This window comes from Intrasporangium sp., assembly GCF_035280925.1.
Taxonomy (GTDB): Bacteria; Actinomycetota; Actinomycetes; order Actinomycetales; family Dermatophilaceae; genus Intrasporangium.
On record NZ_DATEEY010000126.1, the window covers coordinates 1 to 102,997 of the forward strand.

Annotated in this window: 96 protein-coding genes and 4 tRNA genes; 67 read left to right on the forward strand and 33 right to left on the reverse strand. The window is 70.4% G+C overall.

Translation table 11 applies throughout. The features are described 5' to 3' along the window. Positions 1-69 precede the first annotated feature (69 nt). From VJN29_RS11940 to VJN29_RS11950, 3 genes are all read right to left on the reverse strand, one after another. On the reverse strand, positions 70-969 hold the full coding sequence (locus VJN29_RS11940; RefSeq protein ID WP_324143854.1) for a DMT family transporter: 900 nt from the start codon (positions 967-969) through the stop codon (positions 70-72). 7 nt (positions 970-976) lie between these two features. Beyond that, positions 977-2,989 carry a Stk1 family PASTA domain-containing Ser/Thr kinase gene (gene pknB, locus VJN29_RS11945; protein WP_324143856.1) on the reverse strand — a complete coding sequence of 671 codons (2,013 nt, stop codon included), beginning with the start codon at positions 2,987-2,989 and terminating at the stop codon, positions 977-979. Between the two features lie 65 nt (positions 2,990-3,054). Next, the gene (locus tag VJN29_RS11950; protein WP_324143857.1) at positions 3,055-4,011 is read right to left on the reverse strand and encodes a lytic transglycosylase; all 957 of its coding nucleotides are present in this window, start codon (positions 4,009-4,011) and stop codon (positions 3,055-3,057) included. A 246-nt stretch (positions 4,012-4,257) separates the two neighbouring features. Here VJN29_RS11950 and VJN29_RS11955 point away from each other — a divergent pair, with 246 nt between their 5' ends. Further along, positions 4,258-4,641 carry an Rv2175c family DNA-binding protein gene (locus VJN29_RS11955; protein WP_324143944.1) on the forward strand — a complete coding sequence of 128 codons (384 nt, stop codon included), beginning with the start codon at positions 4,258-4,260 and terminating at the stop codon, positions 4,639-4,641. Positions 4,642-4,810: 169 nt separating this feature from the next. Here VJN29_RS11955 and VJN29_RS11960 read toward each other — a convergent pair whose 3' ends face one another. Continuing rightward, a complete protein-coding gene (locus VJN29_RS11960; RefSeq protein WP_324143858.1) occupies positions 4,811-5,905 on the reverse strand; it encodes a polyprenyl synthetase family protein in 1,095 nt (364 codons plus the stop codon). A 121-nt stretch (positions 5,906-6,026) separates the two neighbouring features. On the opposite strand from VJN29_RS11960, the gene metF reads away from it, so the two are divergent. Then, entirely contained in the window at positions 6,027-6,935 is a 909-nt protein-coding gene (gene metF, locus VJN29_RS11965; RefSeq protein ID WP_324143859.1) for a methylenetetrahydrofolate reductase [NAD(P)H], read from the forward strand. 240 nt (positions 6,936-7,175) lie between these two features. Here the strand turns inward: metF and VJN29_RS11970 are convergent, their stop codons facing one another. Continuing rightward, positions 7,176-7,760 (reverse strand): YbaK/EbsC family protein, encoded by a 585-nt coding sequence (locus tag VJN29_RS11970; RefSeq protein ID WP_414654348.1) that lies wholly within the window; start codon positions 7,758-7,760, stop codon positions 7,176-7,178. Positions 7,761-8,011: 251 nt separating this feature from the next. Here VJN29_RS11970 and VJN29_RS11975 point away from each other — a divergent pair, with 251 nt between their 5' ends. The 6 genes from VJN29_RS11975 to VJN29_RS12000 all read left to right on the forward strand — a co-directional run bounded on the left by VJN29_RS11975 (position 8,012) and on the right by VJN29_RS12000 (position 15,524). Continuing rightward, the gene (locus VJN29_RS11975; protein WP_324143860.1) at positions 8,012-8,335 is read left to right on the forward strand and encodes a DUF6504 family protein; all 324 of its coding nucleotides are present in this window, start codon (positions 8,012-8,014) and stop codon (positions 8,333-8,335) included. 25 nt (positions 8,336-8,360) lie between these two features. After that, positions 8,361-8,819 (forward strand): SAV_6107 family HEPN domain-containing protein, encoded by a 459-nt coding sequence (locus VJN29_RS11980; protein ID WP_324143861.1) that lies wholly within the window; start codon positions 8,361-8,363, stop codon positions 8,817-8,819. Continuing rightward, complete coding sequence (locus VJN29_RS11985; protein ID WP_324143862.1) at positions 8,816-12,922, forward strand: DNA polymerase III subunit alpha; 4,107 nt, start codon at positions 8,816-8,818, stop codon at positions 12,920-12,922. The genes VJN29_RS11980 and VJN29_RS11985 overlap by 4 nt, the downstream gene beginning before the upstream one ends. A 42-nt stretch (positions 12,923-12,964) precedes the next feature. After that, positions 12,965-13,729 (forward strand): class I SAM-dependent methyltransferase, encoded by a 765-nt coding sequence (locus VJN29_RS11990; protein ID WP_324143863.1) that lies wholly within the window; start codon positions 12,965-12,967, stop codon positions 13,727-13,729. Between the two features lie 45 nt (positions 13,730-13,774). Then, positions 13,775-15,049: a DNA polymerase IV gene (gene dinB, locus VJN29_RS11995; protein ID WP_324143864.1), complete on the forward strand. Its 1,275-nt coding sequence runs from the start codon at positions 13,775-13,777 to the stop codon at positions 15,047-15,049. Between the two features lie 73 nt (positions 15,050-15,122). Then, complete coding sequence (locus VJN29_RS12000) at positions 15,123-15,524, forward strand: DUF3040 domain-containing protein (RefSeq protein ID WP_324143865.1); 402 nt, start codon at positions 15,123-15,125, stop codon at positions 15,522-15,524. Positions 15,525-15,618: 94 nt separating this feature from the next. Here the strand turns inward: VJN29_RS12000 and VJN29_RS12005 are convergent, their stop codons facing one another. Together VJN29_RS12005 and VJN29_RS12010 are read right to left on the reverse strand one after the other, a co-directional pair. Beyond that, a complete protein-coding gene (locus VJN29_RS12005; RefSeq protein WP_324143866.1) occupies positions 15,619-16,107 on the reverse strand; it encodes a DUF456 domain-containing protein in 489 nt (162 codons plus the stop codon). A gap of 47 nt (positions 16,108-16,154) precedes the next feature. Next, the gene (locus VJN29_RS12010) at positions 16,155-16,373 is read right to left on the reverse strand and encodes a DUF7455 domain-containing protein (RefSeq protein ID WP_324143946.1); all 219 of its coding nucleotides are present in this window, start codon (positions 16,371-16,373) and stop codon (positions 16,155-16,157) included. A gap of 333 nt (positions 16,374-16,706) precedes the next feature. On the opposite strand from VJN29_RS12010, the gene VJN29_RS12015 reads away from it, so the two are divergent. The 7 genes from VJN29_RS12015 to VJN29_RS12045 all read left to right on the forward strand — a co-directional run bounded on the left by VJN29_RS12015 (position 16,707) and on the right by VJN29_RS12045 (position 24,367). Beyond that, a complete protein-coding gene (locus VJN29_RS12015; RefSeq protein ID WP_324143867.1) occupies positions 16,707-18,839 on the forward strand; it encodes a DNA topoisomerase IV subunit B in 2,133 nt (710 codons plus the stop codon). 388 nt (positions 18,840-19,227) lie between these two features. Then, positions 19,228-20,211: a MoxR family ATPase gene (locus VJN29_RS12020; RefSeq protein ID WP_324143868.1), complete on the forward strand. Its 984-nt coding sequence runs from the start codon at positions 19,228-19,230 to the stop codon at positions 20,209-20,211. 15 nt (positions 20,212-20,226) lie between these two features. Beyond that, on the forward strand, positions 20,227-21,114 hold the full coding sequence (locus VJN29_RS12025; protein ID WP_324143869.1) for a DUF58 domain-containing protein: 888 nt from the start codon (positions 20,227-20,229) through the stop codon (positions 21,112-21,114). After that, positions 21,101-21,583 carry a hypothetical protein gene (locus tag VJN29_RS12030; protein ID WP_324143870.1) on the forward strand — a complete coding sequence of 161 codons (483 nt, stop codon included), beginning with the start codon at positions 21,101-21,103 and terminating at the stop codon, positions 21,581-21,583. The genes VJN29_RS12025 and VJN29_RS12030 overlap by 14 nt, the downstream gene beginning before the upstream one ends. A 14-nt stretch (positions 21,584-21,597) precedes the next feature. Further along, positions 21,598-22,548: a vWA domain-containing protein gene (locus VJN29_RS12035; RefSeq protein WP_324143871.1), complete on the forward strand. Its 951-nt coding sequence runs from the start codon at positions 21,598-21,600 to the stop codon at positions 22,546-22,548. Next, entirely contained in the window at positions 22,545-23,552 is a 1,008-nt protein-coding gene (locus VJN29_RS12040) for a vWA domain-containing protein (protein WP_324143872.1), read from the forward strand. Before VJN29_RS12035 ends, VJN29_RS12040 begins: the two co-directional genes overlap by 4 nt. Beyond that, positions 23,549-24,367, forward strand: coding sequence for a hypothetical protein (locus VJN29_RS12045; protein WP_324143873.1), 819 nt, complete (start codon positions 23,549-23,551; stop codon positions 24,365-24,367). Before VJN29_RS12040 ends, VJN29_RS12045 begins: the two co-directional genes overlap by 4 nt. Positions 24,368-24,524: 157 nt before the next feature. On the opposite strand, the gene VJN29_RS12050 is transcribed toward VJN29_RS12045, so the two are convergent. From VJN29_RS12050 to VJN29_RS12060, 3 genes are all read right to left on the reverse strand, one after another. After that, a complete protein-coding gene (locus tag VJN29_RS12050; protein WP_324143874.1) occupies positions 24,525-25,520 on the reverse strand; it encodes a sucrase ferredoxin in 996 nt (331 codons plus the stop codon). A gap of 77 nt (positions 25,521-25,597) precedes the next feature. Next, positions 25,598-28,048: a DNA topoisomerase IV subunit A gene (locus tag VJN29_RS12055; protein ID WP_324143875.1), complete on the reverse strand. Its 2,451-nt coding sequence runs from the start codon at positions 28,046-28,048 to the stop codon at positions 25,598-25,600. A 65-nt stretch (positions 28,049-28,113) separates the two neighbouring features. Next, complete coding sequence (locus VJN29_RS12060) at positions 28,114-28,743, reverse strand: nitroreductase family protein (protein ID WP_324143876.1); 630 nt, start codon at positions 28,741-28,743, stop codon at positions 28,114-28,116. Between the two features lie 67 nt (positions 28,744-28,810). Here VJN29_RS12060 and VJN29_RS12065 point away from each other — a divergent pair, with 67 nt between their 5' ends. From VJN29_RS12065 to VJN29_RS12080, 4 genes are all read left to right on the forward strand, one after another. Further along, positions 28,811-31,531, forward strand: coding sequence for a bifunctional GNAT family N-acetyltransferase/acetate--CoA ligase family protein (locus tag VJN29_RS12065; RefSeq protein ID WP_324143877.1), 2,721 nt, complete (start codon positions 28,811-28,813; stop codon positions 31,529-31,531). Positions 31,532-31,612: 81 nt separating this feature from the next. Further along, positions 31,613-32,212 (forward strand): DUF5998 family protein, encoded by a 600-nt coding sequence (locus tag VJN29_RS12070; protein WP_324143878.1) that lies wholly within the window; start codon positions 31,613-31,615, stop codon positions 32,210-32,212. 7 nt (positions 32,213-32,219) lie between these two features. Beyond that, a complete protein-coding gene (locus VJN29_RS12075; protein ID WP_324143879.1) occupies positions 32,220-33,371 on the forward strand; it encodes a nucleotide pyrophosphatase/phosphodiesterase family protein in 1,152 nt (383 codons plus the stop codon). 11 nt (positions 33,372-33,382) lie between these two features. Beyond that, a complete protein-coding gene (locus tag VJN29_RS12080; protein WP_324143880.1) occupies positions 33,383-34,087 on the forward strand; it encodes a thymidine kinase in 705 nt (234 codons plus the stop codon). A gap of 20 nt (positions 34,088-34,107) precedes the next feature. Here VJN29_RS12080 and sepH read toward each other — a convergent pair whose 3' ends face one another. Further along, complete coding sequence (sepH, locus tag VJN29_RS12085; RefSeq protein ID WP_324143881.1) at positions 34,108-35,466, reverse strand: septation protein SepH; 1,359 nt, start codon at positions 35,464-35,466, stop codon at positions 34,108-34,110. Between the two features lie 120 nt (positions 35,467-35,586). On the opposite strand from sepH, the gene VJN29_RS12090 reads away from it, so the two are divergent. Genes VJN29_RS12090 through VJN29_RS12100 form a run of 3 tightly spaced genes read left to right on the forward strand, consistent with a single transcriptional unit; the run spans position 35,587 to position 38,207 of the window. Then, entirely contained in the window at positions 35,587-36,231 is a 645-nt protein-coding gene (locus VJN29_RS12090; RefSeq protein ID WP_324143882.1) for a trimeric intracellular cation channel family protein, read from the forward strand. A gap of 6 nt (positions 36,232-36,237) precedes the next feature. Continuing rightward, positions 36,238-37,317, forward strand: coding sequence for a ferrochelatase (locus VJN29_RS12095; RefSeq protein WP_324143883.1), 1,080 nt, complete (start codon positions 36,238-36,240; stop codon positions 37,315-37,317). A gap of 5 nt (positions 37,318-37,322) precedes the next feature. After that, complete coding sequence (locus tag VJN29_RS12100; protein ID WP_324143884.1) at positions 37,323-38,207, forward strand: inositol monophosphatase family protein; 885 nt, start codon at positions 37,323-37,325, stop codon at positions 38,205-38,207. Between the two features lie 66 nt (positions 38,208-38,273). Here VJN29_RS12100 and VJN29_RS12105 read toward each other — a convergent pair whose 3' ends face one another. Beyond that, positions 38,274-38,459, reverse strand: coding sequence for a hypothetical protein (locus VJN29_RS12105; RefSeq protein WP_324143885.1), 186 nt, complete (start codon positions 38,457-38,459; stop codon positions 38,274-38,276). A 356-nt stretch (positions 38,460-38,815) separates the two neighbouring features. On the opposite strand from VJN29_RS12105, the gene VJN29_RS12110 reads away from it, so the two are divergent. From VJN29_RS12110 to VJN29_RS12130, 5 genes are all read left to right on the forward strand, one after another. Further along, the gene (locus tag VJN29_RS12110; RefSeq protein ID WP_013492762.1) at positions 38,816-39,115 is read left to right on the forward strand and encodes a DUF4193 domain-containing protein; all 300 of its coding nucleotides are present in this window, start codon (positions 38,816-38,818) and stop codon (positions 39,113-39,115) included. A gap of 56 nt (positions 39,116-39,171) precedes the next feature. Next, a complete protein-coding gene (gene dut, locus VJN29_RS12115; protein WP_324143886.1) occupies positions 39,172-39,663 on the forward strand; it encodes a dUTP diphosphatase in 492 nt (163 codons plus the stop codon). 133 nt (positions 39,664-39,796) lie between these two features. Beyond that, positions 39,797-40,600, forward strand: coding sequence for a DUF3710 domain-containing protein (locus VJN29_RS12120; protein WP_324143887.1), 804 nt, complete (start codon positions 39,797-39,799; stop codon positions 40,598-40,600). A 42-nt stretch (positions 40,601-40,642) separates the two neighbouring features. Next, entirely contained in the window at positions 40,643-41,038 is a 396-nt protein-coding gene (locus VJN29_RS12125) for an OB-fold nucleic acid binding domain-containing protein (protein WP_324143888.1), read from the forward strand. Then, the gene (locus VJN29_RS12130; RefSeq protein ID WP_324143889.1) at positions 41,031-41,774 is read left to right on the forward strand and encodes a DUF3159 domain-containing protein; all 744 of its coding nucleotides are present in this window, start codon (positions 41,031-41,033) and stop codon (positions 41,772-41,774) included. Before VJN29_RS12125 ends, VJN29_RS12130 begins: the two co-directional genes overlap by 8 nt. Positions 41,775-41,777: 3 nt before the next feature. Here the strand turns inward: VJN29_RS12130 and VJN29_RS12135 are convergent, their stop codons facing one another. Next, positions 41,778-42,467 carry a TrkA family potassium uptake protein gene (locus tag VJN29_RS12135; protein WP_324143890.1) on the reverse strand — a complete coding sequence of 230 codons (690 nt, stop codon included), beginning with the start codon at positions 42,465-42,467 and terminating at the stop codon, positions 41,778-41,780. Between the two features lie 76 nt (positions 42,468-42,543). Next, positions 42,544-43,206: a TrkA family potassium uptake protein gene (locus tag VJN29_RS12140; RefSeq protein ID WP_324143891.1), complete on the reverse strand. Its 663-nt coding sequence runs from the start codon at positions 43,204-43,206 to the stop codon at positions 42,544-42,546. Positions 43,207-43,332: 126 nt separating this feature from the next. Between VJN29_RS12140 and VJN29_RS12145 the strand changes: the two genes are divergently transcribed. From VJN29_RS12145 to VJN29_RS12195, 11 genes are all read left to right on the forward strand, one after another. Continuing rightward, positions 43,333-45,297 (forward strand): APC family permease, encoded by a 1,965-nt coding sequence (locus VJN29_RS12145; RefSeq protein ID WP_324143947.1) that lies wholly within the window; start codon positions 43,333-43,335, stop codon positions 45,295-45,297. After that, positions 45,294-46,550: a class I SAM-dependent RNA methyltransferase gene (locus tag VJN29_RS12150; RefSeq protein WP_414654350.1), complete on the forward strand. Its 1,257-nt coding sequence runs from the start codon at positions 45,294-45,296 to the stop codon at positions 46,548-46,550. The genes VJN29_RS12145 and VJN29_RS12150 overlap by 4 nt, the downstream gene beginning before the upstream one ends. Before the next feature lie 198 nt (positions 46,551-46,748). Further along, entirely contained in the window at positions 46,749-49,568 is a 2,820-nt protein-coding gene (locus VJN29_RS12155) for an aconitate hydratase (RefSeq protein WP_324143893.1), read from the forward strand. 119 nt (positions 49,569-49,687) lie between these two features. After that, a complete protein-coding gene (locus VJN29_RS12160) occupies positions 49,688-50,056 on the forward strand; it encodes a hypothetical protein (RefSeq protein WP_324143894.1) in 369 nt (122 codons plus the stop codon). A 217-nt stretch (positions 50,057-50,273) separates the two neighbouring features. Further along, complete coding sequence (gene dxs / locus VJN29_RS12165) at positions 50,274-52,148, forward strand: 1-deoxy-D-xylulose-5-phosphate synthase (protein WP_324143895.1); 1,875 nt, start codon at positions 50,274-50,276, stop codon at positions 52,146-52,148. Between the two features lie 232 nt (positions 52,149-52,380). After that, positions 52,381-53,604: a substrate-binding domain-containing protein gene (locus VJN29_RS12170; RefSeq protein ID WP_324143896.1), complete on the forward strand. Its 1,224-nt coding sequence runs from the start codon at positions 52,381-52,383 to the stop codon at positions 53,602-53,604. After that, positions 53,601-54,359, forward strand: a complete 759-nt coding sequence (locus VJN29_RS12175) for an ABC transporter ATP-binding protein (protein WP_324143897.1) — start codon at positions 53,601-53,603, stop codon at positions 54,357-54,359. The genes VJN29_RS12170 and VJN29_RS12175 overlap by 4 nt, the downstream gene beginning before the upstream one ends. Positions 54,360-54,364: 5 nt before the next feature. Further along, positions 54,365-55,120, forward strand: a complete 756-nt coding sequence (locus tag VJN29_RS12180) for an ABC transporter ATP-binding protein (protein WP_324143948.1) — start codon at positions 54,365-54,367, stop codon at positions 55,118-55,120. Then, complete coding sequence (locus VJN29_RS12185) at positions 55,117-56,001, forward strand: branched-chain amino acid ABC transporter permease (RefSeq protein WP_324143898.1); 885 nt, start codon at positions 55,117-55,119, stop codon at positions 55,999-56,001. The genes VJN29_RS12180 and VJN29_RS12185 overlap by 4 nt, the downstream gene beginning before the upstream one ends. Then, positions 55,998-57,035 (forward strand): branched-chain amino acid ABC transporter permease, encoded by a 1,038-nt coding sequence (locus VJN29_RS12190; protein ID WP_324143899.1) that lies wholly within the window; start codon positions 55,998-56,000, stop codon positions 57,033-57,035. Before VJN29_RS12185 ends, VJN29_RS12190 begins: the two co-directional genes overlap by 4 nt. Then, complete coding sequence (locus tag VJN29_RS12195) at positions 57,032-57,964, forward strand: alpha/beta hydrolase (RefSeq protein ID WP_324143900.1); 933 nt, start codon at positions 57,032-57,034, stop codon at positions 57,962-57,964. Before VJN29_RS12190 ends, VJN29_RS12195 begins: the two co-directional genes overlap by 4 nt. A 16-nt stretch (positions 57,965-57,980) precedes the next feature. Here VJN29_RS12195 and VJN29_RS12200 read toward each other — a convergent pair whose 3' ends face one another. From VJN29_RS12200 to VJN29_RS12230, 7 genes are all read right to left on the reverse strand, one after another. Next, the gene (locus tag VJN29_RS12200; protein ID WP_324143901.1) at positions 57,981-59,837 is read right to left on the reverse strand and encodes a helix-turn-helix domain-containing protein; all 1,857 of its coding nucleotides are present in this window, start codon (positions 59,835-59,837) and stop codon (positions 57,981-57,983) included. Positions 59,838-59,908: 71 nt separating this feature from the next. Beyond that, positions 59,909-60,736, reverse strand: a complete 828-nt coding sequence (locus tag VJN29_RS12205) for a 3-hydroxybutyrate dehydrogenase (RefSeq protein WP_324143902.1) — start codon at positions 60,734-60,736, stop codon at positions 59,909-59,911. 160 nt (positions 60,737-60,896) lie between these two features. After that, positions 60,897-62,426, reverse strand: a complete 1,530-nt coding sequence (locus tag VJN29_RS12210) for a UDP-N-acetylglucosamine 1-carboxyvinyltransferase (RefSeq protein ID WP_324143903.1) — start codon at positions 62,424-62,426, stop codon at positions 60,897-60,899. A 130-nt stretch (positions 62,427-62,556) separates the two neighbouring features. Beyond that, positions 62,557-64,683 (reverse strand): 3-hydroxyacyl-CoA dehydrogenase NAD-binding domain-containing protein, encoded by a 2,127-nt coding sequence (locus tag VJN29_RS12215; RefSeq protein WP_324143904.1) that lies wholly within the window; start codon positions 64,681-64,683, stop codon positions 62,557-62,559. Continuing rightward, a complete protein-coding gene (locus VJN29_RS12220) occupies positions 64,680-65,918 on the reverse strand; it encodes a thiolase family protein (protein WP_324143905.1) in 1,239 nt (412 codons plus the stop codon). Before VJN29_RS12220 ends, VJN29_RS12215 begins: the two co-directional genes overlap by 4 nt. Before the next feature lie 159 nt (positions 65,919-66,077). After that, complete coding sequence (locus VJN29_RS12225) at positions 66,078-67,331, reverse strand: HRDC domain-containing protein (RefSeq protein ID WP_414654351.1); 1,254 nt, start codon at positions 67,329-67,331, stop codon at positions 66,078-66,080. Next, complete coding sequence (locus VJN29_RS12230) at positions 67,328-67,912, reverse strand: DUF3000 domain-containing protein (protein WP_324143906.1); 585 nt, start codon at positions 67,910-67,912, stop codon at positions 67,328-67,330. Before VJN29_RS12230 ends, VJN29_RS12225 begins: the two co-directional genes overlap by 4 nt. A gap of 92 nt (positions 67,913-68,004) precedes the next feature. Here VJN29_RS12230 and hemE point away from each other — a divergent pair, with 92 nt between their 5' ends. Beyond that, a complete protein-coding gene (gene hemE, locus VJN29_RS12235) occupies positions 68,005-69,081 on the forward strand; it encodes a uroporphyrinogen decarboxylase (protein WP_324143907.1) in 1,077 nt (358 codons plus the stop codon). Next, positions 69,081-70,778 carry a murein biosynthesis integral membrane protein MurJ gene (gene murJ / locus VJN29_RS12240; RefSeq protein ID WP_324143908.1) on the forward strand — a complete coding sequence of 566 codons (1,698 nt, stop codon included), beginning with the start codon at positions 69,081-69,083 and terminating at the stop codon, positions 70,776-70,778. The genes hemE and murJ overlap by 1 nt, the downstream gene beginning before the upstream one ends. Positions 70,779-70,980: 202 nt before the next feature. Here the strand turns inward: murJ and VJN29_RS12245 are convergent, their stop codons facing one another. Continuing rightward, on the reverse strand, positions 70,981-72,057 hold the full coding sequence (locus VJN29_RS12245) for a DUF4349 domain-containing protein (protein WP_324143909.1): 1,077 nt from the start codon (positions 72,055-72,057) through the stop codon (positions 70,981-70,983). A 104-nt stretch (positions 72,058-72,161) separates the two neighbouring features. Between VJN29_RS12245 and hemG the strand changes: the two genes are divergently transcribed. Further along, positions 72,162-73,604, forward strand: coding sequence for a protoporphyrinogen oxidase (gene hemG, locus VJN29_RS12250; protein ID WP_324143910.1), 1,443 nt, complete (start codon positions 72,162-72,164; stop codon positions 73,602-73,604). Between the two features lie 8 nt (positions 73,605-73,612). Continuing rightward, positions 73,613-74,314: a hydrogen peroxide-dependent heme synthase gene (gene hemQ / locus VJN29_RS12255; RefSeq protein WP_324143911.1), complete on the forward strand. Its 702-nt coding sequence runs from the start codon at positions 73,613-73,615 to the stop codon at positions 74,312-74,314. Between the two features lie 41 nt (positions 74,315-74,355). Here the strand turns inward: hemQ and VJN29_RS12260 are convergent, their stop codons facing one another. Continuing rightward, positions 74,356-74,817: a DUF1707 domain-containing protein gene (locus VJN29_RS12260; RefSeq protein WP_324143912.1), complete on the reverse strand. Its 462-nt coding sequence runs from the start codon at positions 74,815-74,817 to the stop codon at positions 74,356-74,358. A 14-nt stretch (positions 74,818-74,831) separates the two neighbouring features. Continuing rightward, positions 74,832-75,251, reverse strand: a complete 420-nt coding sequence (gene msrB / locus VJN29_RS12265; protein ID WP_324143913.1) for a peptide-methionine (R)-S-oxide reductase MsrB — start codon at positions 75,249-75,251, stop codon at positions 74,832-74,834. A gap of 105 nt (positions 75,252-75,356) precedes the next feature. On the opposite strand from msrB, the gene VJN29_RS12270 reads away from it, so the two are divergent. Further along, on the forward strand, positions 75,357-76,577 hold the full coding sequence (locus VJN29_RS12270) for an alpha/beta hydrolase family protein (protein ID WP_324143914.1): 1,221 nt from the start codon (positions 75,357-75,359) through the stop codon (positions 76,575-76,577). On the opposite strand, the gene VJN29_RS12275 is transcribed toward VJN29_RS12270, so the two are convergent. After that, positions 76,564-77,307: a dihydrofolate reductase family protein gene (locus VJN29_RS12275; protein WP_324143915.1), complete on the reverse strand. Its 744-nt coding sequence runs from the start codon at positions 77,305-77,307 to the stop codon at positions 76,564-76,566. The genes VJN29_RS12270 and VJN29_RS12275 overlap by 14 nt on opposite strands. Positions 77,308-77,369: 62 nt before the next feature. Here VJN29_RS12275 and VJN29_RS12280 point away from each other — a divergent pair, with 62 nt between their 5' ends. Continuing rightward, the gene (locus VJN29_RS12280; RefSeq protein WP_324143916.1) at positions 77,370-78,353 is read left to right on the forward strand and encodes a PPK2 family polyphosphate kinase; all 984 of its coding nucleotides are present in this window, start codon (positions 77,370-77,372) and stop codon (positions 78,351-78,353) included. Between the two features lie 28 nt (positions 78,354-78,381). On the opposite strand, the gene VJN29_RS12285 is transcribed toward VJN29_RS12280, so the two are convergent. Beyond that, the gene (locus tag VJN29_RS12285; protein WP_324143917.1) at positions 78,382-80,019 is read right to left on the reverse strand and encodes an acyl-CoA dehydrogenase family protein; all 1,638 of its coding nucleotides are present in this window, start codon (positions 80,017-80,019) and stop codon (positions 78,382-78,384) included. 97 nt (positions 80,020-80,116) lie between these two features. Here VJN29_RS12285 and VJN29_RS12290 point away from each other — a divergent pair, with 97 nt between their 5' ends. The 4 genes from VJN29_RS12290 (at position 80,117) to VJN29_RS12305 (ending at position 81,580) form a co-directional block, all read left to right on the forward strand. Beyond that, on the forward strand, positions 80,117-81,229 hold the full coding sequence (locus VJN29_RS12290; protein WP_324143918.1) for a YihY/virulence factor BrkB family protein: 1,113 nt from the start codon (positions 80,117-80,119) through the stop codon (positions 81,227-81,229). A 79-nt stretch (positions 81,230-81,308) separates the two neighbouring features. Continuing rightward, positions 81,309-81,381 (forward strand) — tRNA-Gly (locus VJN29_RS12295). A 36-nt stretch (positions 81,382-81,417) separates the two neighbouring features. After that, positions 81,418-81,488 (forward strand) — tRNA-Cys (locus VJN29_RS12300). 17 nt (positions 81,489-81,505) lie between these two features. Next, positions 81,506-81,580 (forward strand) — tRNA-Val (locus VJN29_RS12305). Positions 81,581-81,662: 82 nt separating this feature from the next. On the opposite strand, the gene VJN29_RS12310 is transcribed toward VJN29_RS12305, so the two are convergent. From VJN29_RS12310 to VJN29_RS12320, 3 genes are all read right to left on the reverse strand, one after another. Further along, positions 81,663-82,049, reverse strand: a complete 387-nt coding sequence (locus VJN29_RS12310) for an SHOCT domain-containing protein (RefSeq protein WP_324143919.1) — start codon at positions 82,047-82,049, stop codon at positions 81,663-81,665. Positions 82,050-82,181: 132 nt separating this feature from the next. Then, entirely contained in the window at positions 82,182-82,412 is a 231-nt protein-coding gene (locus VJN29_RS12315) for a hypothetical protein (RefSeq protein WP_324143920.1), read from the reverse strand. A 91-nt stretch (positions 82,413-82,503) separates the two neighbouring features. Next, positions 82,504-85,101, reverse strand: a complete 2,598-nt coding sequence (locus VJN29_RS12320; RefSeq protein WP_324143921.1) for a LuxR C-terminal-related transcriptional regulator — start codon at positions 85,099-85,101, stop codon at positions 82,504-82,506. Positions 85,102-85,229: 128 nt separating this feature from the next. Between VJN29_RS12320 and VJN29_RS12325 the strand changes: the two genes are divergently transcribed. The 3 genes from VJN29_RS12325 (at position 85,230) to VJN29_RS12335 (ending at position 86,345) form a co-directional block, all read left to right on the forward strand. Beyond that, positions 85,230-85,457, forward strand: coding sequence for a hypothetical protein (locus VJN29_RS12325; RefSeq protein ID WP_324143922.1), 228 nt, complete (start codon positions 85,230-85,232; stop codon positions 85,455-85,457). A gap of 124 nt (positions 85,458-85,581) precedes the next feature. Next, complete coding sequence (locus VJN29_RS12330) at positions 85,582-86,034, forward strand: DUF6325 family protein (RefSeq protein ID WP_324143923.1); 453 nt, start codon at positions 85,582-85,584, stop codon at positions 86,032-86,034. Between the two features lie 11 nt (positions 86,035-86,045). Continuing rightward, entirely contained in the window at positions 86,046-86,345 is a 300-nt protein-coding gene (locus VJN29_RS12335; protein ID WP_324143924.1) for an SHOCT domain-containing protein, read from the forward strand. Between the two features lie 64 nt (positions 86,346-86,409). Here VJN29_RS12335 and VJN29_RS12340 read toward each other — a convergent pair whose 3' ends face one another. Both VJN29_RS12340 and VJN29_RS12345 read right to left on the reverse strand, forming a co-directional pair. Further along, on the reverse strand, positions 86,410-87,252 hold the full coding sequence (locus VJN29_RS12340; protein WP_324143925.1) for a class II glutamine amidotransferase: 843 nt from the start codon (positions 87,250-87,252) through the stop codon (positions 86,410-86,412). A gap of 71 nt (positions 87,253-87,323) precedes the next feature. After that, positions 87,324-87,911, reverse strand: coding sequence for a hypothetical protein (locus tag VJN29_RS12345; protein ID WP_324143926.1), 588 nt, complete (start codon positions 87,909-87,911; stop codon positions 87,324-87,326). A 115-nt stretch (positions 87,912-88,026) separates the two neighbouring features. Between VJN29_RS12345 and ligD the strand changes: the two genes are divergently transcribed. The 6 genes from ligD to VJN29_RS12375 all read left to right on the forward strand — a co-directional run bounded on the left by ligD (position 88,027) and on the right by VJN29_RS12375 (position 92,121). Further along, positions 88,027-88,995, forward strand: coding sequence for a non-homologous end-joining DNA ligase (gene ligD, locus VJN29_RS12350; protein ID WP_324143927.1), 969 nt, complete (start codon positions 88,027-88,029; stop codon positions 88,993-88,995). Positions 88,996-89,095: 100 nt separating this feature from the next. Continuing rightward, positions 89,096-89,587 (forward strand): glutathione peroxidase, encoded by a 492-nt coding sequence (locus VJN29_RS12355; RefSeq protein ID WP_324143928.1) that lies wholly within the window; start codon positions 89,096-89,098, stop codon positions 89,585-89,587. Between the two features lie 25 nt (positions 89,588-89,612). After that, complete coding sequence (locus VJN29_RS12360; RefSeq protein WP_324143929.1) at positions 89,613-90,638, forward strand: chorismate-binding protein; 1,026 nt, start codon at positions 89,613-89,615, stop codon at positions 90,636-90,638. A 4-nt stretch (positions 90,639-90,642) separates the two neighbouring features. Further along, positions 90,643-91,488, forward strand: coding sequence for an aminotransferase class IV (locus VJN29_RS12365; protein WP_324143930.1), 846 nt, complete (start codon positions 90,643-90,645; stop codon positions 91,486-91,488). Then, positions 91,485-91,991, forward strand: a complete 507-nt coding sequence (locus tag VJN29_RS12370; protein WP_324143931.1) for a TIGR02611 family protein — start codon at positions 91,485-91,487, stop codon at positions 91,989-91,991. The genes VJN29_RS12365 and VJN29_RS12370 overlap by 4 nt, the downstream gene beginning before the upstream one ends. Before the next feature lie 53 nt (positions 91,992-92,044). Next, positions 92,045-92,121 (forward strand) — tRNA-Val (locus tag VJN29_RS12375). A gap of 2 nt (positions 92,122-92,123) precedes the next feature. Here the strand turns inward: VJN29_RS12375 and VJN29_RS12380 are convergent. Beyond that, complete coding sequence (locus VJN29_RS12380) at positions 92,124-92,423, reverse strand: hypothetical protein (protein WP_324143932.1); 300 nt, start codon at positions 92,421-92,423, stop codon at positions 92,124-92,126. A gap of 106 nt (positions 92,424-92,529) precedes the next feature. Between VJN29_RS12380 and VJN29_RS12385 the strand changes: the two genes are divergently transcribed. Genes VJN29_RS12385 through VJN29_RS12395 form a run of 3 tightly spaced genes read left to right on the forward strand, consistent with a single transcriptional unit; the run spans position 92,530 to position 93,927 of the window. Then, on the forward strand, positions 92,530-93,006 hold the full coding sequence (locus tag VJN29_RS12385; RefSeq protein ID WP_324143933.1) for a hemerythrin domain-containing protein: 477 nt from the start codon (positions 92,530-92,532) through the stop codon (positions 93,004-93,006). 22 nt (positions 93,007-93,028) lie between these two features. Continuing rightward, positions 93,029-93,379, forward strand: a complete 351-nt coding sequence (locus tag VJN29_RS12390; RefSeq protein ID WP_324143934.1) for a hypothetical protein — start codon at positions 93,029-93,031, stop codon at positions 93,377-93,379. After that, positions 93,376-93,927 carry a flavin reductase family protein gene (locus VJN29_RS12395; protein WP_324143935.1) on the forward strand — a complete coding sequence of 184 codons (552 nt, stop codon included), beginning with the start codon at positions 93,376-93,378 and terminating at the stop codon, positions 93,925-93,927. Before VJN29_RS12390 ends, VJN29_RS12395 begins: the two co-directional genes overlap by 4 nt. Here VJN29_RS12395 and VJN29_RS12400 read toward each other — a convergent pair. Beyond that, positions 93,883-94,584, reverse strand: coding sequence for a TetR/AcrR family transcriptional regulator (locus VJN29_RS12400; RefSeq protein WP_324143936.1), 702 nt, complete (start codon positions 94,582-94,584; stop codon positions 93,883-93,885). The genes VJN29_RS12395 and VJN29_RS12400 overlap by 45 nt on opposite strands. A gap of 110 nt (positions 94,585-94,694) precedes the next feature. Between VJN29_RS12400 and VJN29_RS12405 the strand changes: the two genes are divergently transcribed. The 7 genes from VJN29_RS12405 to VJN29_RS12435 all read left to right on the forward strand — a co-directional run. Continuing rightward, positions 94,695-96,014, forward strand: coding sequence for an acetyl-CoA C-acetyltransferase (locus tag VJN29_RS12405; protein WP_324143937.1), 1,320 nt, complete (start codon positions 94,695-94,697; stop codon positions 96,012-96,014). 3 nt (positions 96,015-96,017) lie between these two features. Continuing rightward, positions 96,018-97,334, forward strand: coding sequence for a 3-oxoacyl-ACP reductase (locus VJN29_RS12410; RefSeq protein ID WP_324143938.1), 1,317 nt, complete (start codon positions 96,018-96,020; stop codon positions 97,332-97,334). 11 nt (positions 97,335-97,345) lie between these two features. Continuing rightward, positions 97,346-98,203, forward strand: a complete 858-nt coding sequence (locus tag VJN29_RS12415; protein ID WP_324143939.1) for a MaoC family dehydratase — start codon at positions 97,346-97,348, stop codon at positions 98,201-98,203. A 75-nt stretch (positions 98,204-98,278) separates the two neighbouring features. Beyond that, complete coding sequence (locus tag VJN29_RS12420) at positions 98,279-98,758, forward strand: hypothetical protein (protein ID WP_324143940.1); 480 nt, start codon at positions 98,279-98,281, stop codon at positions 98,756-98,758. A 136-nt stretch (positions 98,759-98,894) separates the two neighbouring features. Then, positions 98,895-99,935, forward strand: a complete 1,041-nt coding sequence (locus VJN29_RS12425; RefSeq protein WP_324143941.1) for a zinc-dependent alcohol dehydrogenase family protein — start codon at positions 98,895-98,897, stop codon at positions 99,933-99,935. A gap of 153 nt (positions 99,936-100,088) precedes the next feature. Further along, positions 100,089-102,080: a threonine--tRNA ligase gene (gene thrS, locus VJN29_RS12430; protein WP_324143942.1), complete on the forward strand. Its 1,992-nt coding sequence runs from the start codon at positions 100,089-100,091 to the stop codon at positions 102,078-102,080. A gap of 693 nt (positions 102,081-102,773) precedes the next feature. Then, the coding region (locus VJN29_RS12435; RefSeq protein ID WP_324143943.1) for a hypothetical protein at positions 102,774-102,997 on the forward strand (224 nt) is incomplete at its 3' end.

The window sequence follows — 102,997 nt, forward strand, 5'->3', positions numbered from 1 at the left end:
GGCTGGGACTGGGCCGTATGCCGCTGAGCCGGCTCAGCGGCATACCTGATCTTCCGCGGTGGCCCGGTCTCAGACCTCGTGGTGGAGCGTCTCGGCCGGTAGCTCACCCGGACGCCGGCGCGCGAGCACCTCGACCGCGACCATGGCCGCGAGCACGAGGGCGCCCCCGAGAACCATCCGCGACGTCAGCGACTCCCCGCCGAGCCAGACGGCGAAGAAGGTGGCGAAGACCGGCTCCATCGTCATGACGATCGCGGCCCGCGTTGCGGGCATGTGCGCCTGCGCCCAGGTCTGCACCCAGAGGGCGAGGATGCTCGCGAAGACCACCATGTAGAGCACCGCGGCCCAGTCAGCCGGTGTCGCGGGGAGCACGACGCCCCCGGGGAGGGCCCCGATCGCGCAGATGACGGCGATGACGACCATCTGGACGACGGACAGGCCGCTGGCGATGTGGTGCGAGCTGTGGCGCCCGAGCCCGACGATGTGGAGCGCGTACAGGGCGGCCGCGAGCAGGGTGATGGCCTCGCCGACGCCGACCGACAGACCGCGCAGGGACAGCAGGGCGAGCCCGGCGGTCGCGAGGCCGACGGCGGCCCACGTCGTGCCGGGCACTCGCTCGCGCAGGAGGACGGCGGTGATGAGCGGGGTCAGGACGACGTAGGTGCCGGTGATGAACCCGGACACCGAGGCGGGCGTGGTGGCCAGGCCCTGGGTCTGGAAGATCTGGGCGAGGCCGTAGAGCGCCCCGAGCCAGGTGCCGATCCACACCTGGCGCCTGCGCAGCGCCCGGAGCGGCCGCCAGAAGAGGATGACCATGATGACCGCCGCGATGGTGAACCGCACCGCGAGAAAGTCGACCGGTGGCACGTGCTCGACGAGGTCCTTGATGAGGAAGAACGTCGAGCCCCACACTGCGGTGAGGGCGACGAGCAGGATCGTGGCGAGGCGCGACCGCGCGGCGTGCTGCACGGCGGCGTCAGACCACGGTGAGGATGATCGTGCTGCCCTGCGGCGCCGGTTGGCCGCCGGGCACGCTCTGGTTGCGGACCAGCTCGAAGAAGGTGCCGAGCGGTCGCTGGACCTCGACCTTGAAGCCAAGTGCACCCAGTGCCGCCTCCGCCTCCTGGACGGGCTTGCCGAGCAGGTCGGGCACCTGGACCATGACGGGGCCCTTGGAGGCGACGACCGTGACCTGGCCGCCGCGGAAGAGCGTGCCGCTCTCCGGCTCCTGCGAGACCACGTGGCCGGCTGGGATCGTGTCGTGGTTGACGTCCTCGGCGCGGACCGGTGAGAGGCCCGCCTCCGTGAGCTTGGCCATGGCTGCGTCGATCTGGAGCTGGCGCACGTCGGGCACCTGGATGGGCCGACGGCCCTGGGACACGACGACCGCGACGACGGTGCCGCGCTTGACGGCGGTCCCCGGAGCGGGCTTCTGTGAGATGACGATGCCCTTCGGGACGGTCTCGCTCCAGTCCTCGGTGGACGTGCTCCGCAGCGTCAGCGGCGCGAGGACGTCACGGAGCCCCGAGGCCTTGGCACCGACGAGCTTGGGCACGTCGTAGCGCTCGGGTCCCTTGGAGACGACGAGAAGGACGAGGGACTGCTTGGACACCGCGGTGCCGGCAGCGGGCTGCATCGAGATGACCGCTCCCCTGGGGACGGTCTCGGAGAAGGCCTCACTCGACTCGAACCGGAGGGAGGCGATGTCCAGTGCCGTCGCCGCGTCGTCGACGGTCTGGCTGACGGCCGTGGGCACGACCGTCGTCCCGCCGGGCCCGGCCGTGTACCACCAACCTCCGGTGCCGACGACCGCGAGGAGCACGGCGGCGACCACCCACGGCCAAGGCCGGCGCCGGTGGCTTCGCGCCAGGCGCGAGCCGCGCGTGTCCCCGGCGCGACCGTCGTCCGGCGGGAGTGGCAGCGCTGCGGTCGTCTCGAGGACCGGCGGCGTCTGGCGGCCACCCGGCCAGAGGTGCGGTTGGTCGTTCTGCCCGACGGGGGCCTGCCACGTCGGCGCACCCACGGGCCGGCTGGCGGCGTCGCTCAGGCCTGAGTGGCCACGAGCAGCATCGCGGCCGTCGGCCGTCGTGCCGTCGATGAACAGCGGCGCGGTGATGGGGACCCGGTCGAGCTCGCCCTCCGTCAGCCCGCGGCGGACCAGTCGCATCGTGCCGAGGAACTCGGCCGCGGACGGGAAACGGTCGTCCGGGTTCTGCACGGTGGCTCTCGCGACGAGGGCGTCGAGGTCGGCGGGGACCGCGGAGACGATGGAGGACGGTCGGGGAACACCTTGGTGGACGTGTCGGTAGGCGATCTGGATCGGGGTGTCACCGGTGACCGCCTTGCGCCCGGTCAGCATCTCGAAGAGGACCAGACCCGCCGCGTAGATGTCGCTGCGCTGGTCGGCGGGACCGCCCTGGACCTGCTCTGGCGAGAGGTAGGAGGCCGTGCCGAGCAGGACGCCGGTCTGGCTCGTGGCCGTCTGGGTGGTGATGGCGCGGGCCAGGCCGAAGTCTGCGACCTTGATCTCGCCGTCCGTGCGGACGATGACGTTCTCGGGCTTGACGTCCCGGTGGATGATTCCCGCCGTGTGGGCTGCCCGCAGTGCCGCGAGGACCGGCTCGAGGATGGCGAGCGCCTCGCGGGCGGTGAGGGGGGCCTCCTCGTGGATCACCTCGCGCAGCGTCTTGCCGTGCACGAGCTCCATCGCGAGGAACACGTCACCGTTGTCCTCACCCTGGTCGTAGACGGCGACGACGTTGGGATGGCTGAGACGCGCGGCCGCCCGGGCCTCGCTGCGGAAGCGCTCGACGGAGAGGGAGTCGTTCGCCAGTGCGGGGCGCATGATCTTGAGGGCAACCTCACGGTCGAGGCGTCCATCCATCGCCACGTAGACGGAGGCCATGCCACCGTCTGCGAGGTGCGAGAGGATGCGGTAGCGCCCGTCGATCACTCTGCCGACGAGTGCGTCCGCCACGCTGGACGTCACGCACGAAGTTTACGGGCAGCGGACGGTGAACCTCGGGAGGTGGGCGCGGTCCGGGACGGGGGAGGTCACAACCACTTCATGTGTGCCTGCACCGCGGCGACGTACTTCTTGGTGTCGGCGAACATCCCCTTGGTCCGGACCGACCGCAGGCCCTGGTAGTAACCCCCGACGGCCTCCTCCTCGGACTCGGCGCTGGACTGGAGAGCGCGCAGGATGAGGACGCCGGCCGTGACGTTGTCCTGGGCGTCAAGCAGGTCAAGCCGACGGCCGGCGAGCTGCGAGGCCCAGTCACCGGACGACGGGATGACCTGCATCGCGCCGATGGCGTTGGCCACGGAGACGGCCCGTTGGTTCCAGCCCGACTCCTGCCACCCGATGGCGAGGGCGAGCGTCGGGTCGACCCCGTGCCGCAGAGCGGTCCGGCGAATCATTGCCGCCAGCTCGGTCCGGCTCGGGACCTGCGCCTTGGCAAGGGCCTCGCGGTTCTTGCGGGCGGCTCGGACGGTCGCGTCGGAGTAGGTGTAGCCGGCGAAGGTGTTCTCGCTCGTCGGTGCCGGTTTTGTCGTCGGCTTGGGCGTCCGAGGGGGCGGAGCGCCGGGCACGGAGATGCGCTGGCCGGGGTGGATCCATCCCGGGGTGGTCAGCCGGTTCGCCGCCAGCAGCTTCGTGAGGCTGACGCCGTACCGTGCCGCGATCCCGGTCATGGTGTCGCCCGCCCGGACCACGTGCACCCGGCCGCTCGCGGCGCGGTTCGCTCTGCGTGCGGGTGGCGAGGACGTCGTACCGCCGGCCGGGGCCTTGGCCCCGGGCACGAGGAGCCGCTGGCCCGGGTGGATCACCGCGCCCCCGCTGGGAAGCCGGTTCTTCGCCACGAGGGCTGCCGGCGTCGTGCCGTTGGCCGATGCCAGGTCCCACAGTGTGTCGCCCGGCCGTACGACGACGGCGCGCCAGGTGCGCGCACGCTGCTCGGTGAAGAGCACGTGGGCTGGCGGTGTGAGCTGGGCGGCGTCGGCTGGGAGCATGGCGTCCTGGGAACTGATGCGGCTGGCGAAGACGAGGCTGTTACTGGTGGTTCGGATGTGACAGATGTGACAGTAGCGCATTGGTTGAGATCTCAAGTGGAGTCACATGAATGTAATTCGAGGTGGGAGCCTGAGACGCACCCGAGTCCCACCCGGGGGCGAACGACGTGGTGCCCGCGCCGGTTCGCTGGTGGCAGACTCGGGCTCGTGACCGAGCAGAGCCACACATCGCAGACTCCGAACGACATCACCGCCGACCGGGCCGAGGAGCCGCTCGATCTCGAGGAGCTTGTGGGCGAGTGGCTCACGGTTCCCGATGCGGCCGAACGCCTGGCCGTGCCCCTGTCCCGGATCCGTCAGTTCCTTGCCGACCGTGAGGTGCTCTCCTCGCGCGTGGGGGAGCGTCACGTCGTTGGGATCCCGTCCAAGTTCCTCATGGAGTCCGGCCCCAGACCGGAGCTCAAGGGCACGTTCACGGTGCTCGCGGACGGCGGGATGAACGATGACGAGATCATCGCGTGGCTGTTCACGCCAGACCCGACGCTGCCCGTCGAGGGCGCGCCCATCGACGCGCTCCGGGCCGGGCACAAGACGGAGATCAGGCGCCGTGCCCAGGAGCTCGCCTTCTGACCCAGAATCCCCCGGCCCAATCGAGTGAACAGCTTTCGGCCCGAAAGCTGTTCACTCGATTGGGCAACGCGCTCGCGGGCGGCTGCCACGACGGTGCCGGACTGGCGCCGGGCCATGCGCCTCCTGGGACACGGCCGAGCGCTCGGCTCGCCGCCCAGCCGAGGAGCCCTCAGGCGTGTCGAGCGGTGCTCACCCCTACGAGGTCAGCCAGCACGGCCACGGCCCCGGCGTCCAGGCCGCCCACCCGGCCCAGCTCCCGCAGCGCGGCGCGAGCCTCACCGGCGCGCATCGAGATCATCTCCTCGACCCGGTCGACAGCGCCGCTGTCCGTGAAGATGCCACGGACACAGGCGATGCCAGCATCATCGAGGTCCTCGCGGCCGAGGAGTGCCTCGATCGCCGCCCGGTCCGCGTCACCGGCCAGGTCGAGCGCAATGGCGACGAGGACGGTGCGCTTGCCCTCGCGCAGGTCGTCCCCTGCGGGCTTGCCGGTCGCCTCCGGGTCCCCGAAGACACCGAGCAGGTCGTCGCGCAGCTGGAACGCCTCACCGAGCGCGAGGCCATAGTCGGACAGGTGGCCGAGCGCCGACGCCGGAGCGCCGCCGACGCGAGCGCCGATGAGCAGCGGATGCTCGATGGTGTACTTGGCGCTCTTGTAGCGGATCACATTGCGTGCCGAGGCGATCCGCACCGGCAGGTCGAGCCCGTCCCAGCCCCGCGCCGACTCGAGCAGGTCGAGGAACTGACCGCCCATCAGCTGCGTGCGCATCAGGTCGAACGTCCCCCGCCCCCTGGCCAGCTCCTCGGCGGGCAGGCCGCACGTCGAGTACAGCTCGTCGCACCAGGTGAGACAGAGGTCGCCGGCGAGGATGGCCGCGCCCTCGCCGAACCGTGCACCGTCGCCGGCCCAGCCGCGCGAGCGGTGGAGAGCCGCAACCGCCCGGTGCGCCGAGGGCATCCCGCGCCGCATGTCGCTGCGATCCATCACGTCGTCGTGCAGCAGCGCCGCTCCCTGGAAGAACTCCATGCTCGCTGCGAGCCGGACCAGGGCATCGGAGTCGTCCCCGCCCGCCGCCCGGTAACCCCAGTAGAGGAAGCCGGCGCGCAGTCCCTTGCCTCCGGTCAGCAGGCGCGAGACGGCGTCCACCAGCGGGGTGATCTCGTCGCCGACCTCGGACAGGGCGAGAATGGCGGCGGCGATGTGCGCGTCGATCGCCTCCTGGACCCGCCGGCGCAGGGCGTCGAGGTCGGTTGGGCTGGTCACGCAGGCTCCTCCGTCAGTCGGCGCGCGGGAGGTCCCGCGCGTCGCCGTCAGCCTAACCGCGGGGGTGACCGATCCGTGGCACAGGGCCACGCGGGGAGCCGGCCGGATCTATCGTGGCGGCATGGCACACGGCACCGCGTCCTCGATGACTCGCGCAGAACGCTTCACGCGGTCCCTCGTCGCGATGATCGAGGCTCCGACGCCGACCTTCAGCTTCGAGTTCTTCCCACCCAAGGACGACGCTGCGGCAGAGCAGCTCTGGGAGGCGATCCGTCGCCTGGAGAAGGTGTCGCCGAGCTTCGTCTCGATCACGTACGGCGCGGGCGGCAGCACCCGGGACCGCACGGTCCGTCTCACCGAGCGGGTGCTCCAGGAGACGTCCCTGACCCCGATGGCGCACCTGACCTGCGTGGGGCACTCGGTGACCGAGCTGCGCCAGGTCGTCGGCACCTATGCGGCGGCGGGGGTCCGCAACATCCTCGCCCTCCGTGGTGACCCGCAGGGCGGACTCGGCCAGCCCTGGGTGGCACACCCCCAGGGCCTCAACCACGCGGACGAGCTGGTCCGCATCGTCAAGGGGTTCGGCGACTTCACCGTCGGTGTCGCAGCCTTCCCGGACGGGCATCCGGAGTCGCGCACCCTCGAGGACGACGTCGCGACCCTGATCCGCAAGGAGCAGCAGGGCGCCGAGTTCGCGATCACCCAGATGGTCTTCGACGTGGACAACTACCTGCGCCTGCGCGACGAGCTCGCCCGACGCGGCTCGCGGCTGCCGGTCATCCCGGGGCTCATGCCGATCACCAACGCCCGACAGGTGGTTCGGATGGCCGAGCTGGCGGGGCAGCCGATGCCGAGGGCCGTGACGGACCGCCTCGAGCGGCATGGTGACGACGCCGAGGCAGTGCGCGAGGAGGGGCTGGCCATCGCCACCGAGTCCGCACGCCACCTGCTCGACGAGGGCGCGCCCGGGATCCACTTCATCACCATGAACCGGTCGTCCGCGACGCTCGAGGTGTTCGGCAACCTCTGAGCCGGCCCGAGAGGGAAGGGCACGTGGGGAGCGAGCCCAGCGGCATACGCCAAAGGGCCCGATCCACGAGCGGACAGCACCCCTGCAACCCTCCGTTCGCGGACCGAGCCCGCGCTGCCACTGTGCCGGGACCCACGTCGGGGTGGCGTGAGCACGGGTACTCAGTTTGTCCGATTGATGCAGTATGCCGCTGAGCTCGGTCGCGCGCGCGCCGAATCCCTGCTGGGGGTGGCTGGGCCCTCAGGCAGGTGGGCGCACGGTGACGGAGCGACCACCGGTGATCCGGACGAGGTCGTCGTGCGTCGTCGGGAAGACGGTGTGGGGGTGCCCGGCTGCGGCCCAGACGGTTTCGTGATCCGCCAGCGAGGCGTCGACGAGCGTCGTCACCGCGGAGGCATGGCCGACCGGAGCGACGCCGCCGATGGCGAACCCCGTTGTGGCGCGGACGAACTCAGCATCAGCCTTGCCGATGCTGGCGTAACCGGCCACCTCGGCCACGTGGTCGGTGTCCACGCGGTGTCCTCCCGATGCGAGGACGAGGAGAGGGATCCGGGTGGCATCCGTCGTCGTCGCGACGAAGACGAGCGAGTTGGCGATCGCCGCCACGGACGTACCGAGAGCGGCAGCGGCCTGGGCGGCGGTGCGTGCGGCATCGTCGAGAACGACGACCTCGCCGGTCACTCCGGCTGATGAGAGCGCCGCTCGCACCCGGGCCACCGAGGGGTGGTCGAGCAGGGCCGGTCGGCCCGTGCCGGCTTCGGTGTCGTCGGTGCTGTTGGCGGTGCTGTTGGCGGTGCTGTTGGCGGTGGGGGGCGCGTCGGTCACGGGTGCCACGGTACCGAGACGCCGCTTGATCGATTGGAGGTACCCGCTCGGGCCTGACAGAGGGTCTCGAGGTGGCTTGACAGGCTGTCGGTGGCTCGGGCTAGGCTGGGATTCATCGAACACATGTTCGAGAAGTGAAGTGGAAGCAGGTCAAGTCGTCGGCAGGGTGTTCGGGCCGTCCGCGGTGGAGCGGCGGATCGTCCCGGGTCGTGTTCTCCCGCCTCGACGTGTGTCCCGAAAGGAGACGTGTCGTGGTGCGCAGGTTCAGTGATCCAGTCGAGGTCCGCGTCGGGGAGCCGGAGCGTCCGGAGGCCTTCATCTGGCGCGGCCGACTCTACGTCGTGCGGGGCGTCCTCTCGCAGTGGCGCGAGCGACGCGCCTGGTGGCGGGACGCGCTCGACGCCGAGGAGGAAGACGTCGTGCCGGGCAGCTCGATCGCCGCAGCGGCGAGCGAGCACCGGATCTGGCGCGTCGAGGCGAGCCCGGGCTGGTCGTTCGCGCCCGGGGTCTACGACCTGGCTCACGACGAGTCGGCCCGGGGTGACCGGTGGTCGCTCGTCCGGGTCGCCGACTGATGACACCGACGCAAGGAGCTCCACGATGACCATCGCATCCAGCGCGACCGCGTTCCCCCGGCCGCCGGTGCCCACCGCGGTGCTCGACCTCCTCCGCCGGGCCCGGACCACTCTCGAGGAGGCGTGTCGCACCGCGGATGCCTCAGAGCGCTACCGCGATGCCCATCTCGGGGCGCTGCGTGCTGCGGCCGCTCTCGTTGCGGCACGTACCACTCCCTCTCCGCGATCCCGGCCACGGAGCGTCTGGCAGGTCCTGCCCGGGATCGCCCCCGAGCTGGCCGAGTGGGCGGCCTTCTTCGCCGCCTGCTCCGCCCACCGGTCGATCATCGACCGGGGTGGGTGGATCCCGGCCCGCGAGGCGGATGACCTGCTCCGTCAGGCGGAGATGTTCCTCGAGATCGTCCAGGGCATCCTCGGGGTCCCGATCACCGTGCCACTGCCCGAGCTGACCACGCCGCTCCGCGGGGCGCCACCGGTCCGATGACCGACAGCTTCGTCCACCTGCATGTCGCGTCGGGCTACTCGATGCGATACGGCACGGCCAAGCCGGAGCAGCTCGTCGAGCGGGCCGTCGCCTTCGGCCAGCCCGCGCTTGCCCTCACCGACCGCGACGGGCTCTACGGCGCGGTCAAGTTCGTCACGGCCTGCATGGAGCGGGGAGTCGCCCCGATCCTCGGGGTCGACCTCGCGCTCGGCCCGGACCCGATCGAGCCGCGTCGCTATCCAGGAGCGCAGGGCGGAGCAGCTCGCGGCGCCACACGAGGGCGAACCCCGGTGCGAGGTGGTGCCCTCGTCGACCCACGTCTGCCCCGGGTGACCGTCCTCGCGCGGGGGAGCCGCACCGGCCTGTCCCCGGGCGCGGGATGGGCCGCGCTCTGCCGCCTCGTCACGGACACCCACCTGAGCGGGGAGCGCGGCAACCCGGTGGTCACCGCACGCCTGCTCGCCGAGCACTCCCGAGCTGCCGACGTTGCCGACGCTCCCGACGCTGCCGGCCCGATGCGCGCAGGAACGGCTGCGGACACCGGGGCCACCCGAGATGCCGAGCCGTCGCGGCTCGTCGTGCTCCTCGGCCCGGACTCGGACGTCGGCCGTGCGGTGCTCGCCCGGAAGCAGTCCCTCGCCCGGGCCACTCTCGAGCGGTGGCGCGAGCTGCTGCCAAGGGATGGGCTCGTCGTCGAGATCGTCTGCCACGGTGGTCCCGAGCACCTGCCCGGCAGCCTCGGACAGGCCGGTCGGATGTTCGCGCTGGCCGCGGAGCTCGGAGTGCCGACGGTGATCACCGCAGCAGTCCGGCACGCCGATCCCCAGGATGCCGCCATCGTCGACGTCCTCGACGCGGCACGCCGCCTGGTCGCCCTTGACGCGCGCCACCTCGACCGGGTGACGACGGCGGGGCACCTCTCGCCGACCCCCGTCATGCACGCGCTCGCGCGGGACGTCGTCCAGGTCTCGGGCCCGGGCCTCGTCGGCGGCGGTGCGCTGGCCCGGCAGCGGGCTGCCGAGCTCATCGCACGGACGACGACGATCGCAACCGCGTGCATCCAGGACCCCCGTGCCGACCTCGGGATCGGCTCGGTCCACCTGCCCGAGCCCGAGGTGCTCGGCATCCGCGCGGGCATCAGTCCCCAGGCCGTCCTCGCACGGCGGTGCCGCGAGTCGATCGCGACCTGCTATCCCGACCACACGGGCGCGCAGCTCGCCGCAGTCAGCGAGCGGCTCGAGGACGAGCTGCAGGTCATCGAGACACTCGGCTATGCGACGTACTTCCTCACGGTGGCGCAGGTCTGCGACCTCATCCGGGAGATGGGGGTCCGGGTCGCCGCACGCGGATCGGGGGCCGGTTCAGTGGTCAACTACCTGCTGGGCATCTCCGGGGTCGACCCGATGCGCCATGGCCTGCTCATGGAGCGCTTCTGCTCACCGCTGCGGGCCGAGCTGCCCGACATCGACATCGACGTCGAGTCCGCGCGACGCACCGAGATCTACGAGCGGATCCTCGGTCACTTCGGCGGCGAACGGGTCACCTGCGTGTCGATGATGGACACCTATCGCGTGCGCCACGCGATCCGTGACGCCGGTGCGGCCCTCGGCCTGCCGCCACAGGAGATCGACGCGATGGCGAAGGCGTTCCCGCACATCGCCGCCCGCAACGTCCGCAACGCGCTCGCCGAGCTGCCCGAGCTGCGCGCCAGCGGGCTGGACGTGCCGCGGCTCCAGCTGATGTACGACATCGTCGAGCGGTTGGACGGCCTGCCGCGACACATCGCCCTGCACCCGTGCGGGGTCATCCTGTCCGACTCGGGGCTGCTCGATCGGACCCCGGTCGAGGCGAGCTGGCTCGGCTTCCCGATGAGCCAGTTCGACAAGGATGACGTCGAGGCGATGGGTCTGCTCAAGCTCGACGTGCTCGGCATCCGGATGCAGTCCGCCATGGCCCACGCGGTGGCGGAGGTGGAGCGAGTCGACGGCGCAGGGATCGACCTCGACGACGAGACCCAGGTGCCCTTCGACGACGAGCCGACCTTCGAGCTGATCCGGTCGACCCGGACCCTCGGGTGCTTCCAGATCGAGAGCCCGGGCCAGCGTGAGCTCATCGGCAAGTTCGGGCCGCAGACCTTCGAGGACATCATCATCGACATCTCCCTCTTCCGGCCCGGGCCGGTCAAGAGCGACATGATCATCCCCTTCCTCAACGCGAGGCAGGGCTGGAAGGAGCCCTCCTACCTGCACCCGACGCTCGTGCCCGCGCTCCAGGAGACGGAAGGGGTCGTCGTCTTCCACGAACAGGTCCTGGAGCTCGTCGCCGAGACGACCGGGGTGACCCTCGCCGAGGCTGACGAGGTCCGTCGCGCACTGGGGTCACCGGCGGGACAGGACGAGGTCGAGAAGTGGTGGCGACCTGCGGCCCTGGCCCGGGGCTACGACCCGGCTGACGTCGACCGGATCTGGGATGTCCTCAAGGCCTTCGCGTCCTTCGGCTTCTGCAAGGCGCACGCCGCCGCCTTCGCCCTGCCGACCTACCAGTCTGCGTGGCTCAAGACCCACCATCCGGCCGCCTTCCTCGCCGGGGTCCTCACCCATGACCCGGGCATGTACCCCAAGCGGCTCATCCTCGACGACGCCCGAGCCTTCGGCATCACGATCCTCGGGCTCGACGTCAACGTCTCGACGGGGGAGTACCGCTTCGAGCGCACGGAGGACGGCGATGAGGCGATCCGCCTCGCGCTGGCCGACGTGCACGGCATCACCGAGCTCGAGGTCACCAACATCGTCGCCGGCCAGCCCTACGCCAGCCTCTCCGACTTCTGGCAACGCGCGCACGTGTCCCGGCCGGTGGCGGAGCGTCTCGTCCTGGCCGGTGCCTTCGACTCGATCCACGACATCGTCACGGGCGGACCGATCATGGGCCGGACCAGCACGAGCGGATCGGGCCGGCGTGGGGTGGCCGGGTTCCGCAGTGGGCTGGGGCGTCGCGGTCGGGTCACCCGGCGGGACCTGCTCCTGCACGTCGCCGAGCTCGACCGCTGGTCCGCGTCCCAGCGCCGGTCGACGAGAGGCGCGACCCGTGCCGTGGCGCGCCGCAGTCCCACCGTGCAAGGCGTCCGTACCATGTCGCACCCAGGGTCCCACGCAGGGTCCGACGCAGGGTCCGACGCAGGGCCGCACGGAGGATCGCACGGATCGCATCGAGGACGGGTCACCTCGGTGTCCGAGTCAGGCGACATCCGGGCGCTCGCCGCGGCGCAGTCCCAGGGGCCGGCCGCGGTGCCGTCCCACGTGCCGGTCCAGCTGGCGCTCGACCTCGGGGACACGCCCCGGCTCACCGCAACGAGCGGCCTGCCGGAGATGACCGGCCCGGAGCGGGTGCGCGCGGAGCTCGAGGTGCTCGGCCTCGATGCCAGCGGCCACATCGTCGACTTCTACGTCCCGATGCTCGATGCGCTGGGGGTGACCCGAGCGGACGGGTTGCTGTCCGGTCGGAGCGGCCGCGAGGTCTGGGTCGCGGGAGTCAAGGTCGCGACGCAGACCCCGCCGATCCGCTCCGGCCACCGCGTCGTCTTCCTCACCCTCGACGACGCGACCGGTCCGGTTGACCTCACCTTCTTCGAGGACGTGCAGGGGCCCTACGCCTCGACGGTCTTCCACTCCTGGCTGCTCCTGTGCCGGGGCATCGTGCGGCGCACCGGGCCCAAGGGCCTGTCGATCCGGGCAACCGGCGCCTGGGAGCTGAGCGCCCTGCAGGAGGCCTGGACCGCAGGGGGGATCGTCGCCGTACGTGACGCCATCGAGGCGGCTGACCGCGTCGCCCGGGAACGAGCGGGGGCGCTCACCAGCCAGGACGTCGACCAGGATGCCGGCGGCTCTGCCCGTCCCCTCGGGGTCGGCGAGACACCCGCCGGGCGCCGCGTGCTCGTCCACGCCTCCGGTTTCAAACAGTCCCCCTACGCCGACATCCGCCCCGCCGGGGACGACGTCCGAGACTCCCGGAGCGTCGCGAGCGCATCGGGACTCGTGCCCTCGGACGTGCCGAAAGGGCCGCCGCGCAAGCTGTGGCACGCGAGTCCGGGAAGCGCAGGGCACTAGGGTGAACGTGCCAGAAACCTGCCGCCAGACCCGGAGGACGTCGTGCCAGACGAGCAGCATCCGCAGCGCCGCGCCGGGGTCCGTCCGTCCGCCGTGGTCTCCTCGGTGCGGGCCCACGCGGACGAGGAGGCTCGCATCATCGGCCGCCAGCTCGACGTGCTCGACCTCGGTGGCGGCACCGGAGGCGTCGCCGTCCCCCTTGCCGAGGACGGCCACCGCGTCACCGTCGTCGATCCGAGCCCGGACGCGCTCGCGGCCCTCGCGCGGCGGGCCCGGGAGGCCGGGGTCCACGACAACCTCACCTCGATCCAAGGTGACGGCGACTCACTCGCCGGCGTGCTCGCAGAGCACCGGTTCGACCTCGTCTGCTGCCACGGCGTCCTCGAGTTCGTCGACGACCCCGCCGCCACACTGCGCGCCATCTCCGACGCGCTGCGCCCCGGTGGCACCCTCTCGCTCCTCGTCGCGGGTCGGCTCGCGGTCGTCTTCGCCAAGGCGATCGCCGGCGAGTTCGCCCAGGCACGGGCCGCGCTCACCGATGCTGACGGGCGATGGGGCCGCACCGACCCGTTACCGAGGCGCTTCGACCTCGACCTGGTCGAGGGGCTGCTCACCGGCGCCGGTCTCACCGTGGCCCAGGTCCGGGGGACCAACATCCTGGGGCATCTCGTCCCCGCATCCCTCGTGGACTCCGACGCCGACCGGGCTGCACTGGCCGAGCTCGACGAGCTCCTCGTGGCCGGGCCCGGACGTGAGTTCCTGCGCACGCTCGGAAATGGGCTGCACCTCGTCGCCCGCCGCGACTGACCTCGCACCGGCCCTCGAGCCGGCGGGTCAGGGGGTGGAGGGCGGATGAGCCGGCGCCAGTTCACCGCACCCTCGCGCACCGAGGAGGGGCCGCCTGACGACACCGGCTGCACGATCCTCCACGTCGACATGGATGCCTTCTACGCGTCCGCATCCCTCATCTCCCGACCTGACCTGCGCGGCAAACCGGTCATCATCGGCGGTGCCGGCGGCCGATCGGTCGTGCTCTCCGCAACCTACGAGGCGCGCGCCTTCGGGGTCACCTCGGCCATGCCCATGGCCCGGGCCCGTCGGCTGTGCCCCCAGGCGGTCGTCATCCCGCCGGACCACCGGCGCTATGCAGCCATCTCCGATGCGGTCATGGCCACCTTCGCCGCCATCACGGAGCACGTCGAGCCGCTGTCCCTCGACGAGGCCTTCCTCGACGTGTCCGGAGCCGTACGCCGGCTCGGCCCACCGACCCGGATCGCCGAGCAGCTGCGGGACACGATCGCCGACGAGCAGGGGATCACGTGCTCCGTCGGCGTCGCCTCGACGAAGTTCGTCGCCAAGCTCGCCTCGGCGCTCGCCAAGCCGGACGGGCTCATCGTGGTCCCGCGAGACGAGACCGTCTCGTTCCTCCACCAGCTGCCCGTCGGCGCCATCTGGGGTGTTGGCGACAAGACGGAGGAGCACCTGCACCGCCTCGGGTTGCGGACGGTGGCGGATCTGGCGCACACCCCGCTCGAGACCCTCCAGCGTGCCCTCGGCGATGTCGCCGGGCGCAATCTGCACGACCTGGCCTGGGGGCGGGACCCGCGGGGCGTTGTCCCCGAGCGTCGCGAGAAGTCGATCGGGGCGGACGAGACGTTCGCGCACGACATCGACGACCCCGTCCGGATCCACCGTGAGCTGCTCCGCCTCTCGGACCGCACCGCTGCGCGGGCCAGGTCGGCGGGGATGGCCGGTCGGACCATCTCCATCAAGGTCCGGTTCTCCGACTTCACGACCATCACCAGGTCCAAGACCCTGCGCCATCACACGGACGTCTCTCGGGAGATCTTCGCCACAGCCCGGGAGCTGTTCGATCGGCTCGGCCTGCAGCGAGCCCGCATCCGGCTCGTCGGCGTCAGGCTCGAGGGCCTCATCCCGGCCACGGCCGCACCGATCCAAGCAGCATTGGACGAGCCGGAGCACGGGTGGCGCGAGGCCGATCGGGCCGTGGACCGTGCCAGTGCGCGTTTCGGCGCTGGGGCCGTGCGACCAGCGAGCCTGATACCGGATCAGCAGGCCGGGTACGGGGCTACCAGTTCACAGGACGCGCCGCGGGACCTATCCTGAAGGAGAGAACCCGCTACGACCGACGGTCGTATCCGGGGCGAGTCGACAACACCGCAGGACAGGGAGGTGCCAGGTGGCACTCTCGGATCACGAGGAGGCACTCCTCCACCAGATGGAGGAGGCCCTCTACGCCGAGGACCCGCGATTCGCATCGCGGATCGAGAAGACGAAGTCGCGGGGACTGGGTCGAGGACGAATCGTCGTCGGCGTCGCCGCGGGAATCGTCGGCCTGGCCCTGATCGTCTTCGCGGCGATGAGCTCGAGCATCTGGCTCGGTGCGGTCGGGTTCGCAGCCATGGTTGCCGGCATCGTCTGGGCCATCACTCCGGCCAAGCCGGCGCTCGGCTCGGTCGGTGCGGACGGGGTTGCCACCCCCCGCAAGGGCGCCAAGGGACGTGCCTCGAGCGGCAAGTCCGGCACCTTCATGGATCGGCTCGAGGAACGCTGGGACAAGCGACGCAACGACCAGTGGTAGTCCACCCTCGGGGCTGAGCCAGCCCAGCGGCATACGGCTGAATGAGGGCCTGTTGCCAGGTAGAGTCACGCCCGGACTGTGCGAGCGGGGACCACTACGGACGCGTGGCCAAGACGCCCACGCCCCACGTGACGATGATGAGCATCGCCGTCAACAGCTCTATTCCCATGCTCAGCATGACGGCCCGCACCGCATGCCGCGTCGCGAGCCAAGCCCGCTCGTGGGTCCCGTGCTTCAGCCGCTCCATGACGTAGACGGAACCGACGAACGCGATCGGCGCCCCGACCAACGGGATGACGAACAGGCCGATGACCGCCGCGACCAGCGCCACGCCGATGACCTTGGAGTCGACTCCCGTCGCCCGCATCCGTCGGGCGGGGACGAGGTACTGCGCCACGAGGCCAAGGACGTAGATCGCCGTGGCGACCCAGAAGACGGTCCACCCCGCCGTCGAGTGCACCTCGACCGCCCAGAGCAGTGTTGCCGCCCAGACGATGAACAGGCCGGGAAGGACGGGAAGGACGATTCCCACCGTGCCCACCAGCATGGCGAGCAGGACCAGGACGTTCGTGGCCGTGATCACGTGATCCCGGTCACCCCCGGGGAGGTCAGCTCACGCCCTCCGTCCGATCAGCGCTCGTCCGCCGCGGTCGACGTGTCGTGGAGGCGATCGCTCTCGTCATGGATGTCGATGGCCAGGTCCATGAGAGCCGGGAGGTGCTGACGGCCATGATGCGCACAGAAGTGCAGTTCCCCGCCGGAGACGAGACGGGCACGGATGTACGCCTGTGCCCCGCAGCGGTCGCACCGGTCGGACGCGGTCAGTTCGGTTGCCAGTGCTGTGGTCATCATGCTTGCCTTCTCTCCACCCTCGAGGGGTTCAGCCGAGACTGAACCCTGTCATAGACCAAGACGCCCGACCAAAGAATTCCGTTGCCCTTGCGCGGGCTCCATCACCCTTCTGCCGTGCGTCTGGCTGTTCCAACAGTGAACCACGCCGATTCCTTCCCGAGCGGGAGGTGGCTGCCCCTGACCTGCGCCATACCCGGATCGTTACGCGACCTGTACCCACTTCGCCTGCCGGCCGCGAGCCTGCGGAGGAACGTCGGCGTGGGTCGTTAGGCTTCCGGTGCCGACCATCACGACCGGCCCGCCGCACCGACGAGAGAGTGATCAAACACCTTGGCCTCCGCCTCCCGCCCCGCCCCGAACGGCAACGGTGACTACACCGCGCGCCACCTGCAGGTCCTCGAGGGCCTGGAGGCCGTTCGCAAGCGACCCGGCATGTACGTCGGCTCCACCGACCAGCGGGGCCTGATGCACTGCCTCTGGGAGATCATCGACAACGCGGTCGACGAGGCGCTCGCCGGGGTCTGTGACCACATCGAGGTGATTCTCGCCAACGACGGATCCATCCAGGTCCGCGACAACGGCCGCGGCATCCCGGTGGACATCGAGCCGCGGACCCGCCTGTCGGGGGTCGAGCTCGTCTTCACCAAGCTGCATGCCGGTGGCAAGTTCGGCGGCACGTCCTACGCCGCCACCGGCGGACTACACGGCGTCGGGGCCTCGGTCGTCAACGCGCTCTCCGCGCGCCTCGACGTCGAGGTCGACCGGGGCGGCAAGACCTACGGCATGAGCTTCCGGCGGGGCGAGCCAGGGGTGTTCACCGACGCAGGGCCGACCCGCTCGCCGGAAGCCCAGTTCGCACCGTACGAGAAGCGCAGCGCCCTGCCCGTCATCGGTAGGGCCAAGCGCGGCGTGACCGGATCGAGGGTCCGCTTCTGGCCCGATCCCCACATCTTCCTCAAGGGTGCCGTGCTCGACTACGACGCGCTCGTCGCGCGGGCCCGCCAGACCTCGTTCCTGGTCCCCGGCCTGCGGCTCGTCATCCGGGACGAGCGCGGCCTCACGGGGACGCCGGCAGCGGAGGGGCCGGTCGAGGAGGTGTTCCACCACGATGGGGGGATCGCCGAGTTCGTCGAGTTCCTCGCCCCGGACGCGGCCATCACCGACGTGTGGCGACTCGAGGGTGCGGGCACGTTCAAGGAGACCGTTCCGATCCTCGACAACGAGGGGCACATGACCCCCACCGAGCTCGAGCGCGAATGTGTCGTTGACATTGCGCTGCGCTGGGGCCAGGGCTACGACGTGCGGATGCAGTCCTTCGTCAACATCATCACCACGCCCAAGGGCGGCACCCACATGGCCGGCTTCGAGCAAGCGCTCCTGAAGGTCTTCCGGCGCCAGCTCGAGCTCAACGGGCGGCGGCTCAAGGTCGGCAATGACAAGCCGGAGAAGGACGACGTGCTCGCCGGCATGACCGCGGTGGTCACCGTGCGGCTCGCGGAGCCGCAGTTCGAGGGGCAGACCAAGGAGGTCCTCGGGACCAACGCGGTCCGGGCGATCGTCGCCCGCGTCGTCGAGACCGAGCTGACCGCGCGCCTGACCTCGACCAAGCGGGGCGACAAGGCACAGTCGGCGCTGCTGCTCGAGAAGGTCGTCTCCGAGATGAAGTCGCGCATCAGCGCCCGGCTGCACAAGGAGACGCAGCGTCGCAAGAACGCCTTGGAGAGCTCGACGCTGCCGACCAAGCTCCGGGACTGCCGCACGACCGACGTCGACCGCTCGGAGCTGTTCATCGTCGAGGGCGACTCCGCCATGGGGACGGCCAAGGAGGCCCGCAGCTCCGAGTTCCAGGCGCTGCTCCCGATCCGAGGCAAGATCCTCAACGTCCAGAAGGCGTCCGTCTCCGACATGCTCAAGAACGCCGAGTGCGCCTCCATCATCCAGGTGATCGGGGCCGGTTCGGGGCGCAGCTTCGACCTCGACTCCGCCCGCTACGGCAAGGTCATCATCATGACCGACGCGGACGTCGACGGCGCCCACATCCGCACCCTGCTGCTGACGCTCTTCTTCCGCTACATGCGCCCCCTCGTCGAGGCGGGCCGGGTGTACGCGGCCATGCCGCCCCTGCACCGGATCGAGGTCATCAACGCCGGTGCCAAGAAGAACGACTACCTCTACACGTACAACGAGCTGGAGATGCGTCGCACCGTGGCCCGGTTGGAGAAGGGCGGCAAGAAGATCAAGCAGCCGATGCAGCGGTACAAGGGCCTGGGCGAGATGAACGCGGACCAGCTGGCCGACACGACGATGGACCCCCGCCATCGCACGCTCCGTCGGGTCACCATGCGTGATCTCGAGGCGGCCGAGGGCACCTTCGAGCTGCTCATGGGCAACGAGGTGGCCCCCCGGAAGGACTTCATCATCGAATCTGCCGCCGAGGTCGACCGGGAGCGCATCGACGCCTGAGGCTCCCGTGGACCCGGGTCCGGCCCACGCTGCACAGGTCGGCAACGACGTCCAAAGGATGGCGAACCGCGCGCGGTGTGACTTCCGGCGTGCCTACGATGACCGTGCACGGGAGTGAGCCGAACGACGCCGAGCGACGTCGGACAGGGAAAGGGTGCGGGAAGGCAGCGCGGGCCAGGTGGTCCGGGTGGACCTTCGTTGGGCCTTGGTGGTGATCGAGAAGGGGACCATGGTGGAGGATCACGGGAGCACGGATCAGGCGCGCCGCCCACGCGGTGTGGCGCCGCCGCCTGGCGCGCCGCAGCCGGCCCCCGGGTCCCTGCCTCGCGAGAACGACGCGTCCGGCAACCATCGTGCCGGTTTCGGCACATCCGCGGCGCCTGCCCCCATGCGCTACCTCGACCCGGCCGAGCTGGAGTGGGCGGCCGCCGCCATCGGCAGGATCTCGGCGGCGTTCACCGCCAGGGTGGTCGGGCAGTCCCGGCTGCAGGAGACCCTGATGATCGCCCTGCTGACCGGTGGCCACGTGCTCCTCGAGAGCGTCCCGGGGCTGGCGAAGACGACGGCGGCCCAGACGATCGCGCACGCGGTCGGCGGCACCTTCCACCGCATCCAGTGCACGCCGGACCTGCTGCCCAGCGACATCGTCGGCACCCAGGTGTACAACCAGCAGACGGGAGCCTTCCAGACACAGCTCGGGCCGGTCCACGCCAACTTCGTGCTGCTCGACGAGATCAACCGCAGCAGCGCCAAGACCCAGTCGGCCATGCTCGAGGCGATGCAGGAGCGACAGACGTCGATCGGCGACCACAGCTACCCGCTGCCCGACCCGTTCCTCGTGCTCGCCACGCAGAACCCCATCGAGCAGGAGGGCACCTACCCGTTGCCCGAGGCGCAGATGGACCGCTTCATGCTCAAGGACGTCCTCGACTACCCGTCCCCCGCCGAGGAGGCGGAAGTCCTGCGTCGGATCGACTCCGGCATCTTCACGCACCACTCCGAGCCAGTCGTGGGCATCGCCGACGTCAAACGCCTTCAGGGCCTGGTCGGCCGCGTCTACGTCGACCCGGCCATCGTGAACTACATCGTCGGCATCGGTTATGTCACACGGCACCCGGTCGACTACATCGACCCCGAGCTGGCGTCCTATGTCCAGTTCGGAGCCAGCCCACGGGCGAGCATCGCGTTCACGAGTGCAGCCCGCGCGCGGGCGCTCATCGACGGGCGCAACCACGTGGTCCCCGACGACGTCAAGGCGCTCGTGCATCGGGTCCTGCGGCACCGAGTCATCCTCGGCTTCGAGGCGGTCGCCGACGACCTACCTGTCGAGCGCGTCATCGACGCCATGGTGGGCGGGATCCGCACGCCCTGACGGGCGGGGCACGTCATGGCCACGCCGCTGCTGACCCGGGTGAAGAGCAAGCTCTTCGTGCACTCGCGGCGCCGCTCGCGCAACCTGCTCGAGGGGGAGTTCGCGTCGGTCTTCCACGGGCGCAGCCTCGACTACGACGACCTGCGCGACTACGTGCCCGGAGACGAGGTTCGCGACATCGACTGGAAGGCGACGGCCCGGCACACCTCCCCCCTCGTGCGCCGCTACGTGGCGACAAGGAAGCAGAACCTCATGCTCGTCATCGACACGGGGCGCGGCATGGCCGCGGCCGCCCGGGGTGGCGAGTCGAAGAAGAGCGTGGCCATCGTCGCGGCCGGGCTCGTGGGCTACCTCGCGCAACGGCACGGAGACCTCGTCGGTCTCGTCCGCGGCGACGCCACCAACACGGTCGCGCACCCGATGCGGGGAAACGAGGCTCATCTCGAGCGGCTCCTGCGCGCCATCGACGGCGCGACGACCTTGGACGGCGAGCAGAGCAACCTGACGACGCAACTGCAGTGGATCGTGCGCCACGTGAGTCGGCGGCTGCTCCTGCTCATCGTGGCGGACGACGTGGACCTCGACCCGCGCCTCAGCGACCTGCTGCGGCGCCTCCACGTCCAGCACGAGATCCTGTGGATCACCGTCGAGGACGCCGACCCCACGTCCGTCGACGCCGCCCGCACCACCGTCGACGTGGCCGACCACTACATCCTGCCGACGTTGGTGCGGACGAGCGGACGTGTCAAGGCGGCCTACGCCGAGGCGGTCGCCGCACGCGTCCGGGCGAACAACACAGTGCTCGAGGTGGCCGGGATCAACCACACCCGGGTCGGCGCGAGCGACGAGGTGCTCACGGCCGTGTTCGCCCTGTTGGAGAGGCAGCGCCGTGCGAGCGGCTGACGCCCCGCCGCCTGGCTTCTACGCGCCCGACCCCTACTCCGGTCGCTGGCCATGGATCGGCGTCGGGCTGCTTGCCGTGGTCGTCTGTTGGTACGCCTGGGTCTGGTGGTCGACGCGCTCTCGACGCATCGTCATCCCACCGAGGATCGCGCGCGACCGGCTCACCAGGCTCCGCGCCGACTATGCGCGCCAGATCGACCTGGTCGTCGCCCGGGCCGAGGGAGGAGTCATCACCCAGCGACGCGCCCACCAGCAGGTGAGCGTCCTCGTCCGCCACTTCGTGCAGGAGGTCTCGGGGATCCATGCCCCGACGATGACGCTGACGGACCTGACCAACTCCGGAGCACGCCTCAGCCCCGTCTCGAGGGTCGTCGGCGTCCTCTACCCGGGTGAGTTCGCCCCACGGGAGACGGAGACCGTGGCCGGCGCCGCCGTGGTCGCCAAGGAGGTGGTGGCACGATGGAGCTGAGGTATCCCGCACTCGTGAGTGTCGGGGCAGTCATCGTGGTCATCGGTGCCCTGGTGGTCTACCGCCTGGTGGCAGGACGGTCCCGCACCTCCGCCGCGCCGGTCGCCAACACCTCCCTCCTGACCGACCTGCCGGAGTACCGGCGGGCGCTGCGCCGGCATCGCATCCGGATGCTCGTCCTCGCGGGCAGTGCGGCCCTGCTCGGCGGTGCGGCCCTCATCGGTGCCGCTCGCCCGGTCGACGTGACGATCGAGCGTCCGGAGACGCGCAACCGCGACGTCGTGCTCTGCCTCGACATCTCCGGGTCGATGGCGGCCTACGATGCCGAGCTGGTGCGGACCTTCATGACGCTCGTCACCCAGTTCGAGGGTGAGCGGATCGGCCTGGTCATCTTCAACTCCTCCGCCGCCACGGTCTTCCCCCTCACCGACGACTACGACTTCATCCGCGACGAGCTGGACATCGCCCTGCGTGCGCTCGCCGGCGACCCTGAGGTCGACTACTTCTTCGCAGGGACGTTCAACGGTCTCGGCACATCGCTCATTGGTGACGGGCTCACCTCCTGCGTGTCGAGCTTCGACCGCGTCGACACCCGCCGAGCCCGCTCGGTCGTGTTCGCGACGGACAACGAGCTCGCCGGTCGGCCGATCATCGAGCTGGACGAGGCGATCGAGCTCGCCAAGCTGCGCTCGGTGCGCGTCTACGGGCTGAACCCCGAGGAGAGCGGCCACGACGAGCAGGCAGCCGAGATGCGCACGCTGGTGCGGTCGACCGCGGGGGAGTACTACGCCATGAGCGACCGAACGGCCGTCGAGCGCATCGTCCGGGCGGTGGCGGCGCAGGAGGCGACCGTCATCGACGCCGCGGCCCGACGGATCCTGACGGACAGCCCCGCGGTCCCGATCACCCTCGCGGGCCTCGGCCTGGCGGGCGTCGTCACGGCCAGCCGGAGGTGGGGCACGTGACCCTGCTGCCGATCGCACCCGTGTGGGTCCTGGCCGTCCTGGCGACGACCGCCGCCGTGGCCATCTGGTGGCACCCGAGCTCGGCGGGGGTGCCGGGCGTGTCACGCCCGAGCCACTGGCGTCTGTCTGCCGCCGTCGTCCTGCTCGGGGTCGCGGCGTTGCGGCCAGGCGTTCCCGGTGACGAGGCGGAGGCCACCGCAGCGAACCTCAACGTCTACTTCGTCGTCGACACGACGAGCAGCATCATCGCCGAGGACTGGGGCGGCGAGGCTCCCCGCCTCTCGGGCGTGCGCGGCGACATCTCCGACCTGGCCCTGGCGCTCTCGGGGGCAAGGTTCTCGATCGTGACCTTCGACCAGGAGGCGCGCGTGCGTCTGCCCCTGACGACGGACACGACGGCTCTCGACGCTGCCGTTTCCACGCTCCTGCCGGAGGCGTCCGAGTACTCGATGGGGTCGTCCGTGACCGAGGCCAACGAGCGCCTGGCGACGTTGCTCGAGCAGAGCAGCGAGCGCCATCCCGAGCGGGGACGCATCGTCTTCTACCTCGGCGACGGCGAGCAGACCGCGGACGGCGAACCGCCGCCCTTCACCATCCCGGCTGGTCTCATCCAGGGTGGCGCGGTGCTGGGATACGGCACTCCCGACGGCGGTCGGATGAAGTCGACTCGCGCCCGCTTCGACGTCTCGCCCTCGTACATCCGGGACCCGACCACCGGGCGTGACGCGGTCTCTGTCATCGACCAGGACCGCCTCCAAGAGCTGGCCCAGCAGCTCGGCCTGCCGTACCTGCACCGCGTCGCCGGCGAGTCGGTGCTGCCGGCCGTCGACTCGGTCGACCTCGCCCGCTACGGATCGACCGAGGAGCTCGAACGAGAACGCGTCAGTACCCGCCGCGAGCTCTACTGGCCCCTCCTGATCGGAGTGGTCGGCGTGGCCCTCTGGGAGATCGGCGCGGGCCTCTCCGGCCTGGTCCAGGCCCGCGGCCGCAAGGGGGCGCCGTGAGCACCGTGACCACCCCGACTCCCAGCCCACCGCCGGGCCGCGAGGCGGGCTTGCCAGACCGCCTCGACGTCCCGCGCACCCCCCCTCGCCGGGTCCTGCGACGACGCCTCCTGCTTGCGTCGGCACCCCTCGTGCTGCTGATCCTCCTCGTCGCCGCACGGCTGATGAGCCTCAACGCCGTGCACGACCAGACCCTCGCCGGCTACCAGGCCGGCGACAAGGCGCGCACTCTCGCCTGGGGTGAGCGGCAGGGCTGGGTCAACGTCGTCGAGCGCTTCCGGGCGCCCTTCGCGATCGGCGATGCGCATGTCCTGAGTGGTCACTTCGGGCTCGCCCGGCCGTGGTTCGAGGAGGCCTTCGAGCTCGTGCCCAAGGGTGGCATCGACGAGTGCAAGGTCCGGGTCAACCTCGGACTGACCTACGAGGCACTGGGCGACGAGGCGAGGGCGAGGGAGCGGACGGACGAGTGGCGTCAGTTCTACGAGAAGGGACTCGCGGTCACTCGAGAGCGCCCGCCGCTCTGCGACGCGCCAGAGGGCGGCGAGACGGGCGAACAGCTCGACCAGGCGGAGCAGCGGATGGAGGAGAAGAACCAGCCGCCGCCGGGGGAGGAGGAAGCGCCGGCTCCGGAGGAGAGCCCTCCGACCCCGCAGCCGACGCCGGTCCCGGACCCGGAGGGCGCCCCCAGCCAGGAGCAGCAGGACCTGCTGCGGGAGCAGCAGCGACAGAACACCATCGAACGCAACGAGCAGCGCGGCACCGACGATCCCGTGGAACCCGACGGAGGAGTCGGCGGCCACCCGAGGCCGTGGTGACCGACGGGAGCGGCAGCGCCACGTGCCCACGCCGCGCCGTCGCCACCGGAAGCGCGCGATCCACGGCGCGCAGCAACCTGACCAGATGGTTGCCGAAACCGCCCCGTGCACGAGGCACGGGCCACTCGCGGTCGAAGCCCAGCGGCATACGGTCCGATCAGCGTGCGGGGAGGTCTGGACCGTCGATGACCTCGCCGACGAGCTCCTGAACCGCGATGACGGCCTTGCCGCAGGACTCCGGGCGTCGGCCCCCGGTTGGGCGGCGCCACACCCTGACGCGCCATGAGCGGCCGTCCTCGTGGGCAACCTCGATGACGGGGTCGGCCTCCTCGACGTCGTCGCTGGGCAGGGCCCACAGTGCCCCGAGCCGGGTCTCCTCGGTGAGGGCGCGCACGTGGGACTCGGCGCATTGGGCGGCTGTCGGCAATGGTGACCGGCCGCGGTCATGGGTCCCACCGAGGAGCTCGCGTGGGACGTGCCCCGTGTCGCTCGCGTCGAGGACCCAGCCGGCCATCGTCTCGTCGAGCCGGGCGAAGCCTTGGCCCCAGGGCAGCAGGACCGCGGTCGGGGCGAAGCGATGGCCACCTGTGTGGGAGACCTCCCAGACCCGCCCGGGGTCGAGTCTGGCCGCTGCGGCAGCCAGTGGACGACCCCGGACGGCGCAGCACACGTCGCGGCGGCCGTTGGTGCAGATCAGCAGGTGCGGCGGGGCATTCTCCGCACCCGGAAGCGAGGCTCGCACGAGCGCGCGGTGGCCCCTGGCGAGTGCGGACCAGTCGAGCTCGAGCAGGTCCCCGGGCCGGGCGACGTCCGCCGACACCATCCACGCATCGTCGGCCCTGACCCCCGCGTGGGCGACGAGCACGCGGCGAGGGCCGACCCCGTCAGGATGGCCGCTGGGTCGCCGGATGAGCATGAACCTCCCTCCAGCGACCGCACACCGGCTGTCGAGCTCTGCACCGAGCTCTGCGCCGAGGTGTGAGTCTTGCGCGGCCACCCGTCCCCAGGGACCGGACTGCTCGAGGACGACGAAGAACAGGGCGCCGGCGGCGGTGCCGAATGCGCTGGTCCCGTCCCGATCCCACAGGACCGAGCAGGCGTCCTCCGCTGGCCTGGCGTGACCGGAGGTGGCGGGGTGCCGGCCAAGGTCCACCTCATCCTGGACCGGCGGGGAGGCTGGCGGTGGTGGGGGTGAGGGCGGACGCCTCGCCGCGCGCTTGCGGGGAGGCATCAGGCTGGGGGCGCCGCGACGATGGCGGCGATGACGGTGTTCGTCTCGGTGCCCGAGCCGTCGCGCCGGCCTGTCGCGGCAGGCAGCTCGATCGCCACACCGCCGGCCGCGGCCGCCCGCGCCGGCGTGTTGCCGGCGAACGCGACGACGAGGGTGTCGTGGCCCTTGAGGAAGCGGTGGCACCTGACGCCACCGGTGGCTCGTCCCTTGGAGGGGTACTCGGCGTACGGCGTCACCTTGAGCGAGCCCCCTTGCGTGCCGGGCAGCGCACCGGAGGAACCGGCCGAGGTGACCACGACGCCCTCGCGGCCTGGATCGACGACACCGAAGAACAGGGCCCGCGCATCGCGACCAAGCTTGATCCCGGTCATTCCGGCCGCGGAGCGCCCTTGCGGCCGAACGGACTTGGCCGAGAAGCGGAGCAGCTGGGCATCACTGGTGATGAAGACGAGGTCCAGGTCCTCCCGATCGGCAACGGCCGCGCCGACGACTCGGTCACCGTCCTTGAGGCTGATGATGTCCCAGTCGTTGCTCTTCGGGGCATCCGGAGTGACCCGCTTGACGACCCCGGCCGCCGTGCCGAGCGCGAGGATCGGCGCGTCCGCCCCGATCGGCACGATCGTCAGGGGCTCCTCAGCCTTCGCCAGGTCGACATAGGCGGCCAGGGGTGCGCCGCCGCCGAGGCTCGGGGCGCCGTTCGTCGGAGGCAGGGTCGGCAGCTCGAGGGCCGACAGCCGCACGAGGCGGCCGGCCGTCGTGACGAGGCCGAACTCACCTCGAGCGGTCGTGCGCACCGCGCCCACCAGGGCGTCGTGCCGGGAACGGGCCCCTGCGGCAGTCACCGGCTCGGCGTTGCCCGTGCGCGCGAGCAGCCCGGTCGACGAGAGCAGCACCCAGCACGGGTCGTCCGCGATCTCCAGCGGCGCGGCGCTGGTCTGCCTCGCCTGTCCCGAGCTCTCCAGGAGGACGGTGCGGCGCGGCGTCCCGTGCTTCTTCGCGACGTCGGCGAGCTCGGTGGAGACGAGCTTCAGCAGCAGCTTCTCGTTGTCGAGCAGCGCCCGCAGCTCCTCGATGGTGCGCTCGAGCTCGGTCTTCTCGTTCTCCAGCTCGATGCGGGAGAACTTGGTCAGCCGACGCAGCTGGAGGTCGAGGATATAGGTGGCCTGGGGGTCCGACAGGTCGAAGATCTCCATGAGGCGGGTCTTCGCGGTGCCGGCATCGTCGGAGCTGCGGATGACCTGGATGACCTCGTCGATGTCGACGATGGCGATGAGCAGGCCCTCGACGAGGTGGAGGCGCTCCTCCTTCTTGCGGAGGCGGAACTCGGTGCGACGCCGGACCACGTCGGTCCGGAAGTCCACGTAGACCTGGAGCAGCTCCTTGAGCCCCATCGTGCGGGGCTGGCCGTCGACGAGCGCGACGTTGTTGATGCCGAAGTTCTCCTCCATCGGCGTCAGCCGGTACAGCTGCTCGAGCACCGCCTCCGGATTGAAGCCGTTCTTGACCTCGATGACCAGGCGCAGTCCGTTGGCCCGGTCGGAGAGGTCCTTGAGGTCGCTGATGCCCTGCAGCTTCTTGCCCTGGACGAGATCGCGGATCTTCTCGATGACCTTCTCCGGGCCGACGAGATAGGGCAGCTCCGTGACGACGATGCCCTTGCGGCGTGGGGTGATGTTCTCGATCCGGGCCGTGGCCCGGGTCCGGAAGCTCCCACGACCGGTCAGGTAGGCGTCCCTGATCCCCTCGAGCCCGACGATCCGCCCACCGCCGGGCAGGTCGGGTCCGGGGACGAACTTCATCAGCTCGTCCAACGAGCACGACGGGTTGGCGATGAGGTGTCGTGCCGCGCCGATGACCTCGACGAGATTGTGCGGAGCCATGTTCGTCGCCATGCCGACGGCGATCCCGGAGGCGCCGTTGACGAGCAGGTTGGGCAACGCCGCCGGCATCACCTCGGGCTGGTACTGCGTGTCGTCGTAGTTCGGCACGAAGTCGACGGTGTTCTCGTCGAGCCCCGAGACCATGAGCAGGGCGGACTCGGCGAGCCGAGCCTCGGTGTAGCGGGCTGCCGCCGGCCCGTCGTCGAGCGAGCCGAAGTTGCCGTGGCCGTCAATGAGGGGCAGCCGCAACGTGAACGGCTGCGCCATCCGCACCAACGCGTCGTAGATGGCCGTGTCACCGTGCGGGTGGTACTTGCCCATCACCTCGCCGACGATGCGCTGGCTCTTGACGTGGCCGCGGTCGGGCCGCAGCCCGAGCTCGTTGGCGCCGTAGAGGATGCGCCGTTGGACCGGTTTGAGCCCGTCGCGCGCGTCGGGCAGCGCTCGCGAGTAGATGACGCTGTACGAGTACTCGAGGAAGGCGTTCTGCATCTCCTCCTCGACGTCGATCCCGACGATCTTCTCCTCGAAGTCCAGAGGGGGAGGCGTGGTGGTCGTGCGTCGGGCCATGCCGGGTCGGGCTCCTTGCTGCGTTGGATGAACACCTCATCTTCGCCCAAGGCGTCCCCGAGCCGTCACCTGCCACGCCGCAAAGTGCCGGTCACCCCGAACCGGCCCCAGTGGGCGACCTCCTCGACCCCCCGTCGGGCGCGCCGCAGACTGGGGCTCTTCGGTCCGGGGAGCGCGTGCCCGATCGAGACGACCCCGACGATCCGGCGGCCGGGAGGGATGCCGAAGGCCGCCTTGACGGTTTCGTGGTGGACCGGCGGCACCCCGAAGAAGAGCGCCCCGAGCCCCTCGTCGACGGCGGTGAGCAGGATGAGCAGGGCCGCCATGCCCGTGTCGACGTCCCAGTAGGGGACCGGCCAACGAGCTTCGTCGCGATCAGTCCAGCCCTTGTCGGGCGCGGCATAACGGTCGAGGTACGCGTCCTTGTCCGAGAGGCACAGGACGAGCAACGGCGCATTCCGTATGCCGCTGAGCCAGCTGTCGCTCGGACCGTCCTCGGGCGTCGTGGCCGTCCAGAACGAGTCACGCTCGTCGTCCTCCGCGAGAACGAGGAAGTCCCAGCCCTGGCTGAAGCCCGCGCTGGGGGCGCGGACGGCGTTGGCGAGGCAACGCTCGATGACCTCCGGCGACACCTGCCGGTCGGGGTCGTAGCGGCGAACCATACGACGGCGGCGCACGACGTCGGAGAACTGCATGTCCGACAGCCTTGCACTCCAGCTCACGCCCGGGGTGCCGAGTCACCGGTCGTGACACGATGAGCGCATGGTGGCAAGCGAGCTCTCCCCGACCAGCCAGGCCGCTGGCGCCGGGGGTCCGGGGGGCACGGTGGACGAGTCCTGGCCCAAGGCACCGGTCGAGTGGGAGGCCGACGTCGTGCTCAGGGACGGCACGGTGGCGCACATCCGCCCGATCACGCCCGCTGACGCGGACCGGTTGCGGCAGTTCCACAACCGGCAGTCCGACGAGTCCATCTACTTCCGGTTCTTTGCGCCACTCCGTGAGCTGAGCGACCGTGACGTCCACCGCTTCACCCACGTCGACTACCACGACCGCGTCGCCCTGGTGGCGATCCTCAACGGCGAGATCGTCGGTGTCGGCCGGTTCGACCGCATCGAGGCCACGAACGCCGAGGTGGCCTTCAACATCTCGGACCACATGCAGGGCAAGGGAATCGGCTCGGTCCTGCTCGAGCACCTCGCCGCCATTGCGCCGGAAGTCGGCATCACTCGCTTCACCGCGGAGGTCCTCCCGCACAACCGCAAGATGCTCATGGTGTTCAAGGACGCCGGTTACGAGGTGTCGAGCCACATCGAGGACGGTGTCGTCGGCCTGTCCTTCGACATCCTGCCGACCGAGCAGTCCAAGGCGGTCCAGCTCTCCCGCGAGCACCGGGCCGAGTCCCGGAGCATGCGGACCATCCTCTACCCGGAGCGGGTTGCCATCGTGGGCGCCAGTCGCCGGGAGGACTCGATCGGTGCGCTCGTCCTGCGCAACCTCATCCGGGCGAGGTTCCAGGGCGAGCTCTACCCGATCCACCGGGAAGCTGAGGAGATCCAGGGGCTGCGGGCCCATCGCACGATCCGCGACGCACCCGGACCGGTCGACCTCGCCATCGTCGTCGTGCCGGCCGCTGACGCCATCGAGGTCGTGGAGGACTGTGGGCGCGCCGGGGTCAAGTCGCTGCTCGTCCTCTCCTCTGGTTTCGCCGAGTCCGGGGAGGAGGGCACGCGCCTGCAGGATCGGCTGCGCGTGACGGCACGGGGTGCGGGGATGCGGATCGTCGGGCCGAACAGCTTCGGGCTGATCAACAACGACCCGGGCATCCAGCTCAACGCCACGCTGGCGTCGGTCATCCCCGGCCGCGGGCAGCTGGGCCTGTTCGCCCAGAGCGGCGCCCTCGGCGTGGCCGTGCTTGCCTCGGCGGCCCGCAGAGGTCTCGGCATCTCGGTCTTCGCGTCGGCCGGGAACCGCGTCGACGTGTCGGGCAACGACCTCATGCAGTACTGGATCGACGACCAGGACACGACGACGGTCGGCCTCTATCTCGAGTCGATGGGCAACCCGCGCAAGTTCTCGCGGATCGCGCGTCACCTCGCGTCCGTCAAGCCGGTCATCGTCGTCTCGTCCGGTGTGTCGCAGTACGCCGCCCCTCCCGGGCACCGGACCCGGACCCCGACCGTGCCCCCGCAGGCGTTCGACGCCCTGCTGCGACAGGCGGGGGTCATCCGCGTCGAGAACGTCCACCAGCTCTTCGACGTCGCCCAGCTGACGCTCCACCAGCCGATGCCGACCGGGGACCGCGTCGCCGTTGTCGGCAACTCCGACGCCCTCGGCTCGCTCAGCGCCTCAGCGGCGGAGAGCTGGGGCCTGCGCGTGACGCACGGTCCGGTCTCCCTGCTGCCACACGCATCGGCAGCGGAGTTCGCGCACGCGCTCGACGCGGCCTTCTCGGATCCGGAGGTCGACAGCGTGGTCGCCGCGTTCATCCCTCCCCTCGTGACCCCCGACGAGGAGGTCTCCCACGCCGTCCGGGACGTCGTGGCGAAGTATGACAAGCCCTGTGTCGCAACCTTCCTCGGCATGCGTGGCGTCGACGGCGGCATGCGGTACACCGCTGCCGACGGGCAGGAACGGTCCGTCCCGTCGTACTCGATGCCGGAGGACGGGATTCGCGCCCTCCGCTCCGTGACCAGGTACGCGCAGTGGCGAGCGAAGGACCGAGGCGTCCCGGTGGCCCCGGTCGGGATCGACCGGGCCCATGCCGACGCGCTCCTCGACGGCTGGCTGGAGGCAAGCCCGGAGGGACGTGCGCTCACCAGGGACGAGACCCGCGAGCTGCTCGGCACCTACGGCATCAGGCCCTGGCCGGCCATCGAGGTCACGGACGCGGACGAGGCGGTCGCTGCCGCCGACGAGCTGGGCTATCCGGTCATCCTCAAGTCCACCTCCCCAGTCGTGCGCCATCAACCAGGACTGGCCGGCGTCCGGGCCGACCTCGTGGACTCCGACGCGGTCCATGATGCCCACGCCTCGCTGACCGAGCGGCTCGGCCCCCTTCGCGCCGACCGGTTCGTCGTGCAGCGGATGGCGGTGCCCGGGGTGTCCTGTGTGCTCAAGGCCACCGAGGACCCACTCTTCGGACCGGTCGTCAGCTTCTCCGTCGCAGGACCGCCGACCGAGCTGCTCGGCGACATCGCGCACCGCATCCCGCCCCTGACGGACGTCGACGTCGCCGACCTCATCAACGGCGTCCGGGCCGCTCCGCTCCTCTCGGGCCACCGGGGCGCCGCGCCCGTGCACCGGGCCGCCCTCGCCGATCTCATCGCGCGCCTGTCGGTCCTCACGGACGACCAGCCCGAGCTGGCTTCGATCGAGCTGAACCCCGTCAACGCATGGACCGGGGGAGTGGACGTGCTGGGGGCTGACGTCGTCATCAGCCATGCGCTGGTCCGCAAGGACACCGGTCGCCGCAGTCTCACGTGACCGGTGCCGAGGGCGGGTCCTGGCCGGCCGAATGTGGGTGGTCGGGCGGGGGACCGGCGAGCGGGTGCGAGGATGGTACCCATGCGACGCGTCACCCAGGGCCCGGAGCGGGCGCTCCCGGAGGACCTCACCTCGGCGATCACTCGCGCCGGCTACTACCCGGCACTTGTCTGCGATGTGGTCGAGTCCGCGCTTGCGGGAGAGGAGGTCGTGTCCCACCTGGTCCACCAGGAGACGACCTTCGACCACGAGACGGTGCGGCGGCACGTCACCGTCCTGGCCGTGACGAGCCGCCGCCTCGTCATCGCCCACGCCGACGACCACGCCGAGCCGGGCGCTCAGGCGACGGCCACCGCGACGACGGAGACCGTGCCGCTGGACGCGGTGCGCGGGGTCATGGTGACCCACGTCGTCACCGAGCCGGAGGGGTTCGTGCAGAACAGTCCCTCGCGCGACATCACGCTCACCCTCGGCTGGGGTGCGGTGAGCCGGCTGGACCTGCTGCCGGCCCAGTGCGGTGATCCCGACTGCACCGCCGACCATGGTTTCGAGGGAACCGTGGCCTCCGACGACATCTCCCTGCGTATCTCGGCAGCAGCCGACGGCGAAGCGGCGGTCGAGCGTGCGCTGTCCTTCGCGCGTCACCTCTCCCGCGCCATCGGCGGCTCGGTCCGGGCGTGAGGAGCCGATGACTCCGCACGTCGCCCCCCTGCCGCTGGACTGGTCGAAGGGCACGCTGGCCTCCGTCCTGCCCTCGGTCGCGGACCGCCTCGGGGTCAGGCGGTACGCCGGAAAGGACGTCTTCGAGCTGCCGGCGGCCCCCCGCGCCGTGGTCGTGCTCGTCGACGGACTCGGCCACGACCTGCTCCTGCAACGCAGCGGCCACGCCCCGTTCCTGAGGGAGCGCCTCGCCACCGCGCACCGCGTGGCGTGCGGGTTCCCCACGACGACGGCCACCTCGATGGGCAGCTTCGGCACCGGGCTGCCACCGGGGGCACACGGGCTGGTGGGGATGCAGGTGCTGGACCCGCAGTCGGACCGGCTCGTCAACGAGCTCTCGTGGGAGGACGGCCCGGACCCTCGATCGTGGCAGCCCCATGGCACGGTCTTCGAGGCTGCGGTCAACGCCGGTGTCGAGGTCACCATGGTCGGGCCGCGCTACTTCGAGGGATCGGGCCTGACCACCGCAGCGCTCCGAGGCGCCCGCTTCACCGCGGCACGCGCACTCGACGAGCGGGTCACGGCAGCGGTGTCCGCGGTCCGAGCCACGCCCAAGGCCCTCGTCTACCTCTACTGGGGGGACGTCGACAAGGTCGGTCACGTCCACGGCTGCGAGTCCTGGCAGTGGGGCGACGCGGTCGAGTCGGTCGACGGGGCACTCGCGTCACTCGTCGGGCAGGTGCCGGATGACACGCTCGTCGTCGTCACGGCCGACCACGGCATGGTTGACATCGCGCACGAGAACCGTCTGGACCTCATCGACGAACCGGACCTCATGGCCGGCGTGCGGCACCTGGGCGGCGAGCCCCGCTGCATCCAGCTCTACACGCTCGACGGCGCCACCGATGATGTCGCAGCGGTGTGGCGGGAGCGAGTCGGTGACCGTGCCCGCGTGCTGCCCCGCGAGCAGGTCATCGCCGAGGGCTGGTTCGGCCCGGTCGAGGAGCGCGTGGCCGGGCGCATCGGGGACATCGTCGTCGCCATGAACGACTCCTTCGCCGTCGTGCACAGTGGCCTGATGCGACCGGAGCTGGTGCGCCTGCTCGGCCTGCACGGCTCCACGAGCGACGTGGAGCTCGCCGTGCCGGTGATCGTCGTGCCGCCGCGTCGCGGCGTCTAGGGTGGACGACCGTGGCTGAGCTCGTGTTCTTCTCCGGGACGATGGACTGCGGGAAGTCCACGCTGGCGCTGCAGATGGACCACAACCACGCTGCCCGTGGTCGCGTGGGCCTGATCTTCACCAAGATGGACCGGGCCGGCACCAACGTCCTGTCGTCCCGGCTCGGCCTGTCCACCGGAGCGCTCGAGGTCCATGACGACCTCGACCTGTGGGACGCCGTGGTGGAGCGGGCGACAGCCGGTCAGCGCATCGACTACCTCGTCTGCGACGAGGCGCAGTTCTACTCGACAACGCAGATCGAACAGCTGGCGCGCATCGTCGACGAGATGGAGGTGGACGTCTTCGCCTTCGGGATCACCGCGGACTTCCGGACCGAGCTCTTCCCGGGCAGCAAGCGCCTCATCGAGCTCGCCGACCGCGTGCAGGTGCTCCAGGTCGAGGCCCTGTGCTGGTGCGGTCGCCGCGGCACGACGAACGCGCGCATCGTGGACGGCGTCATGGTGGTCGAGGGCGACCAGGTGGTCGTCGGCGACACGAATCCCACCGTGGACTCCGTCGAGCCGGGCGTCGTCGAGTACGAAGTCCTGTGCCGGCGTCACTACATGCGCCGGATGACCGCCCACGCCGCTCGAGCGGCGGCGCTGTCCCCGGAGGTGCTGCCCTTCGACCTCGAGGTCTGCGCCCTGCCGCCTCGGCCCATCACGCAGTCCGAGTAGGGAGGCCAGGCGGCAGGCAATCAGTCGCCCTTGCGCCCGAACATGATGTCGTCCCAGCTCGGCACGCTGGGGCGACCCGACTTGCGGGTCGACGGGCGGCGCGATGGTGTGGACGGTGCAGAGGGGCGGGGCCGGACGCGGGACGTCGTGACCTCGTCTGCTGGCGGGTCGTCGAAGTGCGGCCCGTCGATGCGGTCCGGCGCGCGGCCGGGCAGGTCTTCGTGATCCGGTCCGGCCGGCTGCTGACCCCTGTCATCGGACTGGGGGAGTGGCTGGGTCTCGGCCGCGCGTCCGGAACCGCCGGTGCCCGGACCGGACGCAGCGCCGCTCGATCCCGAGCTCGATCCCGAGTTCGATCCCGAGCTCGGTGACACACTCGGTCCGACACTCGACGCCCCGCGTCGGCGGCGCCGAACCGAGGCGCTGGCAGCGCTCGGTCCAGCCGCATCAGCGGATGAACGCGCCGCCCGGGGGTCGTCCTCCGGGTGCCCGTGGGCAGCAGGTGGCGCCTCGTCCCGGGAGGGCCTTCGGGTCAGGTTCTCGAGGGGGAGCGCCCCCTCGGGCGCGTCCTCGATGCCGGGCACGTCGGCGCCGCGGCCGCGTCGACGTCGTCCGCGCGCGCTGCTCCGCTCGCGGATCGCCTCCATGAGGTCGACCGGCTCGACCGGCTTGACCGGCTCGGCACGCTCGGCGAGCCGATCCTGTCGTCGGCTGGTGATGCCGCCCTCCGCCTCCACGTCGTAGACCTGGGCGGGCCCGGTGAGAGCCGCGAGATGCGGGGCGGGTATCGGCCCCGGGGGCGCGTTGTCATCGTCCTCACTGAGCCAGCGTGCCTCGTCGTCGCGCGCGACCACGGTGCGGGCCAGCGGGTCGAAGTCCCAGGCCGCCTCGCGCTGGCGGCCCCCGGCATTGAAGAGCACGACGACCGTCCAGGCGCCCCGGTCCGTGCGGCGGGAGTCCCACCGGGTCGCCTCTGGGTCGAGCTCCCGGGACCGGAGCCGCTCGGCGACGCGCGCACCCAGGGTGGCGGCTCCTCCAGGTGCCCCACGGCTGCGCAACCGGACCTGTCGGGCGAGTCCCGCCACGTGTTCACGCTCGGCGAGGATCGGCACCTCGTAGCGGTGCACCTTCTCCACGGCCCACCCGGCTCGCTCCGCAACCTCCTCGGCCGTGAGGCCGGCACGGATCATCGCCTGGACATCCTTCGGGCGCAGGCCGCCCTCGGCGTCGAGCTGCAGCTGACCCAGCCTCGGCCGGTCCCGGCGTGCAGCGGCACGCAGCGACTCGTCCAGCGGAACCTGGTAGCGGTTGCCCTCGTCGTCGGCCAGCAGGAGGTGCACACCGTCCTCATGGACGCCGATGAGCCTGAGGTCCTGCATGCGCGCGGTCTCCCGGTCGAACGTCAGCCGGAGGTCGCCCGGCTGCCTGCGTCTCGAGCATGCCATCGCCCCCGGGTGCGGCGAAAGCGACCACGCCGCACGGGTACCGTTTGCCTTGGCATGCCGACCCCGTCCTACCATTCTGCGCAGCTCGCCCTCGACCTCGTGGGCGTCTTCGTCTTTGCCCTGTCCGGTGGGCTCGTCGCGGTGAAGAAGGGTCTCGACCTCTTCGGTGTCCTCGCGCTCGCCGTCGCGGCTGCCCTCGGCGGTGGGATCCTGCGCGACCTCCTCATCGGGGCGATCCCACCCGTCGGCATCAGCGACTGGCGCCTTCTCACTGCCGCCGGCCTCGGTGGTCTCGTCACCTTCCTCTACCACCCCGGCGTCGAGCGCATCGGCCGGTTCGTTCGCGTTCTCGACGCGGTGGGTCTGGCGGCGTTCGCCGTGGCGGGCAGCCTCAAGTCCGTCACCTTCGGCATGCCGCCGATCACCTCGGTCATCGTCGGCCTGAGCACCGCCGTGGGGGGTGGAGTCATCCGCGACGTCCTCGCCGGGCAGGTCCCGGAGGTCCTGCGCCGGGAGCTCTACGCCCTGCCGGCCATGCTCGGGTCGATCGTCGTCGTACTCGCTGGCGAGCTCGGCGCCCTGGACGACTGGGTCCTGTGGGGTGCGGTCGCGCTCGTCTTCGGCCTTCGGATGGTCGCGGTCCGTCTCGACCTCAACGCCCCCCGCCCCCTTCGCACGGGCCAACAGCAACGAAAGTGACCAGGCATGCAGCCGTATGACGCGATCCTCCTGCTCAGCTTCGGTGGGCCCGAGGGCCCCGACGAGGTGCTCCCCTTCCTTCGTCGGGTCACCGCGGGCCGAGACATCCCCGACGAGCGCCTGGCAGCGGTCGGAGAGCACTACTTCCGCTTCGGCGGCAAGAGCCCGATCAACGAGCAGAACCGTGCGCTCGTCACCGCGATCCGGGAGGAGCTGCACGCACGCGGGGACGCCACCCCGGTCATCTGGGGCAACCGCAACAGCGAGCCCTTCCTCGAGGGCGCGCTGCGGGAAGCCCACGCGGCCGGACGCCGACGGGTGGTGACCGTGACCACGAGCGCCTACTCGTCCTACTCCTCCTGCCGCCAGTACCGCGAGAACCTCGCGGAGGCTCTCGACGCCCTCCGTGGGGACGGCTTGGACCTGTCGATCGACAAGATCGCGCCCTACGCGCCGAGGCCCGGCTTCCGCCGAGCCAACCTCGACCACGTCGTCGCCGCCCTGCGCCTGCTCGATGGCGTGCCGGACGAGCAGATCGCGCTCCTGTACGTCACCCACTCGATCCCCGAGACGATGGACGCGACGTCCGGACCGGGGGACGGCGATGGCCACCTCTACCAGCGTCAGCACCTCGCGCTCGCCTCGGCCCTCACAGAGGAGGCCAACACCGTGCTCGGTCGCCACCTCGTCGGCGAGCTCGTCTTCTGCTCGCGCTCGGGACCCCCGACACAGCCCTGGCTCGAGCCCGACGTCAACGATCGCCTGGAGCAGCTGGCAGCCGAGGGGTGCTCCGCCGTCGTCGCCGCCCCGATCGGGTTCGTGTCCGACCACATGGAGGTCGTCTACGACCTCGACACCGAAGCCGCCGCCACTGCGGCACGGGTGGGACTCCGCTTCGTCCGTGCGGCGACCGTCGGGAGCGATCCGGCCTTCGTCGCCGACCTGGTCGACGCCGTCGCCGAGCGCGCGGCCGAGGCGCGGGGCGAGCCGGTCCCGGACTTCGAGGGTCGGATGCCATCGGTGTGCGCGGCCGGGTGCTGCCCCAATCTCCGGGCGGCCCGCCCGGCACACTGCGGAAGGGACTGAGGCGAGTGACCACAGATCCGAGCACCGCGGCGGACGGTCTGTCCGAGCTCATGGTCCAGGCGCTCGAGCGGCTGTGCATCGATCTCGCCCTCGCGGCGGGTCGGCTCATCCGCGACGACCGACCCCGGCATGTGGGCGTCGCCGCGACGAAGTCCACCGACACGGACGTCGTCACGGTCATGGACCAGCGATCCGAGGCGCTGCTCCACCGCCTCATCAGGTCCGCCCGACCGGACGACGGGGTCCTCGGGGAAGAGGGCGTGGACGTGATCGGCACCTCCGGCCTGACCTGGGTCATCGATCCCATCGACGGGACGGTGAACTACCTCTACGACATCCCCGCCTACGCCGTGTCCGTCGCCGTCGTCACCGGTGATGCCCGGACCGACGGCGCCTGGCGGCCGGTCGCCGGCGCGGTCTGCGACCCCTGTCGCCGGGTGGTGCACCACGCGCGCCGAGGTGGCGGAGCGTGGTCCAGACCTGAGCCCGGCGACGGCACCGACCACCCCGGGGCAGGGGATCCGGAACGGCTGACGGTGTCCTCGGAGGACCGGCTCGGGAGGGCGCTGCTGGCCACGGGCTTCGGCTACGACCCAGAGGTCCGGGCCCGGCAGGCCGAGGTGCTGCGACACGTCCTGCCCCAGGTGCGGGACATCCGGCGCATCGGCAGTGCCGCGCTCGACCTCGTCCGGGTCGCCGAGGGGACGGTCGATGCCTATGCCGAGTCGGGGATCAACGCCTGGGACCTCGCCGCGGGCTGGCTCATCGTCGAGGAGGCGGGAGGTCTCGTGGTGGGGCAGGGGAGCCACCCGGGCAAGGCCCTGACCGTTGCCGCGGGACGAGGGCTCATCGAGCCGCTGCGGGCTCTCTTCCAGCCCACCAGGCACTGACGCGGCGTATGCCGCTGAGCCGGCTCAGCGGCATACGTCCCCTCACGAGGTGGCGGGGTGGATCGGTCAGGCGGCCTGGAAGTGCTCCAGCTCCGGGACCCTGATGCCGTTCTCGGCAGCGAGGCGGGCGAAGGACTCGAGCTCGCCCGTGTGGATCTGGATGCGGTAGTCGTCGCCAGCGGCGCGCGCTTGGGCGAGATCATCGAGGGCGTCGAGGACGCGGACGCGGATCTGCTCGCCGAATTCGGTCATGGCACCTCCTGGCCGGTGGAAGGTCGGTCGGGCTCGCAGACCTTATCAGTGGGTCCGCCAGAGCCTTGCGAGCCAGCCTGCACCCGGGCGGGTCAGGATTTGGCAAAGAGATCGTGAAGGACTGGTCCGGAAACGGCAGGTCTGTCCGTTTCGCCGGTGCGGAGCGTGAGACTCGCCGTGAAACGAGGTGACAGCGGCTGGCGGATGGGGCACAATCCGCGCACGCGGCATGTTCGTCGGTGTGAACACCGTCATCGGCTGTGCGGGAACAAGGAGGCGCGTGGGGACGTTCTCGCGTCACGACAAGGGGTGGGCTCCGCCGGGCGGGGCACCAGCAAGCAGTGAGAGGGCACAGGATGGCAACCGACTACGACGCGCCACGCAAGACAGACGACGACCTGAGCGAGGATTCGATCGAGGAGCTCAAGTCGCGTCGTGTCGACAAGAGCTCGTCCAGTGTGGACGTCGACGAGACCGAGCAGGCCGAGGGGTTCGAGCTGCCCGGTGCGGATCTCTCCGGTGAGGAGCTGTCCGTGCGGGTGCTGCCGAAGCAGGCCGACGAGTTCACCTGCTCCCGGTGCTTCCTCGTGCACCACCGGAGCCAGCTCGCCAAGGAGACGAACGGGATGATGATCTGCACGGAGTGTGCGGCCTGAGCGCCGCCTCGCAGAGGCAGGTCGAGTCCGAGCTCGAGCAGATAGGGTCGGTCCACGTGACCGACCCTCGTGCTGCCACCGTCGAATCGGTCGACGTCGCCCTGCGCCGGCTCGATCCGGACCTCCCGTTGCCGACCTATGCCCACCCGGGTGACGCCGGGGCCGACCTCGTGTCACGGGTCGACGTCCTCATCCGCCCCGGGGAGCGCGTGCTCGTGCCCACCGGCATCGCCATCGCGCTGCCCCCGGGCCATGCGGGATTCGTGCATCCGCGATCCGGGCTGGCAGCGCGCCACGGCATCTCGATCGTCAACGCGCCCGGCACCATCGACGAGGGCTATCGCGGGGAGATTCTCGTCAACCTGGTGAACCTGGATCGGAGCGAGGACTTCGTCGTGCACCGCGGGGACCGCATCGCCCAGCTCATCGTGCAGCCGGTGGCTCGAGCGCGGTTCGTTGCGGTGGATTCGCTCGACGCGACCGTCCGGGGGGACACTGGACACGGGTCGACCGGCGGCTTCGGGGCAGCGCGACCGCCGAGCGCCTGACTGGACCTGACAGCATGCACCGGGCCCGCAACCGGTGGCCCCACCATTCCCCGGGTACGCCGGGCCGGGCGCTGGTCGCCCGAGGTGGTCCGCCCGGCCCCCTCGACAGTTGTAGACAGAAGGACGGATTCACGTGGGACTCTTCAGCCGCCGCAAGTCGGCCCGTGACGAGCAGGCAGCCCCTGAGGCGGACTTCGACGACCTGGGTGACGAGGTTCGGGTCGACTCGGAGGAGGACCTCGGAGGCCCGGAGCTGGGTGCGGAAGGGGGCGTTGCCGCGGTCGACGGGACCACTGGTCCCTTCGACCGGTCCGCCGTCACGGACGACAGCGAGTACCTCAACCTCGGGGCGCTCTGGCTCAAGGGGAAGCCGGGCATGGAGCTGAGACTCGAGGTGAACGAGCAGGAGCAGCAGATCACGGGAGTCACGGCACTGCTCGGCGAGTCCGCCGTGCAGCTGCAGGCCTTCGCGGCGCCGAAGAGCGAGGGTGTCTGGATCGACATCCGCAACGAGATCGGCAAGAGCATCACGGATGCCGGTGGCACGTCAGAGGTCCGCACCGGTGAGTTCGGTGAGGAGCTGCTGACGCGGATGCCCCAGAAGGGCCCCGATGGGCGCACCGTGTTCATGCCTGCGCGGTTCATCGGCTTCGACGGGCCGCGATGGTTCCTCCGCGCCGTGGTGAGCGGCCGAGCGGCCATCGACGATGGTGCCGCCGCAGACGTGCACGACCTCATCCGGACGGCCGTCATCGACCGGGGCGACGAGGCCCGACCGCCGCGTGAGCTGCTGGCCCTGCGGCTCCCCGACACCACGCCGCAGCCCACCGCCTCGCAGCCGCCCGAGCAGCCCGACGAGCCGGGGACCGAGGACCAGCGGCGGCTCGACGACCTCAAGCCGTTCGAGCGCGGCCCCGAGATCACCGAGGTCCGGTGATCCGCTTGACCTCGGGCTCGCCACACCGCCGCGCAGACCTCGATGACGCCTGACACCGGACGTCGCCTCCGCCGCTTCGCGGAGCGGCTACGCCGCGACCATTCCGAGGCCGGCGGGCCCGTCCACTCGGATCGGGACGCCGCCGGGGGGCACGTCGTCCCGATCCGGGAGGCGCGGCCGAGAGCACGGGTGACCGTCGTCGGCGAGGTGCGGACCATGTCCCTGCGCCCTCGGGCCGACGTGCCGGCACTGGACGTCGAGCTGTGGGACGGCGCCGACGCCCTGCACCTGGTGTGGTTGGGCCGGCGCAGCATCCCGGGGATCGCGCCGGGCATCCACCTCCGGGCGACCGGACGGGTTACCCTCCAGCGACGTACCGTCACCATCTTCAACCCGGCCTATGAGGTCATCGGGAGAGTGGGGGAGACCCTTGGCTGAGCACGTTGACGGCGCTCCCGTCGGCGGCGCCGTGGCACGGTCCGAGGCGGACCTCCGCCGGTACCCGACCGTCGAGGAGCTGCTCCGGGTCAAGCTGTCGGAAGCGATCGGCGGATGGCGAGGGGCCGTCGAGTCCGCCATCCCGACCCTCGCCTTCGCCCTGACCTGGTCGTTCACCCAGGACCTGAAGGTGTCGCTGCTCGCGGCCGGCGCCATGGTCCTGGTCCCGCTCGCGCTCCGGATCCTGCAGCGACAGGATCCACGGTTCATCGCCTACGCCGCGGTCGGCGTCGGGATCTCCGCCTTCTTCGCCCTCCGGTCCGGGCAGGCGGAGGACGCGTTCCTGCCCGGCATGCTGCAGAACGCCGGCCTGCTCGTCCTCCTCCTCGCCACCAACCTGGCCCGGTGGCCGCTGTTCGGCTTCGTCGTCGCGGTGGCCGAGCCGGAGGCCTTCGCGGAGGATCCGGCGTGGTGGCACAAGCACCCGGGGATCATCACGGTGGCGATGCGTCTCGCGTGGGTCCTCATCGCGCTCAACGTGCTCCGACTCGCGGTCATGGTGCCGCTCTATCTCGCCGAGCAGGTGGCGGCTCTCGGCGTGGCCAAGGTCGTCCTCGGGTGGCCGGCCTACCTCGTCGCGATCACGGTCATGGGTGCCATCCTGCTGCGCGGGCACACGCCGATCGACCCCAGGCGCTCCGGCACCATGGCGCCGGAGTCCGCCGGCGAGGACTGACGCTCAGCGGTCGACCCCGACGTCGTTGAGGCGGGAGCGCGGGGCGACGAGCTGCTGCAGATGCGGCTCCTGCTCGGCGGTCGTGATGAAGAGCAGCTCGTCCCCGACCTCCATCGCGTCGTCCCGGGTCGGGGCGATTGGCCGCTCGTCACGGATGATCGCGACGAGGACCGTGTCCGTGGGCCAGGCGATGTCCCCGACGCGTCGGCCCGCGAACGGGCTGCCGTCCGGCAGGGTGATCTCGACCATCGAGGCCCGGCCCTGCTGGAACTCGAAGATCCGGACCAGGTCCCCGATGCTGACGGCCTCCTCGATCAGAGCGGTCATGAGCCGCGGAGTCGACACAGCGACGTCGACGCCCCAGGACTCGTCGAACATCCACTCGTTCTTCGGATTGTTGACTCGCGCGACGGTGCGGGGGACGCCGAACTCCGTCTTGGCCAGCAAGGACAGGACGAGGTTCGCCTTGTCGTCCCCGGTGGCGGCCACGACGACGTCGGACTCCTCGAGGCGAGCCTCCTCCAGGGCACTGAGCTCGCAGGCGTCGGCCAGGAGCCACGACGCCTCCGGTACGCGGGACGCCTGGACGTCGTCGGCATCCTTGTCGATGAGCAGCACCTGGTGGCCGTTGGCGAGCAGCTCGCGGGCGATCGAGCGCCCCACGCTGCCTGCTCCTGCGATGACGACGCGCATGTGATGATCTCTCCTCAACGGAAGCCGAGCCCTGCACCAACCTACGTCCGCGAGGACGAGGGCGCGCGGACGATGGTCAATGGAGCACGGGTGGCTGGTCGCAGATGCGCTCGACACGCGCCAGCTCGTCTCGCCTGAGCGCCAGGTGGACGAGGTCGCCCTGCTGGACCATGGTGTCGGGCCGGGGCAGCGCGCCTTGGCCCAGACGGGTGATGTAGGCGACCCGCGCGCCGGTCCTGGCCTCGACATCGGTCAGGGACCGACCGATCCACTCCTCGGCCAGGGGGACCTCGGCGATGACGACCTGGCCGCTCGGGTCCGTCAGCTCCGGCATGGCGCCCGAGGGCAGCAGACGCTGGATCATCTGGTCCGCTGTCCATTTCACGGTGGCCACGGTCGGGATCCCGAGGCGCTGGTAGACCGCGGCCCGCTGGGGGTCGTAGATGCGGGCGGCGACGTGCTCGACGCCGAACGTCTCACGCGCGACGCGCGCCGCGAGGATGTTCGAGTTGTCGCCGCTGCTCACGGCGGCGAACGCGTAGGCACCCTTGATGCCCGCAGCGACGAGGGTGTCCCGGTCGAAGCCGATGCCCGTGACCGTCTGCCCCTCGAACGAGGTGCCGAGCCGCCGGAAGGCTGATGCGTCCTGGTCGATGATGGCGACGTCGTGGCCGTGTGAGCCGAGCATACGAGCCAAGGTCGAGCCGACTCGGCCGCAACCCATGATGACGAAGTGCACGATCGCGACGCTACACCCCGCCACGGGCCCCGGCGTGCGTGCGGACGGTCGCCACCGCAGCGGCATACAGTGTCCTCCGTGCCGGGAACTGGTTCGCTCTGGAAGCGCGTCATCATCGGTCGCGCCATGCGCAGCGACAGGCTCGGCGAGACGCTGCTGCCCAAGCGCATCGCGCTCCCGGTCTTCGCGAGCGACGCCCTGTCGTCAGTCGCCTACGCGCCCGACGAGATCATGCTCATGCTCGGCCTCGCCGGCGGCGCCTTCGCGATGACGCACAGCTGGCAGGTGACGCTCGCGGTCATCCTCGTCATGGTGGTCGTCGTCGCGTCCTACCGGCAGAACGTCCACGCCTACCCGTCCGGTGGCGGCGACTACGAGATCGCCAACGTCAACCTCGGGCCCAGGGCCGGACTCACGGTGGCCAGCGCGCTGCTCGTCGACTACGTCCTCACCGTGGCGGTATCGGTCTCGTCCGGGATCCAGAACGCCGGGACGGTGCTGCCCTTCGTGCGCGGCAACGAGGTGGCGCTCGCAGTCGGCGTGATTGCCCTGATCACCGCGCTGAACCTGCGTGGCGTTCGCGAGTCGGGAACGGCGTTCGCGGTGCCGACCTACCTGTTCATGGTCGCCATCCTCGGCATGGGCGCCTACGGCTTCGTCCAGCACTTCACCGGCACGCTCTCGCCGTCTGAGAGCGCCGACCTGACCCTCCTGCCGGAAGCGGGGACCGACGCGGTCACGGGCCTCGCGGCCGCGTTCCTCCTGCTCCGGGCCTTCTCCTCCGGGTGCGCCGCCCTCACTGGCGTCGAGGCGATCTCCAACGGGGTGCCCGCCTTCCGGAAGCCGAAGAGCCGCAACGCCGCCACGACCCTGCTGCTCATGGGGGTCCTGTCCGTGACGATGCTCGCCTCGATCGTGACGCTGAGCCAGTGGACCGGGGTCAAGATCGCCGACGATCCGGCCACGCAGCTGGTGCGTGACGGCAGGCCGGTGGGAGAGGACTACGTCCAGCACACCGCGATCGGGCAGCTGTCGGAGGCGGTCTTCGCCGACTTCGACCTCGGCGTCGTCTTCGTCTCGGTCGTCACCGGCCTGATCCTCTTCCTCGCCGCGAACACCGCGTTCAACGGCTTCCCGGTGCTGGGCTCGATCCTCGCCAGGGACGGCTACCTGCCCCGCCAGCTGCACACCCGGGGCGACCGGCTCGCCTTCTCCAACGGGATCCTCATCCTCGCCGCTGCGGCGATGTTCCTGGTCGTGGTCTTCCGGGCCAACGTCAACGCGCTCCTGCAGCTCTACATCGTCGGCGTCTTCGTGTCCTTCACGACGAGCCAGACCGGCATGGTGCGGCACTGGACCCGTCACCTGCGCCTCGAGCGGGACGAAGCCGCGCGTCGCCGGATGCAGCGCTCGCGGGTCGTCAACGGGCTCGGCGCCGTGATGTGCGCACTGGTCCTGCTCGTCGTGCTCATCACGAAGTTCCAGGCCGGCGCTCGCTACGCCATCCTCGCGATGGCCGTGCTGTTCGCACTCATGCTGGGCATCAGGAAGCACTACGAGCGGGTCAGCCAAGAGCTCGCCATCGACTGGGAGTCCGAGAAGCCCCTGCTGCCCAGCCACGTCCACGCCATCGTGTGCATCTCGAAGGTCCACAAGCCGACCATGCGCGCGCTGTCCTATGCGCGAGCGAGCCGGCCGTCGGTCCTCGAGGCGGTCACCGTCGATGTCGATCCGGAGGAGACCCACGCCCTCGTGAAGGAGTGGGAGAGGCGGCAGATCCCGGTGACCCTCAAGGTGCTGGCCTCGCCCTACCGGTCGATCACGAGACCGATCCTCGACTACGTGCGCTCGATCCGGACCGGCAACCCGCGGGACCTCGTCACGGTCTACCTGCCGGAGTACGTCCTCGGCCGGTGGTGGGAGCAGGTCCTCCACAACCACAGCGCGCTGCGCCTCAAGGCGCGGCTGCTGTTCACGTCGGGCGTCATGGTGGTCAGCGTGCCGTGGCAGCTCGCCTCCTCGGAGGGCGCCGAGCGCGACTGGTTCGACGAGCCGCCCATTCCCGGCTCGGTCCGGGGCGGCAGCGGGTGAGCCCTCGCACGCCGCGGGAGCGACCCCCCGGTCGCCCCAGCCTCGTCGGGGTGGAGTGGACGCTCGACGTGGGCGCCGTTGCCCACGGTGGTCACTGCGTCGCACGACACGAGGGGCAGGTGGTGTTCGTCCGGCACGCCCTTCCGGGGGAGCGCGTCGTGGCCCGGGTGACCGAGGGCCGCGTCGGTGACCGGTTCGTCCGCGCGGACGCCGTCGAGGTGCTGCGGGCCTCGACGCACCGGGTCCCGGCACCCTGCCACTACGCCGCAGAACGCGTGTGCGGCGGGTGCGACTTCCAGCACGCCTCGCTCGCCCACCAACGCGAGCTCAAGGCGGCCGTCGTGCGCGAGCAGTTCGCCCGACTCGCCGGCACCGAGCTCGAGGTCGAGGTCCGTCCCGTCCCGGGCGACCGCGACGGGCTGCGCTGGCGCACGCGCGTGGAGTTCGCCGTCAACCGTGCGGGCCGGGCCGGGCTCCACGGTCACCGCTCGGCCCGGATCGTCCCGGTCGACGACTGCCTCATCGCGACCGAGGCGGTCGTGGGCTCCGGCGTGCTGGACACCGACTGGCAGGGCTGCACCGCCGTCGACGTCATCGATGCAGCCCATCCCGACGAGCCGGTCCTCGTCGCGCTGCCGATCCCGCGCGGAGCGGCCGAGGGCGGCGGTCTCGTGGGCGAGCGCGTCACCGACGGGCCGTGGGAGGGCGAGTACGTCGTGTCCGCGAGGGGCTTCTGGCAGGTCCACCCCGGCGCCGCAACAACGTTCCTGTCCCGGGTCGTCGCGCTCCTCGAGCCGACGACCGGCGAGCGCGTCCTCGACCTCTACGCCGGCTCGGGCCTGTTCACCATGCGCCTCGGCGAGCTCGTGTCACCCGGTGGTTTCGTCCTCGCGGTGGAGGGCGAGGCGCTCGCCGTCTCCAACGGCCTGCTCAACACCGACGGGCAGGACAACGTCGAGTGGCGGACCGGTCGCGTGGATCATGAGCTGGGCTCCCTCGTCTCGCAAGGGATCACGGCGGACCTCGTGGTGCTGGACCCACCCCGGACGGGCGCGGGTCCAGGTGTCATCGGGCACGTGGCCGCCCTGCGTCCCCGACGTGTCGTCTATGTCGCGTGTGATCCGGCCGCCCTGGCACGGGACGTCAAGGCGGCCGTGGACCACGGGTTCCGGCTCACGCACCTGGAGGCCTGGGATGCCTTCCCGATGACCCATCACGTCGAGTGCATCGCGGTGCTCGAACCCGCTCGCTGAGGATCGGCCGGGCTTGCGGCCTGCCGGGCTGGGTGGGATGGGTATGGGGGGAGCGAGCCCAGCGGCATACGCCTGCCCCTCCCTTGGTCGCGTGGGCGACCCGGGCTGACAATGGTGGGGGCGTGTGGTTAGATATCTTGATATCAAGATAAATGGTCGATCGCGACATCCAACTTCAGTTGCTGGAAGGAGCCCGCTGTGGGCAGTATTGACAGCTTCAAGGCCAAGGGGACCCTCGAGGTAGGCGGCCAGTCGTACGAGATCTACCGCCTCGCCCAGGTCGAGGGTCACGAAACCCTCCCGTACAGCCTCAAGGTCCTCCTCGAGAACCTGCTGCGGACCGAGGACGGGGCGAACATCACGGCTGACCACATCCGTGCCCTGGGCAGCTGGGACGCCGACGCCGAGCCCGACACGGAGATCCAGTTCACTCCCGCCCGCGTCATCATGCAGGACTTCACCGGCGTGCCGTGCGTCGTCGACCTGGCGACGATGCGCGAGGCCGTCGCGGATCTCGGCGGTGACCCCGCCAAGGTCAACCCCCTCGCACCCGCCGAGCTGGTCATCGACCACTCGGTGATCATCGACGTCTTCGGCCGCCCCGACGCCTTCGAGCGGAACGTCGAGATCGAGTACCAGCGCAACCACGAGCGCTACCAGTTCCTCCGCTGGGGCCAGACCGCGTTCGACGACTTCAAGGTCGTCCCGCCCGGCACCGGCATCGTCCACCAGGTCAACATCGAGCACCTGGCGCGCGTCGTCATGACCCGGGAGGCGGATGGTGCTCGGGTCGCCTACCCCGACACGTGCGTCGGCACCGACTCGCACACGACGATGGTCAACGGCCTCGGCGTCCTCGGCTGGGGCGTCGGCGGCATCGAGGCCGAGGCGGCCATGCTCGGCCAGCCGGTGTCGATGCTCATCCCGCGGGTCGTCGGCTTCAGGCTCACGGGGTCGATCCCGCCCGGCGCGACCGCCACCGACGTCGTGCTGACCATCACCGAGATGTTGCGCGACCACGGGGTCGTCGGCAAGTTCGTCGAGTTCTACGGCGAGGGCGTGGCCCAGGTCCCGCTCGCCAACCGGGCGACCATCGGCAACATGAGCCCGGAGTTCGGGTCCACCTGCGCGATCTTCCCGATCGACCAGGTCACGCTCGACTACCTGCGCCTGACGGGCCGCTCCGACGAGCAGGTGGCGCTCGTCGAGGCATACGCCAAGGAGCAGGGCATGTGGCTCGAGCCGGGCACGGAGGCCCGCTACTCCGAGTACATCGAGCTCGACCTCTCCACGGTGGTCCCCTCCATCGCCGGGCCGAAGCGCCCGCAGGACCGCATCGAGCTGAGCCGCTCCAAGGAACAGTTCCGCAACGACTTGAAGAACTACGTCGTCAACGGCAACAGCATCGAGAAGAGCAGCGTCGACCAGGAGCTGATCGGCACCTTCCCCGCGTCCGACTCGCCCTCACACGACGCACGCGAGGAGTCCCAGACCGCCGGCCGCCCCGTCCACTCGCCGGCCGCTCCGGCCGGACTGGCCCGGGCGAGCCACCCGACCACCGTCACCCTCGACGGTGCCGAGCAGACGATCGACCACGGCCACGTCGCGATCGCCTCGATCACGAGCTGCACCAACACGTCCAACCCCTCGGTCATGATGGCCGCCGCGATGCTGGCCAAGAACGCGGTCGAGAAGGAGCTCACGGTCGCCCCGTGGGTCAAGACCTCGATGGCGCCGGGCTCCAAGGTGGTCAGTGGCTACTACGACAAGGCGGGCATGTGGCCCTACCTCGAGAAGCTCGGCTTCCACCTCGTCGGCTACGGCTGCACCACGTGCATCGGCAACTCCGGTCCGATCATCGAGGAGGTCTCCCAGGCGGTCAATGACAGCGACCTCGCCGTCACGTCGGTCCTCTCCGGCAACCGCAACTTCGAGGGTCGGATCAACCCGGACGTCAAGATGAACTACCTCGCGAGCCCACCGCTTGTCATCGCCTACGCGCTGGCCGGCACGATGGACTTCGACTTCGAGGCCGAACCCCTTGGCCAGGACGGGGACGGCAACGACGTCTACCTCAGGGACATCTGGCCGGCTCCCGAGGACGTCGAGCGGACCATCGCCGAGTCGATCAGCAAGGAGATGTTCACCGAGGACTACGCGGACGTCTTCGCAGGGGACGATCGCTGGCGCTCGCTCCCGACGCCGGAGGGCGACACGTTCGCCTGGAGCGGCGAGTCGACCTATGTGCGCAAGCCGCCGTACTTCGACGGCATGACCGCCGAGCCGGCCCCCGTCGCCGACATCGAGGGTGCGCGGGTGCTGGCCAAGCTCGGTGACTCCGTCACCACGGACCACATCAGCCCGGCCGGGTCGATCAAGGCCGACAGCCCGGCGGGCAGGTACCTCCAGGAGCACGGCATCGAGCGCAAGGACTTCAACTCCTACGGCTCCCGCCGTGGCAACCACGAGGTCATGATCCGCGGTACGTTCGCCAACATCCGCCTCAAGAACCTGCTCCTCGACGGGGTCGAGGGCGGCTTCACCCGCGACTTCACCCAGGGTGGCGAGCAGACGACGATCTACGACGCGTCGCAGGCCTACCAGGCTGCCGGAGTCCCGCTCGTGATCCTCGCCGGCAAGGAGTACGGCTCCGGGTCGTCGCGCGACTGGGCGGCCAAGGGCACCAGCCTGCTCGGCGTCACGGCAGTCATCGCCGAGAGCTACGAGCGGATCCACCGCAGCAACCTCATCGGCATGGGCGTGATCCCGCTCCAGTTCCCGCAGGGCGAGAACGCCGAGTCGCTCGGACTGACCGGCACCGAGACGTTCTCGATCTCCGGCATCACCGAGCTGAACGAGGGCCGCACCCCCCGGACGGTCCACGTCGTGGCGACCGCCGAGGACGGCGAGGCGTTGGAGTTCGACGCGGTCGTTCGCATCGACACGCCCGGTGAGGCGGACTACTACCGAAACGGCGGCATCCTGCAGTACGTCCTCCGCTCGCTCGTCGCCAGCTGAGTCCCCACCAGTCGAGGACGAGGGCCCCGGATGCCGCCGAGTGCGGCACGCGGGGCCCTCGCCCTTTCCGGCCCGGTGGGGTGACCCTGCCGCCAACCCCAGGCGTGCACAATGACCGCATGGCAGCACACACTCCGCCCGGCTGGCCCGAAGGGGTGCCCCCGGCCCACACGCCCGGGTGGGAGGACCGGGCCGTGCTGTGGCTGCTCGACCAGTGCCCGCCCGACTACCGGTCCTACACGGGCTGGCGCAAGCACCCGGTCGCGCTCGCCTGGCTCGCCGGACGCCACCTCGAGGGCCAGGTCGCCGCGATGCGCGACGCCTGGCGAGAGGCTCGGGTCGCCATCGGCCCGCATGTGCCGGCGGAGGCGCTCGACGAGATCCTGGTCCAGATCGAGGCCGAGGGCATCCGGCTGCTCGCCGCATCGCGGTCAGCACGCCTGCTCCACGAGGCCCTCCAGGGCAAGGTCTTCGCACCTCGCCTCTGAGCCGCTCGCTCACGAGGTGCGGGAGGGCACGGACCGCAGCGACGTGCGTGAGGAGCTCAGCGGCATACGGCATGCTCGTGTGTGCCTCATGTGGGCCTCGTGTGCGCCTCGTGTGTACCCGGTGCGGAAACCGTGCGGGCGGGACCACGGCTTTCGGGCGCCGGCCGGTCACGGCTTAGACTCGATCGACCCATCCCAACGAGAGGACCTGGCCAGCGTGAGCCTGCTCGACCAGATCGAGAGCCCAGCGGACCTGAAGGCGCTACCGGCAGCCGACCTGCCGGCGCTCGCCGAGGAGATCCGCACCTTCCTCGTCACGGAGGTGTGCAAGACCGGTGGGCACCTCGGCCCCAACCTCGGCGTCGTGGAGCTCACCATCGCGCTGCACCGCGTCTTCGACTCGCCCCGGGACACGTTCGTCTTCGACACGGGCCACCAGTCCTACGTGCACAAGCTGCTGACCGGTCGGCACGACTTCAGCAGGCTCAAGAAGCAGGGCGGCCTGTCCGGGTACCCGAACCGGGCCGAGTCCGAGCACGACGTCGTCGAGAACTCCCACGCGTCCACCGCCCTGTCCTGGGCCGACGGCATCGCCAAGGGTCGCCGACTGCGCGGCGAGAGCGGTCGTCACACGGTCGCCGTCATCGGTGACGGCGCCCTCACCGGTGGGATGGCCTGGGAGGCGATCAACAACATCGCGGTCGACAGGGACCTGCCGGTCGTCATCGTCGTCAACGACAACGAGCGCTCCTACGCCCCGACCATCGGCGGGCTCGCCGAGCACCTGGCGACGCTGCGCACGACCCAGGGCTACGAGCGGTTCCTCGACTGGGGCAAGCGCTCCCTCGTGCGCACGCCCGTTGTCGGTGGTGCGATGTTCGAGACGCTCCACGGCGTCAAGAAGGGGATCAAGGACATCGTCGCTCCGCAGGGGATGTTCGAGGACCTCGGGCTCAAGTACTACGGTCCGGTCGACGGGCACGACGAGCTGGCCCTCGAGAAGGCCCTGCGGCAGGCCAAGGAGTTCGGCGGGCCGGTCATCGTCCACGTCATCACCCAGAAGGGCCGTGGCTACCAGCCCGCCCTCGACGACGACGCCGACCACATGCACGGCATCGGGAAGGTCAACCCCGAGACCGGGCTCCCCTTCGAGGTGTCCGGGCGGATCTGGACTGACGAGTTCAACGAGGAGATGGTCCGGATCGGGGCCGAGCGGCCCGACGTCGTGGCGATCACCGCGGCGATGCTCATCCCGGTGGGGCTCGACGGGTTTGCCGCCGCCCACCCCGACCGCGTCTTCGACGTCGGCATCGCCGAGCAGCACGCCGTGACCATGGCCTCGGGACTGGCCTTCGCGGGGCTGCACCCGGTCGTCGCGGTCTACGCGACCTTCCTCAACCGGGCCTTCGACCAGGTGCTCATGGACTGCGCGCTCCACCGGGCGGGTGTGACGTTCATCCTCGACCGCGCCGGCGTCACCGGCAGCGACGGACCCTCCCACAACGGGATGTGGGACATGACCCTGACCTCGATCGTGCCCGGCCTGCGCCTCGCCGCGCCCCGTGACGGCGAGCAGGTCAAGCTGCAGCTGCGCGAGGCGCTCGACGTGTCCGACGCACCGACCGTGCTGCGGTTCCCCAAGGGCGACGTGGCCGAGCCGTTGGCGGCCGTGCGATCCGTGGACGGCATCGACGTCCTGCACGAGACCGGGGACGGCGAGGTCGAGCTCCTCGTCGTCGGGGTGGGGGCGTTCGCCGGGATGTCGGTCGAGGTGGGGGAGAAGCTCGCGGCGCAGGGCCACAGCGCGCGTGTCGTGGACCCGCGCTGGGTGCTTCCGGTCAGTCCGGCCCTCGTCGAGCTGGCCCGGTCCGCCGGTGCGGTTGCGGTGCTCGAGGACAACCTCGCCAGCGGGGGCATCGGCTCTGCCGTCACGTTCGCGTTGCGCGAAGCGGGAGTCGACGTGCCGGTCCACACGTTCGGCATCCCGAAGCGCTTCCTCGCACACGCGTCGCGCCCCCAGCTCCTCGAGGAGCTCGGCCTGACGGCCGACACGGTCGTGGCCGGCCTCGCGCCCCGGCTCACCCAGCGCTGACCATCGGGTCGGATGCCATTTTCGGCGTATGCCGCTGGGCTCGCTCGCGTGCGTCCGTACCTCACCGCCGGCGCTGGCTCCCGTGTCGACTGGACACATGCGATCTGGACCTTTGTGGTGGGTGAGCCCACGAAGCCGGATGGCGCGCTCAACTACTTTCGCCGGGAACGGCTGGGTGACAAACGATCTCGCGACGACCAGGGAAGCGAGCACCCGCCAGAGGTGGAGGACGATGGTGTCCAAGCGTTGGAGTGTCGTGCTGGCAGGAGCACTGCTCAGCATGTCGGTGGCGGCCTGTGGCACACCCGGTGAGCCCGGCGCCCCGGCTGACCAGGGCACGGCGGGGGCAGGCGACGCGGCGTCAGGGGCCCCGGTCAAGGTCGGCCTCGTCTACTCGAAGTCCGGTCCGCTCGCGACCTACGGCGAGCAGTACCGCCAGGGCTTTGCGGCCGGTCTCGACTACGCGACCAAGGGCACGGGCGCGGTCAACGGCCACAAGATCGAGATCACGGAGCAGGACGACGCCGGTGACCCGGCGAAGGCCGTCGCCTCCGCGACCGACCTCATCGGCCAGGGCCACAAGATCATCGCCGGCTCGACCTCGTCGGGTGTCGCCCTGCAGGTCGCGCCGCTCGCCGCGGACAACAAGATCCTCTTCGTCTCCGGGCCGGCGGCCGTCGACGCCGTGACCGGTGTGAACAAGTACACCTTCCGGTCGGGTCGACAGACCTTCCAGGACGTCGCCACGGCCGGCTCCATGCTCGGCGACGTGGCGGGCAAGAAGGTCACCGTCCTGGCGCAGGACAGCGCCTTCGGCAAGGCCAACATCGCCGCCGTCACCGCCGTGCTCGGTGGCAAGGGCGCGACGGTCGACTCGGTCGAGGTCCCCGCCGCGGCCACCGACGTGACGCCGTTCGCCACGAAGATCAAGGGTGCGGCTCCGGACCTGCTCTTCGTCGCATGGGCCGGCACGAACGCGGCTGCGATGTGGACGACGCTGGAGCAGCAGGGCGTCTTCGAGTCGACCAAGGTCGTGACGGGGCTCGACATCAAGCCGACCCACGCGATCTTCGGCAAGGCGTCGTCGCAGATCAACTTCCTGTCCCACTTCTTCGACGGGGCAGCCGACAACGCCGCCTACAAGGCACTCGACGAGGGCATGAAGGAGCAGGGCGCCACGGTCGACCTGTTCACCAACGACGGCTTCGTCGCGGCCCAGATGATCGTGCACGCCGTCGAGGCGAGCGACTCGGACGTCGACGCCATGGTGTCCGCCCTGGAGGGCTGGAAGTTCGAGGGGCCGAAGGGCCAGCTCGAGATCCGTGCGGAGGACCACGCGGTCCTGCAGCCGATGTTCACGGCCACGCTCAAGGAGGAGGGCACCAACGTCACGCCCGTTCTCGGCGAGACCCTGGACTCCGCGGCCGTCGCCCCCCCGGTCACGCCGTTCAAGTGACGGCGCCGGTCATCAGCGGGGAGGCCATCGGTTGGAAGATCGGTGGCGCCCAGATCCTCGATGACGTCTCCCTCGACGTCGGGGCCGGTGAGCTGCTCGGCATCATCGGCCCCAACGGGGCGGGCAAGTCCTCGCTGGTCAACATCCTCAGTGGAGTCACCCGCCCGACGACCGGGTCGGTCCGCCTGGGCGGCGATGACGTCACGAAGCGGTCCGCGACGCGTCGGGCTCGGCTGGGGTTGTCGCGGTCGTTCCAGACCTCGGCGCTCTTCGACGGGCTGACCGCCGGCGAGAACGTCCATCTGGCGGTCCAGGCGAGTGGTTCCGCCCCGTTCTCGCCGTTCCGGGTGGCACGGCCGGGACGGGACGGGACAGCGGGGCAGGATGTGGACACCCTCCTGGAGCGGGTCCGGATGCCGGGTAAGGCGACGACCCAGGCGCGGGACCTCTCGCACGGTGACCGCAGGAAGCTGGAGCTCGCCATGGCGCTGGCCTCGGACCCGAAGGTCCTGCTCCTCGACGAGCCCATGGCCGGTGTGTCCGCCGAGGACGTGGACGGACTCAGCGAGATCATCGGCGAGGTCCGCGACTCGGGGGTGGCCGTCGCCATGGTGGAGCACCACATGCACGTCGTCCTCGGGCTCGCGGACCGCGTGGCGGTGCTCCACCATGGACAGCTGCTCGCCTCCGGTTCACCGCGGGAAGTGACCAACGACGAACGCGTGCAACAGGCCTACCTTGGAGAAGCCCTGTGACTGACATGACCACCGCCCTCGACCGGGCCGCCGCACCCGGCGGCGACGGCAGCCCGGTGCTCTCGGTCGAGGACCTCCACGTCCGCTACGGCGGCTCGCACGTCCTGCAGGGCGTCTCGTTCACCGTGCCGGCGACCGGGGTGACCACACTGCTCGGGCGCAACGGTGTCGGCAAGACGACGACGCTGAAGGCGATCATCGGACTCGCCCCGCGGACCGGCCAGATCCTCCTGCAGGACAGGGCGATACAGCATGAGCCGACAACGCGGATCATCCGCCGCGGCATCGGCTACGTGCCCGAGGATCGCGAGGTCTTCGGTGGCCTGACCGTGGACGAGAACCTGCGCCTCGTCGATCCCGACCGCGGCGTGGAGGCGCCCATCGTGGGCACGCTCTTCCCCGACCTCGTCACCCGCGCCAAGCAGCGCGCCGGGACGCTGTCCGGTGGCCAGCAGCAGATGGTCTCGCTGGCCAGGGTGCTGCTGCGGGACACGTCGGTGCTGCTCATCGACGAGCCGACCAAGGGTCTGGCGCCGAAGCTGGTCACCGAGGTCGCCGACGTGCTCGCCGAGGTCGCGCGGACCACTCCGATCCTGCTCGTCGAGCAGAACCTTCCGCTCGTGCGGCGCATCGCCGACACCGTCGTGGTGCTCGACGCCGGCCAGGTCGTACACAGCGGCGGCGCCGCCGAGCTGGTCGCCGACCCACAGCTGACACGCGAGCTCCTCGGCGTCTCGATGCGGCGGGAGGGGGCAGCATGACCGACTTCGTGCTCATCCTCGTCACGGGCCTGGGTCTCGGGGCCCTCTACTTCCTCGCGGCAAGCGGTCTGAGCATCATCTATGGCCTCATGGGCGTGCTCAACTTTGCCCACGGCGCCTTCATGATGGCCGGGTCCTACGCAGGGTTCCTCACCATGGGTGCCCTGCCGGGCAGCCTCTCCGTCGCCGTCCGCCTCGCCATCGCCGTCGTCGTCGCCCTCGCCGTGGGCGCCGTCATCGGGTTCTTCGTCGAAGTGGTCCTCATCCGACCGCTCTACCGACACCACATCCAGCAGGTCCTCGTGACCGTGGGCCTCTCTCTCGCCAGCGTCGCTGCGGCACAAGGCATCTGGGGTGCCGACCCCCGCACGGTGGAGAAGCCGGAGTGGATGGCGAGCACGACGATGCTCCTCGGAGCCCGCCTGCCCAACGACCGGTTCCTCTTCATCGCGGTGGCACTCGCCGTCTTCCTTGGTCTGCAGGCGCTGCTGCACTACACCCGGCTCGGCCTCATCATCCGCGCCGGTGTCGAGAACCGCACCATGGTCGAGGCGCTCGGCATCAACGTGCATCGGACGTTCACGGTCGTCTTCGCCCTCGGCGGCTCGGCTGCCGCGCTGGCGGGACTGTTGTACTCGCAGTACGCCGGGACGGTGTCGCCCGCGCAGGGCGGCTCCCTGTTGATCTACGCCTTCATCGTCGTCGTCATCGGCGGCATGGGGTCTCTCGTCGGCACCGCGGTGGCGGCCGTGGCCGTCGGCCTGGTCCAACAGCTGGCCAACTTCTACGCCGCGAGTGGCGTTGGCGACCTGTCCGTCGTGCTCCTGCTCGCCCTGGTCCTGCTGCTCCGCCCCGCGTCAATGAAGGGAGCCCACGCATGAGGACCGCCGTGTCGCTCAAGGCCCTTCCGGCCATCATCGTGCTGGCCGTCCTCGCCTACCTGCCATACGTGCCCATCGAGGTGCCCGGCCTCCTCCCGGGCCGGGTCAACGGGCCGGGCAGCCTCCAGCTGCTGGCGACCTGCCTCGTGATCGCCGGCATCGCGCTCAGCTACGACGTCATCTTCGGCAGGACCGGACTGCTCAGCTTCGGGCACGCGCTCTTCGTCGCCGCCGGGAGCTATCTGCTCACGATCTCGTTGTCCGACTGGGCGCTTCCGCTCCCGGTGGCCGTCCTCGTGGCGCTGGGCGTGACGACGCTGCTCGCGCTCGTCGTCGGTGGGATCGCGTTGCGGGTCGGTGGGATCGCCTTCGCCATGGTGACCCTGGCCTTCGCCCAGGCGGCGTCCATCATCGTGATGCGAAACGCTGGCGGACTGACCGGCGGCGAGGAGGGCAAGTCCCTCAACCGCAGCGCGGTGCCCGAGCTGCTCGTCGGTGTGGCGAACGCGCCCTACCGCTACTGGCTCGCCCTCGGTTTCGTCGTCGTCGCGTTCGTCGTCGTGACGCTCCTCGTGCGCTCTCGAGCCGGTCACGCCATGGCCGCGGTCCGCGAGAACGAGGCTCGCGCTGCGGTGCTCGGCTTCGACACCTACCGGGTCAAGCTGCTGGCGATCGTCGTCGGTGCCGTCCTCGGCGGACTGGGAGGGGTCGTCCATGCCCTGGTCCTCGGCGGTTCCAACCCGCACCTGACCACCACCGAGTTCACGCTCGCTCTGCTCATCATGGTCGTGCTGGGAGGAGCCGGCAGCATGTGGGGTGCGCTGCTGGGCGGCTTCCTCTACCACTATGCCGACGCCCGGCTCGTCGAGCTGAGCGGCGCCGGCTTCCTGGACTCGCTGCCTGACGTGGTGCAGCAGATCCTGTCCGAGCCGCTCTTCATCCTCGGGTTGTTCTTCATCATCATCGTCTACTTCGCACCGGCTGGCCTGACGGGACTCGGGGGCCGGCTCATCAGGAGAGGCCGCGCGACATGAGCATCGCCCCCGACTTCGTCATCGAGCAGCCGATCGGCAGCCTCGCCATCCACGACCTCACCGTCGGTGTGGCCCGCGAGGGCGCTCCCGTGGTGGTGGCCGTCCACGGGATCACCGCGAACGGCCTGTCCTGGCGGCGGGTGGCCGATGAGGTGGATCGTCGCCACGGACCGGGCGCCGTCCGGTTCCTCGCGCCGGACCTGCGCGGCCGCGGGGGAAGCCGACGCGTGCCGGGGCCGTACGGACTGGCCGCTCACGTGGAGGATCTCAGCTCGATCGCCTCGATCTTCGCCGCGGCACCGCTGCTCGTGGGTCATTCCATGGGTGCGTTCGTCTCCGCCCTGGCGGTGGCCACCCACCCGGAGCGGTTCTCGGGTGCCCTGCTGGTGGACGGCGGACTGGCCATCCCGGCGCCGGCGGATCTCGACATCGATGCGGCGCTGACGGCGGTCATCGGCCCGGCCATGGATCGCCTCGCAATGCGCTTCGACGGTATCGAGGACTACCTCGCGTTCTGGAACGCCCATCCGAGTCTGGGGCCGGCCCTGCGGGGTCCCGCTGGCGATGCGGTCCGGCAGTACATCACCCACGACCTCGTGCAGGACGCAGAAGGTGGCCCGTGGCGCAGCTCCTGCGAGCTCGAGGCGGTCCGTGCCGATGGCGCGGACATCCTCGCCGATCCGCTGACGCACGCGGCGGTGCATCGAGCCGTCGAGCTCGGCAAGCCGATCGACCTGGTCTGGGCGCGGCGTGGACTGCTCAACGAGGCTCAGGGCCTCTATGACGAGCAGCGCCTGGCGGCGCTCGGCGTCCCGGATGCGGTGTCGGTCACCCCGGTCGACGCCAACCACTACGACGTCATCCTGGACGCTGCCGGGATCGAGGCGATCGCGGACGGGATCGATCGCCACCTGGGCCGCTCCCTCTGATCCGAGGCGCAGAAGGTCAGTCCTGCGCGAGCAGCCGCCGCAGACGGAGGGCGAGCTGCAGCTCCAGGGCCTGCTCCGGCTGCTGCCAGGTGGGGCCGAGCAAGGCGCCGATCCGCTCCAGCCGCTGAGACACCGTGTTGACGTGGACGTGCAGGCTCGCGGCGGCGTGGCGTGGACTGGACCCCGCCGCGAAGTAGGCCTCGAGAGTGCCCACGAGGTCCGTGCCCCGGCGCTCGTCGTAGTCCAGGACCGGGGCGAGCAGCCGCCTGACGTACTCGGCGACGTCTGGGTCGGAGCCGACGATGAGACCGGCGAAGCCGAGCTGGGTGGCGGCTGCCCCATGGCCACGGTGACCGAGCGCGATGAGGGCCCTCGTCGTCCGGGCACCCTCCTCGTGGGCACCGTGGACCCCGTCGACGCCGGTCACGGGCCCGACGCCGGCCACCGTCACCGGCGACCTCCGACTCAGGCGCGCGGCAACCGACTTCGCGAGCGCGTCGGGATCCCGCCCCGGGACGAGCGCCACGATGTGTCCGTCGTGCGACCCGACGAGAGAGCCCTCCCCGGTGGCGGTGCTCGCCGACATCACGAGGGCGCGGTTCGCCGCCCGGTCCTCTCCGCGCATGACGAGCACGCAGAACTCGGTGAGGGGGTCGAACCCCCACGCCCGAGCGAGCTGGACGCGCTCGGCGTCGCCGCCGCGGCCCGCGACGAGGTCCGAGATGACGCGGTTCCGCTCGGACTGGCGCGCATCGGCAGCGTTCCGCTCGAAGAGCAGGACGAGCGCAGTCACCATGCCCGCGCGCTCCACCGTGCGGCAGTCCGAGTCGCTGAGGTCGCCGACGTCACCGATGAAGAGGGTGCCGAGCTGCTCGTGGGCGGCGTTGATCCGTACGGCGTAGGTGTTCTCGACGTGGACGATGCGTCCACCGGCCTCGCTCGCCTTCCGCTGGAGCTCGTGGAAGCCGGGCCCATCGATCAGGTCGGGTGCCGGCCCCGTCGCGGACCGCACCGAGCTGCCCTCGTCGACGAGGACCGCCCAGCCACCGAGCAGCTCGGCGACCGCGTGCGTGATGCCTTCGACCCCTCCGCCACCGAGGACAAGGGCGGCGAAGCGGTCGTGCGCAGCAGCGGCCTTCTCGATGCCGGCGGCGTACTGGCGCACCGTCTCGTGGGCCTGCTGGAGCGCCCGCACGGCGTTCTCGGCGTCGGCGAGGGCGCGTGTCTGGACCAGCGTCACGGCTGCGAGCGTCGCGAGGTTGCCGAGGAGGCCAACCTCCTCGCGGGTGAACGGCCGTGCCGTGCGGTTTGCGGCGAACAGCACCCCGACGAACTCCGACTCGACGATGAGGGGCGTGCCGCAGATGGCGACGATTCCCTCCTCGCCCACAGCGCCGTCGATCGGGCGGGTGTGCTGGAACCGGGCGTCGGAGAAGTAGTCGGCAGTCCAGTACGGCTTCCGGGTCGAGGCGACGAGCCCGCCCAGGCCGTCGCCGAGAGCCAGACGAACCGACTGGAAGGCCGCGGAGACCGACCCGGAGGTCGCGCGCATGAAGGTGTCCTTGGCCACGGGGTCGTAGAGCGTCAGGTAGGCCAGGTCCGTCTGGAGCAGGTGGCGGGCCCGGCGGACGATCGCCTCGAGCACCTGTGCCGGATCGTGCTCGGTGGCGAGCTCGCGAGCAGTGTCGAGCAACGCCGCGAGCCCCGCCTCTCGGCGTTGGTGGACGTCACGGGTGTGGGCGACGCGCAGGGCGAGGTCGCGCCCGACCGACGGGCCGTCGGCGCCGGCGATCTCCGCAACGGTGGCGCCGGACGCCAGCAGCTCGAGCAGGTGAAGGACCTGCTCGGTCGAGGTGTCGGGAGTCGTCGTCACGGGGCCGATCTTAGGCAGAGCAGCCGGCACCGAGGCACCGGGGCCGGGCGCCGGGGGCGCGGCGTGATCCCTCAGTGAGCCGTCCACCCGCCGTCCATGACGAAGGACGTGCCGGTGACCGAGGCGGACGCTGGGCCGCAGAGGAACAGCGCCAGGGCAGCGACCTCGTCCGGCTCGACGAGCCGCTTGAGGGCCACGGGCGAGAGCATGATCTGCTCTACCACCTCGCTCGGCGAGATGCCGTGCGTCCGAGCCTGGTCCTCGATCTGCTTCTCGACCAAAGGGGTCCGCACGTAGGCGGGGTTGATGCACGTCGACGTCACGCCATGCGGGCCGCCCTCGAGCGCCACGACCTTGGACAGGCCCTCAAGTCCGTGCTTGGCGGTGACATAGGCCGACTTGAAGGCGCTGGCGCGCAGCCCGTGGACGCTGGAGATGTTGATGATCCGACCCCAGCCCTGCGCGTACATGTGGGGGAGCGACTGGCGAATGAGCCGGAACGGGGAGACCAGCATGAGGTCGATGATGAGGTCGAAACGCTCGAGCGGGAACTCCTCGACGGGGCTGACGTGCTGGATTCCGGCGTTGTTGACGAGGATGTCGACGGCGGTGGGCAGTCCGGCGAGACCGTCGAGGTCAGCCAGGTCGGCGACGACCGGGCTGATCCCCGACTCCTGGGCCACCTCCGCCAGCCCTGCCTCGTCCCGGTCGACCGCGTGCACCTTGGCCCCCGCCCTGCTCAGCGTCCGGGCGATGGCGGCGCCGATGCCGCTCGCGGCCCCGGTGACGAGCGCGGTCCTGCCGTTCAGGTCGATGGGGTCGTTGGCCATGGAGGGGCCCGTCCGGTGGGGCGCGGTGGATTCTGGGGCGTCGCGAGCGTCGTTGCGGGCGTCGGGCATGCGGGAAGACTATGAACCGGCCATGCGCGCGATCATGTGCGTGCCGGACACAAATCAACGGAATTGATGTGGCCCGCCCCCGCACCGCAGAGCACAGGGGAGCGACTGGTTCCGCGGTGCCGCGGGTTGCAGCGCCGACCCGGCGACGAGCTCTGCGGACCTAGATGTCGCGGAAGACCTCGATCGTCGCGCCGAGCGCATTGAGCCGGTCGGCGAGGTCCTCGTACCCGCGGTTGATCACGTACACGTTGCGCAGCACCGACGTGCCCGGCGCGGCGAGCATCGCGAGGAGGATGACGACCCCGGGGCGCAGCGCCGGCGGGCACACCACCTCGGCGGCCCGCCACCGGGTCGGTCCCTCGATCATGACCCGGTGCGGGTCGAGCAGCTGGACCCGGGCTCCGACCTTGGTCAGCTCGGTCAGGTAGATCGCCCGGTTGTCGTAGACCCAGTCGTGGATCATCGTGCTGCCCTCGGCCACGGCGCCGATGAGGGCGAAGAAGGGCAGGTTGTCGATGTTGAGCCCGGGGAACGGCATCGGGTGGATCTTGTCCGTCGGGGCACGGAGTGGGCCGGGGATCGTCGTGATGTCGACCAGCCGGGTCTTGCCGTTGGCCGAGGTGTACTCCTCGCTGAGGTCGTACTTCATCCCCATCTCCTCGAGCGTCGCCAGCTCGATCTCGAGGAACTCGATGGGGGCGCGGCAGATGGTGATGGAGGAGTGGGTCACCACGGCGGCCGCGACCAGGCTCATCGCCTCGATCGGGTCCTCGCTCGGGGCGTAGTCGACGTCGACGTCGATGTGCGCGCGGCCGTGGACCACGAGCGTCGTGGTGCCGATCCCGTCGATCCGGACGCCGAGCCTCTCGAGGAAGAAGCAGAGGTCCTGGACCATGTAGTTCGGGGAGGCGTTGCGGATGACGGTCGTGCCGTCGTGTCGGGCTGCCGCCATGAGGACGTTCTCGGTGACCGTGTCGCCGCGCTCGGTGAGCACGATGGCGCGGGTCGGGTTGACGCTTCCGCTCGACCGTGCCACGTAGAAGCCGTGGGTGGCGGTCACCTCGAGACCGAAGGCGCGCAGGGCCGCCAGGTGCGGCTCGACGGTGCGCGTGCCCAGGTCGCAGCCGCCCGCGTATGGCAGCCGGAACTCCGGGTAGTCGTGCAGGAGCGGACCGAGGAACATGATGACCGTGCGGGTGCGGCGCGCTGCCGCGACATCGATGGCGTCGAGCCGCAGCTGTGTCGGAGGGATGATCTCGAGGTCGTTGCTGTCGGGCAGCCACCGGGTCCGGACGCCGATCGAGGCGAGCACCTCGAGGATCCGGTTGACCTCCTCGATGCGGGCCAGGTTGCGAAGCGTGGTCCGCCCGCGGTTGAGCAGGGACGCGCAGAGCAGCGCCACCGCGGCGTTCTTCGACGTCTTGACGTCGATCGAGCCGGACAGCTGCCGGCCGCCGACGATGCGCAGGTGCTGGGGGCCCGAGTGACCCACCGAGACGAACTCGGAGTCGAGCGCGTCGCCGATCTTGGCCAGCATGTCGAGGCTGAGGTTCTGCCGGCCGGCCTCGATCCGGGTGACGGCACCCTGTGAGGTCCCTAGCAGCTCAGCGAGGTCGGACTGGGTCATTCCCTTGTGGCGTCGCGCGTCGCGGATCAGGCCGCCGATACGGGTCAGGTAGGTCTCAGACACGGACCCGAGGCTAACTCATATATGAGTTAACGCAACTCGGGACACGTATGCCGCTGGGTCGCGACCCAGCCGGACCCTCGGGGAGCGTGGGCTGGGACCGAGCCCGGCGGCATACGGCCTCCCGGTTGCCTCAGGCGGGCAGGGTGGCCACCCCGGGCGGGAGGAAGCGGCGCCCGGTGACCTGCTCCGCAACGCCGGTCCGGTCGAGCAGCGGGGTGATCCCACCGTTCCAGAACTGGAAGCCGGCACCGGTGATCATGGCCAGGTCGAGGTCCATGGGGGACTGGGCGACCCCCTCCTCGAGCATCCGGTGGGCCTCGTCAGCCAGCACGGCGAGCGCGCGCTCGCGCACCTCGGGGACCTGGAGGACGACGGGCTCGGCCGGCTTCTCGATGAGCTCGGCGACCTCCGGGTCGAGCACCGGCCTGCCCGAGCTCAGAGCGTGGAAACCCGGCTTCTTCGCCGCGACGAGCCGCTGGAGCGTCGGCGAGGAGTAGAAGCGGTCCGGGAAGGCGTGTACCAGCGTCTGCCCGTTGTGCAGCGCGATCGCCGGGCCGACGAGGCCGATGAGCACGAAGGGCGGCATCGGCGCGAGCCCGGCGAAGGCGCGGTCGACGACCTCGATCGGGGTGCCCTCGTCGAGGATGCGGATCGCCTCGCCCATGAACCGCCCCAGCAGCCGGTTGACGATGAAGGAGGGACGGTCCGCCGCACGGACGCACGTCTTCCTCAGCTCCGCCCCGACCGCGAAGGCCGTGGCGAGCGTCGCCTCGTCGGTCTGCGCGCCCGGGATGATCTCGAGCAGGGGCATCACGGCGACCGGGTTGAAGAAGTGGAAGCCGACGACCCGGTGGGGATGTGCCAGCCCACTGGCCATCTCGCTGATCGACAGGCTCGATGTGTTCGTGGCGAACACGCAGTCGATCCCCACGATGCTCTCGAGCTCGGCGAAGACCCGCTGCTTGACCGACAGCTCCTCGAAGACCGCCTCGATGACGAAGTCCGCGTCCACGAAGCCGTCCTTGCTCGTCGATCCCGTGACCAGGGCCTGGTAGCGGTTGAGGCGGTCCGCGCCCAGCCGACCCTTGGCAGCGAGCTTGTCGAGCTCGGCGTGGACGTAGCCGACGCCCTTGGCGACGCGCTCGTCGTCGAGGTCGGTGAGGATGACGGGCACCTGGAGGCGCTGGACGAACAGGAGCGCGAGCTGGCTGGCCATGAGGCCGGCGCCGACGATGCCGACCTTCGTCACCCGACGGGCCAGGCTCTTGTCGGGCGCTCCGGCGGGACGCTTGGCGCGTTTCTGGACCAGCTCGAAGGCGTAGAGCCCGGCGCGCAGCTCATCGCTCATGATGAGGTCCGCGAGGGCCTCGTCCTCGGCTGCGAAGGCCTCCTCGCGGGTCGCGGTGCGTGCCGCGGCGAGCAGCTCGAGCGCCCGGTAGGGCGCAGGGGACTGCCGGCCGGTCTTGAGGTCGGCCAAGCCCTTCCCCTTGGCGATCGCGGCCGTCCAGTCCGCTTCGTCGCGGTCCACCTCGGGGCGGCTCACCGTCACCGCGCCGGACAGGACACCGGCTGCCCACGCGATCGAGCGCTCGAGGAAGTCAGCAGGCTCGAAGAGCGCGTCGGCCAGCCCGAGGTGGAACGCCTCGACGCCCGTGAGCATCCGGTTCTGGGACAGCGGGTTCTCGATGATGACCTTGAGGGCGGTCTCGACTCCGACGAGGTCGGGCAGCAACCAGCACCCACCCCACCCCGGGACGAGCCCGAGGAACACCTCGGGCAGGGCCATGGCTGGGACGCCGGCGCTGATCGTGCGGTAGGTGGCCGACAGGGCGAGCTCGACCCCACCACCCATCGCGGCCCCATTGACGAAGGCGAAGGTGGGGACCGGCAGGTCCGAGAATGCCGCGAAGGCCGCGTGCCCCGCCTGCGCGATGCTGCGGGCCTGGTCGCGCTCGGTGATGAGCGGGACGCCGGTCAGGTCCGCGCCGACTGCGAAGATGAACGGCTTGCCGGTCACGGCGACGGCCGCGATCTCGCCTGCCTCCGCCCGCGCGCGCACGTTGTCGACCGCGGCGTGGATCTCGGCGATCGACTGCGGTCCAAAGGTGTTTGGCTTCGTGTGGTCGAGGCCATTGTCGAGCGTGAGCAGGGCGAGGGTCCCGAGTCCGCCGGGGAGGGCGACGTCACGGACGTGGGCGTGGGTGACGACCTCGTCATGGAGGTCGACCGCAGGAGTCGTCGTCGTGGTGCTGGTCACTTCTGCTCCTCCGTGCTGGTGGCGCCCTGCGACGGGACGTACGCGTCGTGGTGCGGGTTCTCCCAGATGACGCACCCGCCCATGCCGATGCCGATGCACATCGCGGTGAGCCCGTAGCGGACCTCGGGGTGCTCCTCGAACTGCCGGGCGAGCTGGGTCATGAGCCGCACGCCGGAGCTGGCGAGCGGGTGTCCGACGGCGATGGCGCCGCCGTACTCGTTGACGCGTGGGTCGTCGTCGGCGATGCCGAAGTGGCCGAGAAAGGCGAGCACCTGGACGGCGAACGCCTCGTTCAGCTCGAAGAGCCCGATGTCCTCGATCGTCAGCCCCGCCTTGGCGAGGGCCTTTTCCGTGGCAGGCACCGGACCGATGCCCATCACCTCCGGGTCGACGCCGACGAAGGCGTAGGTGAGCAGGCGCATCCGGGCCGGGAGCCCGAGCGCGGCGGCCGCTGCCTCGGAGGCGAGCAGGCACGCCGTCGCACCGTCGTTGAGACCGGCGGCGTTGCCGGCGGTGACCTTGCCGTGGGGGCGGAACGGCGTCTTCAGCGTGGCCAGGTGCTCGAGGGTGGTGCCGGGACGCGGGGGCTCGTCGGTCGTGGCGAGTCCCCAGCCGAGCTCGTCGTGGCGGACCGCCACCGAGACGAGGTCGGGCTGGATCCTGCCGTTGGCGTAGGCCTTGGCGAGCTTCTCCTGACTGGCGACGGCGAAGGCGTCCGATCGCTCCCTGGTCAGGTGCGGGAAGCGGTCGTGCAGGTTCTCGGCCGTCTTGCCCATGACGAGCGCGTCGGGGTCCACGATGCGCTCCGCGAGGATGCGCGGGTTCGGGTCGACGCCCTCACCCATCGGGTGTCGGCCCATGTGCTCGACGCCGCCGGCGATCGCGACGTCGTAGGCGCCGAAGGCGATCGAGCTCGCGGTGTTGGTCACGGCGGTCATGGCCCCGGCGCACATCCGGTCGACGGAGTAGCCCGGAGTGGTGTTGGGCAGGCCGGCCAGGAGCGCTGCCGTGCGGCCCAGGGTCAGGCCCTGGTCGCCGATCTGGGTGGTCGCCGCGATGGCGACCTCCTCGACCTGCTCCTTGGCCAAGGAGGGGTTGCGGTTCAGCAGCTCCCGGATGCACCGGATGACGAGGTCGTCGGCGCGGGTCTGGGCATACACGCCCGTCTCACCCGCCTTGCCGAATGGTGTGCGGACGCCGTCGACGAAGACGACCTCATTGAGCGGGCGGGGCACGATGCCTCCTGGCGAGATCAGGGAAGGGGCGTTTCCCGCCAGCCTACTAGCGGGTAACTTCTCGTCCAACGCCCCCTTCGCGTGAGCGTCCTCACCTTGGGCTGGACCGGGTGGGGGCGGGAAGCCGGCTCAGCGGCATACGGCAGGGTGTGGTGCCCGTCAGGTCCGGGGGTGCTCCGCGCAGGCGCGGGCGACGAGGGGCGCCGCCAGCGTCGTCTGCCAGGACCGAGCGCCCATGTCGGTCAGGGCTTGGGCGACCTCGGCAGTCGTGGGGGCGGGGGGCGCCTCCCACAGGTAGCGGCGGAGCAGGTCAGGGGTGAGGACGTTCTCGACCGGGATGGCCAGCTCGTCCGACAGACCCCCGAGGAGCTCACGAGCGCGGGCCAGGCGCGCGGCGGCGACGGGGTCCCGCTCGGCCCACGTGCGCGGTGGAGGCGGACCGACTGATGGCAGGGCGAGGGCCGGCAGCTCGTCCTCGCGCAGGGCCAGGGCGTGCGAGAGCACGTCGATGAGCGCTTCCGAGTTACGGCGGATCGACCTGGCCAGGCGTGGGTCCGAGGAGGTCAGGGTGCGCGGCGCCCGCTCGGCTCGTTGGTGGGACATCGCGATCTCGGCGATGGCGGCGTCGGGCAGCACCCGCCCGGGTGACACGTCGCGCTCCCTGGCGAGCGCGTCCCGCCACAGCCAGAGCTCGCGCACGATGGCGGTGCCACGGCGAGCGCGGATGCGGTGGATTCCCGAGGTGCGCCGCCAGGGATCAACGCGCGGCTCCGGGCCGGTGAACGACAGGAGCGACGCGAACTCCTCCTCGGCCCAGCCGGCCTTTCCCTGCCTCTCGAGGTCCTCCAGCACCGCGTCGCGCAGGTCGACGAGGACCTCGACGTCGAGGGCGGCGTAGCGCAGCCACGGCTCCGGCAGGGGGCGGACCGACCAGTCCACGGCCGAGTGCTCCTTGGCCAGCTGCAGCCCGAGGTAGTGCTCGACCATGGCACCGAGGCCGACTCTCGGGAGGCCGGCGAGCCGACCGCCGAGCTCCGTGTCGAACAGGACCCGCGGGTGCAGGCCGACCTCGGAGAGGCACACGAGGTCCTGGGTCGCTGCGTGCAGGATCCACTCCGCGTCGCCGATCGCCTCGTCGAGCGGTGCGAGCTCGGGCAGGGCGACGGGGTCGACGAGAAAGGTGCCCGAGCCGGACCGGCGCACCTGGACGAGGTACGCGCGCTGCCCGTAGCGGTAGCCCGAGGCGCGCTCCGCGTCGATGCCGATCGGGCCCGAGCCCCGCGCGACCGCCTCGGCGGCGCGCATCAGGGAACGCTCGTCGGTGACGACCTCGGGCACGCCGTCCGTCGGCATGGTGAGGGGAACGAGCGGCTCGTGCCGGTCGTCGCCCGGTCCGTTCGGCTCAGCGCTCACCGGCGCTGCCCGGGCAGCGGCACCACACCGTCGGGCAGGGGCGGGATCCCGGCGATCGTGCACAGCAGGTCGGCCCAGGCACGCAGGTGCTCGGTGAGGGCGCCACTGACCGGGGTCCACGACGCGCGGATCTCCATCTCCACGCTGGCGGCGCGGTCGGCGAGCCCACCGAAGCTCTCGCTGACGACGCGGGTCACGGTGCCTGCCTCGGCCGTCCAGGTCAGTGCCCGGCCGTTGAGGGAGTCGGTCAGCCACGACCAGCCCACCGCACTGAGCATGGGGTCGCCCGCCAGCTCGGCCTCGAGCGCGGCGCGGGCGAAGGTGACCACCCGCCAGGTGCCCGCCCACGTGTCCGGACCCGCCGGGTCGTGCAGGAGGACGAACCGGCCGGTTGCGAGCTCGCCCTCCGGGTCGGCCGGGTCGATGACGTCGGCGGTGAGTGCCGCGGCGTAGGGAGCGATCCGGGTGGGGGCGGGGACCTCGGTCAGTCGCACGTCAGAGCGCACTCGGACGTCGCGGAGGGCGGTGAGCACCTTCGCGAAGCCCGCGCCGTGGTTCCCCGGCAACGTTCTCGTGTGCACCCGTCGAGGGTATGTCGCCGGGGGTGTTTTGTCCGCAGGGCGCGCCGAGGTGCCTGGGAGGGGCACCCCCGCATGCGTGGCAGGATTGAGCGGTGCCGAACCCTGACACGTCCCCCGCGTCCGTCTCGACGAGCCCCGGCAGCCCCCGGGAGAGCGACCTCGTGCGCGCCGCCCGTCGCCGGCCCGTGGGCCGGACTCCGGTCTGGTTCATGCGCCAGGCCGGCCGCTCCCTGCCGGAGTACCGGGCCGTCCGCGAGGGCATCACCATGCTCGATTCGTGCATGCGGCCAGAGCTCGTCACGGAGATCACGCTCCAGCCGGTGCGTCGGCACGAAGTCGACGCCGCGATCTTCTTCAGTGACATCGTCGTGCCGCTCAGGGCGGTCGGGGTCGACCTCGACATCGTCGCCGGTGTCGGTCCCGTCGTGGCACGCCCGATCCGGGAGCGAAGGGACCTCGAGCAGCTCGTGGACCTCACTCCGGACCATGTGCCGTACATCACAGAGGCCGTCCGGCAGCTGGTCGCGGAGCTCGGCTCGACTCCGCTCATCGGCTTCGCCGGCGCACCGTTCACCCTCGCGTCCTACCTCGTCGAGGGCGGGCCGTCGAAGAACCACGAGCACACCAAGGCCATGATGCACGGCGACCCGGAGCTGTGGGACGCGTTGTGCTCGCAGCTGGCGCAGATCTCCGGCGCGTTCCTGCGCGTCCAGGCCGAGGCCGGCGCGAGCGTGGTCCAGCTCTTCGACTCCTGGGTCGGTGCGCTGTCCCGCGCCGACTACGTCCGGCACGTGCAGCGGCACTCGGCCGCCGCGCTGGCGGCGGTCAGCGACCTCGACGTCCCGCGAATCCACTTCGGGGTGGGCACGGGTGAGCTGCTTCGCCTGATGGGCGAGGCCGGCGCCGAGGTGGTCGGTGTCGACTACCGGGTCAGCCTGGCGGACGCTGTCGAACGGCTGGGCCCGGACCACGCCGTGCAGGGCAACCTGGACCCTGCCCTGCTCTTCGCGCCGTGGGAGGCCATCGAGCGGCGCGTGCGCGAGATCGTGGACGAGGGCAGGCGGGCTCCAGGCCACATCTTCAACCTCGGCCACGGCGTCCCTCCCGCCGTCGACCCCGACGTGCTGACCAGGGTGACCGCCCTCGTCCACGAGGTGTCGACTCGCTGATGGCGGAGGCGCAGGTGACGCAGGCGGAGAAGCAAGGGTCGCTGGCCCGCTCGAGCCTCGTCATGGTGGGTGGGTCGTTTGCATCCCGGGCCCTTGGCGTGGTCCGGGCCGGCCTGCTCACCGCGATCATCGGCACGCTCGCGGCCGGTGACGCCTTCAACCTCGCCAACACCCTGCCCAACGTCTTCTACATCCTCGCCGCGGGCGGCATCCTCAACGCCGTCCTCATCCCCGCCCTGACGCGCGCGATGAAGCTGGCCGACGGCGGACAGGAGTTCACCGACCGGGTGGTGACGGTCGCCCTGGTCGCGATGGGCGTCATCACCGTGCTCGTGGTCCTGGGCGCCGGCGCGTTCGTGTCGTTGCTGTCCGGCGATCGGGGTTCCGACTTCGAGCGGCTGGCGCTCGCGTTCTCCTTCATCTGCCTGCCCCAGATCTTCTTCTACGGCGCGTTCGCCCTCTTCGGCCAGATCCTCAACGCCAAGCACCGGTTCGGGGCCTTCGCCTGGGCACCGTTCGTCGCCAACATCGTCGCGGTTGCCGGCCTGCTCGTGTTCATCGCGGTCTTCCCCGCTCCCCAGGTCGTCAACGCCCAGGGCCAGCCGCTGCCCCGGCCTCCCGACCAGTGGACGGGCCCGATGATCTGGCTCTTCGCGGGGTCGGCGACGGTGTCCGTCATCGCCCAGGCTGTCTGGCTGCTTCCGGCGCTCCACCGGACCGGGTTCCGCTATCGCCCACGCTGGGGGCTGCGGGGCGTCGGTCTTGGCGGGGTCAGCCGACTTGCAGTCTGGGCCTTCATCGGACTCGCGGTCGCCCAGCTCGGGTTCTTCATCACCCAGTGGGTGCTCAACACGGCCGCCGCCCGGTCCGGGCGGCCGGCGGACGACCCGCTGCGAGCGACGTCGGTCTACACGGTGGCCTTCACCATCTTCATGCTGCCGCACGCCTTCATCGCGGTCTCCATCATCACCGCGCTCTTCCCGCGGCTCTCGAAGTCAGCGGCTGACGACGACGTCGCAACGCTCAAGGGCGACTTTCGACGCGGCATGATCCTGCCGCTGGTCGCCAATGTGCCGGTCATGGTCTTCGTCATGGTGGCTGCGACGCCCATCGTCGCCCTGCTCAACCCCGGCATCGACGGGCCGTCCATCGAGCTCGCGGCCATCGTCCTCGTCGTCATGATCCTCGGCATCGTGCCGTTCGGCGTCGACCTGTTGTGCTACCGCGTCTTCTTCGCGCTCGAGGATGGGCGTTCGCCCTTGGTCATGCAGGCCGTACTGACGACGATCTCGCTCACCGCTGGCCTCATCACCCTCGCGCTCGAACCGAAGTGGGCCATCGCCGTCGTGGCCATCGGCCAGACGGTCGGCAACGTCGCCAGCTCGACGACCGGGATCATCCTGCTCCGGCGCCGACTCGGCCTGCTCGGGCTGGGCCAGATCGTCGACTCGACGGCCCGGATCGGGGTGGCCGCCGCTGCCGCGGGTCTGCTCGCCTGGGGCACCATGACCGTGCTGTCGCCCATCCTCGGAGACCCCACGGCCCCGTCGAGCGTGGTGGATCGCCTCTTCACCAGTGGCGTCGTCCTCACCTTCACGGGGACGCTCTTCGTGATCGTCTACCTCGCGTTGGCGCACACCTTCCAGGTCCGTGAGGTCCGCGACGTCGCCGAGATCGTGCGCCGCCGCATCGGCTGAGCCCTTCTCTGATCGAGTGAACGCTTTCGGGCGCACGTTGCCCTTTCACACCGATGCCGTATGCCGCTGGGCTCGGTCTGCGCGAGCGCCAGGACCCAGCCACGATCGGACCCCACGCCACGTCTGCCCGGGCGACGTTGTCACTGCTGATGCCGGTCAGGGCTGGCACTCCCGAATCCTGTTCACTCGATCAAGGTGGCCGTCAGTCCGCGGCGGCGGCCGGGGTGGCTGGTCCGCGGCTGCGCCGGCGTAGCCAGCGGCGGACGAACCAGGCCACGACCAGGGCGATGAGCAGCCACGGCAGGAGCACGGCGAGGCCGGTGAGGACGACCATGAGGGAGCTCAGCAGCGACTCCCACGCCCTTTCGAGCCCGGCGAGGAAGCCGTTGTCCTCCGGCTGGGGCGAGGCCGTCTCATCGGTCCAGAGGGAGACAGACACCTCCGCCGTCGTCGTCCGGCGGTCGAGCTCGGCGAGCTGCTGCTGAAGCGAGTCGAGGTCGGCCTGGCGGCGGCTCAGCTCGCTCTCGAGCAGGACGATCTGGTCGAGCGTCGTCGCCTTGACCATGAGCGCGCGAACCCGAGCGATGCTGTCCTTGGCGGGGTCGATCCGGGCCTGTGTGTCGGTGTACGTCGAGGTCACGTCCACCGACTGGGACGAGCGGTACGACACCGTACCGAGGTTGGCGGACGACAGGTCGGCGAGCACGGGGTCGAGCTTGTCGGCCGGGACACTCAGCGTGAGCCGGGCCTCGTTGACGCCCACGGGCGGCGCGGGGGCGTCCTGGGAACCAGCCCCACCTTTCGGGCCGCCATACGAACCGGTCGGGTCGGATGCGGTCACGATGCTCTCCGAGAGGATCTGGCCCCCTGCCGCAACGGCGATGGCCCGGACCTGGCCGCTCGCCTTCGAGATGTTGGTGACCTTGACGCCGAGCCAGGCCGTCCGCGCCAGCTTGGGGCCGACGACGGCAGCCATGTCACGGCCGGGCTGCCCTGCGGATGGGGCCGCGCCGTCATCCTTGGCCGCCGAGTCCGGCTCGGACGCCCCGACTCCAGGCGCTGCGGGTTCGGCTGCACCGCCGGCCTCGGAGCCGGAACCGGACGACGGACCGGGGAGCCAGCCGCTGGCGGGATACCCGCCATCGGCGGGGGAGCCTGACCGCAGCGCGCTCAGCCCGAACGGGACCGACAGGGCCACGAGGAGGAGCACGGCACCGATCACCAGCAGGACCCGTCCGTGACGCGAGTCGGTGAGGCGCAAGCGACTGATGGCATTCATGGTGGTCTCCCGGCTGGGTCCTCGGCGACGCGGACGGCGACGCTCTACCTGCATGGACACGGGACGCACCCGGAACGTTGCCGGTGGGGTGGCAGAGTGAGCCCATGGTCGGACGAGTGGGAGTGGTCGGTGCCGGCATCGCGGGACTGGCAGCGGCCTGGCACCTCGTCCGAAAGGCGCCCCACCTCGAGGTGACGATCCTGGAGGGTTCCTCCCGCGTCGGCGGCAAGCTCCGGCTCGAGCAGGTGGGCGACATCGCCGTCGACGTCGGGGCCGAGTCGGTCCTGGCTCGCCGACCCGAGGCGATCCAGCTCTTCGAGGAGCTCGGGCTGGCGGACCGCGTGACCCACCCAGCACGGGTACCGGCCTCGATCGTCTCAGGCGGCGTCCGTCGACCGATGCCGACCGGAACCCTGATGGGCGTGCCATCGGACCCCGAGTCGGTGCGCGGCCTCCTCACCGACGCCGAGGTCCGAAGGCTCTCGGCCGAGCAGGAGACTCCGCCGGTCGAGACGGACGTGTCCGTCGGGGAGCTCATCGATGCGCGACTCGGCCCTGCAGTGACGGACAAGCTGGTCGAGCCGCTGCTCGCGGGCGTCTATGCCGGCAACTCTCGCCGGCTCTCCCTGCAGATGGCGGTTCCGTCCCTCTTCCGGGCAGCCACGGAGGGCACCTCGCTGCTCGAGGTCGCCCGGTCGGCGGCGCGGCACGCTCCGGCTGAGGGTTCGGACAGCGAGGCCGGGCCGCCGCCGGTCTTCGCCACCGTTGCCGGTGGCCTCGGCACCGTGCCGGTCGCCTTGGCGAGCCGGTTGGCAGACCTCGGGGTCGATGTCCGCACCGGCACGATGGTCCGCCGACTTCAGCGCCGGCACGTGGAGGGCGCGGACCCGCAGCACCAGTCCCTCGTCCTCTCCACCGGGCCCACGACCGACGTGCGCCGGCACGTCTTCGACGCCGTGATCCTGGCGACTCCGGCAGCCCCCACCGCTCGTCTCCTCCGCACCATCGCACCGGACGCGGCGGAGCGCCTCGCCGCGATCGAGTACGCCTCGATGGCGATCGTCACGCTCGTCCTCGCGGGGCCGGCGCCGGAGCTGCTCGAGGGCAGCGGCTTCCTCGTCCCCCCGACCGAGCAGCTGACGATCAAGGCCTCCACGTTCAGCAGCGTCAAGTGGCCGTGGCTCGCCGCCGCCCATCCGGACCGCACCGTCCTGCGCGCGTCCATCGGGCGGCACGGCGAGGAGGCCGTGCTCCACCGCCCCGACGACGACCTCGTGGCCACCGCCCTCGAGGATCTCACCACCGTCCTCGGCCGCCCCTTGCCATCCCCCCTGGCAGTCCACGTCCAGCGATGGGGAGGCGCCCTGCCGCAGTACGCCGTCGGCCACCTCGACCGCGTGGCCGGCCTCACCGAGCCCGCCCCGGGAGTCGCGCTCGCCGGTGCCGTCTACGGTGGCGTCGGCGTCCCGGCCTGCATCGCATCCGGCCGTCGGGCAGCCGACGCCGTCCTGACCCGACTGCAGGGCCATGGGCACGGGTTGCGATGATGGGCGGCATGAGTGACAAGCTGACGCCGGCCCAGATGCGAGAGATCAACGAGACGATCCGTTACTCGATGTGGTCGGTGTTCGCCAGCGTCACGCCTCTCGGAGACGACCGTGACGAGCTCGCCGACGAGCTGGCGGCCCTCCTCGACACGATCACGAGCGAAGGTGTCACGGTCCGCGGGATCTATGACGTGGCAGGCCTGCGCGGTGACGCGGACTTCATGGTCTGGTGGCACGCCGCGACCATTGAGCAGCTCCAGTCCGCCTACCACCGGCTCCTGCGCACCGAGCTCGGCAGCCACGTGGAGCCCGTCTGGTCGTCAGCCGCGCTGCACCGTCCGGCTGAGTTCAACAAGAGCCACATCCCGGCCTTCATGGCCGAGGAGGTCTCACGCAAGTACGTGTGCGTGTACCCGTTCGTCCGCTCCTACGACTGGTACCTGCTCGACGACAAGGACCGTCGCGACATGCTCCGGGAGCACGGCCAGATGGCCCGCGACTACCCGGACGTCCGCGCCAACACCATCGCGTCGTTCGCCCTCGGCGACTACGAGTGGCTCCTCGCGTTCGAGGCGGACGAGCTGCACCGGATCGTCGACCTCATGCGCGAGCTGCGTGCCTCGCGCGCCCGCAACCACGTCCGCGAGGAGGTCCCTTTCTTCACCGGGCCCAAGGTCGAGGCCAAGGAGCTCGTCGCCAACCTGCGCTGAGCTCTGGTACCAGCCGGGTAGCACTGAGCGGACCGCTCGCCTCAGTCGTCGAAGACGCCCTTGGTCACGATCGCGACGACGGGGATGAGCAGGAAGGCGACCCACGACCCGGTGCGCAGGAAGATGGCCAGCGCGATGAACGGGATCAGAGCGAGGACGGTGTCACGCACCCGACGCCCCGCCGGACGACCTGGCTCGACCGCCCCGACACCGCTGCGCACCAGTTCCTGTCCGTCTGGTCCGAGGGCCGGGAGGTCGGTGAAGAGATCATCGAGGTCGCGCCGCGTGAGGGCGTCAGCCGCCCGGCCGCGCCGGTCCTCGTACTCGAACGAGTCGAGCCGCCCGGCCTCGTGGTGCTTGGCGAGCAGTTCCATGGCCGCACGCCGCTCCGCGTCGCCGACCCGGTAGTCCTCGGTGCCCATGTCGCGAGGATAGGCGAAGCCGCGTCGCGCGACGCCACGCGCCACCCAGTGCCGCTGGGCTCCCGGCGAGCCCAGCGGCATACGGACTCATCGACTCATTCGGTGACCGGCTCCAGACGCAGGCTGATCGAGTTGATGCAGTACCGCTGGTCGGTGGGCGTGTCGTAGCCCTCGCCCTCGAAGACGTGGCCGAGGTGCGACCCGCACGTCGCGCAGCGGACCTCGACGCGGCGCATCCCGTGGCTGCCGTCCTCGATGTACTCGACCGTGTCGCCGGCGAGCGGCGCGTAGAAGGATGGCCAGCCGCAGTGCGACTCGAACTTCGTGTGGCTACGGAACAGCTCGGCGCCGCACGCGCGACACGAGTAGACGCCCTCCGTCTTGGTGTCGGTGTACTCACCACGGAACGGCGCCTCGGTGCCTGCCTCGCGCAGGACCTGGAACTCCGCCGGCGTCAGTCGCTCGCGCCACTCCTCGTCGGTGTGCTGGACGGCATAGGTCTTGTCGCTCTCCATGTCCATCCCAACGTGACCCGGGCGCCGTTTGTGCCCGTCACGGGGGGAGGGCGCCTTACGGAGGCGTTACGACGTGAGCTGCCCAGCCTTTGGCACGATGGCGGTGTGAAGGTCCGTCAGCTGGTCGCGCGCCCCGTCCTCATCGCAGGCGCGGCAGGTGGGGGCTCCGCGGTCGGGGCGGCGGCCGGGTCCGTCGCGGCGGCCGCCTGGTTCGCACGCCGGCTGCTCACCCCGGACGAGCTCCAGCCGGACGACGTCGCCATCGTGGCGCACGACGACGAGTCCGTCACCTTCGCCGCAGGCCCCGACCCGGACGTGCCGGGACGCTACGGCGTCTGGCTCGACGGGGGAGCGGGTCACGCCCGCGTCGGGCAGATCGTCGAGCGCGACGAGGCCGCCGCGACCGTGCGCCGGGAGCTCATCGCGGTCGACCGCGGGACGCTCGGCGTCGGCCCCGCCCGGTGGAACCAGTACTACTACTGGGACCGGCCGAGCGTCAGCATGGGCCTGCCTGACGAGGAGGTCGTCGTCACCTCGGAGGTCGGTGCGCTGCCGGGCTGGATCGTGCGACCCGAGGAGCCGGCATCGGGGCGCGACTGGGCCGTGCTCGTCCATGGTCGCGGAGCCCGCAAGGAGGAGACGCTCCGGGCCGTCCCGGTGCTGCGCGCCGCGGGATGGACCTGCCTCGTCGCGGCCTACCGCAACGACCGGGACGCGCCACGTGGCCCCGACGGCCGGTACAACCTGGGCCTCTCCGAGTGGCGGGACGTCGAGGCGGCGATCCGGACCGCGGTCGCAGAGGGAGCCGAGCGGATCGTCCTGTTCGGCTGGTCCATGGGCGGGGCGATCGTCCTGCAGACGCTCCGCCGCTCCCGCCACGCCGACCGGATCGTCGGCGTGTGCCTCAACTCCGCGGTCATCGACTGGGATGCGGTGCTGCGTCATCATGGCCGACTCAACCACCTGCCTGGCCCGCTCGTGCGGATCGCGCGCCGGCTCATGGGCTCGAGACGCGGACGCGCGCTGGTCGGGCTCATCGAGCCCATCGATCTGGCACACACGGACTGGGTGGCCCGGGCCGACGAGCTCGATGTGCCGATCCTGCTCATCCACTCGACCGGCGACACGGTCGTTCCCTTCGCGCCCGCGGCCGCCCTGGCGCAGCGGCGGCCGGACATCGTCCGGTTCGAGCCGTGGGACCGGGCACGGCACTGCAGAGAGTGGAACTACGACCCCGAGCGGTGGGAGTCGGTCGTGTCGTCCTTCGTCGCGGGGCTGCAGTGCGTGCCGGCGCCCTTGGATCGGGCCCGGGCTAGCGGCGAGTGAGCCAGCGTCCCATGAGGGTCGAGGCCTCCTCGACGAGGACGGCGAGCTCGAGCTCGAGCGGTGCCGCATCGGACCCCACCGGCCGTGGGTGGTCGCCTCCGACGACCCGCGGGGCGATGGTGAAGCACAGCTCGTCGAGGAGGCCGGCCGCGAGGAAGGAGGCCGTCAGGCGTGGACCGCCCTCCGTGAGCAGCCTCGTCCAGCCGCGGGTGTGGAGCTGCCCGAGCAGGTCGCCGAGGTCCACGTCGTCCTCGCCGCAGACGAGGACGTGGTCGTCCCCGAGCACCGAACGCGCATCACCGATCCCCGGGGCGGAGGCGCTGGTGGCGAGCAGGACCTCGCCGGGTGGCGCACCGCCCAGGGTCGGTGGAAGGAATCCGGCGCGGCTGACGGTGACGAGGGGGAGGGCATCCGCGAGCCCGGCACGCTCCCGGATGGGCTGGAACTCTGGTGGGACTGCGACGGCTGAGTAGCCCTCGACCCGAATGGTGCCGGCTCCCACGATGACGGCGTCGCTCAGTGCACGGAGCAGCTCGAAGACGACGTGGTCCGCCTCGGTGTTGATGGAGCCGGACCTGTTGTCGGGTCCGTTGGCCGCGCCGTCGAGCGTCGTCACCATGTTGCACCGCAGCCACGGGTCGACAGGGACTGCGTAGGCCGCCGCGAGGGCCTCGAGATCGAGCTCCTCGCCAGGCGTGAGGCCACTGGCACCGGGTACGAGCAGGCGCATGGACCAACAGTAGGCGGCCACGCTTCCCGCAGTGGGCCGGCCGGATCCGACAGGATGGCGACATGGGTAAGGGCAAGAAGAACAAGGATGACCCGAAGGGCGGCAGGAGCGGCGCACGGGCCGACGCGGATGCGCTCGAGTCGAAGGAGAAGGCCGACGAGGAGCGCAAGGTCGCCGAGACCGCCGAGAAGATGGTGAACGAGGGAGTCCATCCGCTCGGAGGCTTCTCGGATGCGCTGCACGTCGAGAAAGGCTTCGTGCTCGCCGATGTCGACGCCTCATCGACTCCCGCCTTCGGTGGCGACAAGATCGCCGGCAAGGCGGCCCTCGAGTCGTCCGAGGAGGAGCTGGCCGACCTGCTCGAGCGGCTCTGGGCCGAGTCCACCGCTGGCTCGAAGCGGGCCCTGCTCCTCATCGTCCAGGGAATGGACACGTCCGGGAAGGGCGGCATCATGAGGCACGTGGTCTCGGTCAACCCGCAGGGCGTCAACGCCACCGCGTTCAAGGCACCGACCGAGGAGGAGCTCTCCCATGACTTCCTCTGGCGCGTCGAGAAGGCCCTGCCCCAGCCGGGGCAGCTCGGAGTGTTCGACCGGTCCCAGTACGAGGACGTCCTCGTCGTGCGGGTCCACGACATCGTCCCCAAGGAGGTCTGGTCGAAGCGCTACGCGCAGATCAACGAGTTCGAGCGCCGGGTGATCGCGAGCGGCACCAAGATCGTCAAGGTGATGACCCACATCAGCAAGGACGAGCAGCAGGCGCGCCTCATGGAGCGGCTCGAGCGGCCCGACAAGCACTACAAGTTCAACCCGGACGACGTGGACGAGCGCGGCCACTGGCTCGCCTACATGGAGGCCTACCAGGCGGTCTTCGACAAGACCTCGACCGTGGGGGCCCCGTGGCACGTCGTGCCCTCCGACCGCAAGTGGTACGCCCGCCTCGCCGTCCAGCAGCTGCTCCTCGAGGCCCTGCGCGAGATGGACCTCCAGTGGCCCACGGCCGACTTCGACGTCGAGCTGGAGAAGAAGCGCCTCGCCGAGAGCTGACCCTGACCGCACCACTGGGTGGGCCGGTTCAGCCGATGCGGTCGAGGATGGGACCGGTGGCTGCCGCCAGGTCGACCGGCAGGGTGCCGAAGGTGTGGCCGTGGCCGCCCTCGACCCGGCTGGCGAGGAACGCATCGGCCACGCCGGGGGAGTGCTCGACGAGCAGGGCGGCCTGCATGGCCACGGCCAGCTGCTCGACGGCCGAACGGGCAGTGAATGCTGCGTCGGGTGAGTCGGGCTGCAGCGAACGCGCTTGTTCGACAGCCCGGTCCGTGTGGTCGTCCAGGGCCCCGCTGGCGCCGCGCACCCGGTGCAGCTCCTTGGTGAGAGCCTCGAGGCTGGACGGCTCCCGGGTGATGGCCCGCATGACGTCGAGGGCGTTGACGTTCCCCGATCCCTCCCAGATGGAGTTGAGCGGCGCCTCCCGGTACAGCCGTGCCAGGCCGTTCTCCTCGACGTAGCCGTTTCCGCCGAGACACTCGAGGGCCTCGGCCACCATGGGGGCGGTGCGCTTGCAGACCCAGAACTTGCCGAGGGCCACGCCGAGCCGCGCGTAGTCCGACTCGCCGGTGTCGAAGGCGTGGGCCAGACGCATCGCCAGGACCGTCGCAGCCTCGGCCTCGAGCGCGAGGTCAGCGAGGACGTTGCGCATCAGCGGCTGGTCGATGAGCAGGCGGCCGAAAGCGGCCCGGTGCCGAGCGTGGTGCACGGCCCGGCTCACCGCGTCGCGCATCGTCGCGGTGGAGCCGAGCACGCAGTCGAGGCGCGTTGCCCCCACCATGTCGATGATGGTCCGCACGCCCCGGCCCTCCTCTCCCAGCCGAGCACCCCACGTGCCGTCGAGCTCGACCTCGCTCGAGGCGTTGGAGTGGTTCCCCAGCTTGTCCTTGAGCCGCTGCAGGGCGAACGGGTTGCGGGTGCCGTCGTCGAGCGCGCGGGGCACGACGAAGCACGTCAGGCCGCCAGGGGCCTGGGCCAGCATGAGGAAGACGTCGCTCATCGGCGCGGAGCAGAACCACTTGTGGCCGGTGAGCCGGTACGTGTCGCCGAGGAGCGGACCGTCGGGGCTCGGCATGGCCGTTGTCGTGTTGGCCCGGACGTCGGAGCCGCCCTGCTTCTCCGTCATGCCCATCCCGGCGATGGCCCCGGACTTCTCTGCGACGGGCCGGATACCGAAGTCGTAGCGACGACTCGCGAGCATGGGGAGCCAGCGCGCCGCCTGCTGCGCGTCACGCCGCAGAGCCGACCCAGCGGCATACGACATGGAGACGGGGCACCCGTGACCGGCTTCGACTCGAGACCACAGCATGAACCCGGCTGCGCGCCGTGCGTGCGCGGTGCCAGCCACGGTGGCGGTCCACGGCTCCGCCGTCAGGCCGGCGCCGACCGCCTGGGTCATGAGCCAGTGCCAGGACGGGTGGAACTCCACCTCGTCGATCCGGTTTCCCCACGCGTCATGCGTGTGCAGGACGGGCCGGTTCGCGTCGGCGAGGCGGCCGTGCTCCTGTGCCTCAGCCGTGCCCGCGAGGCGGCCGAGCTCCGAGAGGGACATGGCGTCGTCCCGCTCGACCCACCGGGAGACCGCTTCGGACAGGGGTCGGTCGTCGTCGAGGAAGCTCCTGTCGACGAATGGCTCGGCCTGGTTGGTGACCTGGTGCGTGCTCACTACTGCAGAGTAGGGCGGAAGATGCCGCAGCCGGGGCGCAGGGCGCGAGCGGGTCAGGTCGGACCGTCGCGCGGGCCGCCAGCTAGCCTCGGGAGCGATGACGGTGAAGGCGGTCCTTCGGCGCTGGCTCGGGCAGATCCCGGGGGCGGTGCACCTCGCACGACTGGTACTCGAGACGATCCGGGTCTGCCTCAGCTACCGGGTGACCGGCCTCGCGGCCGAGGGCGGTTTCTTCATGCTGTTGTCCCTGCCGCCCTTCGTCCTCGGGCTCTTCGGCGGCGTCGGGTACCTCGGGAACGTCCTCGGGCCAGACGGCGTGGAGCGGCTCGCCGCCGCTGTCGCGGACTACGCGTCCGGTTTCCTCACCGAGTCGAGCATCGACGACCTGCTGCTGCCAACGATCCGTGACGCCCTCCAGGGCGGACGCCCCGACCTCATCTCGGTGGGGTTCCTGCTCGCGTTGTGGTCGGGGTCCCGGGCTCTCAACGTCTTCGTTGACACCATCTCGATCATGTACGGCCAGGGCGACGGCCGCGGCATCCTGCACCAGCGCTTCCTCACCTTCGGCCTCTACACGCTCGGCGTCGTGGTCGCCGTGGTCCTCCTGCCGCTCGTCCTGCTCGGGCCGGCGATCATCCAGGCGTGGCTGCCCGACCGGCTCGACATGCTGACCGTCGCCTACTGGCCACTCGTCCTCGTGCTGTCCATCGCCGCAATCACCACGCTGTTCCACATCGCGACCCCGCGGCGTGCCAGCTGGTGGCGTGACGCGCCCGGGGCGCTGCTCGCGCTCGGGATCTGGCTGCTCGCATCGCTCGTGGTGCGCACCTCCCTCGAGGCCTCGCTCGGCGGGTCGTCGATCTACGGACCGCTCAGCACCCCGATCGTGCTGCTCATCTGGCTCTACGCGCTGGCGATCGCGATCCTCATCGGGGCCGGCCTCAATGCGGCGACGCGCGTCCTGTGGCCGGTCGAGCTGCGAGATGGAGCCGGGGCCAGGCTCGCCACCTGGGCCGGCGGCCTGCTGGCTCGGGGTGGCGGGCCGGACGACACCGGGGCGGCCGTCGAGGCCGATCCGACGGCGCCGGACCAGCGGAGCAGGGACCAGCAGTACGCCAGGCGGGAGCGGTCGCACCTCGCCGAGGCCATCGACCGGCAGCTCTCGGAGGGAGTTGGGCGACCACGTGACGAGCGAGCGCCGAAGGGGTGACGGCGGTTTGGTATCTCCCGGATCGATCCGCTACTGTCTACCAAGCACCGAGCGGGGAAGTTACACCGCTGGTGTTCCCGCGGACGTAGCTCAGTTGGTAGAGCGCAACCTTGCCAAGGTTGAGGTCGCCGGTTCGAGCCCGGTCGTCCGCTCGGAGGCACAAGGGGCAACAGGCAGCTTGCCTTCATGGTGGAGTGGCCGAGAGGCGAGGCAGCGGCCTGCAAAGCCGCGTACACGGGTTCAAATCCCGTCTCCACCTCGGTCATCACCACATCGGGGCGATTGGCGCAGTGGTAGCGCGCTTCCTTGACACGGAAGAGGTCACTGGTTCAAACCCAGTATCGCCCACCAGAAGGACCACGGCCCCTGAGCGCGAACCTGGCTCAGGGGCCTTCTTCATGCAGACAGCCGATGTGCCTGCTTCGAGAGGTGGTCAGCCGAGGGCCTTGGCCTTGATCTGGGCGAACTCGTCGGGCGAGATCGCGCCGTTGTCGAGGAGCGACTTGGCCTGGGACAACTGGTCGACCGTCGTGGCCGACGACGTCCCAGCCACATTGCGGATGTAGTCCTGTTGCTCGGCCATGTACCGCTGGTTCTGTTCCATCGCGCGCTGCGCCATTCCCTGCCCGCGGACGATCACGTAGATGAGCGCTGCGAGGAGTGGGAGGATGAAGAGCGCTATGACCCACACCACCTTGGCGAACCCGCCGAGCTCTGGGTCACGGAAGAGGTCCGTGAAGATGTGGAACAGCATCATCAGGTAAGCCACGAAGAAGAAGGACCAGACCAGCAGCCAGAAGAAGTCCCAGAAGTCGTTCATCGTGCGCCTTTCCACTCAGTGCCTCGGTGCGTCGCAGTCGAGGGGCATCGCCTGTGCCGTGACCTACGCTCCTCCCTCGCTCGGACCCCGACATCGCCCTTTTCGGGGGAGATCGTCGGGGATGACCAGCAGTCACGGGTCCGGCTGGGCGGTGTCGTGCCGGCCCACAGGCTCCGCGATGAGCCGCGTGGACACGATCTGGAGGCCGAGCGCAGTCAGGGCGGCGAGAACACCAACCAGCTCCTGGCTGTCATGCACCTTGGCGGTCAGGGTGGTGTGTGTTCCGTCGCTGTCGGACCACTGGGCGTACGGCCAGATGTCTCGCTCGTCCACTTCCCCTGCAACGACCACGATGGCGTGCATACGGATCAGCCTCGTCTGGACAGGACTTCAGGTCCCCGGCAGCATGCCCGCCACGGGGCCGCGGCCGCGTCACTCCTTCGGGAGGAGTTGGTCAGTAGAGGTCGAGCTCCGCAGCGCGACGGATGGCGGCGCGGCGGCTGCTGACGCCGAGCTTCTGGTAGATGTGCGCGATGTGTGTCTTGGCCGTGTGCAGCGAGATGTACTCCGCCTCGGCGATCTCCGCGTTGGTGAGGTTGGTGGTGAGGTACTGCAGGATCACCCGTTCCCGCTCGGTGAGCCGATCCGCCGTTCCCGGCACGTGCGGGTGGCGCCCCTCGGTCATCCTCCCGAGCACCCGGGTCACGATCGTGGGATGGGCCGTGCCGTGTCGCAGGTGGGACTTGAGCAGGTCGGCCAGACCCTCGCCGGCGCCGAGGAATGGGCCGTAGAGCTCGTCCGGCTCGGCCGCGGCGAGAGCGAGCTCGAGGGAAGCGTGTGCCCCCGAACTCCCCAGCGCCATGAGGGCTTCCGCCTCGATGCAGCGGGAGAGACATTCAATGTGCACGAACGTCATGGCGGTCCGGGCGCGATCGAGCTCGACGAGTGCGTCGGCAGGACGTCCGGCCTGCACCAGTACCTTCGCCCGGCGGGCCGGTGCCAACGGGAACTCCGGATCGGTGGGGGGCCGGGTGGCGAGCGCCACCGCCTCACGTGTTCTCCCCTCGGCCATGAGCACCGATCCCTCGAGCGCCGCGAGCATGGACGGCCAGGTGGGCGCCTGGTGCCCGGAGTCGACCAATGTCCGGATCTCCGATGCAGCGAGCCTGGCGCTCCGGAGGTCCCCCAGCGACAGACAGGTCGTCGTGAGGACGCTCAGGGTGAGCCCGCGCAGCTCCCAGTCGAAGGGAACCATCATGGACAGACTGCGCTCCAGCTGGGTTCGTGCCTCGTTCAGGTTCCCTCGCCAGTAGTCGAACCAGCCGAGGTACGTCACGGCTGGGGCGAGCGTCACCAGCCCCACCCAACCTCGTTCGTTGGCTCGGGCCAGGACCCCGACCGCGACGTCACGCGCGTCGCTCAGGTGGCCCTCGGTGATCGCGGGGATACATGACTCGGCCAGCGCGGTCAGCTCGAGAGCGAGCAGTCCGCTGTCGTGCGCTGTGGCGGCTGACGACCGCAGCATCTCGAGGGTCAGCTCGGCATGGTTCTCGAGCCTGGCCTCGGCCATGCCGACGAACATCTGGACGGTCGCGCGGACGGCTGGATCGGGCTGGTGCTGGCTCCGATCGAACCTCTCCAGCAATGCTTGCCCCGAACCGACCGCGGGTCCCAAGCCCCTCTCGTAGCAGGTGCAGAACAGCTCCACGAGGGCCATGCGGTCCTCGAAATCGGCCCGGTCCGACGGCGGCAGCAGGTCTGCGAGCGCACGCGCGGCGGTGATCGCCGACCGGGCATCGTCGATCCTGCCCCGCTGAACGCAGATCAGCGCCTTGGCGAGGTGCGCCTCGCTGACGTGCGGCGAGGTCTGTGGCAACTGGTCGACGGAGGCGAGGACGGCATCGCTGCGCCCCTGGAGGACGAGCTCCAGCCACCGGGCAGCGAAGATCCTCGATGCCATGTCACCGTCCCCGGCAGCGACGGCATGTCTGATCGCGGTCGGGGCATCGACGGGGGTCCACCACGCCGCCGCTGCCGCGTGCAGCGCCGTGGCCCGCTCGGGGTGGTCGGCGAACAGACGTCGGCGCATGTGCGCCGCGAAGAGCGGGTGCCAGTGGTACCAGGCCTCGCTCGCGGTCACGTCCTCGCGGGAGCGGAAGAGCCCATCAGCCAAGCATTTCTCGAGGAGCACCTCCGCGTTGTGGGTCTGTCTGATGGCGTCGATGAGCGACGCACAGACGTGCTCGTCGAGGCAACTGTCCAGGACGAAGTTCCTGACCTCGTCGTTGAGAGACGCGAGCACCTCGATCGCCAGGTAGTCGGCCAACGCCTGATCACGTCGCAGGTACGTCGGCACATTGGGTCGTGGGCCGTCCCGGCTCGCTGCCAGGATCGCCATCCGCACACCGGCCGGCCAACCGCCGGTCGCTCGGTGGATGGAGTCCACGATCTCCGGGTCGAGGGCGAGACCGGCGGCCCGTACGGCTTCCGCCGACTCCTCGGGGCTGAAGGCGAGCTCGTCGTGGGCGAGGTAGGCCAGGCGGTCATCGAGCCGCAGTCGCTGCAGTCGCAGCTGAGGCACGACGCGGGCTGCGATCGCGACGCGCATGTTCGCAGGCGCCCATCGCAGGACGTGGTCGATCACCGACGTGGACGCTTCTGACCGGATGAGGTGCTGGACGTCATCCAGGACCAGCGTGACCGGCACCCCTGCTTCGTACAGCACCTCGAGGAGCGAGTCGACCAGGGTCAGGGGTTCGGCGCGCAGCGCCGGAACCCGTAGCGACTCCAGGGTGACGTCGAGCTGGTCCAGGCCCGACAGGCTTGCGGCGGTCATGAGGTCTGAGACCAGGCGGACTGGGTCCCGGTCCGTGTCGTCGACGGTCAGCCACAACGTCGCGCCACCGTCCTGGAGCTCCGGGGCGACCGCGCCGAGCAGCGTCGACTTGCCGTAGCCCGCCATGCCCGCGAGCACGACCACCGGCCGACTGTGCAGGAGCGGTGCCAGGCGTGCACGTTCGATGGTCCCCGGGGAGGGGGATGGGGTGGTCATCCGAGCGTGACGTGGCCCAACCATGTCATCCCTGTCGACGGATGTGCGAGGATCCTGACGCCTCCACATTAGATACCTGTTGCCCCGCCGGAGCCACCTTGCGGCAATTCCGTTGGTAAGGCGTGTCTGTGTACGAGATCGTTCTTGACGGTGAGCTGGCTGCGGACTTCGTGGACGCGAGCCTCCCGTTCGAGCGCCGCAACAGCCAGGGAGCGACGATTCTGAGTGTCCCAACGATGGACCCCGATACCCTCGCCGTCACGCTCGAGCTGCTGGAGTCGCTCGGTATCGGCGTGACGGCCATACGGCCGGTCGAGGACACCGGCCCAGGTCGTGAACCCGCCGCCCCACGGTAGCCGCCCCCTCGAGTGCCCTTTGCGCATCGTGCGTCATTGCCGCTCATCCTCGATGGGTGATGTGCGCGAAACGTGGTCCAGCGAATGTCGAGGTACCAGCGGCCAGCCGTCAAGGAGGCAGGACATGAGTGTCAACGTCGATGTCGGTCCAATCGACTACCTCGCCCTGGAGTTTCCCGGGGCCCGACTCAACGGGGAGGGAATGTCGATCCTCGTCGATCTGGTCGACCGCGGGATCATCCGCATCCTCGACATGAGGGCACTCGTTCGAGACGACGAAGGGAACGTCACCGCCGTCGCGATCAGTGATCTCGACGGGGATGGCACTCTCGACCTCGCCCTCTTCCAGGGTGTCGAGTCCGATCTCCTGGACGAGGAAGACCTCGAACAGGCTGCCGCGTTGATAGGACCCGGCAACGCCGCCGCGCTGCTGGTCTACGAGAACACCTGGGCCGGCCCCTTCGTCTCGGCCATGCGCCGCGCGGGTGCCGAGGTCGTGGCCAGCGGCCGGATCCCCGCCGACTCCGTCCACGAGCGGCTCGAAGCGCTCGAGACGTCGACGACCGCATCCGAGTAAAGGAGCACGACATGGGACTCATCGGTGGCATGGCACGGACGGCCGTGGTGGCTGGCACGGCGACGGCCGTGTCGAACCGAGTGTCGCGCCGTCAGGCGGGGCGCTGGGCAGCACAGGAGCAGCAGGCGGCGCCGCAGTACGCACCCCCACCCGAGCCGCAGTACGCACCCCCGCCTGAACCGCAGTACGCCTCCGCGCCCGACCCGGACGCCGACCTTGCCCGTCTCAAGCAGCTCGGTGACCTGCGGGCAGCGGGCGTCCTGACGGAGCAGGAGTTCCAGGCTCAGAAGGCGCGACTGCTGGGCATGTAGGCGGACCTGCCTGCCGCTGCTCGATGCCGAGCGGGCGTTCTGGCCCCCGGGCATGGCCGGGGGGTCACGCCACGTGAACCGGCCTGATCGGGACGAATGGTCGGATCTCGTCGGCACCCTGCTGGATGACGCCGCACGACGACTCGGGCACCTCGTGCCACGCGCCCGGTAGGTCACCGAGCGGCTCGGAGACGACGAGTCGCGTCTCGTCGCCCAGCGCCCGAAGTACCTCCAGTTCGGGGTACAGCTCGCGCAGCTGCGTCACGTCCGTCGAGTGGAAGAGCGTGCGGCTCTGATGCTGCGATGAGTACCGGAACACCCACACCGACTTCCCGTCGCTCGTCGCCAGCGTTGCCTGGACGGGCTCCGCGACGCCGCGGCGCTCGGCGAGGTCCTCGACGAAGCCGATGGCGCGCGCCACCCCTTCGACAGGGTTGGCTTCGAGGCCGAACGTCAGCGCCAGGAAGAAGAGCGCCTCGGAGTCGGTCGATCCCTCGATGTCCGGGTACAGCGAGGGGTCCACCGAGAACAGCAGGTCGCGCTTGAGCTCATGGAAGCCGGAGACCGCCCCGTTGTGCATCCACAGCCACCCCCCGTGTCGGAACGGATGACAGTTGCTGCGTTGCACCGGCGTTCCCGTGGACGCGCGCACATGGGCGAACAGCAGTGGCGTCCGCACCTGCGAGGTCAGCTCACGGAGGTTCACGTCGTTCCAGGCCGGGTCCACGCTCTTGAAGATCGCCGGCTCTTCGCGATCGCCGTACCAACCGATCCCGAAGCCGTCACCGTTCGTCGTTGTCGCTCCCATGCGAGAGTGCAGGCTCTGCTCGATCAGCGAGTACTTGGGCTTGAAGAGCAGGTCCTCGACGAGGATCGGGCCGCCCGAGTACACCATCCATCGACACATGGGTACAGGCGATCACGTCGCACGGGCGCCGTCATCACGTCCCGAGGATGACTTTGATGGCGTGGCCGACCTCAGCAGACGAGCGAGGTGATCCCCTGCGCGCTCTCGGAGCCGCTGCGGAGCAGCTTGCCCCAGCCCTGGGTGCAGAAGCTGACAGTGCGCACCGGGATCGAGTAGGTCAGCCGCTGCCGGTTGTCGCCGACGGCATAGCCGCGCGTGTCACCCCCGCCGCCGACGACGATGCCGGTCTGGGCGCGGTAGCCGAAGCCGAGCGCGTGGTACTGCGACCACACGTAGACGGACGAGAAGTTCATCCAGGCCGAGCCGCCGGAGTCCCAGCACCAGCCGATGTACTGCCGCACCGTGAATGCGTTCATGCCCTTGTCACGCACGACCCTGCTCGAGCCCAGCTCCCGGATGTTCGAGCAGTTGACCGCGGTCAGGTTGACCGTCACGTCGGGGGACGCCGTGACCGCACCGGCAGGTGCGACCTCGGGAACGGAGCGGGCCAAGGCCGGAGTGGCGGAGGATGCGGCGGCTGACGCGCTCGCGTGCGCCGGGGACGATGCGGAGGCCGCGGCGCCGGAGGCCAACGCGGCCATCAGCGTGGCCAGCGCGGCGGTCAGGACGGACACGGTCAAGCGGTGGAGGGACGTCATTGTGGCTCCTGCTCGGTGGTCAGTGCGACTGACCCTACGACGGGTCGTGGGGATCGGCAGCCCGAAAACCTCCTGACCATGAGTAGCGTCCACGGACCGGAATAGGGTGGGGCCCATGGCCGCCGCGTCCAGCAAGACCCCAGCCATGGTGCTCGACGTGGACGGCTTCGACGTCCGCCTGACGAACCCGGACCGGGTCTACTTCTCCGAGCGTGGTGAGACCAAGCTCGACCTGGCCAGCTACTACCTGTCGGTGGGCGCCGGGATCGTCAACGCGCTTCGCGACCGGCCGTGCATGCTCCACCGGTTCCCCAAGGGGGTGGACGGCGACAAGGTCCACCAGAAGAGGCTTCCCGCCGGGGCGCCTCCCTGGGTCGAGACGGTGCGGCTGCACTTCCCCCGCTACGGTCTGCACGCCGACGAGCTCTGCGTCCAGCGGCTGGCCGATGTCATCTGGGCCGTCCAGATGTCGACGGTCGAGTTCCATCCGTGGAACTCCCGCCGGGCCGACACCGAGAAGCCGGATGAATGGCGCATCGACCTCGACCCGATGCCCAGGTGCGGCTACGACAAGGTGCGGCGGGCAGCGCACGTTTCCCACGAGATCCTCGACGAGCTCGGTGCCGTGGGATGGCCCAAGACGTCCGGCGGGCGGGGCATGCACGTCTACGTCCGGATCAAGCCCGAGCACGGCTTCCAGGAGGTGCGGCGCGCCGCGCTCGCCTTTGCGCGTGAGGTCGAGCGGCGGCTGCCCGACGACGTGACGACGGCGTGGTGGCGCAAGGACCGCTCGCCCCACGACCTCTTCGTCGACTACAACCAGAACGCCCGGGACCACACCATCGCGGCCGCCTACAGCGTCCGCGGGAATCCACGTGGGACGGTGTCGGCTCCGGTCGGGTGGGACGAGATCGACGACTCGGTGCCCGACGACTTCACCATCGCGACCATGCCGGACCGCTTCGCCCGTCTCGGGGACCTGCACGCGGGCATCGACGACGCCGTCTTCGACCTCGCCGCACTGCTCGACTGGGCGGAGCGTGACGAGCGCGAGGGGAAGGCCCTGCCTCCCGACGAGGAATAGGCCGTATGCCGCTGGGCTTGCTCCTGAGTGGGAGTGGCCCAGGTGCCGCCCCGGTCCCAGACGAACAGAACACAGCCACCAACCACCACCAGGAGGATCCGTGACACTTCTCGGCGAGTTCACCGCGATGACGATCGACGGCAAGGAGCAGTCACTGTCCGACTACTCCGGGCAGGTCGTGCTCGTCGTCAACACGGCGAGCGAGTGCGGGTTCACGCCCCAGTTCGCCGGACTCGAGCAGCTCTGGGAGACCTACCGCGACCAGGGGTTCACCGTCATCGGTTTCCCGTGCAACCAGTTCGGCGGTCAGGACCCGGGGACCAACGAGGAGATCGGCGCCTTCTGCCAGCAGAACTACGGCGTCACCTTCCCGATGATGGCCAAGGTCGACGTGAACGGCGACGACACGCACCCGGTGTGGAACTGGCTGAAGTCGGAGAAGGGGGGTCTCTTCGGCGACCGGATCAAGTGGAACTTCACGAAGTTCCTCGTCGGACGGGACGGGCACGTCATCGGTCGCTACACGCCCCAGGCGGAGCCCCACGGCCTCGCCGAGGACATCGAGAAGGCGCTCGCCGCCGAGCGCCGCTGACCAGCCGCGAGCCTACGATCTGCGGGTGGACCACGCCCGATTCGCCGACCGCCACGCTCGCGAGGTCATCGACATCCGGCACGGCGAGGACGCCTTGGAGGCCGTCTCACGCGAAGGGTTCTGGGCGTTCATCGCCACCTTCGAGGGCTTGGTCACGGCCATCCGTTTCGCCGAGGTGCGACCCGGTGAGCCGGCCACGCGGGTTGTTGACTGGACGCCGCTCGATCGGCACTGGGAGAGCTCACTGGGCTCAGCGGCATACGTCAATGCGGTTGATGAGGTCCGTCGGCGCATCGCCGCCGGCACTGTCTACCAGGTCAACGTCTGTCGCGTGCTGAGCCACCCGATCGACGACGCAGCCGACCTCGATGGGCTCGACGTGATACTGCGGCAGGGGAATCCGGCCCCACACGCCGCCCGGGTCAGGTGCATCACGGCGGGGGTGGACATCGTCAGCGCGTCGCCCGAGCTCTTCCTGTCGCGTCGCGGCGACCGGCTCGTCACCAGGCCGATCAAGGGCACGGCGGCGACCCGCCAGCAGATGCTGCCCAAGGACCATGCGGAGAACGTGATGATCGTCGACCTCATGCGCAACGACCTGTCGGGCGTCTGCGAGCCGGGCAGCGTCTCGGTCGACGCGCTCTGTGCCTTCGAGGACCATCCCGGGCTCGTCCACCTCGTCTCCACGGTGAGCGGGCGGCTGCGTCACGGGGCGACGTGGCGCGACGTGTTCGGGGCCACGTACCCGCCGGGTTCGGTCTCGGGCGCGCCGAAGTCGAGTGCGCTGACGGCCATCACCGACCTCGAGCCCACGCGACGCGGGCCGTACTGCGGCGCCATCGGCTGGGTCGACGCCGACAACGACGAGGCCGAGCTGGCCGTGGGGATCCGGACGTTCTGGGCGGAGCGGGACGGAACGGGTCGGCGGTGGTTGCGGTTCGGGACGGGCGCCGGCATCACCTGGCACTCCGACCCTGCCGCGGAGTGGACCGAGACCGAGCTCAAGGCCGCCCGGTTGGTCGGGCTCGCCGCCGGCACTGTGACACCATGACGGCATGACCGGCAGCCTTCCCCGCGTCTGGGTCAATGGTGACCTCGTCGATGCGGCCGCACCCTCCATCACGGCGCTCGACCACGCCGTCACGGTCGGGGACGGCGTGTTCGAGACGGCCAAGATCGACCGCGGGAGACCGTTCGCCCTGTCCCGGCACCACGCCCGTCTCGAGCGGTCCGCATCCGGACTCGGGCTACCGGCAGTGGATCTCGCCCTCGTCACGAAGGGCATCGACGCCGTGCTCGACGGCGAGCCGATCGACTTCGGCCGCCTGCGCTACAGCGTGACCGGTGGCATCGGGCCGCTCGGCTCGGACCGGGCTGCGGGAGAGCTGACCTACATCGTGGTCGCCGCCACCCAGGCGAGGCCGCCCGCCTCGGGCAAGGTCACGGTCGTGCCCTGGACGCGCAACGAACGCTCGGCAGTCGCCGGGCTCAAGACGACGTCGTATGCCGAGAACGTCGTCGCCCTCGCCCGGGCGAGAGCGCTCGGGGCCATGGAGGCCGTCTTCGCCAACACGCGCGGCGAGCTGTGTGAGTGCACCGGGAGCAACATCTTCGTCGTCGTCGGCGGTGAGGTGCTGACCCCGCCGGAGGACTCCGGACTCCTCGCCGGGATCACGCGAGAGCTCGTGCTCGAGTGGGCAGCCGACGCCGCGGTCCCCATCCGCGAGAGTGCCCTGCCGCTCGACGTCCTGCGCACCGCAGACGAGGTGTTCATCACCAGCTCGACCAAGGACGTGCTGCCCGTCCATGCGGTCGACGACCGCACCCTCCCGGTCGGGCCGGTCACCGCCCGGCTGCGCGACCTGTTCCGCTCGCGCGCAGAGCAGGACCTCGACCCGTGAGCGACGCCAACGAGTCGGTGGACACCGTGGGGACTGCCGGGCCCGTGGACACGGGCGTCTCGGTGGTGGACTACTCCGACCGCAACGTGACCCTCGACGCCCACGAGGACCGGTGGGCCTGGCGGGCGCGCCTGCGGCGCAACCCGGCCACCCATCTGGCCTGGCGCACGGCCGTGGGGATCTTGGGGTCCCTCGTCACCGTCGGTGGGCTCGTCATGGTGCCGGCCCCGGGGCCCGGCTGGGCCGTCGTCATCCTCGGTCTGGTCATCCTTGCCAGCGAGTTCGAGTTCGCCCAGCGGTGGCTCGACTTCGTCAAGCACCACGTGCACCTCTGGAACCGGTGGATCATGTCGCAGGCGCTCTGGGTGCGGTTCCTCGTCGGGCTCGCCACCCTGCTGCTCGTGTGGGCGATCCTCTGGCTGACGTTCGTCGTCCTGGGCGTGCCTGCGTGGACGCCGGAGTGGGCCGAGCAGCACCTCGCCCGGCTTCCCGGAGTCGACTAGGGTCGATTAGGGCGCGTGGCTGCCGAACCGCTATTGTTTCCGAGCACCAGCCCGGACGTGTAGCTCAGTTGGTTAGAGCGTTCGCTTCACACGCGAAAGGCCAGGGGTTCGAGTCCCTTCACGTCCACCACTTCACCGCGCCGCCCCAGAGTCGCGGGGGAGTCCGGCCTCAGCACGCAGTCCGGGCGGGTGCGGCAGCGGTCGGCGCGGTTCCCGCACGCCCGCCGAGCCGTCGCCGCGGGGACCGAAAGTCACCAGGTGTCGTGGTCGGCGGAACCGTCTGATGCGGTAGACGTCATGGGTCATGGGCTCGACGGACGGGGCCATCCGGTCGAGCATCGGCATGACGTCGCCCGGCTCCAGCCCGGGCAGGATGAACGTGCCGCGATGCCTTCCCGCCCCGTCATGGCGCACCACCTCGTAGAGCTTCATGTCCCCAAGCCTGAGCCTGCTCGCGACCCGGCGCAAGGGTGTTCGCCCCGGGAGCCAACTTGGTGGGCTGGTTCGGTCATAGACTGCCCGCCAGGAGGCGATTCCAGTGCAGGAGACCCTGACCGCGGCGCTCGAGCGCGAGCACCAGGAGATCGACGCCGGCCTCGGGGCCTTCGGCGACGGGCTGGAGAGCGGTGAGCTGCTCGGGGCGGCCCTGGACCGTGCCGCGGACGCCCTTCGGCGGCACATCTACCTCGAGGAGGAGTTCCTCTTTCCGCCCCTGCGAGCGGCCGGCATGGTGCCGCCGGTCCTCGTCATGCTGCGGGAGCACGGCGAGATCTGGCGCACCCTCGATGCCCTCGAGCTCGAGGTGGGCCCGGGCACTGCCGCTGGGACGGCGCAGGACCGGTGCCGGGCGCTGCTCGCCCAGCTCGCGAGCCACAACGCCAAGGAGGAGCCGATCATCTACCCGCAGGGCGATGCGGTCCTGAGCGACCAGGCCAAGTCTGAGCTCCACGAGTTGATCGACAGCGGCCGTATGCCGCCGGGCTGGGTCTGCGCGCAGGCTCGCCCTCGCGGCTGATGACGAAAGGCAGGTGTGGGGCGTGGACGCGACTGTGAGCAGCCTGTTCATCTATCCCGACTCGGACTCGCCCGCGCAGGAGCTCGAGGCGGTCGAGATCACGCCGACAGGTCCCGAGGGCAACCGGGCGAAGAAGCACCCGGTCCACATCGTCTCGGCGGAGGAGTACGTCGAGACCCATCCGAAGGCCAACATCGTCCTCGACGTCGCCCCGGAGGTGCTCGCCTCGCTCGTGGGCTCCGTCGTGCGCCTCGGCGAGTGCACCCTGGCCGTCACCCGCAAGCCCGAGCAGTGTGCCGGTGTGTACGCCGACGTGGTCGAACCGGGCGCGGTGTCACTTGACGACCGCCTGCTCGTCCCGGCGGACGAGTGACGATCCACTCGAGCCATCCCTTCGAGCCGGACGAGACGGACCGGGACCCGATCCGTCGGTTCCGCGGCCGGCTCGGAGGGGCCGTGTCGCTCTGGACCGCCGGTGAGGGGAGGGAACGAGCGGGCCTGACCGTGACGTCCATGCTCGTCGCGGCCGGGGACCCGGCCCGGGTGGTCGTGCTGCTCCACCCGGACGCCGACCTGCTGGAGCGGGTCGAGGAGACCTCGGCCGCCGTCGTGTCACTCCTGACATGGCGGCACCGCGAGCTCGCGGACGTGTTCGCTGGCCGGTTCCCGGCACCCGGCGGCCCCTTCCGAGTGGGGGAGTGGGAGCAGACGCAGTGGGGTCCCCGCCTGGTGTCCGCGCCCTCGTGGCTCGGCGTGCGGGCCGACGCCAGGTCCCGGCGCGACGTCGGGTGGTCGGTGCTGCTCGAGGCCGTCGTCGAGCACGTGGAGCTTGGCGAGGGTGCCCCGGACGCCGGGGACGCCGGTGACACCGAGAGCTCAGCGCCGCTCTTCCACCGCCGGGGCCGCTACCTCAGGCTGTGACGACAGGACGGGCGCCAGGCCGCGCCAGACGAACTCGGTCAGCGACTCGACGAGCTCGGCTCGCGGCACCCTCCCGGGCGAGGCGAGCCACTCATCGGCGACCGCCTGGACCGCCCCGACCAGGGCGACGGCTCGGACTCGCCACATCGCCGCGGTGACGTCGCCGTCCGAGGACGACGCCTCGAACAGCCGGGCGAGCTGGTCGGTCACGTGGCCGACGGTGGCGCCGACCGGGTCGTCCGTCAGCGGGCGGTCGACCATGGGTCGGTTGACCACGAAGCGGTAGAGATGGGTGTCCGACTCGACGAGGGCGAGGTAGGCGCCAACGGTCGAGGAGATCAGCTCCCGTGGGTCCGTGCCAGTCGCGGTCGACCTCTTGAGCGCTGCCACGACGTCCCCGACAACTCGCTCGTCGACCCGCTCGACGACGGCCCGGTACAGCCCCGCCCGATCGTCGAAGTGTCGGTAGATGACGGTCTTGCTCGTACGCGCCTCCGCTGCGATGTCATCCATGCCCACACCCGCGCCGTGTCTGCGGATGGCCCTGATGGTGGAGTCGACCAGGCTCGCACGGCGCTCCTCGCGGTGCCGGACCCAGCGCACCGACCGACCGTCCGCGACGACCGGTTGGCCTCCGGGGTTCTCGGCATCGGTCATGACACGAAAACTAACAGGTACTCGCCGTATCGACTACTGCGGGTTTCGGTTATCTTGATCATCAGACGGGCCACGACGGCCCCGTGTCCCGGACGACCCAGGAGAGTTCCATGGCACCCAAGACGAGAAAGTCCCCCTCCCGGCAGACGCGCCGCGTCGCCATCCTCGGCGGCAACCGCATCCCGTTCGCCCGGGCCCACGGCGCCTATGCCCGTGCATCGAACCAGGACATGCTCACCGGCGCCCTCGATGGACTCGTCGCCCGCTACGGACTGGCCGGCGAGCGCCTCGGCGAGGTCGTGGCGGGGGCCGTGCTCAAGCACTCCCGTGACTTCAACCTCACGCGGGAGTCGGTGCTCGGGACGCGGCTTGACGCCGCGACGCCCGCCTACGACGTCCAGCAGGCGTGCGGCACTGGCCTCGAGGCCGCGATCCTCGTGGCGAACAAGATCGCGCTCGGCCAGGTCGACTCCGGCATCGCGGGCGGGGCGGACACGACGAGCGACGCGCCCATCGCCGTGAGCGAGGACCTGCGCAAGACGTTGCTGGCCGTCAACCGCGCCAAGACCCCGATGGACAAGCTCAAGGCGCTGTCCGCCTTCCGGCCGACCCATCTCGCTCCGTCGATCCCGGAGAACGGTGAGCCCCGGACCGGGATGTCGATGGGCGAGCACATGGCCGTGACGGCCGCACAGTGGGGCATCTCCCGGGAGGCCCAGGACGAGCTCGCAGCCGCCAGCCACCAGAAGCTCGCTGCCGCGTACGACCGCGGCTTCTTCGACGACCTGATGACCCCCTACCTCGGCCTGACCCGGGACAGCAACCTGCGGCCCGACTCGACCGTGGACAGGCTGGCCAAGCTCAAGCCGGTCTTCGGCAAGGGTGCGAACGCGACGATGACGGCCGGCAACTCGACGCCCCTGACCGATGGCGCCTCAGCCGTGCTCCTGGCCAGCGAGGAGTGGGCCGAGGCGCGCCACCTGACGCCCCTTGCCTGGTTCGTCGACGCGGAGACGGCGGCAGTCGACTACGTCCACGGCGACGAGGGCCTGCTCATGGCCCCGGCCTATGCCGTTCCACGGCTCCTGGCCCGCAACGGGCTGACGCTCCAGGACTTCGACTTCTATGAGATCCATGAGGCCTTCGCGTCGACCGTGCTCACCCACCTCAAGGCATGGGAGGACGAGGAGTTCGCCATCAAGCGGCTCGGGCTCGACGCGCCGCTCGGGTCGATCGACCGCAGCCGGCTCAACGTCAACGGCTCGTCCCTCGCCGCGGGCCATCCGTTCGCCGCGACCGGTGGGCGCATCGTCGCCTCGCTGGCCAAACAGCTCCGGGAGAAGCGCGAGGCGACCCGGAAGCCCGTGCGGGGCCTGGTGTCCATCTGCGCTGCCGGTGGGCAGGGCGTCGTCGCGATCCTGGAGGCCTGAGGCATGGCTGATCTCTTCACCACCGTCGTCACCTCACCGCTGGCGAGAAGGGCCGGAGTGCCGCAGCCGACCCAGCTGCGCCGCTACACGCCGGGCGGCCCGCTGGTCGAGGGTCCGGTGCTCGTCACCGGGGGAGGCCGCTTCGAGAAGTCCATGCGCGTGCGCCTCGACCAGGCCGGCGTCGCAGTGGTGAGCGCCGCCGAGGACACGCGGGACCGCCTCGGGGCCATCATCGTGGACCTGTCCGCTGCCCTGGACCCGGCCGAGCTCGCGCAGCTGCGCACGATCGAACCGGGCGTCAAGCGGCTCGCGCGGAACGCCCGCGTCGTCGTCATCGGCACGGACCCGGCGACGCTCACGGACGTCACCGAAGTGACGACCCAACGTGCCCTCGAGGGCTTCAGCCGGTCCCTCGCCAAGGAGCTGCGCCTCGGTGCGACAGGCAATCTGGTTCTCGCCCAGGGCGAGGCGCACGACGGCGTGTGGTCGGCGGTCGAGTTCCTGCTCTCCGGGAGATCGGCCTACGTGGACGGGCAGGTCGTGCGGGTCGCCGAGACCATGGGCACGAACGGCGACTCCGTGAAGCCGCTCGGGGGCAAGGTGGCGGTCGTCACCGGCGCCGCGAGGGGCATCGGGGCAGAGATCGCCAGGGTGCTCGGTCGCGATGGCGCCACTGTGGTGGCCGTCGACGTCCCCGCAGCCGGTGAGGCGCTCGCCAAGGTGGCCAACGAGGTGAGGGGCACGGCCGTCCAGCTCGATGTGACGGCGGCCGACGCCGGCTCGCGCATCGTCAGGCACGCGACGCAGCGCCATGGCGCCATCGACATCGTCATCCACAACGCCGGGATCACGCGGGACAAGCTGTTCGTCAACCTCGACGAGGACAGATGGGACAGCGTCATCGACGTCAACCTGCGCTCCATCCTGCGGATGAACGAGGCGATTCTCGGCGAGGGCGGCCTCGGGCAGGGTGGTCGCATCGTGTGCCTCTCGTCCATCGCCGGCATCGCGGGCAACCGGGGCCAGACCAACTACGGGGCGAGCAAGGCCGGCGTCATCGGGCTCGTCACGGCACTTGCGGCCCAGGTACGGGATCGGGGCATCACCGTCAACGCCGTGGCCCCAGGCTTCATCGAGACGGAGATGACTGCTCGGGTTCCTTTCGCCACCCGTGAGATGGGGCGCCGGATCAACTCGCTCCAGCAGGGTGGTCTGCCCAGGGACGTGGCGGAGACGATCGCCTGGCTCAGCCAGCCCGGCGCGGCCGCCGTCACGGGCCAGGTGGTCCGGGTGTGCGGACAGAGCTGGCTCGGCGCATGAGCGGGTCGGTCATGACACGCGAGATCACCTTCGAGGCCGCGCCTGACCTCAAGCGGATCTATGCCACCGCGCTGGTGACGGGACGCGGGGCGGCCGGGCCCCTCCCCGATGCACGTGCGGTCCGCCGGGGGGTCCGGGTCGACGTCGAGAACCTGGTCGACTACGCCCGGGTCTGCGGCTTCACGGTCGGCGCCACCCTGCCGCTGAGCTATCCCCACATGCTCGCCTTCCCGCTCCAGATGGCTCTGATGAGCGAGCGTGACTTCCCGCTGGGCCTGACCGGGGCCCTGCATCTCCAGAACGTCATCTCGGCAACCCGGCCGATCGCGGTGGAGGAGACCCTGGACTTCACCGTGTGGGCGGAGAACCTGCGCTCGCACCGCCGGGGCCAGCAGGCCGACGTCGTGTCCGAGGCGAGTGTCGACGGCGACGTCGTCTGGCGGGGTGTCAGCACCTACCTGTCCAAGGGCACGGAGCACCCCGACGCGGAACCCTCCGAGCCCCCGTCCCTCGAGCCGCTGAAGAACGTGGCGACCGGCCCGATGTGGCGCCTGGGCGAGGGCACCGGGCGCCGGTACGCGAGGGTGTCGGGCGACTGGAACCCGATTCACGTGCACGCCCTCACGGCCCGGCCGCTCGGCTTCCCGACCGCCATCGCGCACGGGATGTACAGCTACGCCCGAGTGGTCGCTGCGCTCGGCACCGCTCTGCCGGACGCGGGCCTGACGAGCCGAGTCTGGTTCCGCAAGCCGGTCCGGCTGCCGTCGACGGTTCGCCTCCGCAGTGCCTTCGGGCCGGACCGCGTCCTCTCCGTCCTCGCCGGCGTCAAGGGCGACATCGAGCACGCCGTCGTCGAGCACACTTGGTAGACAGGCCATTCCGTATGCCGCTGAGCCCGGTCCCGCTGTCAGCACAGCGGGTGCCGGGCTCAGCCGCTCGGAGGAGTGCGTTTCAGCCAGGGGACGTGGACGCTGCGTCGCCGGATCAGCATGGCGACGGTCCTCGTCTGCCTGCCGTACCTCCTCCTCAAGGTCGCCTGGGTGTCCGGTTGGTCCGTCGGTGCGTCGATCGAGGGGTTCAGGCAGCTGGCCACGGGGCGAAACCCGTTCAGCGGGGACGAGGTCCTGTCGCCGTGGGTGTTCGGCATGGTCTACGGCGGGTTCATCCTGCAGGGATCCCTGCTCCTGCCGGGCTTCCTGCTCTACGCGCGCGACCGCTGGAACGTCGTGACCGCTGGGGGCGGCGTTCGGCAGGCGGTGGCGGGACGCGACCTCTGCAGAACGTCCTGGCCTGTGCCCGCTCTTGCTGCCCTGGCGGCCGCCGCCGCGACTGCCGGTCTGCCGAGTGGCCGGGCGGCTCACGAGGTCACGCCTGGCACTCCTCTGGCTCGGGTCCGGGATCACCTGCCCCAACGCACTCAATGAGACCCTGAGGGACGTTGCCGCTGAACCGGCTTCATCCTCCTCGGCACCCCCGGGGGCGCGATTGGTGGCGCCATTCGCCTCGTCGAGGAGGAGGGAACGGGTCGACAGCCTGCCCCCGACGGGTGAGTCTGTCGTCATGACGGACCTCGAGATCCTTCCGGAGACCATGAGCGCCTGGGAGACGATCGGATCCGACGGGCCCGGCCGCATCCGTCGGGTCCAGCGTCCGGTGCCGCAGGCCGGAGCCGGAGAGGTCCTCGTGCGGGTGGAGGCCTGCGGAGTCTGCCGGACGGACCTCCACGTGACCGAGGGCGACCTCCCCGAGCATCGGCCGCACGTCATCCCGGGTCACGAGGTCGTCGGGCAGGTCGTCGCACTCGGAGACGGGGCATCCCGTTTCGTCATCGGGGACCGCATCGGCATCGCCTGGCTCCGCAGCACCTGCGGCGTCTGCCGATGGTGCCGTTCAGGTCGCGAGAACCTCTGCCGCTCAGCACGTTTCACCGGGTGGGACGAGGACGGTGGATACGCCGCGTTCGCGACCGTGCCCGAGGGCCACGCCTACCGTGTCCCACCGCAGATCGACGCCGAGCAAGCCGCGCCGCTCCTCTGTGCCGGCATCATCGGCTATCGCGCGCTCCGCCGGGCAGCCGTGCCGCCGGGCGGGCGACTCGGCATCTACGGCTTCGGGGCCAGTGCCCACATCACCGCACAGATCGCGCTGGCCCAGGGCGCCGAGGTCCATGTCCTGACGCGGGGTGAGGACGCTCGCCAGCTCGCCCTGGACCTGGGGGCGAGCTCCGCCGGACCGGCTGACGGCCCGCCTCCCGTACCGCTGGACGCCTCGATCCTCTTCGCACCGGCCGGTGAGCTGGTTCCGGTGGCTCTCGCCGGGCTGGAGCAGGGTGGCACCCTCGCGCTCGCCGGGATCCACGTCAGTGACATCCCCACGCTGGCCTACCAGCAGCATCTGTTCCGGGAGAAGACGCTCACCTCCGTCACCGCGAACACGCGACAGGACGGCGAGGAGCTGCTCGCCCTCGCCGCTCGGCTCGGCCTCCGCTCGACGGTGACGAGCTACCCCTTCGACGCCGCCGACCACGCGCTCGACGACCTCAAGGAGGGCCGCTTCGCCGGGGTCGCAGTGCTCCGCCATGCGCAGCCCCCAGCCCCGTGATCGAGTGAACAAGATCTGTGGGAGCCAGCTCAACGGCATACCCCCAAAGCTGTTCACTCGATCGCCCGGGCGCTTTCCTTCGGCACCCGCTCCTGTCGATACGCTTGAGCGCGGCCGCGCCCAGCGGCATACGACCCTTGAAGGAGCACCCTCGTGTCTGCACAGATCAGCGTGACCGTCGCCGGGAGCGAGCGAACGGTTGCGGGGCAGACGACGGCGGGCGAGCTCCTCGACCAGCTCGGTGACGCCGGCCGGGTCGTCGTTGCCCGCGTCAACGGAGAGCTGCGCGACCTCTACCACGTCGTCGAGGACGGCGACGTCGTCGAGCCGGTGACCATCGACTCCGAGGACGGCCTGGCTGTCCTGCGGCACTCGACGGCCCACGTCCTCGCGCAGGCGGTCCAGTCCCTCCACGCCGACGCCAAGCTCGGCATCGGCCCGCCGATCCGCGATGGCTTCTACTACGACTTCGACGTCGAGGAGCCCTTCCACCCCGAGGACCTCAAGACCCTCGAGCGGGCGATGCAGAAGATCATCAACGAGGGACAGACCTTCCAGCGGCGCGTCGTCACCGACGAGGACGCGCTCCAGGAGCTGGTCCACGAGCCGTACAAGTGCGAGCTCGTCGGGCTCAAGAGTGGCGCAGGCGAGGCGGCCGAGGGGGCGAGCGTCGAGGTCGGCGGCGGCGAGCTGACGATCTACGACAACGTCCGGCGCGACGGGACGCGCGCGTGGGGTGACCTCTGCCGCGGTCCCCACGTCCCGAGCACCAAGGTCATCGGCAACGCCTTCAAGCTGATGCGCGTGGCGGCTGCCTACTGGCGCGGGTCCGAGAAGAACCCTCAGCTCCAGCGGATCTACGGGACCGCGTGGTCGAGCAAGGAAGCACTGCGAGCTCACCTGGAAAGGCTCGCCGAGGCCGAGCGCCGGGACCACCGCAAGCTCGGTGCCGAGCTCGACCTCTACAGCTTCCCGGACGAGCTCGGCTCCGGCCTGCCGGTCTTCCACCCCAAGGGCGGGGTCATCAAGCGCGAGATGGAGGACTATGTCCGCCGGCGCCACATCGAGGAGGGGTTCGACTACGTCGGGACGCCCCACATCAGCAAGGACGGCCTGTTCCACACGTCGGGACACCTGCCCTACTACGCCGACACGATGTTCCCGCCCATGGAGCTGGAGGGGGCCGAGTACCGCCTCAAGGCGATGAACTGCCCGATGCACAACCTCATCTTCAAGTCGCGCGGTCGCTCCTACCGCGAGCTGCCGCTGCGGTTCTTCGAGTTCGGTTCGGTGTACCGCTACGAGAAGTCGGGCGTCGTCCACGGTCTGACCCGCGTGCGCGGCCTGACCATGGACGACTCACACTCCTACGTCGCCGAGGAGCAGGCGCCGGACGAGATCAAGCACCTGCTCGGCTTCATTCTCGGGCTGCTCAAGGACTTCGGTCTCACCGACTTCTATCTCGAGCTGTCGACCCGCGAGGACGAGGGCGACAAGAAGGACAAGTTCATCGGGACGGACGAGCAGTGGGCCATGGCAACCGCCGTCCTCGAGAAGGCCGCCACGGAGTCCGGCCTGGAGCTCGTCGCGGACCCGGGTGGCGCGGCGTTCTACGGCCCGAAGATCTCCGTCCAGGCCAAGGACGCCATCGGCCGGACCTGGCAGATGTCGACGATCCAGTACGACTTCAACCAGCCCGAGCGGTTCGGCCTCGAGTACCAGGCCGCGGACGGCTCGCGCCAGCAGCCGGTCATGATCCACTCGGCCAAGTTCGGCTCGATCGAGCGGTTCCTCGGGGTGCTCGTCGAGCACTACGCGGGCGCGTTCCCGGTGTGGCTCTCCCCAGTCCAGGTGCTGGGTGTGCCGGTGGCGGACGAGTTCGCCGACTACCTCGGCGAGGTGCTGGACCGGATGCGCCGCAAGGGGGTCCGCGTCGAGCTGGACGCGAGCGACGACCGCTTCCCGAAGAAGATCCGCAACGCGTCGAAGTCGAAGGTGCCGTACGTGCTCATCGCGGGCGAGGATGACCGCGCTGCCGGGGCCGTGTCGTTCCGCTATCGGGACGGCTCGCAGAAGAACGGCGTGCCGATCGACGACGCGATCGCGGAGATTCTGACGGCGATCGAGTCCCGGTCGCAGGTCTAGCTGCCTCGCTCTCGGCGGGGAGCTGCTCGGCGTGTCCAGGCGACACGCCGCCAGCCCACGGCTTTGCCGACAAAGTTTCCGTGAACCCCTTGCGAACACCACGTGGCGGGGCTACAAAAGAACCACCGAACCGCTTCGGCGGATTGGTTCTTCCTCACCTCGGTGAGCGAAGAAGAGGGCCCGGGAACTCATACTTCCCGGGCCTTCACCTTCCATCGGTGGAAGACCATCGATTCCGGCCCCGTGGCTCTCACACCCGCGGGGCCGCGTCGTGTCGTGGGCAAGCGGAAGCCAGCCGAGCGGCATACGGGAAGACAGGCTGGCCCTGCGGTCTCACACACCGTCCAATCCATGCTACTGAGCCGGGACCGATGCCTCAGGACCGCACCTCTTCTTCCCTTGAGTGACCGGCTCATGTGGACGCGGTCCACACGCCAGTTGTCCCTCGATCGAGGAGGGGCAGACCCAAACGCCTGCCACAGGAAACGTCCAGGCAATTTAGCTGATTCCGGTAACACTGATGCCCCGCCGTGGGAGATTTTCATCGAGGGTTTCGACGGGGGATGCCCTTGGCGGGTATTTGAGGGGCCTGCCCCCGGTTGTGCATCGTGGTGCGGCGCTTTTCTCCCGCCTTCAGTCAGGTCACGTCTGGAAACCACCGGGGCCGAGTGCCCCGAGGGGAGGAGCACAACCATGGACGATAAGCACCCCTCGCAGCCGAGCGAGGCAGTACTGAGAGTCCCACGCAAGACCGTCCGAGGCCTTCTGATCGGCGTCGTGGCCACGGCGGGAGCGGCGGCGGTGTTCACCGCGCTGCCCGCATGGGGCGCGCACGTCACTCCGGTGGCGGTATCGGGGAACCCTTCCTGCCCCGCAGGCACGACGACGTTGAAGGTCGAGCCCGTATCGGACGGCAC

Coding starts and splice junctions, on each gene's coding strand:
- VJN29_RS11950 (WP_324143857.1), bottom strand. CDS start 4,011: ATGCTCCCAGCCGACGCCGCCCAGCTCACACCGCCAGCCCACGTGCTC.
- metF (WP_324143859.1), top strand. CDS start 6,027: ATGGCACACGGCACCGCGTCCTCGATGACTCGCGCAGAACGCTTCACG.
- VJN29_RS11980 (WP_324143861.1), top strand. CDS start 8,361: ATGACCATCGCATCCAGCGCGACCGCGTTCCCCCGGCCGCCGGTGCCC.
- VJN29_RS11985 (WP_324143862.1), top strand. CDS start 8,816: ATGACCGACAGCTTCGTCCACCTGCATGTCGCGTCGGGCTACTCGATG.
- dinB (WP_324143864.1), top strand. CDS start 13,775: ATGAGCCGGCGCCAGTTCACCGCACCCTCGCGCACCGAGGAGGGGCCG.
- VJN29_RS12010 (WP_324143946.1), bottom strand. CDS start 16,373: ATGACCACAGCACTGGCAACCGAACTGACCGCGTCCGACCGGTGCGAC.
- VJN29_RS12020 (WP_324143868.1), top strand. CDS start 19,228: ATGCGCTACCTCGACCCGGCCGAGCTGGAGTGGGCGGCCGCCGCCATC.
- VJN29_RS12025 (WP_324143869.1), top strand. CDS start 20,227: ATGGCCACGCCGCTGCTGACCCGGGTGAAGAGCAAGCTCTTCGTGCAC.
- VJN29_RS12055 (WP_324143875.1), bottom strand. CDS start 28,048: ATGGCCCGACGCACGACCACCACGCCTCCCCCTCTGGACTTCGAGGAG.
- VJN29_RS12060 (WP_324143876.1), bottom strand. CDS start 28,743: ATGCAGTTCTCCGACGTCGTGCGCCGCCGTCGTATGGTTCGCCGCTAC.
- VJN29_RS12065 (WP_324143877.1), top strand. CDS start 28,811: ATGGTGGCAAGCGAGCTCTCCCCGACCAGCCAGGCCGCTGGCGCCGGG.
- VJN29_RS12070 (WP_324143878.1), top strand. CDS start 31,613: ATGCGACGCGTCACCCAGGGCCCGGAGCGGGCGCTCCCGGAGGACCTC.
- VJN29_RS12075 (WP_324143879.1), top strand. CDS start 32,220: ATGACTCCGCACGTCGCCCCCCTGCCGCTGGACTGGTCGAAGGGCACG.
- sepH (WP_324143881.1), bottom strand. CDS start 35,466: ATGCAGGACCTCAGGCTCATCGGCGTCCATGAGGACGGTGTGCACCTC.
- VJN29_RS12090 (WP_324143882.1), top strand. CDS start 35,587: ATGCCGACCCCGTCCTACCATTCTGCGCAGCTCGCCCTCGACCTCGTG.
- VJN29_RS12095 (WP_324143883.1), top strand. CDS start 36,238: ATGCAGCCGTATGACGCGATCCTCCTGCTCAGCTTCGGTGGGCCCGAG.
- VJN29_RS12105 (WP_324143885.1), bottom strand. CDS start 38,459: ATGACCGAATTCGGCGAGCAGATCCGCGTCCGCGTCCTCGACGCCCTC.
- VJN29_RS12110 (WP_013492762.1), top strand. CDS start 38,816: ATGGCAACCGACTACGACGCGCCACGCAAGACAGACGACGACCTGAGC.
- VJN29_RS12125 (WP_324143888.1), top strand. CDS start 40,643: ATGACGCCTGACACCGGACGTCGCCTCCGCCGCTTCGCGGAGCGGCTA.
- VJN29_RS12135 (WP_324143890.1), bottom strand. CDS start 42,467: ATGCGCGTCGTCATCGCAGGAGCAGGCAGCGTGGGGCGCTCGATCGCC.
- VJN29_RS12145 (WP_324143947.1), top strand. CDS start 43,333: ATGCGCAGCGACAGGCTCGGCGAGACGCTGCTGCCCAAGCGCATCGCG.
- VJN29_RS12160 (WP_324143894.1), top strand. CDS start 49,688: ATGGCAGCACACACTCCGCCCGGCTGGCCCGAAGGGGTGCCCCCGGCC.
- VJN29_RS12170 (WP_324143896.1), top strand. CDS start 52,381: ATGGTGTCCAAGCGTTGGAGTGTCGTGCTGGCAGGAGCACTGCTCAGC.
- VJN29_RS12180 (WP_324143948.1), top strand. CDS start 54,365: ATGACCACCGCCCTCGACCGGGCCGCCGCACCCGGCGGCGACGGCAGC.
- VJN29_RS12185 (WP_324143898.1), top strand. CDS start 55,117: ATGACCGACTTCGTGCTCATCCTCGTCACGGGCCTGGGTCTCGGGGCC.
- VJN29_RS12190 (WP_324143899.1), top strand. CDS start 55,998: ATGAGGACCGCCGTGTCGCTCAAGGCCCTTCCGGCCATCATCGTGCTG.
- VJN29_RS12195 (WP_324143900.1), top strand. CDS start 57,032: ATGAGCATCGCCCCCGACTTCGTCATCGAGCAGCCGATCGGCAGCCTC.
- VJN29_RS12205 (WP_324143902.1), bottom strand. CDS start 60,736: ATGCCCGACGCCCGCAACGACGCTCGCGACGCCCCAGAATCCACCGCG.
- murJ (WP_324143908.1), top strand. CDS start 69,081: ATGGCGGAGGCGCAGGTGACGCAGGCGGAGAAGCAAGGGTCGCTGGCC.
- VJN29_RS12245 (WP_324143909.1), bottom strand. CDS start 72,057: ATGAATGCCATCAGTCGCTTGCGCCTCACCGACTCGCGTCACGGACGG.
- hemG (WP_324143910.1), top strand. CDS start 72,162: ATGGTCGGACGAGTGGGAGTGGTCGGTGCCGGCATCGCGGGACTGGCA.
- hemQ (WP_324143911.1), top strand. CDS start 73,613: ATGAGTGACAAGCTGACGCCGGCCCAGATGCGAGAGATCAACGAGACG.
- VJN29_RS12260 (WP_324143912.1), bottom strand. CDS start 74,817: ATGCCGCTGGGCTCGCCGGGAGCCCAGCGGCACTGGGTGGCGCGTGGC.
- msrB (WP_324143913.1), bottom strand. CDS start 75,251: ATGGAGAGCGACAAGACCTATGCCGTCCAGCACACCGACGAGGAGTGG.
- VJN29_RS12275 (WP_324143915.1), bottom strand. CDS start 77,307: ATGCGCCTGCTCGTACCCGGTGCCAGTGGCCTCACGCCTGGCGAGGAG.
- VJN29_RS12280 (WP_324143916.1), top strand. CDS start 77,370: ATGGGTAAGGGCAAGAAGAACAAGGATGACCCGAAGGGCGGCAGGAGC.
- VJN29_RS12290 (WP_324143918.1), top strand. CDS start 80,117: ATGACGGTGAAGGCGGTCCTTCGGCGCTGGCTCGGGCAGATCCCGGGG.
- VJN29_RS12310 (WP_324143919.1), bottom strand. CDS start 82,049: ATGAACGACTTCTGGGACTTCTTCTGGCTGCTGGTCTGGTCCTTCTTC.
- VJN29_RS12315 (WP_324143920.1), bottom strand. CDS start 82,412: ATGCACGCCATCGTGGTCGTTGCAGGGGAAGTGGACGAGCGAGACATC.
- VJN29_RS12320 (WP_324143921.1), bottom strand. CDS start 85,101: ATGACCACCCCATCCCCCTCCCCGGGGACCATCGAACGTGCACGCCTG.
- VJN29_RS12330 (WP_324143923.1), top strand. CDS start 85,582: ATGAGTGTCAACGTCGATGTCGGTCCAATCGACTACCTCGCCCTGGAG.
- VJN29_RS12335 (WP_324143924.1), top strand. CDS start 86,046: ATGGGACTCATCGGTGGCATGGCACGGACGGCCGTGGTGGCTGGCACG.
- VJN29_RS12340 (WP_324143925.1), bottom strand. CDS start 87,252: ATGTGTCGATGGATGGTGTACTCGGGCGGCCCGATCCTCGTCGAGGAC.
- VJN29_RS12345 (WP_324143926.1), bottom strand. CDS start 87,911: ATGACGTCCCTCCACCGCTTGACCGTGTCCGTCCTGACCGCCGCGCTG.
- ligD (WP_324143927.1), top strand. CDS start 88,027: ATGGCCGCCGCGTCCAGCAAGACCCCAGCCATGGTGCTCGACGTGGAC.
- VJN29_RS12365 (WP_324143930.1), top strand. CDS start 90,643: ATGACCGGCAGCCTTCCCCGCGTCTGGGTCAATGGTGACCTCGTCGAT.
- VJN29_RS12380 (WP_324143932.1), bottom strand. CDS start 92,423: ATGAAGCTCTACGAGGTGGTGCGCCATGACGGGGCGGGAAGGCATCGC.
- VJN29_RS12400 (WP_324143936.1), bottom strand. CDS start 94,584: ATGACCGATGCCGAGAACCCCGGAGGCCAACCGGTCGTCGCGGACGGT.
- VJN29_RS12405 (WP_324143937.1), top strand. CDS start 94,695: ATGGCACCCAAGACGAGAAAGTCCCCCTCCCGGCAGACGCGCCGCGTC.
- VJN29_RS12410 (WP_324143938.1), top strand. CDS start 96,018: ATGGCTGATCTCTTCACCACCGTCGTCACCTCACCGCTGGCGAGAAGG.
- VJN29_RS12415 (WP_324143939.1), top strand. CDS start 97,346: ATGACACGCGAGATCACCTTCGAGGCCGCGCCTGACCTCAAGCGGATC.
- VJN29_RS12425 (WP_324143941.1), top strand. CDS start 98,895: ATGACGGACCTCGAGATCCTTCCGGAGACCATGAGCGCCTGGGAGACG.